Source organism: Gillisella vitis (assembly GCF_021559775.1).
In the GTDB taxonomy this organism is placed as follows: Bacteria; Pseudomonadota; Alphaproteobacteria; order Rhizobiales; family Rhizobiaceae; genus Allorhizobium; species Allorhizobium ampelinum.
Window position 1 is genome coordinate 1 of record NZ_CP056049.1, and the last position, 115,343, is coordinate 115,343.

A 115,343-nucleotide genomic window follows, 5' to 3' on the forward strand; every position below is an offset into this window, starting at 1 on the left:
ATGGCGAAGATCGCCCCGAAAACTGATGCCATGATTGAGGGGTTGACTGCCTTGATGGAGCGTCACGCTGACGCGCTTTCTAGCCAGTTGCAAGCACATCATTTGAAAGTTTTCCCGCCGACCTCCGAAAAGGGGATTAGGTCCTTCGGCCCGTCTGAAGCGTCCAAGTTGCTTGGCGTTGGGGAGTCTTATCTACGACAGATTGCTTCGGAAATGCCAGAGTTGAATGTCAGCATGAGCCCTGGGGGCCGGCGCATTTTCTCGATTGAAGATATCCACGTGATCCGCAAACATATGGACCAGATTGGTCGTGGAAACCGTCGCTATCTTCCGCATCGTCGAGACGGGGAGCAGCTTCAAGTCATTTCTGTGATGAATTTCAAAGGTGGCTCGGGCAAAACGACGACCGCTGCGCATTTGGCTCAATATCTCGCAATGCGTGGTTACCGAGTGCTTGCTATCGATCTCGATCCTCAGGCAAGCCTGTCTGCGCTCTTTGGCAGCCAACCGGAGACGGATGTTGGTCCAAACGAGACCCTCTATGGCGCCATCAGATATGATGATGAGCAAGTGCCGATCGAACAGGTCGTTAGAGGAACATATATTCCGGACCTTCATCTCATTCCCGGCAATCTCGAACTTATGGAATTTGAGCATGACACTCCCCGCGCCTTAATGAAGCGCAAGGAAGGCGACACGCTCTTCTATGGCCGCATCAGTCAAGCGATTGAAGACATTGCAGATAATTATGATGTCGTCGTCATCGATTGCCCTCCGCAACTCGGTTACCTCACGCTTTCAGCATTGACGGCTGCAACATCTATCCTTGTTACGGTTCACCCCCAGATGCTCGATGTGATGTCAATGAACCAGTTTCTGGCAATGACCTCGAACTTGTTGAGGGAAATTGAGAGCGCCGGCGCTGAGTTCAAGTTCAATTGGATGCGCTATCTTATCACTCGTTTCGAACCGAGTGATGGGCCACAAAATCAAATGGTTGGCTATCTCAGGTCTATTTTCGGTGAGAACGTCCTCAATTTTCCAATGCTCAAAACGACGGCTGTCTCAGACGCGGGCCTGACAAACCAAACTCTTTTTGAAGTGGAACGCGGTCAGTTTACCCGATCAACCTATGATCGCGCCTTGGAGGCTATGAACGCTGTCAATGATGAGATTGAATCTCTTATCAAAAAAGCATGGGGTAGAACCACATGAGCCGGAAGCACATCCTTGGCGTCTCGACGGATGCCCAAGACGCTAAGCCCTCTGACAACCGGGCAGGTAAAACGCGGTCAATGCCGCTTCTTGGGGTCGCCAGAAAGGAACGCGACCCGGCAACAAAGCTGACTGCGAATATCGGAAACGCACTGCGTGAGCAGAATGACCGGTTGAGTCGCGCTGAAGAGATAGAGCGGCGTCTTGCTGAAGGTCACGCGGTTATCGAGTTGGATGTCTCGACGGTAGATCCATCCTTCGTGCAGGACCGAATGCCTGGCGACATCGACGGACTTCTCGAATCGATTCGAGAGCAGGGCCAGCAAGTACCAATCCTCGTGCGCCCTCACCCGGATCAGCCGGGCCGATATCAGGTGGGTTTCGGTCACCGTCGGCTTCAGGCCGTTTCAGAATTAGGTCTTCCGGTCAAAGCGGTTGTTCGCGATTTGACGGACGAACAATTGGTCATTGCGCAGGGCCAGGAGAATAATGAACGCCAGGATCTCACCTTTATTGAGAAAGCACGTTTTGCACATCGCCTGAATAAGCAATTTTCACGCGAAATCGTTATTGCCGCGATGTCGATCGATAAGAGTAACCTGTCGAAGATGCTTTTGCTGGTCGACACCCTCCCCCCGGAGCTGATTGATGCAATCGGCCCCGCACCAGGGGTCGGACGACCAAGCTGGCAGCAACTAACGGAACTTATCGAAAAGGCCCCCTCGCCTTCTGACGTCTCGAAATACGCGCTATCGAATGAAGTGCAAGCGCTGCCATCTGCGGAGCGGTTCAAGGCGGTATTGGTCAGCCTTAAGCCTTCGCGGGTCTCTCGCGGACTTCCGGAGATTATGTCGACCCCTGATGGGGATCGATTGGCTCAGGTTTCGCAAAGCAAATCCAAATTGGAAATCACGATAGACAGAAAGGCGACGCCTGATTTCGCCGCCTTCGTCATTGATCACTTGCCTGCGCTTTATCAGGCGCACCGAGCACAGAACCAGAAGAAATAAGGAGAGTAGTCAGCAAAAGAAAAGAGCTCCCCCAACGTCGCCGTCGTGGAAGCCCTTCTGTCTCTCTAGCAAGAACAGAATCGCATTTCCTCGAATCCTCGTCAAGAGTTTTTGCGCCATTTTGGTGAGTGATTTTCTTTTGCCTGCTGAAGGGTAAAAGATGATGGAGACTGGAAATGTAACGACGCCCTTCGGGCGGCGGGGTATGACGCTTGCGCTGGTGCGTCGGCAGGTCGCCACAAGCGACATTAAGCCGGGCAAACGTGCGGATAAATGGAAAATATTCAGGGATGCCTCAGCCGCAATGGACTTGCTTGGGATACAATCCAACAGTCTTGCGGTTCTCGATGCCTTATTGAGCTTTTATCCGCAAAATGAACTGCGGCAGGATGCACAGCTTGTTGTTTTTCCCTCAAATTCTCAACTTGCTCTTCGGGCGCACGGCTTGGCCGGGGCGACTTTACGCCGGCATATTGCCGTGCTTGTCGATGCAGGCCTGATCGTTCGTAAAGATAGCGCCAATGGAAAACGCTACGCGCGTAAGGATAATGCCGGTCAAATCGAGCAGGCATTTGGCTTCGATTTATCCCCCCTTCTCGCGCGCTCAGAGGAGCTCGCGATGATGGCACAACAGGTGATGGCTGATCGCGCCACCTTTAGAAAAGCCAAGGAAAGCCTTACCATTTGCCGCCGAGATGTCCGCAAGCTGATCACGGCGGCGATCGAGGAGGGCGCGCAAGGTGACTGGCACGAGATCGAATGCGCTTATATCTCTCTCGTCGGCAAAATATCCAGAACCCCGGCTCTTTCTGAGGTCACATTGGTTTTAGATGAGATGAACAATCTTAAGAGAGACATCGTTAAGCGACTGGAAAATCAAATTAATTCAGAAAAAAACAGCGCCAATGCCGTTCAAATTGAGCGGCACATACAGAATTCAAATACCAACTACATAACTGAATTTGAACCTCCCTCTCGAAAAGAGCGAGAAGCAACTGAGGAGCAAAACAATCCGCCTAAAAGACTGCCGATAAAGTCATTTCCGCTTGGAATGGTTTTGAAGGCTTGCCCCTCGGTTTGCGATTACGGACCAGATGGAAAGATCGCAAATTGGCGTGACTTAATGACAGCTGCGGTGGTGGTTCGATCTATGTTGGGAGTAAGTCCGTCCGCCTATCAGGAAGCCTGCGAAACCATGGGTCAAGAGAATGCGGCAACCGCCATTGCATGTATTTTAGAGCGTGCAAATTTTATCAATTCGGCAGGAGGTTATCTGCGCGATCTAACCCGTCGGTCACAGCAGGGAGAATTTTCTCTCGGGCCTATGATGATGGCTTTGTTAAGGACCAACGGAGAAGCGGCTATGAAGACCGGGTAAAAAATTGAACGAATCCTCCAAAAGGAGGCGGATTGGAGTCAAAATGCGTGCAATTGAGCGGGTGATTTGGTGGTCAGCTGACCACCAACATAAGTAATTGAAAGAGAAAGGTTTTTTCAATGCCGTTTGGAAACCCAGATTGTGAGTGATCATTTACACGAAAAATGCGGATTGCGGTGAAATTGGTCGGTGTAAGCGGGATATTGGGCTTCTGCCTTGATCATCATAATAGAAAAAGAGTGCAGATTTTTTGCGGTATCTCTAATACATCCACACCACTATTCTGGCGGCGGGGCAAGACCTCAAAATAAGATCAGGCCTGCGGCATATACGCCAGGTAGTTATCTTGAATGGTGATGTGATCGGCCAAGTGCTTGGCATCATGCCAGACGCCCCAGATGAAACTGGAGGCGCGCCCGGAAAGTCCGGGAAGACCGAGGAAGTAGAGGCCTCTCTCAGAAGAGACGCCTCGATGATGTCTAGGGCGCCCCGCGTCATCGAAGGCCCGCACCTTCAACCAGCTATAGTCAGATCTGAAGCCGGTGGCCCAGATGATGGTGGTGATGCCTGCCGCGGTAAGATCCAGTTCGAGAATCGGATTAGTAATACAATCGGCCGTCGGACCAAGAATGCGGGCTTCCGGCTCTTGCGGAAGGTTGAGACCGTTCAATACAACGAAAGCATCCGCCTCGTCGAGCAGTGATAGATAGGTCTGGTCACCACGATCGAGATTGTTGGCAAGGTCTTCAGCAAATGATAATTTGCCGTTCTTAAAACTTTCGGTCATGCCAACCAGAACCATTCCTTGTGCTGCAAGCCGACGGAAGTCGATAGTTTCCCCGCCTCGCGCACCACTGACAGCGACCGTAACATGATTGCTTGTCTGCAATTCCTGCACCTGGGCATCCCATTTGCCGAGAACACCAAGCCACCAGGCGCAGTCATACCCGCGATAGGTGCGTGGAGGACGACCATGCGGACCAACCGAAAGATAAGTTTTGCGGCCCACTCGCATGAGTTCCTCCGCAATCTGCACTCCCGACGAGCCAGCGCCAATCACGAGAACGGCCCCCTCCCCGAGCTGGTGAGGATTGCGGTATTCGCTGGAATGTATCTGGTTGATATTGGCGGTCGGCGGAACGATTGGCGGGATATTCGGCAACTGGAACGGACCGGTCGCCACAACGACGTAGCGTGCTTCGATCAATCCGTTAGACGTCTCCACACGGAAGCCGGGGCGACCGTCCAGACGCTCGACTTGAGTTACCTCGGTTTCACAGCGTATTGGCGCGGTGTACTTTTTTGCATAGGCTTCAAAATAGTCTGCAACGCCTTCTTTGGGAACAAACGCATCGGCATTGCCGGGAAAGGTCAGGTTTGGAAAACGATCGTGCCAAGCCGGACCATTGGCGACCAGAGAATCCCAACGCATAGAACGCCAGCGCTCTGCTATCCGTCCTTTTTCAAGGACAAGGTGTGCCACATTGTTCCTGGTCAGATGCTCACTCATAGCGATGCCCGCCTGGCCACCGCCGACGACGAGTGCATGTATTTTTTCGACAGGCATTGTTTCGTCCTTTCTATAAATTGAAGTGTGTGCTGGCCGCTGGAGTGCGGTGTTGCCGAGAGCCGAAGCATTGGTGGCAGGGCCAACGAGGATTCTTATTGCTGTGGCTGTAGGAATAAATTTGGCTGCATTGTTCGTTTTTCTCAGTCGTCGGGCATCTCATTAAGTCGGCATCCCTCGCCCCTGCGGATGCTCGCCAAGGCAGGCTCCATCTCTTCTTTGGACGTTAGCTGTTTACGAATAGTCAGCCGATGCGGGCTATCTACAACTCTATGATGATAGTGGACCGAAATCTCAATCTGGTAGAAGCTCTTAGGTTGGTATGAGCGGTATACAAAGAGAGGAAATTTTTGGCGAGATTAACAACGCAGTAGAAGACGAGGGGAGGAGAAGTCTGCGCGCCGGTGAGCAGCCGATGCTTACGTAAGTTCGCAATGGCCAATTGCAAGGAACTTGAGAAGGGGCCTTGGGAAAAACAGTGGCTTTAGGATTCCCTTAAATCGATCTCTGCTAAATTTGCTGGGTATTCTGTCCGATCGTTGCGCAAGATGAGCTGATGATATTGAACCACCAGTTTGGCAATCGTAAAAATAGTTTTGATTTGGACGCTGCAGCCGCGCTGGATGAAGCTTGGGACCTCGCTTGCAAGGGGCGTTCCGTTCGCGCATTTTCTTTAGCAAATTCAGTTTTGGCTTCGGCAGAACAGCGCGGTGATCAAGGTCTTATAGCGGGCAGTTCTCAGCAATGTGCCTGGTATTGCTTTCAACTTGGTGAGACAGAGACGGGGCTAGTATACGTAGAGAAAGCAATTTCTCTGTGGAAGTCCCTTGAAGAGCCAGTGCTTGAGGCACAAGCTCTTAGTATCGGTGCTTGGCTGCATCTGGAACTCGGTAATCTAGAGCAGGCTGTCGAGTTTGCCGCAGAAGCACTCAACATTGCCGACCAAAGCCGTAATCTCCGATCTCGGTCTTTGGCTATAAATGTGATTGGCGTGATATTCTGGATGACGCGTCAACCATCTCTCGCTGTTGACTATTGCAGTCGTGCCGTGGAGCTAGCCCGAGAGGCATACGATATTACATTCGAATGTTGGTGGTTGATTAATCTCGGTGGAGCGCATGCAGAGGATGCTTATCTCGCTCAGGAAGCCGATAATCAAAAATTCGAAACGTCGATTAGCAGCGCAATAGATATTACGAAACAAGCGCTCAGCCTCGCTCAATCACTTAAAGACGCCTGGGCCGAGAGGTTGTGTATCGCAAATTTAGCAGAGTATTTTAATGCGGTTGAGGCTTTTTCCGCCGCCGAAATGTTATTGGAGCGGTACCGTGACATTCCGGGAGACGATTATGTTCGCGGTGAGGGGCATTATCTGGTTACACTGGGAAGCACGCTCGTTTCGTTAAAGCGCTACGAAGAGGCATTGGTGCCACTTGAGCAGGCCCACTTGCTTGCCGGGGAAAATTTCAATCTTGAGACCTTACTGCATGCCTGTCTGTCTCTTTCAAAGGCTCATGAGTATCTTGGAGCATTCGAGTCTGCGCTGGATTTTCATAAAAAGTATCACAAGCTCCATCAGCAGTTCACTGCGGAGCGGATCCAGCAAAATGCCCGTATGGCGGAGATCCGTTATGAAACGAAAAAACTCAAAGCAATGCTTGATACAGAGGCAGAGCGCTCCGCAGAAATTGCCCGGTCATTAGAGGCCCTGCAACAGCAAACCAGTGTCCTGACCGAAGCGGCGAATACGGACCCGTTGACAGGACTTTCCAATCGGCGGCATTTGGAGACGATAATATCTGACATTAATACTCAAAGCGCGAGTTATGCGCTGGCGATCCTTGATGTCGATCACTTCAAGAAAATCAATGATACGTTTTCCCATATTATTGGTGATCGTGTGCTTGTGCAAATCGGGACACTGGTCAAAGTTGTTGTTCGTGAAACAGATATCGCAGTTCGCTTCGGTGGCGAAGAGTTCGTCATACTTATGACGGACCTAACACCCGCCCACGCGGAAAGGGTTTCCGAAAGACTGCGAATGACAATTACCAACTTTGACTGGTCCGAAATTGCCGATGGGCTGAATGTGTCCGTCAGTATCGGAGTGGCAATGTCAGACGATGCAGTCGACGCCGAAGCGGTTTTGCAACTGGCGGATCGGCGCCTTTATTGGGCAAAGCAGACCGGTAGAAATAGAGTTGTTTGTTTTCTGCCGTCTGGAAATCGGTTTGAACAAACGACCAGCGCGATTACGGATTGAGGAAGCGATCCGATTCTGCGGACTGCCTCTTAGCCTTCTCGACGTTGCTTTTCTCTTGCCATGAATCTCCGCTTCCGCCGGAGTGAAAATGCGTACGGAATGCCGTACAAAACCGGCCATGGCGCACTCGATTTTATGTCATCAATAACCGAAACCGCTAATCCGCTATCATGCAAGTCTAAAAGCTCGGGGTGTGGCGCGGAAAGGGATTTCGACGCCATGAGCGGGGATAAACCATTATGATCTTCGGTCGTGATGGGACTATGCCGAGGTGCATTTTGACAGGTGGCAGAATTGGACCAGCAGTCGCAATTGCAATGCAAAATCCTGGTGAAACAATTGGTCTGAATCGGGTTCGTGGCCGAAAAATCCTATTTTCACGGGCTAAACATTGTGATCAGCAATTCACGGGATGCGAATTTTCTGGTTCAAACGAACAAAATCAAAGCCCCGCAGCTTTGGTCAAATTGATCCTGAAACGATCCCTTCTCCGCTGGTACCTGCGGGTCATCTCGGCTGAGGCATGACCGAGTTGCTTCTGGATATAGCGTTCGTCGACTTCGGCGGAGGAGGCGAGACCGGCGCGCAGGGAATGGCCGGAGAATTTGAAGGCGCGTTCAATCTCGCTGAGATCGCCACGAACCCCGGCAGCCATGGCAGCCCGTTTCACCAGCCTTGCCACTTCCTTATCGTTCAAACGGTTTGGTCCAATGGACTTGCCTTGTCCTGTGACGCGGCGGAAAAGGGGGCCATGGGCAAGTCTGGCAAAGGTGATCCAGCTTTCGACAGCGACCACCGGGCAGGTGGTATCGGAGGATCCGCGGCCGATTTCGACCTCGCGCCAGCCCGTCTTGCCGCGCAGGGTGACGAGCATGCCTTTGTCGAATAGTTCGATCCAGCCGCGCCCGTCTTCGGTTTGGTCAGGTTTGATGTCGAGACCGACAATTTCGGACCGCCGCAGACCACCGGCATAACCGATCAGCAGCATGGCCCGATCGCGCAAACCTCTCAGCGTTCCCCGATCGAGTGTCTCGATCATCGCGATGATATCCTCGGCCAACACCGCTTCCTTCTGCACGGGCGGGCGGGCGTGGCTGTTTCGAATACCAGCCATGACGGTGGCGATATGCCGATCCTTGCGGTCGAGCGTGAGTCCGCGTTGCGCGTAGTTCCAAGACAATGAGGAGAGGCGACGCTCAACGGTCGAAACCGCGTTTGTCTTGGTGCCACGCGTCGGTGTTCCAACGGCATTGCCTGAGGCGCAGGCGGCGATATAGAGGCCAACGGTCTGCGGGTCCGGGGGGAGGGGGCCCAAATTCAACCGTCGGCACCAAGTGCTAAAATGTTTCCAGTCGCAGGCATAGGCTTTACGCGTGTTGGCAGAACGTGCCGCCTCCACATAATCGCGGGCGCGGCTCGCCAGGCTGTTGAGATGGGCCGGTGTCTGGTCCGCACCAACAGGAGAGGGGAGGGGGCTGTCGTGCGACACCTGCGGCGTGCAAACATCACCCCCAGCCGCCGTGCTGAGAGACGGCGCAGAGCTCTCCTTGAGGTGAATTTCGCTGTTCTGCTCGATGATGTGGGTCATTTCTCTATAATGACAAATATGTCCGATAATGCAAGATTATAGGATGTTTTCATCCTACGACATACTGTGCGGTTTTAAACAAAAATTCTGGCGTAAACTGCGCATACAATGTATCCTCATCCGTATGGATTCACTTGCGCCAACTCCACCTCCTGTCTCGACGTGGTCGCCCCACCTGCCAGCCTGGACCTTGTTGCGCACGCACGACATTGCCGAATCCGACGCCGCGTTTTCTGCTGGTATCGCTCTGAAATCGCTTGATGATCTGCTCCGCACCAATCTGCTCTGACTCGGCTGCTGGCGCGATCACCTTGCCCTGACATCGGCCACGGTCGCTGCGAAAATGCTCGGCTGTCGCGAGGACGAACACGCCATCCGGGACGCGGTTTTGCTCAGGGCATTCGGTGACGATCCGGGACCGGCTGGAAAGCTGTTTTTGGCCACGCGATTGTTGTCGCGCGGATCAGGGTCCATCACCACAGCGGGCACCGTAAAGTTAAAGAACTACGGCCAAAGCTGGCACTCGCCGCTTCCTCTCACGCAGCCTGCAGGCGCGCGAACTCACTCCACATTTGCATGGCTGCGGTTCTCAGTTCACGGTGATGGTGGGACAGGATATCGTGGCGTGGAATGTGGAAGAGATTTGCGACCGGGTCATGGATGGAGACGAAACGCTGGAGATGTCGAGCTGATTTGAAGCCCTTCATGATGCGCTCTCGCCGTCGTGTCGGTTGATGTGAATTCTCCGCCCGGTTATTCAATCCCTTGTGTGAACGGTGTTCGACGCCGGGCATGATGTCGCGTTTGGCCGCGCCGTAGGATCCGAGTTTGTCGATCATCATCACTCTCGGTGCTTGACCCTGTCCTTTCAGAAGCTTTCGTATCAGACGTTTGGCGGCCTTGGTATTAGGGCGGCTCTGCACCAGCACATCGAGAACGAAGCCATCCTGATCGACGGCTCGCCACAGCCAGTGCTTCTTGCCGCCTATGGAGATGACGACTTCATCGAGATACCATTTGTCGCCAAGCTTTCCGGCTGAACGCCGCCGGATTTCATTGGCAAAGTGGCGACCGAATTTCTCGGCCCAAAGGCGGACTGTCTGGTGCGAGACAATAATCCCGCGCGCCGCCAGTAAGTCTTCGACCATCCGCAAGCTGAGCGGGAAACGAAGATAAAGCCAGACGACATGAGCAATCACTTCAGCTGGGAACCGGTGGCGGCGATAAAGGGGATCACGAACGGTTTGGGTCATGTCGCAAAAATCGCACACGCCAATCGCCGCGGGGTTAACGTTACGATGCCTGCGTTCGGCCTTAGCGTGTTTGTGAGGACAGACCTTGTTCCAGCCCCGAGATGCTATGTGGCCAAATGATGGGTGAGAATACAGCGCGCTTCAGGAGTGCCATCGCAGACATCATAAGCGGTTCCTGCCGATCAACTGCATCATCGCGACGGCAGTTAATCTGAGAATTTTCCCGGGCAGGTTCTCACGTTAAATGCCAAACCGGCTAGAAGCACCCGCATTCTCACGGTTCACTGCCAACCGACAACTCTTGGTGATTTTGGCAAACAATTCCAACTACGCCTTGGCCACGCTGCGCCTGTAGGCCTCGAAAGTGATCGCCATAATTAAGATGATAGGTACGGTCGCAGAAAATGCGGTCGTTACCCCGAACCGATCGGACAAAGCGCCCAGAGCAAAAGACGCGACCTGCCCCCCGAGAGTCAGAGAGACAACCATCAGCATAGACAGAGCAGCACCGGATGAAGGATTATGATCCATAGCGCGCCCCAGGAAGATTGGAAAAAGACCCCCGATGCCGGCGCCGAGGATAACATTTCCAAGCAACATCAAGGGCGCATTGGCTGCTATAATGACAATCGTTTCTCCGACAAGGGCAAGCAAAAGCATCGTTCTTTGAATGGCTACGGATCGCACAGCGCCATCGAACCAGATGACGAAGACTCTGGAGGCGATCATGCCAGCGGTAAAGGCCGACAAGCCGAACCGTGCCAGGTCCTGCGGCAATCCTTCTTCCAGCGCGTAGGTTACGAACCAAACATTTTGTGTCCACTCGGTCGCGCCGAGGGCAAAACTGGCGATGGCGAGCGAAACGAGACTGGCGAGAGGTAAGATGTTGAGACCGGTGCGAGCATCCATCGTACTATCAGCACGTTCATGGAACACTTCTGCATTTCGACCAAGGAGTTGAAGAGCGAATAACCCGGTTATCAACGTGAAGCCAAAGGTGAGGAGCAAATAGAAGCTCTGCCAACTTATTTTCCAAGAAAGAACCGCCACGATTAAGAGCGGTGCAGCCATGTTGCCAACACTGAAAACAACGTCGAGGACCGCCAGCGCCGATGACCGACGATCGACAAAGAGTTCACCAAACAGTGTATGAGACGCCGTAAAGATCGCGCCGCCACACAGACCCAGTGCAAGATAAATTGCATAAAAAAGACTTGGCACTGTGGCTGTAAACTGTAGCAACGAGAAGACGGCGGTCAGAGCTGAAAGGAGCGTCAGAACAATGATCGTACCGTAGGCTCTGAGGAGGCGTTCAGCGGCGAAGGACCCGACGCTGAATCCGATCGACCAGATTACGAAGACCATGCCCGCCATGAAGGGCGATAGCGAAAAGGTCTCCATGGCATTAGGGAGAAGTGCGCCAATAGAGACGCCCAGCATACCCCAGAAGAAAAATGATATGCTGGCCGATACTCCAAGCAGTAAACGATTATTGGTCAAAGTGAATTACCGTCTTGAGATGAGGAGTTGTGTAATATTCGGCGAAGAACTGAATGACCTCCTGCGGACGCCAAAAGGACATATGGTTCGTCATCATCCAGCCCGGATCGATAATCCGTCGGAGCAACAGTTCCTTTGCGGTCTTCATGACGAATGCCGTCTTGTACATCGGAAAATGGTCAACGTCGAAAGCGGCCGAGGCAAGCGTAATGCCCTTCGCTAGCAGCAACCATGTATCGAATTGCTGGAGCGTCTGGGACGCACCATAGAGTACATATTTGGAACCCGGCTTGGCAGCCCGCATCGCCGCGCGACGAGGGCATGAGTCTGCTTCTATGTTGACCAAAGGCGGTAGAGCGTCAAACACATAATCAAATGCATCGTCATCCGACTCTCGTAACTCTTCTGCAGAACCGAATACGAAATTTGCATACTGGCTTCGCGCAATTTCCTGGCGTGCCTGATTGCGTTCAAGAATAGCAACCGACTTCGTTGCATAGAGGGTCTGCAATATAGCGCCGGCGATCGCACCGCACGGTCCACCGCCAAGAACTAACACTCGGTTTCCAACGGCGGGTGGATGGGTAAGGATCGATCTCAAGACCGCTGTAATCGGCTCGATCAGGGGCGCATCACTGTCCGAGATCTCGTCTGGAAGCGTAATCGCCGCCGCCCGTTCATCATCTTTGAAAAAGCGGCCTGTCTTGAAAGGTGATGATCGCAGATCTCCGGCGAAAAGGGGACGCAAAGCCCGGTATTCTGCCATCCCGCCGAAATCTGTTTGGCCGAAATAAGCAAGGCGTTGTCCTTGGAGGGAGGACGGGCATTCGGGACCGACATCAACGACGATACCGCTATATTCGTGGCCAAGGATCACCGGGTAGTCCTCGGCAAGGAGATTGCCATGATAATGCGAGATGTCAGTAGAACAAATCGAGACGGCCGATGTCTTAAGCAGAACGCCATCTACAGGGGTCTCTGGCACTTGGCGCTGTGAGATCGAGAGCCGATTAGGGCCGTTGAGTTCGATGACTTGCATAGTAGTTGACATTGAGGAACTCCTTTTTGGGAAAAAATTTCCTTGGATGTCCATCATGTGTGCGATCTCTCTTGGATCGCTTCTAGTGCAGTTCAATATCTGGGGAGATGGGTGCAGCCTAGGAGATTTCAAGCCCCAGGTAATCAACTTTTGATAGACTGTCGAATAACCCGCTGTAGTTGAATATCATTTTCAGATGAACGGCTATGCTTCAAGGCGATTTCGGCTGGGGGACGACCTCCACCAGAGGAGCACAATTGACGTCTAGCTCTTCAAGGATCCACCATGCACTAGGTGTTTGGTCCCAACATATGGAGGGGCAATGCCTTAGCGTAACCAACAGACTGCAGGCTTTTGTTTTAGAATATATTTTTCTATCGGGGTCATTGGTTCGGTTCCCATCAAGGCGAGACAACTCGGGCTGAACGAGGCGTGGACGAATCCACGCCTCATGTTGCTTAGGCTTCGATAACACAGCCGAGCCGCGTGAGAGACGCGTCGACCCAGGCGCGGTCGTTCTTCCCGAGCTTAATGTTTTCCATCTGCTTTATTTCTGCCGCGTGCTTCTTCGATGCGGCTTCGAATACAGTCTCGACCGAGGACAGCGGGACCGACAGAAGGCCATCAGCGTCGCCGCAGATGAGGTCGCCCGGCTCGATGACCATGCCGTTGATGGCGATAGGCACGTTCACTTCGCCCGGGCCATCCTTGTAGGGGCCGCGGTGGGTGACACCTGCTGCAAAGACGGGGAATGATCCGGCCAGCAGTTCTTCGCTGTCGCGGATGGCGCCGAAAATAACGATGCCGCCGAGACCGCGCTGCGCTGCATGCGCAACCATCAATTCGCCGATGATCGCATTGCTGAGGTCACCACCAGCATCAACGACGACGATGTCACCGGGCTCGGCAATGTCGAGTGCCTTGTGGACCATCAGGTTGTCGCCGGGGCGCGCTTTGACCGTCACGGCGGCGCCCACCATTCTCGGGCCCGTATAGAACGGGCGCAACGGCGCGCCGCCCGCTGTCATACGGGACATGACATCGCTCACATTGGCGACAGGCAGAGTTCTGAATTTCTCCACCCATTCCGCGCAGACATTTTGCTTACGCTTGCATACTCTGAAACCCAACATTTCGATTCCTCCGTTTTCAAATTTGGTGGTTTAGTTCTGGGCGAGGTTCTGGTTGGCGAGTGCCCGACGATCAAAGGGCGCGCCGGTGAGGACATCGACGATGTGCTGCGCGCTCTGTAGCGCCATGTTCCTCAGCGCTGATCGGCTTGCCCCGCCCACGTGAGGGGTGGCGATCAGGTTTGGCAGCGCCCAGAACGGGTGATCGGCAGCCGGTGGTTCCTGCTCGAAACTGTCGAGTGCCGCACCTGCGATGCTGCCGTCCTTCAGTGCATCCAGAAGAGCCGCCTCATCGATGACGGCGCCGCGCGACGTGTTGACGATGAAGGCCGTGGATTTCATCACCTTCAGCCGCTCGGCATTGATGAGGTGATGGGTCTGCGGTGTCAGCGGGCAATGCAGGCTGACGATATCGCTTTGCGCGAGGATGTCCGACAGGTCGCGGCTCACGCGCGTGCCATCTGCGTCCTCCGCAAACGGGTCGTATGCGATGGTTTCCATACCGAGGCCTTGCGCAAGTTTCGCCGTCCTGCGCCCGATCTCGCCAAAACCGATAATGCCGAAGCAGGCGCCCGCGAGGTCGCGTCCGACATATTTTGTCTTCGGCCAAGCGCCGCCCTTCACGGTGTCGCTCAGGCTGCCGATGTCTTTCATCAGCGTCACGGACAGGGTGATCGCAAGTTCTGCGACCGACTGTGCGTTAGCGGCGAGGGCGCGCAGAACCGGGATGTTGTGGGAAGTGGCGGCGTCGAGATCGATATTGTCCACGCCGCTGCCGTGTTTTGCGATCACTCGAAGACGGGAGGAGGAAGCGATGACCTGATCGTTTATCTGGCCTTGTCTGACGAGGATCGCATCAACCGCGTGTGTTTTGGTGATCTCAGCGAGATTTTCCGAGCCGCTGTAGCCATCCGCATAAACGATCTCGATTGCATGTCGTTTAAGAAGTTCTGTTGCTTCAGGTGCCAATTCCGCCCCAGTCACAAGAACTTTGAGACCTCTCGCAATCGCCGTTGATAGGTTTGCAGCAGCTTCCGCTGCATTGATTTTGTTCACTAAACCCTCCCGAACTCCGGTGCGTCGCCTGACAGGTAAGCGACGGTTGACGAATCCTTATTATCGGTTATTGTACTAGATGAAAAGATGTTGTACCTAGTACAACATCTTTTTGAGGGAGGTTTGATCCAATGCCAGGCAATTCTTCAGGTGTCGCAGCTGTTGAACGCGCTGTTTCGATGCTGGAAGCTTTTACCGATGTCGACTATTCGTTGACGCTCGGAGAGCTTGCGCGTCGCACGGAACTCGACAAATCCACGGTGTTGCGCATCGCGCGCTCGCTTGCGAAATCCTCCATGCTTGTTCGTAATGATGATGCCAGCTGGCGGCTAGGGCCGAAGCTCGTGCGTCTCGGCGGGCTGTATCAATCCACGTTCAAGTCATCTGCGATCGTTGAGCCTTTGCTTGCCCAGATCAGCGATGAGAGCGGCGAGAGCGCTGCGGTTTACGTGAAAGAGGGCGTTGTCCGCGTCTGCCTTCATAGGCACGATTCCACACAATCGATCCGCCACTCGGCGCGTGTTGGCGATGCGATGCCGCTCGATCGCGGGGCGCCCGGGCGTGTCATTCTGGCTTTCACCGGTTCCAGCGGAAAGCTCTATGACGATATTCGCGCGAAGGGGTTTCATGTCACCATCGGCGAGCGCGACCCACAGGTCGCGAGCGTCGCCGTCCCGGTCTACCGCGACGGACAAGCCCTCTTTGGCTCTTTGGCTTTGACCGGCCCGCCATCACGTTTCAACGAAGAGGCCGTGTCGAAAAATCTCGAAATTCTCCGCGTTGCCGCGCGCAAGCTCAGCGCTGCGCTTGGAGGAGACCCCGGCTAGTTCCAGAGCGGGTGCCGGGCCCGCATAGCGTTCCTTGGGAGGAGCATATCGATGAATATGATGAGAACAGCGATCTTGGCGGCCAGCAGTTTGCTTGCAACGATTGGCTCGGCCCATGCCGAGTGGCCGAAGGATCGACCCATTCAGATGATCGTTGCTTTCGCGCCGGGCGGGAGCACAGACGTCATGGCGCGTGCCATGCAGCCCTATCTTGAAAAGGAACTGGGCGCAGACATCGTCATCGAAAACCGCCCCGGCGCATCGGGCGAAATCGCCTATACGGCGTTGGCAAAGGCCAAGCCGGATGGCTACACCTTCTCCTACATCAACACGCCCGGTTTCTTGTCCATGCAGGTGCAGAGAAAACTCGGCTATGATCCAAAGACCATCAAGCCGATTGCCCGTATCGTAGACGACCCGGCGGCTATCGTCGTTCCTGCGGCGTCAGAAATCAAAACCATCGCGCAATTCATCGAAGCAGCGAAGGCAAAGCCCGGTGCGGTTTCGTTCGGCTCATCCGGCATCGGCACGGATGATCACCTTGCCATCATCATTCTCGGCGCTGAAGCCGGCACCAAGATCACGCATATTCCGTTCAACGGTGCTGGCGAAACCCGCACCGCGATCCTTGGCGCACAGGTGACCGGCGGCGGTCTCAACGTTAGCGAGTTCGGCGGAAACGATACGTCCGGCCTGCGGATGATCAATACCTTCGGCAAGGAGCGCTCGCCTGAGCTTCCAGACGTGCCGACAGCCATCGAATCCGGTTTCAATGTCGAGATGACATCCGAGCGCGGCATCGCTGCTCCCCGCGAAGTGCCGGCTGAAATCGCCGACCGTTTCGCTGCCGCCGTCAAGGCAACGCTGGATAACCCTGAGTTCCAGAAGCAGGCCAAGCAGATGGCGCTGCCACTGGCTTATCTCAGCGGTCCTGACTGGGAAAAGGAAATGCCAACGCGTCTCGCTCGCTTCCAGAAGATCTGGGACACTACTCCTTGGGTGCAGCAATGAGCGTTAAGCCTGTAGCAAACGGTCGGGACTTTCCCGATATTCTTGCGGGTGGCGTACTGATATTTCTGGGAGCGCTTGGCCTTTGGGCCGGGCGCGACCTGACATACGGCACTCCGGCAATGATGGGCCCCGGTTTCCTTCCGAAGTCCCTCTGCGCCATCATCGCGCTCATCGGCGTGATCGTCCTTATCAAGGCACTTTCCAAGCCGCATGAGTCACTGGATGCGGTTAACCCCAAGCCGTTGCTTATTCTGGTCGCCGCCATCGCAGGATTTGCGTTTGCAGCCGAACGCTTCGGCTTTGTCGCTGCAACCATCTGGCTTCTGGTTGTGGGAAGCCTTGCCGATCCGGAATCGCGCTGGAAGGAGATTTTCATCTCGACCGCAGTGCTGACGACGCTCGGCGCGCTTCTCTTCGTTTACGGACTTGGCGTCCAGATGCCGATTTGGCCCTTCTGACGACCTTTCCTGATTTGATCGGATTATTTCGATGGCTTTTCTCGACGTCCTTATGCTCGGATTCTCCGAGGCTCTGACACCAACCAACTTAATGTTTTGTTTCATCGGCGCGCTTCTGGGAACCCTGATCGGCGTCTTGCCGGGTATCGGCCCGACCGCAACCGTGGCGATTCTTCTGCCGGTGACGTTCTTCCTGCCGCCGCTTGGGGCTTTGATCATGCTGGCCGGCATTTTCTACGGCGCGCAATATGGTGGCTCGACAACGGCCATTCTGGTCAATCTTCCCGGTGAAGCCTCGGCGGTGGTAACCGCGATCGACGGGTACCAAATGGCACGAAAGGGCAGGGCGGGTGCCGCCTTGGCCATTGCAGCGCTTGGCTCCTTCTTCGCGGGCACGGTCGCAACGATCGCGCTGGCAGTTGCCGGACCGACGCTGTCTGCCTTCGCACTGTCCTTCGGACCGGCCGAGTATGTAGCGCTATGTATCTTCGGTCTGCTCGCGGCCACCATTCTCGCCCATGGTTCTGTCGTGAAAGCCATCGGCATGGTCTGCCTCGGTCTCGTGCTCGGCATGGTTGGCATTGACGTCAACAGCGGCTCGGCTCGCATGACGTTCGGCTCGACCGACCTTTATGATGGCATCGATTTCGTCGTGATAGCGGTCGGTCTGTTCGGTATCGCGGAAATTGCCACCAATCTCGAATCCAAGGAAATCCGCGGCGTTCTGCAAAGCAAGATCGGTCGGCTGTGGCCGACGCGGGAGGAATTCAAGGACAGCTGGGCCGCAGTTCTGCGCGGCACCGGCGTTGGAACGATCCTCGGCGTTCTCCCGGGTGGCGGCGCGACGTTGAGCGCCTTCAGCGCCTATTCCGTCGAAAAGCGCATTTCGAAGACGCCGGAGAAATTCGGTCACGGTGCGATTGCAGGTGTTGCCGGACCGGAGGCTGCGAACAATGCCGGTGCGCAGGCATCGTTCATTCCGCTTCTGACGCTGGGCATCCCCTCGAATTCGATCATGGCCATGATGCTGGGCGCGATGACGATCCACGGCATCACCCCCGGCCCATCGGTCATCCAGAACCAGCCGGAACTGTTCTGGGGTCTGGTCGCATCGATGTGGCTCGGCAACGCCATGCTGCTCGTCATCAATCTGCCGCTGATCGGACTGTGGGTGAAGCTGCTGCAGATTCCGTACCGCCTGATGTATCCGGCTATTTTGCTGTTCTGCTGCGTGGGTGTTTACAGCGTCAGCAATCGTGGCTTCGACGTGGCACTGGTCATCCTCTTCGGTATCCTTGGATACGTCCTGCGGAAGGCAAAATGCGAGCCGGGTCCTCTGCTTCTCGGCTTCGTTCTAGGCCCGCTTCTGGAAACAAACCTGCGCCGTGCGATGCTCTTGTCGCAGGGTGACTGGCTGGTTTTCTTCGAGCGACCGATCAGCGCCGTCCTCCTGGTCATCACGGCCGTGATGCTGCTGACGCTGATCCTTCCCACCATTCGCAAGAACAGAAAAGCCGCGTTCGAAGCGAGCGAAGACTGACAGAAAAGGGCGCCGAGAGGTGCCCTTTTTCACTGTCTTCGAGGCAAATCAAAAGGCCCCCTCGGTGGTCATCGGTGAAGGCTGAAAATCATGGTTTCCGCTCCTTTTGCTTCGGCGGGGCATCGCTTGCGCGATGTCCTGTCTCTTGATGATTTTGAGGTTCTGGCGAAACGTCATTTGCCGGGGCCGCTCTTTGGATACATTGCCGAGGCAAGCGAGACCAATGCCTCGTTGCGCATGAATACCGAGGCGTTCAGGGACATAAGCCTCACGCCACGGGTTCTCAGAAACGTTTCGACCAGAACCACAAAGACAATCTTGTTCGGCGAGGAATGGAGCGCACCGTTTGGGATCGCGCCGATGGGTATAAGCGCCCTGATGGCCTATCGCGGCGATCTCGTTCTTGCCAAGGCTGCGCAGGATGCCGGGATTGCCATGATCATGAGCGGCTCATCCCTGATACGGTTGGAGGAGATCATCGAAGCTGCACCTCGATCATGGTTTCAAGCCTATCTACCGGGCGAGCCGGACCGGATCGATGGATTGATAGATCGCGTGGCTTCGGCAGGCTACAAAACTCTTGTTCTGACGGTGGATACCGCCGTACTGGCCAATCGCGAAAACAATATCCGCGCTGGCTTCTCGACACCTCTTCGGCCAAGCCTTCGTCTTGCCTGGCAGGGAATGACCCATCCGGCATGGACGATTGGGACTTTCGCACGAACGATACTCACTCACGGCATCCCCCATTTCGAGAATTCGTATGCGACACGCGGCGCGCCGATCATTGCGTCGAACGTCATGCGAGACTTCGGCAAGAAGGATCATCTGAGCTGGGACCATTTCAGCCGTATCAGGCAAAGATGGACGGGGAACCTGGTCGTGAAGGGGATACTTCATCCCGAAGATGCAGCCATGGCCGCAGAGCGAGGGGCAGATGGTATCATCGTGTCCAACCATGGCGGCAGACAACTTGATGGCGCTATAGCCCCGATGAAAGCTCTGCCTGCGATAGTGGATAGAGTAGGATCAGACACGGTCGTCATGATCGATGGTGGTATTCGTCGGGGGACAGATATGGTAAAAGCCCTCGCGATTGGTGCAAAATTTGTGTTCGTAGGCAGGCCGTTCCTCTACGCCGCGGCGGTAGGTTCAAAAGCGGGTGTCGCGAAAGCCGCCAGCATTCTTTCAGATGAATTGCATAGGGATATGGGGCTGTTGGGTGTGACAGAAATTATTGAGCTTCCATCAATTCTTACTCGCATCTGAAATTTCGTTCCGTCGCCAAAACTGGAAAATGCAACGTCATTGGCTGCAACGAACGAATGCATCAGCATGATGATTGCTCGAGCTTTCGTACCGTGCTTTTGAGAGCGGTGACCAGGCACTTGTCGTTCGTCAGTTTGCACATGGCGAATACAGCCGGAGCGAGTTTCAAGCCGAGCGTATATCGGCTCGCGTAGATCTTGTCTCGCTCGTAATCATTCTGGGAAGCCTGCGCCCAAAAAGGCTTAAAAATAGACCCCTACGGCACACAAAAAAACTAAGCCTGTGACACGCAAAGATAAAACCAACCCACATCGAAGGTTCGATTCCCATCAAGGTGAAGACGACTGTCAGGCAGTTGGCCCGAAGCTCTCCGCGGTTTACGCTCAATGACGGCTTCTTCATGCCAACAGAAGACATTGTCTCAGCCGATGATCGTTTCCACAAAGTCGGCAAACGCCCGCGCCTTGGCGCTGGCCAGGCGTCCCGTCGGAAATACGGCCCATAGATCGATGTCGGGAAGCTTCCAATCCTCCAAAACGCGTACCACTTCGCCATTCTGCAGTTCCGGCCAGAACATCCAGTCCGATGTTACAGCGAGTCCCATGTCGGCTTTTACAGCCGCGCGGATGCCCTCGGCGGCCGTGAAACGAACGCGTCCCGATACGGCGACCGAGGCTTCAGTTGCATGTTTGCGGAAAGTCCAGCTATTTCCGAGCTGGGTTTAGACCACGGCGTGATGCGCTGTGATACCCGCCGGCACCTGCGGGATGCCGTGCTGCTCGAGATAGGCGGGCTTCGCTACCACAGACCGGCGGCCGGTGGCGATCTTGCGTGCGATCGCGGCACTGTCGGCGAGTTCTCCCATGCGCAACGCGATGTCGATGATCGAGACGATGCACCGTGCCACTGCCGAGCTGATCACGGCGAGTTCATCTTTCAGAAGGGCAACAACTGGCCAACGACCACTTGGACGTTGCCGCATCTCGCCTGGATCAAGCGTCACGACAACGACAGCTGGACGAAGATGCGCCACTTTCTGCTGTCGAAAGACCACATCGTCTATCGCTTGACCGGTCGTTTGACCTCAGACCCCGCAGCAGCAGTTTCCGCATTGCTTTATGACGTGCACGAGGAAAAATGGTCACCCGAAATCTGCTCACTGATCGGGCTGCCTTTGGAAGTCTTGCCTGAAGTGCTGCCGATCGGAGCGAAAATCGGTACGGTTGGTGCCGAGGGAGCCGAGATTCTCGGGCTCTCCCAAGACACCATTTGTTGAGTTTCAGCAGGATTTAACCCGTTTTTCCATTTCGCGTTAGCCCACCAGATCCAGTTTAGTGAATTGTCCTACAACAATTTTATTCGGCGTGAGTGGATCACGGCGAAACGGAAAAATGGATCAAACTCACACGAAAATTAACACACAGCAGGCCAGAAAGGTGATGCACCACAGGCCAACGCTCTGGTTGAAGAGCTTCCCGCCGAGGCCGTCATGGCGGATACCGCCTACGACAGTGACCGACTGCGCAAAACTATCGCCGAGAAGGGAGCGAAAGCCGTCATTCCAAACACCCCCGCTCGCGCAAAGAAATATCCACTCGACAAGCAACTCTACGCGCAGCGCCATCTGGTCGAGTGTTGCTTTTCAAAGCTCAAACAATTTCGGCGTATTGCCACCAGATACGAGAAAACAGCCCGGAACTATCGAGCCATGGTCGCTCTCGCAGCGACAATATTGTGGCTTAAATAACTGTCCACAATTCCTAGGATTGCCGGTGCCATTCTATACCGTCGTTGCCCGACATCCTCTGACAAACTCCGGATTTCTTTGTTTTGTCGTGTTTCCGGGTTCAGGCGCGTTGCATGAACAATCCAAAGGGGAGAGTTATCTCGCCCAAAGCCTGTTTCCTGCAACGCTGCCCCTCTTTCGCATGCTCTCGTTGATATCCGCAGAGCCGTAGAAAATATCAGGCCCCCGGCATGCGCAAAATTGCCTTCAGCGTCACACCGCTTTCGCTGTCTTTTACCGCCTGATTAATGTCGCCAAGAGGATAGAACTTGACCAATTTATCAAAGGGGAAGCGTCCCTGACGGTGAAGCTCTACCAGTTGCGGAATAAAGATTTTTGGCACACTGTCGCCTTCCACAATGCCGCGAATGCTGCGCCCGTTGAGCAGCAGGGTGTTGACATCAAACTCGGCCTTGGTGCCAAGCTTTGGCGCACCAACAACACCAATTATTCCCAACAGGCCAAGTGTTTCAATGCCTTGCGCCAGAACCTCAGGACGCCCTGTGGATTCGAGCGCAAAATTGACGCCCGTTCCGGTGATGTCTCTAATGGCCTCGACCATATCCTGTTCGCGGCTGTTGACCACATGGGTCGCGCCGAGTTCCAGGGCTAGCTGAAGGCGCGATGGCACCACATCAACGGCGATAATGGTGGTGGCACCCACAATCCGCGCGGCCATAATGGCGCTGAGGCCGACAGCTCCTGCACCAAAGCTGACAAAGCTTGATCCCGCTGTGACCTTCAGCGCGTTGATCACCGCACCGGCACCCGTCTGGATGCCGCAGCCAAGCGGGCCGAGAAGATCAAGTGGCGCGTCCTTCGACACTTTTACCGTATTGTTCTCTTCTGCGAGCGCATAGGTGGCGAAAGAAGACTGCGCGAAAAAGTGGTCGTGCAACGGTTTTCCGTACGCATCGCGGATGGCCGTGTCGCCATTGGCATCGGTTCCACCAAAGTTGCGTCCATAGAAATGGGTGCAATAGGCCCCCTGGCCCTCGGTGCAACTGTTGCAATGGCCGCAGGCCCCATAGGTCAGCACCACATGGTCGCCCGGATGGATGGTTTTAACGTTTGGCCCGACCTTTTCGACAATGCCGGAGCCTTCATGGCCCAGCACCGCAGGCAGTGGCACGGGATAATATTGGTCACGCACAATGAGATCGGTGTGGCACAGGCCGGTGGCAACAACCCGCACCAGAACTTCGCTTCCCTTTGGGTCGCGAATATCACCCTTTTCAATGGTAAAGGCGGCCCCTTGGGCGCGGGTGACGGCGGCGGTGATTTCGGTGCATTGAAGTCTCAGGTTCATAATAGTCTCCTCCCATAACAATAAACAACCTATCAAAGTGGATAGGCAGGCGCATCAGCCTTGATGGTGACCCACTGCCATTGTGTGAACTCCTCCCAATTCGCAGGCCCGCCGATGCTGGTACCGTTACCCGATGCGCCAACGCCACCGAAGGGGTTGATCACTTCATCATTCACCGTTGCATCATTGATATGCAGCAGGCCAACATTGAGCCGCTCGCCAATGGCCAGTGCCCGACCAATGGAGCGTGACACGATGGCACCCGACAGGCCGTAATCGGTATCATTGGCAAGCGCTATGGCGTCTTCGTCCTTATCAAACACCGTCACCACGGAGACCGGGCCGAAGATTTCCTCATGGAAGGCCGGATTATCGCGGCTCACGCCTGCAAGAACTGTGGGTTGGAAATACAGCCCGTCATGGCCTCCGCCTGTGACCACTTCAGCACCACTGGCAACAGCGGCGTCAACGATCCGCGCCGCATGATCAAGCTGGGCTTGATTGATCAAGGGTCCAAGCGCCACTTGGCCGCTGGCGGGATCGCCAAACGGCATGGATTTGGCATGATCCGCCAGCTTGCTGATAAATTCTTTTGCGATGCCGGACTGCACCAAAATACGACCTGCCGACATGCAGATCTGCCCTTGATGGAGATAGGTGCTCCACACCGCATTTTTAACGGCAAGATCCAGATCGGCGTCGTCCAAAACAATGAAGGAGTTTTTGCCGCCAAGCTCCAGCGATACTTTTTTGAGATTGCGGCCTGCGGCCTCACCAACTTTGCGGCCTGCCGCGGTTGATCCGGTAAACTGGATCATGCCAATATCGGGCGCATCACACAGAGCGGCCCCGGCGGCGCCATCGCCGGGCAATACCGACAGAATCCCGGCTGGCAGGCCTGCTTCTTCAAACAGACGTGCTATCACATGGCCACCGCAAATCGCTGTGCGTGGATCGGGCTTTAAAACCACGCCATTGCCCACAGCGAGCGCAGGGGCAACCGCGCGCATGGCCAAATAGAGTGGAAAATTAAACGGCGAAATCACCCCGATAACGCCAATTGCGCGACGGCGCGCAAGGTTGAGACGGCCCGGCTGGGTCGGCAAAACTTGTCCCGCTGCTTGCGATGGCATGGCAGACGCCTCATACAGAGCCTTGATCGTCAGGGCGACCTCAAAGCCCGCCTTGGCCGCGATTGAGCCGGATTCGCGCACGATCCAGTCAACAATCTCGTCGCGATTGTTGTCTGCAATGCGGGCGGCATTGCGCAATATTTCGGCGCGTTGTTCATAGGGTGTTGCAGCCCATGTTGGTTGGAGCTTGCGGGCCGTGGCCGCCGCCTCAATAATGTCTTGCGCGGTTGCCATGGCAACTTTGCCGAGTGTTTTGCCGGTTGCCGTCTCAACACTGTCTTGCGCCTTGCTCAAGCTTTTCCAGCTGCCGTCAAAGGCAACACCTTTCAGATGCTCAAGCGTGATGAAGGGCGTGGATGAGGTCATTGCGGTTTACTCCCTATGAATTTGCAGAATGATTTCGACGCACGAAAACGGAAATCATCACGGATTGTGGCTCAAGAGGACAGGAAGGCGATGATGGCTGCGTTGAATGCATCCGTCGCTTCGACATTGATAATATGCCGACCGGGCAGAGACACATGCTGTCCGTGCTGCACACCATCGGCGATGGCTTGGAGATCGGCGGGTGGGCAAACGGAATCATCATTGCCAGAAATTGCCAACAGCGGGTTGGTGATCTTGCCAAGCTGATCTGTGAGGTCGGCATCTGCAAGCGCTGCACAGCAGCCAATGTAGGCATCCGCGGAAACCGCAACCAAGCGGGTCAGAATGTCTTGCACAATCGCGGGCTTGGCTGTGGTGAAGGCCGGGCTAAACCAGCGCTCTGCGGTGCCAGCGGTGATATGGCCAAGGCCATTTTCCTGCACCAGTTTAATACGGGCGTTCCAGCCCTCAGCAGTGCCAATTTTGGCAGCGGTGGCACAAACAATGATCTTGCCCAACCGTTCCCTTGCGTGAATGCCAAGCCATTGGCCGGTGAGCCCACCAATCGACAGGCCGCAAAAATCGGTGCGCTCAATAGCAAGTGCATCGAGCAAAGCAATCACGTCTCCACCAAGATCGCTTAGTGCATAAGGCGACGGTGGCGCGCTGGACAATCCATGTCCCCGGCGATCATAGCGCAAAATGCAATACTGCTCCGATAGCGCTTTAACTTGCGCATCCCAAGCGTGAAGATCGGTTCCCAATGAGTTGCAAAAGGTGAGCCAGGGCTTATCCCCTGGCGCACCATCAATGCGGTAATGAAGGCGATATCCCGGTCGCTCAAGAAAGGTCATGATCCGTATTCCTTTGGTTTTGAGGCATATTTGCACCGGGTATCGCGGTTGCGATCATGCGGTTGCGAGCACCACGGCTTTGGTTTTTCGTGCATTGCTGATGGCAAACACCACCATTGCCAAAGCTGCGACCGCTGCGGGGATTGCGAAAATCAGGAAGTTTTGCTGCAAAGGTAGCTGCTGCGCCAAAAGGGCTCCGCCCAGCGTTGGTCCAACAATGGCACCAATTCGGCCAACCCCGGACGCCCACCCCAGACCCGTGGAGCGAATGGAAAGATTGTAAAGCTGTGCGACGCTGGCATAGAGCAGGATCTGTGTGCCAATGGTTGCGGCTCCAGCCACAAAGACCATGAGAAACAAGATTGTCGAGGGCGGATTATAGCCAATCAGCGCAATGGACACCGCTGCTGCGATGAAAAAGCCAACGACCACTTTGGGCAATCCGAAACGGTCCCCCAGCCAGCCACCCACAATGGCACCTGCCATGCCACCAAAATTAAGCGAAAACAGACTGAGGAGGCTCGCTTTTTCTGCATAGCCGGCCTCCTGCAACACTTTCGGCAGCCACGAGGACAGCAGGTAAACCAGCAGCAAGCAGCAGAAAAACGCAACCCACAGCATCAGCGTGCTCAACGTGCGCTGATGGCGAAACAGCTCAGCCACCGAGGTTGAGGTACTCTTGGTTTCGCTGAAAACCAGCGTATCGCCGGATTCCAGCACAGTCTTGGGATAAAGCTTTGCGTAGATGCGCTTTGCTTTGTCCTGTTGGCCTTGGCGAAGAAGAAACCCAATAGATTCTGGCAGTTGCCATACAATCAGCGGCAGAAGCAACAAAGGTACTGCGGCCGCGAAGAACATCGGCTGCCATCCATACTGCGGGATTAGGCCAATGCCGAGACCAGCCGCGACCATGCCGCCAACCGAATAGCCAGAGAACATCAGCGCCACCATGGTGCTGCGCAGACGCTTGGGCGCATATTCATTCATCAGCGCCACGGTGTTGGGCATAAGGCCACCACAGCCAAGGCCCGCAAGGAAACGGAAAATCTTGAATTGATCGGGTGAGGTCGAAAATCCCGTTAGAAGCGTGGAGACCGTGAACAGCAGGAAGCTGATCGCAATGCCCTTCTTCCGTCCAATGCGGTCGGCGAGCTGGCCGAAGATAAGAGCACCAAACATCATGCCAAACAGCGCCCACGCTTGCAGCGCACCGGCCTGTGGTTTCGTGAGGCCCCATTCTGCAATCAATGTTGGCAGCACTGTTCCTGCTACAAACACGTCGTAACCATCAACAATCAGCAGCGTTGCGCATAGTGCAACAATAGCCCATTGAAATCCCCCGAATGGGCTGGTGTCGATCTTATCATTCACGTCAATTTTACGCATATTCACTCCTCCCAAAGTGTTTTGCAATAGGCCTCGGCTTCAGCCCAGATCGCCCCCGGCGACGGGCAGCACGGTGCCTGTGATGTAACTTGCTTCGTCTGATGCCAAAAACAGAATGGGTGCGGCCTGTTCCTCAATTGTGCCGTAGCGCTTCATGAAGCTGGATTGTTTGACCTGCTCCACCACCTCCGTCATCCATGCCTTTTCGGCCTCCGTGTCACCGCTGCTATTGCGCGGAATGATGCGCGGCGGTGCTTGCGTGCCGCCGGGTGCTGTTGCGACAACCCGAATATTGTGCTCGGCCAGCTCCATAGCCAGGGATTGGGTGATGGCATTAACGCCGCCTTTGGCCGCCGAATAGGGCACGCGGTAAATGCCGCGCGTGGCGTTGGACGACACATTGACAATGGTGCCGCCGCCCCGTGCAATCAAATGCGGTATCACCGCATGGCAGCCGTAGAGCGTCGGCATCAGAGAGCGGCGGATCTCGGCGTCAATCTGCTCCGGCTCGAACTCCGCAAAGGGCCGCATGCGGATGGCACCGCCGACATTGTTGATCAGGATGTCGATGCCGCCAAATGTGTCTGCGGCAAAGCGCATGGCCTTGGCCGCACCGTCATAACTTTCCAGATCAACCCTGATTGCCGCCGTTTGAGCGCCCTCAACCTCGGCGGCAACGTCAGCAATGAAATCGGCGCGATCAACAAACACAACGCGGCCACCTTCTTGCGCCGCACGAATGGCCACTGCGCGACCAATCCCTTGCGCCGCACCTGTGACAACCAGAACTTTGCCGCTGAAACGGCCAGCAACACCTGCCGTGCTCATGCCGCCACCTTTGTGGTGCTGTTGGGCGTAAATTTCTCATAATAGAAGCTGTTTGGCTTTACGCCCTTGTCGTCGAAATAGCTGCGGACCGCATCCACCATCGGCGGCGGGCCGCACAGGTAAACATCAACATCTCCGTCATTCAGCATGTCCTGCGGCATGTGCTGGGTAACCCAGCCCTTGCGCGGATGATTGGTCGTGTCGTCTGCGACCACTGTTGCATAGGTAAAGTTGGGCAACCGCGCGGTAAAAGCCTGCAACTGATCGACCAGCACCAGATCGAGATCGCGGGTGACGCCGTAGATCAAATGGATTTTTTGCGAAGATTGCTGTTGTGCCAGCACTTCGAGCATTGAGAGGAAGGGCGCAAGCCCCGTTCCTCCGGCAAGAAACAGCAGCGGGTTTTGCACATCCCGCAGATAAAAACTGCCGAGCGGTCCTGTGAGGTCAAGTATTGTGCCAACCTTGGCTTGTTCCAGCCAGGTGCTCATCACACCGCCCGGAATTTTCTTGATCAGGAAGCTGATGCGGTTTTCGCCGGGCTTTGAGCTGAAGGAGTAGGATCGGCTCTGATTTGAGCCCGGCACAGCAATATTGACATATTGGCCGGGAAGAAAAGTGGGGGCCGCGTCCACATCCAGCTCCAACACAATGGCAGCATCATTGTGCGGTGCCACGTTTGCCACCGTTGCAGAAAAACGCTGCTGCCCGGTTTTGCAGGATGCTGAGGTGGTTGGCACGGCGATGACGCAGTCTGACGTTGGCTTCATCTGACAGGTCAGCACCAAGCCGCTTTTCGCCTCGTCAGCGGTCAGTGCATCGTCGATAAAATCATCACCAAGGTCGTAAGTGCCGCTTTCAGCACGACACTTGCAGGTGCCGCACACGCCGTCGGAACAGTCCATCGGCAGGTTGATTTTGTTGCGATAAGCGGCATCGAGAACTTTCTCGCTGTCCTTACAGGCAATGAAGCGGGTCACGCCGTCTTCGAAATTCAGTGCAATTTTATAGTCGGTCATAGAACCCTCCTGATCCGCTCAGTTCACCACCATCAGATGTGATAGATGTCGATCACCTGCCGGATGTAATCATTCTTCAACACGATCTTCTTGCTGGCGATCAGCAGGGCATCACCGCTCTGGCGCAAGGTGACGAAGATGGTGCCAAAAAACTGGTCAGTGACTTTGTAGCGGTGGTTCAATGTGAGGAAATTGTAACGCACATCGACTTCATTGCCCCGATCTGCCAGCACTTCGACATTGGTGACGTTGTGGCTGGTGCGCGGCTCCGGTGTTGAAGCGCTGGAACGCTCGGTTTGAATGCGAAACACCCGGTCTTCCAAGCCGTCACGGTTTGGATAGTAGATCAGCGAAATTTGGCTATGCGGATCTTCTGTGATCTGGTCATCGTCGTCCCAGGCGGGCATCCAATAGGAGGCATCTGCGGCATAGCAGGTGAGCCATTCCGCCCATTGACGATCATCGAGCAGACGCGCCTCCCGATACAGAAAAGCGCAAATGGAGTGATAGGAAATGCTCATGTGACCACTCCATTTTTTTCCGCAGACAGCGCTTTGCGCATCACATTTGTCCAATATTCATGCTGGCGCACAAACAGGCCTTCGTCTTCGCTGCGCTCACCGGAGAGAAGAGGGTTCATGCCCATGCGTTTGGCATTGTCATCTGGTCCATCAATCCACAGTGGTGCGCCGCGCGACAGGTCATTCCACAGGGCCGCTGTGCCAGCATAGCCCTGTTGACAGGCGCGGAACTCTTCAAGATCGTCGGCGGTGCCCATGCCGGATACGTTGAAAAAATCCTCATATTGGCGGATGCGCAACGCACGATCCTCAGCACTCTCGCCTTTGGGGGCGAAGCAGAAAATGCTGATTTCGGTTTTGTCCACGCTGATTGGCCGCGTCACCCGGATCTGCGTGCTGAACTGGTCCATCAGGAACACATTGGGGTAAAGACAAAGATTGCGCGTCTGGTTGATGATGAAATCGGCTTTATCCTCACCAACCCGCGCCTTGATTTCCTCGCGGTGGTTATAGACCGGGCGAACCTCAGGGTTCATGGTTTTGGTCCACAGCAAGATATGGCCGTTTTCAAACCCGTAAACGCCTGCAATCGAGCGGCTCCAGCTGTTGGCATCCACCGCCTTTGTGCCTTCTTCCTTACGCCTGCCCATGGTGGCTGCGTAATTCCAATGCACAGAGCTGACGTGATAGCCATCGCAGCCATTTTCCATCTGCAATTTCCAATTGCCATCATAGATGTAAGAGGAATTGCCACGCAGAACTTCCAGCCCGTTTGGGGCCTGATCAACGATCTGGTCGATGATCACCTTGGTTTCGCCAAGAAAATCTTCCAGCGATGCCACATCCTCTTCAAGGCTGCCAAACAGGAAGCCGCGATAGCTTTGAAAACGCGGCACGCGCTTGAGATCGTGCGAACCGTCCTTGCCGAACTGTGGCGGATATTGCGTGGTTTTCTCGTCTTTGACCTTTAAAAGCTTGCCCGTATTGGCAAAGGTCCAGCCATGGAACGGACAGGTAAAGCTGCCCTTATTGCCATGCTTGCGACGACAGATCATGGCACCGCGATGGGCGCAGGCATTGATCATGGCGTGCAGCTCACCGGTCTTGTCGCGGGTGATGACAATGGGCTGGCGGCCAATATAGGCGGTATAATAATCGTTGTTTTCTGGAATCTGGCTCTCATGGGCCAGATAGACCCAATTGCTTTCGAAGATGTGCTTCATCTCCAGCTCGAACAGGTCTTCATTGGTAAAGATATCGCGGCGGCAGCGGAAGATCCCGGCGTCCTTGTCGTCCTGCACCGCCGTCGCCAGCAGATGGTCGAGATCTCTCGCTTTGTCGATAATCGCAGACATGATTTATCTCCCAAATAGAGCGTGAAAGGCTCTGACTTTGCATAGAAATCGATGACGACACTTGTTTCTGTTTGGTGTTTTTGTGTGGCCTCGGCCTGTGCGCTGGCGGCCCTTTGGACCGCCAGCATTGCCAATCAGGCGGCTGCGCGCTTGCGCTGTTCGTTGATCTGGTTATCGACGCCGTCCACCAAAGACGTCAGATGAATATCAAACTTGATTTCCGCAAAGGGTCCAGACAGGCCATTGGCCTTGATGCTGGCTTCGTCGGTGTGTTCAATCACCGGCGGGATCAGGCCATCACGCGTTGCATAGGCAAAATCATCGTTGACCAGCGGATCGCCTTCAATGTTAATCTGGGTGGTCAGCTTGCGATGGCCATCGGCACTGACAAAGAAGTGGATATGGGCCGGGCGCTGACCATGACGCCCAAGGGCTGACAACAATCTCTCCGTTGGGCTGCCCGGAGGCACGCCATAGCCACTCGGCAGGATGCTCTGGAACTTATAACAGCCCTTGTCGTCAGCAATAATGGTGCGGCGCATGTTGAAATCGGCCTGTTTGCCGGTTGGGTCAAAATGCGAGTAGAAACCGCGGGTGTCACAGTGCCAAACTTCAACAGTCGCGCCGGGAACCGGCTGGCCATCGGCACCATGAACGGTTCCATGCATGATCAGCAAATGGCCGTTTTCGTCGGTGCCATCATCCAGACGGGCAAAGCCGTTGCAAACCGGCGCGCCAGCCACATAAAGCGGGCCTTCGATGGTGCGTGGCGTTGGGTTTTCAATGCCAAGGGCGGCATCAATTGCATCAAGGCGCTCATCAATGAAATGGTCAAGGCCAAGGCCGGGCGAGATCAGGCCAGCTTGTCCGGCAGCACCAATTTCGTTCAGCCATGCAATGCCTGTCCAATATTCGTCTGGTGTGATGTTCAGCTCGTCAATGGCCTTGAACAGGTCAGACATGATCCGGTGGGTGATCTCTTTCATGCGCGGGCTGCCGCCGTCTTTATCAAGCCCGCTCAGGGTCTTGAGAAAAGCCTGAATGTCGGGCCGATTAAAGATCTCTACGTTCATTTATACATCCTCCTCTAGGACTTTTAGAAATCGAGCGCCACTCTCCCTGGCGCTGTTTTGCTGGCGTTAGCTGTCGTTGTCGCGGATGGAAGAAGGGTGCCGCAGCAGCGGGGTCACCTCAATGTCCATAAATTTAAACAGCGGCAGGCCAGAGAGTATTGCGTGCAGTTCCGCATTATCGCTGACGTCAAAAATGCTGTAATTGGCGTATTGGCCTGCAAGCCGCCAGATGTGGCGCCACTTGCCGCTGTTTTGTAAGTTTTGCGAATAGGCCTTTTCGCGCGCCAGAATGTCTGCTGCCTCTGCTTGTGGCAGGTTGTGGGGCAGGTTGACGTTCATTCGGACATGAAACAGCATCATGACACTCCTTATCCAGCCACGCTGATGGTTTTGTGCAATCCGTCACGCGCAAAAAAGGCCACGCGTTCGTCATCCAGTTCGATGCCAAGGCCGGGGCCGTTGGGAACTGTCAGTTCAAAATCGCTATAATCCAGCGGTGTTGTGAGAATTTCCTCGGTCAGCTGCAATGGGCCGAACAGTTCGGTGCCCCATTGCAGCTGGTTGAAGGTTGAAAACACATGGGCGGATGCAATGGTGCCGAAAGCACCCTCCAACATCGTGCCGCCGTAAAGGCCAATCCCCGCCGCATCGGCAATGGCGGCAACGCGCTGGGCGTCGAATAGACCACCGCTTTGCTCAATCTTGACCGCAAACACATCGGCCCCGCTGACTTTTGCCAGCTCAAACGCGCTTTCAGGACCGTGCAGCGATTCATCCGCCATCAACGCAGTGGGAAAACGACGCACAAGGCGCGCCAAGGCAGAAGTTGAGGCCACAGGCTGTTCAACCAATTCGCAACCGGCATCGGCAAGCGCTGCCATGCCATAGGCGGCATCGGTTTCGCTCCACGCCATGTTGACGTCAACCCGCACCGCGCCGCGATCACCCAAAGCCCGCTTGATGGCGGCAACATGCGCGATGTCATCCAGCAAGGGTTTTGCGCCAATCTTGAGCTTGAAAATCTTGTGCCGACGCAGATCCAGCATGTTTTCGGCTTCAGCAATATCCTTGGCGGTATCGCCAGACGCCAGCGTCCACGCAACCGCCAAGCGGCTGCGCAACCGCCCGCCCAACAATTCACTGACAGGCAAGCCACGGCGCTTTCCGTGCGCATCCAGCAATGCAGTTTCCACCGCACATTTGGCAAAGCGGTTTTCTTTGACCATTTTGCCAATGCGCACCATCAGCGCCCGCACGGTCGTTGCATCCTGCCCCAACATGAGGGGTTTGAAATAGGTATCAATGGCTAGTTTCATGCTCTCGGGGCTTTCGCCGCCATAGGCAAGTCCGCCGATTGTGGTGCCTTCGCCAATGCCAACGACGCCATCGCTGCAATAGATTTTGACCAGCATCAGGGTCTGGCCGTTCATGGTCGCCACCGACAGCTTATGCGGCCGGATGGTCGGAAGATCGACAAGCACGGTTTCGACCCGCTCAACAACGGGCAAAGCGACTGCTTTCGAGACAAGGGGTGTAAAGGTCGTGTTCATGGCGAGACGGTAAGCGCAACCATAAAAGACGTCCAATATCATTGGTATCGCTTATCATACCTATTTGGTATAGTAGAAGAAAAATTATCTGCATATAGGAACTTGTCGCATCGCAACATATCTTTGATGATAGGTTGCACTGAAAACAACAGGGCCGACACGATGGATCTCCGCCAACTTCGTTACTTCGTCGCCGTCGCACAGGAGCGTAATTTTACGCGCGCCGCTCACGTTCTGCACATCGCCCAGCCACCGTTGAGCCGGCAGATTCAATTGCTGGAGGAGCAACTCGGTGTGCCGCTCATCATACGTAAAAGCCGGCCAGTGCGGCTGACGGAGGCTGGTCGGCTATTTTACGAGCAATCCTTGCAAATTCTGGGGCGGGTAGAACAGATGCAGGCGGCAACCCGTCGGGTCGGCCTGAACCAGAACAGTGTTCTATCCATCGGCTTTGTGGCCTCGACACTTTACGGCGGGCTGCCGTCGCTGGTACGAAAACTGAGAGAACACGCGCCGGAACTGGATATTCAATTGCTGGAACTGGTCTCGGTGCAACAGATTCCGGCGCTGAAGGAAGGTCGCATCGACATTGGCTTTGGTCGCGTACGTCATAGTGATCCGAATGTCGTTGGTCTGTTGCTGCGGGAAGAGCGCCTGGTGGCGGCCATTCCGAAAGGCTCGCCGCTTGCCCACGACACATCACCCCTCTCTGTCTCTGCCTTGAATGGTTGCAAAATTATTGTCTACCCCAAGGAACCTCGCCCCGGATATGCAGATCAGGTGCTTGCTCTGTTGCAGAGCCGCGATGCCAGTCCGGCCGAAGTGCAGGAAGTTCGGGAGATTCAGACGGCTCTGGGTTTGGTTGCCGCAGAAGCTGGTATTTGCATTATTCCCGCCTCCGCGCGACAAATGCGCTCGGATGTGCATTACCGATTGCTTGACGGAAAAGACGTGACGTCACCGGTTATTCTCAACCACCGAATTGGCGATAATTCGCATTATATCGATCTTGTAAAACAGTTGATTCAGGAGATGTATGCAGAACAACCACTTTGGTTGGACCTTGAACACAATCTATTGCACCCGACCTTTAATACCGGCCGTCAATGATCAGAACCCATTTGCCCATTGCCGCCGGCCGATGGACATGATCTTCCATGGTCGGTTCTGCAATGTCCGCCAAGCGTGACAGCAGTGGTCGCCGATGTCTTCGTAGGATTTGAAGACGCGGTTAGAGAGCCAGTTTGTCACGCATGAACTGCCAGATATTTTCGACGGGATTAAGTTCGGACGATTTCGGCGGCAGTTGCAGGATGGTGATGTTTTGAGGGACAGCCAGGTTGTTGGACATGTACCATCGGTTTTGTCGCAAACTTTTGGCATGGTCGCAGAGAGGCTATCCCGGGATACAGTTATGCGGCGAGTGCGGAGAACTGTTTGAATGCCGATTGGCCACTGGTGGAAAACTGCTGTTTGCGGATCATATGGGCGACTTCGATGCCGTCCAGTGTCGCTGATGCGGACCGAAAGGATTTGAAGCCCTTCATGGGCCGGGTCGGCTTCTTGATGAAACGATAATCTTGCTCAATCATGTTGTTGAGATGTTTGACTTGGCAAATCTCGATCAGCCAGAACCAACCGTGCAACAGCAGCAGGAGGTTCATGTTCTGCAGTGCCGCCAAATTCGCCCCACCCTTGTCGATCACGACTTTGTCCGGCCAGCCATTGTTCTCGATGGTGTGGGCGAAAAAATCGGTAGCGGCGGCCTCGTTGCGATGCTCAGACAGCATGAAATCAAGGGTTTACCGTACTTATCAATGGTGCGATAAAATTACATCCACGTGCCTTTGACCTTGATGTAGGTCTCATCCATTCGCCACGAGCCACTGGGTTTGGATTTGCGGCGCTTCGCTTGAAGGGCAGTCAGCGGAGAATATTTCACGACCCATCTATTCAGTGTCGCATGGTCGAGATTGACACCGCCTTCAGCCATGATTTCTTCAAGGTCGCGGTAGGAAACCGCATAGCGGACATAGAAAAACACGGCGTATAAAATCACTTCTTTCGGATAGTGACTGCCTTTGAAATCGACCATGACCGCTCAACTCTGCCTGCCTGCTTTCTTCAGGCTGCATCTACCGCATGATCATCGCGGCTGCAAATCAGCCGGAAATTTTGCGACAAAACCGTCAGTTGCGCCTTGACTAAGCCTTTACGCCGAACCTGTCTTGCGCGATCGAGGCGGGTGACACCATCAAGCGCGCCGGCGGGCCCGAAGGCAACTATGTGGCGTTGAACTGAAAGAATCCTGTAAACCGCCGCGGCAGAACGAACGCACCGTTCACCGTTTGACCTTCGTTACTTAGCCCCCACATTCCTATATCGAGGGCAGCGCAATCACTTTTCTGCAGATGCAAGGTTTTTACCCATGAAAAACATCGGTTTCCTCTCCTTCGGCCATTGGTCGCCGTCCCCTCAGTCCGGCACGCGATCTGCTGGCGATGCACTGCTGCAGTCGATCGATCTGGCGGTTGCCGCTGAAGAACTGGGGGCTGATGGCGCCTATTTCCGCGTCCACCATTTTGCCCGGCAGCTGGCATCGCCTTTTCCGCTTCTCGCCGCCGTCGGCGCCCGTACCAGATCGATCGAAATCGGCACGGCCGTCATCGATATGCGCTACGAAAATCCGCTCTATATGGCCGAAGATGCCGGTGCTGCCGATCTGATCGCGCAGGGTCGTTTGCAGCTTGGCCTGAGCCGAGGATCGCCCGAGCAGGTCATCAATGGCTGGCGCTATTTCGGCTTTCATCCGGAAGATGGTGCCAGTGATGCCGATATGGGCCGGCGCCATGCGGAAGTGTTTCTGGAAGTGCTGAAAGGTGAGGGTTTTGCCGAGCCCAATCCGCACCCAATGTTTCCCAACCCACCCGGGATGCTGCGCCTTGAGCCGCATTCGGAAGGCTTGCGGGAACGTATCTGGTGGGGCGCCGGCTCCAATGCCACCGCCATCTGGGCCGCCGAGCACGGCATGAACCTGCAAAGCTCGACATTGAAGGACGACGAGACCGGCGAGCCCTTCCATGTGCAGCAGGCGGCGCAGATCCGTGCCTATCGCGAGGCCTGGAAGGCGGCGGGTCACACTCGCCAGCCACGGGTATCCGTCAGCCGCAGCATCTTCGCTTTGGTCGATGACCGGGACCGCGCCTATTTCGGCGGCGGCGGCAAGGAGCGGGATTCAATAGGCTATATCGATGACAGCACACGGGCCATCTTCGGCCGCTCCTATGCGGCGGAACCGGATGCGCTGGTTGAGGAACTGGCGCAGGATGAAGCCGTCAACGAGGCCGATACGCTGCTGCTGACCGTACCGAACCAGCTCGGTGTCGAATACAACGCCCATGTCATCGAGGCCATTCTGAAGCACGTAGCCCCGGCGCTCGGCTGGCGATAACCTGCAATCTTGAACAGCGCGCACCTTCAGGGGCACGCGCTGGAGCCAGCTGTGAATGCCGCCGGCCGCCGCGCGACCGGTAAGAAAACAGGCCGTGAGGAGGTAGCCGCGCCATCGGCTTCTCCCAGTCGTCCATCTCGTCGACCACGAAGACGCCAAGTAGGGATGGATGCTTGAGGAACGCCGACTGCTCGGCAGCGCCATTAAGGCGGTTATTCCCATAAGCCCGTTGGCTTTGCCGATCTTGTCCTTGATGGTATCTGGACATGATGCTTGTCCATCCTGAGTATCAGGGTTTGGGTGTGGCAAGCGTTTTAGTGGGCCAAGTGGAGCAAAAGGCATGAGAACTCGGCCTTGATTGCGTTCGTACGGCAGCAAGCATTACTGCGCGGCCATTCTTTGAGCGGCGAGGATTTCGCGTTCTGAAGAGCCAGACGGTCGAAAAATGAGGAGAAAGTCTTTCTAACTTTTTGATGGAAAAACCGTTCCCGTCTCAATGTTTAGCGCCGCCAATAGCATTCATTGCGTTGCCGCCGAACTAAATGCCTTGAGTGGCTTCAGGGTTATCATGTGATCTTATCAACAATCATCGCTGGTGGGGCTGCATTGCTGACTGATAGTCGCCCTGTACCGCTCTGATTCTTATCGCGAGTGCTTACGAAACATTGACGTGAAAAGGAGAATAGCGGCGAAGGCAGCGACAACCGAGGCCACCCGGATAACTGCTCGGAAATCGTAGGCTTGCGCTATGAGGCCGGTCGCGGGGCCCGCAAGAATGCCGCTGACACTCAGAACATTCCAGTAAAGCGCGGTGGCCTGCGCCGGGCGATCACCGGAGAAAGATTGCACGAAACTGATGCCGATGCTGGCATAGAGGCCGTAATACAGGCCCTCCAAGGCCGCGCCTGCCAACATCTGTGGATAGGTCTGCACATAGGAGAGCAGCAGGATCGTTACGGTAGCCAGCAGCGCCACTGCGACAAGTGGCCCTTTCAGGCCAAAGCGGGAGATGATCATTGGCGTGGTGAAGATAGCGAGGACCTCCACGAAGGTCTTCATGCTGAAGGCCGTGCCTGGCGCATAACCCGGTAGCCCGACTTCCCGCACGTAGAACAATGGCAGTGCGCTAAATGTCAGAGAATGCGCTGAGGACAGGCAGAACACGAACGCGGCCGCCAACCACAGGCCGACGTCCTTGTTGGAAGAATGTGCGTGTACTGATCCTGACTTGGGACGAAGTGTCATATCGCGCGGGATAATTATCCACCACATCAACGCCCAGCAGCATGCCAGGGCAAAAGCGAGCTTGAAGACGGCAGCTTCGCCGAAGCGCTCTGCGAACAGGAAGGCGACCGCCGGCCCTATCATCCAGGCGGTTGATGTCGTGGCGCGCAGGAATGCATTGGACCGGCCACGCGTAATCTTGCCGCGTTCTGCTACGACCGCCCCGAGGCTGAACATGGTGGATACCGCACTGCTGCTCAGACCAAATCCGAGCACGCCGAATGTCAAAACGATCCAGAAAGACGGTGAAATTGACAAGGCACTCGTGGCAAGAAGATAACCCGCCAGTGCTACACCGATCAGTGGAAAAGGAGCAATTCCCGCATCCAGCCAGCGACCAAAGGTGCGGGTGCAGATTATGCCGAGCACGGTAACGCCCGCCGCATAGAGACTGATTGTCCACGGCGCGCGCCCCAAACCCTCCACAATGTAGTAAGCCATGAACGGCCCGATCATGGAGCTGCAGGTCGTGCCTATAAACAACACAAGCAAGAAGGGATAGAGCGAGAGCGAACGGCTGCTCATCGTCGCACTCATAGAAATGCCTTTCGAGATACTGTCGTGGATATTTCCGCAACGTGCAAATTCAGGCCAATAGGCACGAACTATGACAGCCGTATAACAGGCGAATTGAGATATGAAGAGGTGGACGGTTGGCTCGTCCGCTTCGAGCCGACAGCGGACTTCAGCCGTGTGTTCACTCCGGGCACTTTCACGGCATTAGCTCGTCGACCTGGCTCTATGTCCGTCGATGAGACGGGTGAGCGTGGCGGATATTGGCAACAACGCGTAACGCTCGCTGTCCCGTCGCAGATTTTCAGCGACGTCGGGTACGTTCCTCTGCCTCGTCCTCGAAGCTGGGTGGCTTGGTTTTCACCCACGCAACGAATTTCTGGATCGCGGGGTCCTCGAGAATAGCGGCGATCGTGGAAAACTTCTTCGCCAGCTGCGCGTCAGTGAAAACCCTGTGGATGTGGCTATGGCATATGCGATGCAGGGGCAACTTGAGCTTGCCGCCTTTGCTCTTGGGAACCAGATGGTGGTCCTCCATTTGGTCGTCCGGTATCACGCGCTCGCACAGCGGGCAGATGACCGGCTCCGCCTGCATATCGTCCGAAGCGAACTTGTCTCTGATTTTGCGTGCCATCAGTCTCTCCGTCGGCGGTCGGACCTCGTCCGTTCGGCTTCGGTAGATCATCCTCAACCTGCCGACAACAAAAAAAAGCCGCGGCGAAATCGCACCCGACCTTCCTCATCTTCGTCCATTCGTCAGGTCAGGACATCCGTGGAGAGGTTGTCCTGACGTCGCTCGCACGACAGCGAGTAGCCGCTTCATCTCGAATGCGAGCTACTGTACACCTGAAACTTGTTAGGCCACCTTCCGCCGTCGGTTCGGCTCTGTTGCAAAAATTTTTGGAGCCTCTGGATCGAAGAAAAATATTCCATAATTCAATCTGAAGCGGTTTTGAAAAGCCAAATAAGATGGTGCATGACTGGATGATTGTCGTTTGAGCGAGAGGTTTTCCGTCCATACGCACACGTCGTTTGAAATTTCATTCCACGACAAAGAATTTTTGCAACAGAGCCGTCGTAAGGTCTGGCTGGTAATGCCCCGCTCTGATCATGATCGACCATCTGAAGTGCGCCATTTTGTCGGCGACGGCGATCGCCGCAAGCTTGAAGGATTTTCTCGCCAGAAAAATTCTTGCCAGTCGGCCAGTTGCAACTTGGTTGCGCCGTTCTTGATCCTGTTCGGTGGTCACCGGCGCTCATCATGGCAGAAGCCGTGCCGCTTTGCCACTTCGTCTTGTGGCATTGTTGTAATAGCTGGACGGATCGATGTCGCGATTGCTCCATGGCCTCTGGCAGTGGGACGCCCCGGTTGGCGGCTTCCGTTAGATAGCCGGACCGCAAGCCATGCGCGGAAAATTCCTCTGGCTTCAGCCCCGCCATCACGACCCTCTGTTTCAGAATGTCATTGATCGCCTTCGGATCAAGAGCGCGTTGGGAGACATTGCCCCAGCGATCAATCGCCCGAAACACGCTTCCCTTGTCAATTCTTGCCGCTTTAAGCCAGGCATTCAGGGCATCGACGGGCGAGCCGGTGAGATAGACGACTTCATCATTTTCTGCACCACTGGTTTTGGTGCGAGCGAGGTGGATGGACAAAGAGGGGAGGGCAGGACCATCTTCAACTGGGATGGGCTCTTCCCGGGCTCAGTTGATCTTTCCTCAAACTGGCGATCTCGCTGCGACGGCGACCGCCGGAGGCAAAAGCGACCATCAGGATTGCCCGGTCACGCAGGTCACGTAGGCTATCGTTCTGACAGGTGGCAAGCAGTTGGGAAAGAACATCGCCGGTGACCGCCTTGGCACTCTTGCGTTGTCTGGGCCGCGGTGTTGCCCGCACGGCCAGCCGGATGGCGGACTTTTGGGCAGGGGAGGAAAACGTGCCGTCAAGCCCCCGCCATTTCGTGAGTGTTGACCAGGTAGCAAGCCGCCGCCGGACGGTATCTGGCGCATGCGGTCCGGCTGAGCGCAGAAAACCCTGGGTCCGAAGCTTGTCCTCGACCTCGGTCGGCATGCCACGCTGTTGATCGCTCAGACGTTTCTCCAGATCCCAAAGATGGTGAGCGACGAATTTTAGCAGAAGCGCTTCTGGTGCGGGCCAAGGCAGGGACGTTCCCATCGCTGCCAACGACCATGCCTCCAGATAGGCCAGATCGGAGGTGAGTGCCCGAAGGGTGTTTTCGCCCATGCCTTGGTTGACCAGATGGCGGAGCGTCTCGACATCCTGATCCGTCAACAGTTCGGCTAACTCCTCGCGGCGCTCCATCGGCAGGACTGCGGCGATCGTGTCGAGATGATCGCGGCGATGGATAAGCGCTTTTTCGCGTGTCCCTGTCATGCGGTGGAAGACGCCGGATGCAGTTTCAGGTCCGTTTGCGAAAAATCACGCCCCTTGAAAAGTAAGGGAGCGTTAGCAATGACAGACACAGCATAGGAAAAACAATCGCCCATGTTGAGTGATGCGGGATGACGTCCTTTGCCAAATTGATCGAAAGCTTTTTCGGCCACAAAATAATGGCGCTCCCCAAAGGCAACGGCGGTGACATTCGGCAATTCTGATAACTGCTTGATGATCGCGCTAGCATTCGGAAATTTTCGCCCTGCCAGAACCATGCGTGCCTCAAGCAAAGTAGGCCAGCCGATCAGAATGTCTCCATGTGTGACAAGCGAATGAAACGTTTCGGCCTCAGGTTCATTAAGCGACATGGCAATAATAACCGACGTATCAATGGTGATCATATCGGCAGGCCGTTTTCGTCATAGAGATCATCATGGGCAGAGGTCGTGCCGGGTGGAACGTGACGACGGCCTTCAGCCATCAGCGCCCAAAGTGTATCAGCTGGCGTTTGCGCCGCCTTTTCTCGCAACTCCTGCTCATAGCGTTCGAGGGCCTGTTCAACGAGGCGGTTGATCGGCTGACCGGTGCGGCGTGCGAGCGCATGCGCGAGATCGCGGGCTTTGCCGCTACGGATGGAAAGCTGCGGTTCGGACATGATGTTCCTCATCAAATGTTGGGCTGGAATATAGCGATATCCGCACCAGATAGCAACGTTCTGCCCATAGATGGCTAGTTTCCGATAAGAGACATTTATCGATAGTTAGGACATCAATCGAAAATCATGCCATGTAGAGAACCACAATATTTACATAGAGTTCGTTTAGCAAATCATTTACCATGATTTCAATGGCTTACGATCTCGCAAAAATCAGCATGAGACCCTTGATGCGGCCGTCTTTCGACTCTAGCGTCGCCCTGGCGCGTCTGGACGAGCGCATCGCCCGTTCCCCGGTCGGCGCGGGCTTGCTTGAGCGCCAAAATTTCGCTGACGCGTGCGCCTCGCGGTGGATTGACGGCGAGCTCGTCCACCTCGAAGATCTCGTGTTCCATGACGCCACGAAGGATATTCGCACACCGACCCATGAGCTGACAATCGCCCGCGACGTCCTGCGCACTCGTCGGCGGATCACCGGCCAGTCCCCCGATTGGGCGCTCTCTGCCGACGGCGTCCGCTCGCTGCGAAAAACCGCGGAGATCACGACGGCTGACTCGGAAGAGGCGCAGACGATCGGTGCCATCCGGCGTGCGGCCACAATCGATCCGGAAGGTGAGGGGGATGACGCCGACGACGTGGAAAATCTTCCCGGCGTCGACTATGCCGCCATCGATGCGGTGCTCGCCCGATCGGAGGCCGCGATCGAGAATGCAACTCGGCCCGGCCGGCTATTTGCCGCCTCCTTACTGCGCCAGGCCGGCGTCACCACCGGCGGCCATCTCGCTGCCATCAACCTCGGACTAAAAATCATTCCCGTCGATCGGCGCCGGCATCGTGATCGGGAGACCCGGATGCTGGCCATCGCCCACGGGCTGATCGCGGCCGCGGAGATCGGGCTCAAGGAGCATGACAGGCTGGCGCTGGCTCGAACACTGATGGAGCGAAGGCTGGAGGGGCGCCGGACATCTTCAAAACTGCCGGAGCTGGTTGAGTTGGTGATGGCCAAACCGCTGGTGTCGGCAAAAATGGTGGCGAAGACGCTCGATGTGACACCGCAGGCGGCGCGGCGGATTGTTTTGGAGCTGGGCCTGCGGGAGATGACGGGGAGGGGGAGGTTTCGGGCGTGGGGTGTAATCTAGATGTTTAGTCCCGGCATTTGATGGATCGGATCAATGATGAAACGATCCGGCTCCAAAGTCCATCGTTTACAAATGAATTCGTAGGGCGTGAGGCCTTTTAGGGTCTTGAGCCTTCGCCCGAAATTATAGGCATCAATGAAGTCGGCGAGATGCCTTTTGAGTTGGTCGTGATCGTCGTAGTAGAAACGCTTGACGGTCGCTTCCTTGATCGTCCGGTTCATCCGCTCGACCTGCCCATTGGTCCATGGGTGCTTCAGCTTGGTCAGACGATGCTCAATGCCGTTCTCGTCACAGACCCGGTCGAAGATGTGATGGAAGGCGTAGAGATCGCAGGCCCGATTGGTGAACTGAATGCCGTTGTCCGTCAGAACCGTATGGATGGCATAGGGCACAGCCTTGACCAGATTGCGCAGGAATTGGGCTGCATTCATCTTTCCGGCTTTGGCGTAAAGCTCGACGAAGGCAAACTTGGACGTTCTATCAATGGCCACAAACAGATAGAGCTTGCCCTCAGCGGTCTGGACTTCAGCGATATCGATGTGAAAGTAGCCAATGGGGTAACTCTCGAACTTCTTTTTTGGCTCCTTGTCGCCCTCGACTTCCGGCAGTCGTGAAATGTCATGGCGCTGTAGGCATCGATGTAAGGACGAGCGCGTCAGATGCGGGATTGTTGGCTGAAGGGCATAAAGGCAATCATCCAAAGGTAGAAGCGTGTGCCTGCGGAAGGCGACAATCACGGCCTCCTCCTCGAGGCTCAAGACTGTCGAATGCGGTTCCTTCGGCCCGGTCGCCAAATCGGCAACCGATGTGCGCTTCTTCCACTTGGCAACGGTCTTCGGGTTGATCCCATACCGCTTTGAGCGCGCTCTCAGGCTCTCTTGACTATTTTGTATTGCTCGACGGATTGCCTCTGTCGTTGTGGCGCGACCGTGTAGAACCTGGCCCATAGTGCTTCCTTCCATTCGAGGGAAAATAATGCACCATTAAAGTCCGGGATCAAACAACCAGGCTATCTCATCCAAATAAAACAGATTGGCGATCATCTGTATGTCTGTGGTTACGGTGGGCAGACCTAAAGACGTTCGCTAAATGGGAAATGGCAAGCTCTGGATTTGGAGTTCTTTGATGGGCCGAATGCGATTATGGATCCTAAATCAGAGTTGAGTCTGATGAGTAATTTAATGAGCATTAAGGCAAATCGCACGAAAGAAAACTACGATAAGGAGGAGAAACTTCGGCTAGCAAATCTATCCAAAGATCTGTGGGATTTCTCTAGCCTCTCCGAAGACAGCATCTACTTTGCCGGGGAAAAGAAAACTGTCTATTGGTATGACGGTGAGAAAATCACCGAAATCCCGACCGAGGCGGATCGGGGCCTCCTCTCCATCCTGGTGGAAAATGAGGACCGCGTCTGGGTCGCTGGCCGTGATGGGAACTTCCTGGTCGGCAATCACAAGACAGGGTTCCGTGATCTCGACGCGCTGCGTGGACTTGATGGTTGGCCAAGCTTCAACGGCATGACCATGTTCAACGGACGTCTCTATCTCTCCAGCTATGCCGATCCTCGCGGGCTGTTCGTGTTCGACGGCCACCATGTCGAACAAGTGCGCTCCGGTCTTACGCCCGACATCGAGGATGTCTCAGCCGTCGAGGCAGTTGATGGCGTGCTATGGGTCATGGGCCGCAAGGACTTGCTGGGTTATGACGGCACGCACTGGGAGCGCATCGATTTCCCTGGCAATGATCCGCTGAGGTGAGCTTATGAAAAAGGCCAGCTTCACTCGTCTTTGTGCTGTCTCCAAAGGGCATCGTCAACTTAACGGAATGTGGAACTTGATGTGCGAATGACGGGTCATGACAGACCGTGATCCACTCTATCGTCGGCATCGCTTTCCCGCAGAAGTCATTGCCCACGCTGTGTGGCTCTATTTCCGTTTCCCTCTAAGCCTGCGAATGGTTGAGGACTTGCTGGCTGCCCGCGGGATCATCGTATCCCACCAAACCGTCCGGCTGTGGGCGGAGAAGTTCGGCCGCATCTTTGCCAACGAGATCCGTCGTCGGTCATCCGGTCGGCTTGGGGAAAAGTGGCATCTCGATGAAGCCGTTGTTTCAATGCGCGGCAAGAAGCATTGGCTGTGGCGTGCTGTGGATCAGGACGGTTTCGTGTTGGACGTTCTCGTGCAAAGCCGCCGAAATACCAAGGCCGCCAAGCGCCTGATGCGCAAGGCTCTTGAAGGGCCAGGGACGATCGCCGCGGGTGATGATTACAGACAAGCTGCGATCTTACGGCGCAGCCAAGCGGGAGCTCATGCCCGGTGTCGAGCATCGCTCCCACAAAGGGTTGAACAATCGGGCGGAGAATTCTCACCAGCCAGTCCGGCGACGAGAGCGGATCATGAAGCGCTTCAAGTCACAGCGACATCTACAACGATTTGTCTCTATCCACGATCCGATCGCCAACCTGTTTCACATCCCGCGCCACGACATAACCTCCGGCCATCATCGCGAACTGCGCGCGGAGGCGATGAGCCTGTGGGCGAAGATTGCCCGAGCATGAGAAATATCTGCGGACAGCGTCTTTCGCTGGCCCTGCGTCCATTAAGTTTACGATGCCCGATGATGCCTTCCAGGCCATGTTCGCGCGCGGCCGCCAGAAGTGTCACGCCATCTGCTTCAACCTCCTGCGAGACGCGGATCGCTCCTTCGCTTTCGCCGATCAGGTCCTCCAGCAGGTGACGACGTCCGGACAACTCCATCTTCGTCAGGTCATGCCCGTCGAAATACAACAGGTCGAAAGCGTAAACGATCGCATCCTCAGATGACTTCTTGCCTCCGCGCCCGCCAAGTGAACGCTGCAGCGCCCCGAAGTCCGAGCGGCCCTCGGCATCGAGGACGACGGCTTCCCCATCAAGGATGGCGGTCCCGACGCCAATCATGCGCGTAGCGGCGGCGATTGCCGGAAACCTGTCGGTCCAGTCATGACCATCACGGGTGATGATCCGCACCGCGTTTGGCTCGATGTGAACCGCAACACGATAACCGTCCCATTTGATTTCATAGATCCAGTCCGGTCCTGACGGCGGCCTTGCTTTCAACAACGCCAGGCACGGCTCGATGCGATCGGGCATCGGGTAGAAGGGGAGTTGCGGTTGCGCGGGATCGCGTGGTTTGCGTGGTCGCGAGCGGATCGGGAGATTCGCTTCCCGCAAAAGCGGCTGGGATTTTTTGCGCGGCGGCTTTGTCATGACCGGAGTTCAGCAGCAATTGCTTAAAATCGTGTGACATAGGTGGGAAATGGAAGGGAGGACGACGAGGGAGGGGAGGAAGGAGGGGTAGGAAGCCGGTTCGCAAGGACGGTCCAACGGCTGACGCTTCCCTCAATCGCGCCGGTCGCCGAGACCGGGCCAGCTTGACTCGCAAGGCAGGTGTGCCTCGCTCCTCCGCAAGCCAGGTCTTCTCCGGCGCAATTGCAGCCGCCGGCCCGTCCTGCGGTTCGGGAGATGTCTTCGAAAAGAAGATGAGGAGGCAAGGACAGTCCGTCCGTCCGAAGCTCAAGAGGTAATTTGTTGGTTTCCACGCGGAACTGAGCCGGTTTTTCCACCGAGAAGTGAGCCACCTCTGAGTATGGTTTTCTGATCAGGGTTTGGTCAAGGGATTGGCTTTTTCTCCTCTCTTCTGTGCGGCTGCCGCCGAGCTGGCCTTGAAGCGGAAGCTGTCGTTTCCTGTTTCCAGGATGTGGCAACGATGGGTCAAACGATCGAGCAAAGCGGTCGTCATTTTGGCGTCGCCGAAGACGGTGGCCCATTCGCTGAAGCTGAGGTTGGTGGTGATGATGACGCTGGTGGGCATCGTAAACTTAATGGACGCAGGGCCAGCGAAAGACGCTGTCCGCAGATATTTCTCATGCTCGGGCAATCTTCGCCCACAGGCTCATCGCCTCCGCGCGCAGTTCGCGATGATGGCCGGAGGTTATGTCGTGGCGCGGGATGTGAAACAGGTTGGCGATCGGATCGTGGATAGAGACAAATCGTTGTAGATGTCGCTGTGACTTGAAGCGCTTCATGATCCGCTCTCGTCGCCGGACTGGCTGGTGAGAATTCTCCGCCCGATTGTTCAACCCTTTGTGGGAGCGATGCTCGACACCGGGCATGAGCTCCCGCTTGGCTGCGCCGTAAGATCGCAGCTTGTCTGTAATCATCACCCGCGGCGATCGTCCCTGGCCCTTCAAGAGCCTTGCGCATCAGGCGCTTGGCGGCCTTGGTATTTCGGCGGCTTTGCACGAGAACGTCCAACACGAAACCGTCCTGATCCACAGCACGCCACAGCCAATGCTTCTTGCCGCGCATTGAAACAACGGCTTCATCGAGATGCCACTTTTCCCCAAGCCGACCGGATGACCGACGACGGATCTCGTTGGCAAAGATGCGGCCGAACTTCTCCGCCCACAGCCGGACGGTTTGGTGGGATACGATGATCCCGCGGGCAGCCAGCAAGTCCTCAACCATTCGCAGGCTTAGAGGGAAACGGAAATAGAGCCACACAGCGTGGGCAATGACTTCTGCGGGAAAGCGATGCCGACGATAGAGTGGATCACGGTCTGTCATGACCCGTCATTCGCACATCAAGTTCCACATTCCGTTAAGTTGACGATGCCCTTTGGAGACATGACTGCACCCGCCCCGCCAAGCTCAAACATCACCTCAAATCACCTTGCCAAACGGGGGCCATCCAGACATTACAGTGCCGCTCGGATTGCTGTTCTTAAGCCAGTTGGCGATTGGCCGAACGTCTGAGCAAAGACCTTGGCGAAGTGCGACGCATTTCCGAACCCGACCTCAAGCGCAATTTCGACCAAAGGTGCTTTGGACTGGACAAGAAGATGTTTTGCGCGCTCCAATCGCACTCTTCTGTAGATCATTGCCGGAGAATTCTTGGTTTCGTTCATAAAGAGACGTTCAAGTTGTCTTCTGGACAGGCCAACCGCTGCTGCCAGATCCTGGATCGGCAGATTACCCTCGATGTGCTGTTCCATCATAATAAGCGTCGCTCTGATCCTGGGATCGTTGCACTCGATGGACAGCGGTTTGCGTGTTTGAATGGCAAGGGCTGATCGGGCTTTCTCGATGTGAAGAACCTCGAGAGCATTTCTCTCGGCATCCTTGCTGATGTGACGGCGAACGATCAACGCCGCCATGTCAGCGGCGCTACTCCCGCCCACACACGAGCCCCGTGTTCTGTCGAGATTGAAAATACGGTCGGAGCGAACCTGAAGATCGGGGAAACGCTCCCGAAATGCGTTATAATGCAGCCAGCTTACGCATGTGCGATGGCTTTTCATCAAGCCAAGTTCGGCCAGGATAAAAGACCCGGTGCAGACCCCAATCAGTTTGACGTTTTTTGTGGCGGACTTTTTCAAAAATGCAGCCGTTTCCCGGTCGATTGGCTGTTCGTTGTTCAGCAACCCGCCGACGACGACAATAAATTGAAACTGGCTCGGATCTTCTACCAAGTCTGAGGTCGGAGCGACCTGAACGCCACAGCTGGAGGTGATGAGGTGCCGCGTGCTGCCGAGCACATCCCAGTCGGCCAGAACCCGCCCCGAACGATCGAATTCATCGCTGGCGAGGCGCAGCGTGTCCACGAACAATGCGAAGGCCGAAAGCGTGAATGACCTTGCGAGCACGAAGCCGATTTTCAGGCGGTCGACCGGGGCGTTGGTATCGGAGGGCGTCATTCTAAACTCCAATCGGGGCAGGCATGTATCGCGAGGTGCCTGTAAGCCCTACTTTATTTGATCTGGAAGCCGTGAGCCAGAGGATCTCGATCGTCCACGAAGATCGTGTTGTGACCAATGATCCGTGCCCATCCCCCAACGCTCGGCCTGATCCCTTTGAAGGTGCCGACAACGACCTCTTCCTCGACCCGTCCTTCGAAAACAGTGCCGATGATACTTTCCTGGCGAAACGCCTCACCCACCTTCAATCGACCCTTGCCGTAAAGCTGGGCCATTCTTGCCGAAGTGCCGGTCCCGCCCGGGGAGCGATCGATGGCCTTGTCGCCGTAGAATACGGCTCCACGCCCGTCTGCTGCATTGCTTGTCGGCTTATCGCACCAGAGAGCGTGATGAACGCCTCGAATCCGCTCATCATCCGGATGCTGGGGATCGCAGATGTCTGCCAGCGCGTTGCGCAGCTTCACGCTGAGGTCTACGATATCACTGCCGGACATGCCGTCCAGTCCTGCCCACGATGCCTGCGGCTCCACCACGGCATAATAATTGCCGCCATAGGAAATATCGACAATAAGACGCCCGATGCCGGGAATATCAACCTCGACATCTGCTGCGTGGAGATAGCTCGGCACGTTGAACATACGAACGGATTCCACGAATGCACCGGGCTTTTCATAGTGTATATCCACCCGACCAGCCGGAGTTTCGATGGAAAGCTGTCCTTCGACCCTTGGCGTGATGAGGCCTTCCTCGATACCGGCTGTCACCAAGCCAATCGTACCAGCTCCGCACATCGGCAGGCATCCGCTGACCTCGATGAAAATGACTGCGAAATCGCAGTCGTCGCGGTAGGCCGGATAAATGATCGCGCCGGACATGATGTCATGGCCACGTGGTTCGAACATCAGGGCTTTTCGCACCCAGTCATGGTCCCGGACAAACAGTTCCCGACGCTCAGCGATCGGCAAATGCGGTAGAAGTGGACCGCCTCCGGCAACGAGGCGAACCGGATTGCCGCATGTATGGCTGTCGATACAAAAGAAGCTGTGCCGCATGATCGTTCCTTATCAAGTGTCAGGTGCTGGCTGCGCCGGGTGTCCGGCCTCGCTGCAATGCGCCGCGTGACAGTCGATCTAGGAAAATCGCCACCGCGACGATCGCCAATCCTGCCCGCAGGCCGAGACCCATTTCCATGCGGGTCAGTCCGCGTGTGACCTCGGCTCCCAAGCCACCAGCCCCGACAAGACCGGCCAGAACAACAATGGCCAGCGACAGAAGAATGCACTGGTTTAACCCTACGAGCAGCGTGGGCGTTGCCGCAGGAATTTCAATCTTGAACAGGATCGCCCGCGGCGATGCACCGGTCGCCTGACCAAGTTCCAGCAAGTCTTTGGGCACCTGATTGAACGCCAGCGTCGTGAGCCGCAACATCGGTGGTATGCCGTAGACGATCGTTGCGATGATCGCCGGGACCCGCCCGAGGCTGAAAATCATCACGGCGGGGATCAGGTAAACCCATGGCGGCACGGTCTGCATGATGTCGAGCAAAGGGCGGATGACCGCCTCGACCCGTCGATGCCGGGACGCCAGAATGCCAAGCGGAAAGGCAATCAGCACGGAGATACAAACCGACACCGTCACCAGGGCAAGGGTCTGCATCGACGCTTCCCATAGACCCGACAGGAAGCAGAATGACAAGGCAAACGCACTTGTTACCGCAACACGAAGAGTGACGAAGACGGCAGCCAGAGCAACGATGATCAGAATGACGGCATAGAAAGGTAGAAAGAGAAGAATGGTTTCGATACTTCCAAGAACGGCTTCGATGATCTTTGTCACAGTGTTGAAGAAGGGATGGAAATTCGCGTTCAACCAATCGACGGCGGGAGCGAGATAGGCACCCGGCGAAAACCAAACTGTTTCTGGAGTCATGATTTTACTCCCGTGTTACGGTTCGCCGCGCTTTGTGTCAGTCGATCAAGCACCATGGTGAGAATGACAATGGCAATTGCGGCGTTGATCGACGTTGCGATATTCAGCGTTCTGACGGCGCTATAGATGGTTTCACCAAGCCCGCCAGAACCGACGATGCCAGCGATCACCACCATGCCGAACGCCATCATCAGGCTCTGGTTGATCCCGGCCATGACGCTCGGTATCGCGAATGGCAGCCTGATCTTGACGAACATTTGCCAGGACGTCAGGCCGTTGGCCTGTCCCAGTTCAATAAAATCATTGGGCGTTCTGCGGATGCCGAGAGATGTCAGCCGGATCGCCGGTGGCATGGCGACAATGACCGTGGCAAGAAGGGCCGTGGCAGGTCCATATCCCATCAGTGCAATGGTTGGCAGAAGGTAGATATAAGGTGGCAGCGTCTGGATGAGATCGAGCACCGGCTCGACAATCTTGTCGAAGGCTTGGACGAAACCCGCCACGATACCAATGGGAATGCCGATCACCAGCGCCATGAAGGTGGCCGTGATGACCAAGGCCAAAGTGCTCATGGTTTCGGCCCAAAGGCCCATGACTGCGCAGCCCAGCATGGCGACACCGATCAAAAGACCGGCCTTGCTGTTGATCAACCGCCATCCGAGAAGGGCTGCAATCAAGGCAACCACATAGAATGGCGGGAGCTGAAACAGCCAGATAACGCCGCTATAGGTGCCTTCCAGCACCGCTCTGATGGAATCAAACAGCCATGAGGCATGATCGCTGATCCAGTTGAGCGTGTCGTCAATGTGTTCATCAAAGCTGTCTGTAATGACGGAGGTGTCCATGACATTCCCCCCTATGCCACTGCGGTCGGCTGGGCCGGACTGCCTGCGACACCGCAGAGCAGGCCGCGCGTGGTGACAATACCGATAACGTCGCCGTCTTCGGCAATGGCCACGGCATCGCGTTCGGACTGCATGGTCAATGCGATCAGCGCACCGATATCCGCCTCCGGCGTGGTGCGCAAAAGCGTATCAATGTCGGAGCCAGGATGATCACGTTTATAGTCTGCAACGGGGATCATGACGGAATGCGCCTTGACCAGGTGAACTCTGGAAATGCCGGCGACGAATTCTGCGACATAATCGTCCGCCGGCTGCGTGACGATCTCTTCTGCATTTCCGACCTGGACGATAACCCCGTCCTTCATGATGGCGATACGGTCGCCGATGCGGATCGCTTCTTCCAGATCATGGGTGATGAACACGGCGGATTTCCCAAGTGATTTGGTGAGTTGCCGGAATTCGTCCTGAAGCTGGCGACGGATCAGCGGGTCGAGCGCGCTGAACGGCTCGTCCATCAGAATGATCTCGGGGTCGGCGGCAATAGCGCGGGCAAGACCGACGCGTTGCTGCATGCCGCCCGACAGCTCGGAGGGATAGCGCGCCGTCCAGTCCGACAGGCCGACCTTGTCCAGCGCCGCACGGGCAGTCTTGTATCGCTCTTCCTTGCCGACACCTCTGACCTCCAGACCAAAGGCGGCATTCTCCAGCACGGTCCTGTTCGGCAACAGGGCCACGCTCTGGAAGACCATCCCGATATGGCGCGCGCGGATGTCGCGCAGCTGGGCGGCGTTCAAGGCAGAGATATCCTTGCCTTTGACCAGAATCGTGCCAAGGCTCGGTTCGATCAATCTGTTCAGGAGGCGGATCAGGGTCGATTTGCCGCTGCCCGACAATCCCATGATACAGAAAATCTCGCCGCGTCGAACCTGAAGGCTGGCATCTGAGACCCCAACGACACAATCGTATTCCGTCAGGATCTGCTTCTTGGAGAGGCCTCTTGTCTTGACCGCCTCGACGGCGGCTTTCGACCGGGCTCCGAATATCTTCCAGACAGACTGGCAGTCGATGAGGACTTCACTGGCATCATGCATTGACGTGGTCATCGCGTTCCCCGCGCGCCGGTATTGACCGGCATTCTCTTTTGTGGACGTCAGGGCCGGGCCGCCGCCATCACGAAAGCCCGGCCTTCTCATTTTATTCCGATTTGATGTTTTCCCAGCGCTTCAGGAGATCGGCATGGCTGTCAGTCCAGCTCTTGATGGCCTCATCCATGGTCTTGCCGTCGTTAACCGCGCTGTTGATTGCGGCGATGTCGGCAAGCGGCACATACACGCTGGCAATCACTTCACGCGCATGCGGGTTCTGAGCCGAGAAGCCCTTCTGCCCGATCCAGTAGTAGCTCTGCGCTGGCGGGAACACGCCCTTGGGGTCCTTGAGGAATTTGACGTCGTATTTCTGTGCCATCCATGATGGTTCCCAGATCGTCACGGCAATCCATTCCTTGCGGTCGGATGCAGACTTGAGAGCCGCCGTCATCGCAGCCGTGCTGCCTTCAACGAGCTGAAGTTTGAGGCCGTAGTCCTTGACGGCGTTGGCCGCATCCTTCATCAGGCCCGAGCCAGGCTCGATGCCGATGATCTTGCCGCCGAACTTGTCGGCATTTTCGTTCAACTGTTCGACGGAGTCGATGGGGACGTATTTCGGAACAGCGATCGCCTGATACAGGCCGTGCGAGACCGGCGAGATTTTTTCCAGACGCTTCTTGTTCTTGTTCCAGTAATCCTGCGCGACATAATCGGTTTGCGACGCCAAAATCTGGACATCGCCCTTACTCAATGCGGCATAAGCAATGCCCCATTCGGAGAAGGGTACGACTTTCACGGTGTAGCCGGAGTCTTCGAGCACCTTCTTGGTGATGCCGGTGATCGGGGTGAGGTCTTCCCAAGACATCGTGCCGATGGTGACGGTTTTTTCTTCCGCATGTGCAGACAGGGCGGTCATTCCGACCATCGCCGCTGCGCAAAGTGCCTTCCACAGAATCTTCATTTTTCGCTCCTAGTTTTACGTTCCCATTATCGTTGAAGCCTCGCGCATAAGCGCGGTCTCCCCATTGCGCTGCGACGGTTCATCCCTCGCGGCCTGCACGCAATTCCTGCCATTTGATCACGGTGTTGGCGCCGAGCCATGCGAAAGGCTCCGGCGGAAGCCTGCTCGGCTGTGCGTGATCGTTGAACTCTTCGAGATGTGTTGAGGTATTTCCGGTGGCGAGTTCCGCTGTCAGCATGCCAGCCAGCGTGCTTTTCACCGTACCAAGACCGTTTTCGCAGCAAGCCGAGTACAGCCCTTCTTCGATCTCGCCGAAGGCCGGCACATGGTTGCGGGTGAGGCAGATGCGGCCTGCCCAGCAGTGTTCGAACGGCAGGTCCTTCAATGCGGGAAAACGCCTGTCCAGCGACACCCGATGTTCCCGAGCCATTTTTCGCAGACGCTGATCTGTCAGCTTCAGGCTGAAGTCGTAGGTCCACTTGGTCCGCAAAGCGATGCGCGACTGGCCGTTCGATGTGATTTTCCGAACCGTTGCTCCCATGGGATCGGCAGGCAACAGAGCCCATCGATCATGCCCGCTTGCCTTGCGCCCGAAATCCTCTGCCGGGAACGGAGCCGTCATTGAGGCATATCCGAAGAAGTGCATGAGGCGACCGTTGAAATGACCGAAGTCATTGATATGGCCGTTGACGCCCAGAATGACCCTGGGTGCAGAGACACTGCCCCGTGGTGAAGACGCTGTCCATAGGCCGCTTTCCCGCATCAGGGACGTGACAGGCGAGCGCTCGAAGATATCGACCTGCTGCCAAAGCCCGGCTGCGAAGTTTCTGATATAGTCGGCGGGCTGGATGAGCACGGCCCCCGGCGTGTAAATGCCACCGAGGTAGAAATCGGTTCCGGTGATCTCCCGCATTTGTGCCGCATCGAGGAAACTGTGCTTCTCGCCCGCATTCAGCAGGGATTTGCCAAAATCCTCATTTAGCTTCATGCCGCGCTCGGTTGCCGCCGCATTGATCTTGCCGGACGGATCGAACGTCTCGCGTGACATTCCGTATTCCGCCGCAGCTTGCGTTGCAAAGGCAATCGCCGTGCGGTTCTGCGCCATTTCGATGCGGGTATCGTCGGTACTGCCACTTGAATATTCGCCAGACGACAGGTCGTGCGGAACATCGATCATGAAACCGGAATTTCGTCCCGAGCCGCCTTTTCCCACTTCGCTTGCGTCGAGAATGACAATCTTGTCGTCTGGTCGAAGCTGTAGCAGACGACGGGCAGCGGAAAGACCCGCAAAGCCCGCACCGACAATCAGCCAATCCGCAGTCACGTTGCCTTCCAGGCTGCGGAGGGGAAACGAACGCGTGCTGATCGCCTCCCAGCCGGAGACACCATTTTCAACGGGCAAACGTTTGACCGATATTTTGTTCATCGGATTGTCTCATCCACGGAACGCTCGGAAAGGTCGATCCAGATCGTCTTCAGTTCGCAATAATTGTCATGCGCAAAGATCGACTTGTCGCGGCCACCGAAGCCCGATTCCTTGTAGCCACCAAACGGGGTGGAGGCATCACCTTCGCCAAAGCAATTGACGGTGACGAGCCCGGCACGAATGTCACGGGACAACCGGATCGCCTGGCGCAGGCTGCCGGTATAGACCGATGCGGTAAGGCCGTAATTGGTGTCATTGGCCAGCGCGACGGCTTCGGCCAATGTATCGAAGGCGGTCACTGACAGGATCGGTCCGAAAATCTCCTCCTTGAACAGGCGGCTTGAGGGCGTGACCCCATCGACAACAGTCGGCTCAATATAAATGCCGCCATGCGTCGCACCGCCATGGACAACAGAGAGCTTCTCTGTTTTCGCATCATCGAGAAACGATTTCACTTTTTCAAAGTGGGTTTTGCTGACGAGCGCCCCGATGCGGTTTTCCGGATCGAGCGGATTGCCGGTCTTCCATTCGCGCAGATAGGCACCGATCCGCTCTAGCAATTCGTCCTTGATCGTTCTGTCGACAATCAGGCGGGACGTCGCGGAGCAGTTTTCGCCCATGTTCCAGAACGCACCGTTAACGACCTGCTCGGCCACCAGATCGAGGTCTTCGGCATCGGCAAGAACGACGGCGGGGTTTTTGCCGCCGCATTCGAGAACCACTTTCTTCAGGTTGGAATCTGCCGCATAGCGCAGGAAGCGACGTCCGGTCGCCGTCGATCCGGTGAAGGCCACCATGTCGACATCCATGTGCAGACCGATCGGCTCGCCCGCTTCCTTGCCGCCGCCGGTGACGACGTTGAAGACGCCAGCCGGAATCCCTGCTTCAATTGCGAGTTCGGCGACCCGCAGCGTGGTGAGCGAGGTTTCCTGTGCTGGCTTGACAATGACCGAGCATCCCGAAGCCAGCGCCGGACCGATCTTCCAGGCCAGCATCAGCAGAGGAAAATTCCAGGGGAGAACGCAGCCGACCACCCCGATTGGTTCGCGCACAACCATTGCCAGCGCGTTTGGCCCGACCGGATTGGTATTGTCGTATAGCTTGTCGATGACTTCGGCATGGAAGCGGATGGTGTGGATCGTATCGGCCACATCGACTGTCTGGCATTCGCGCACCGGTTTGCCGCTGTCGAGACTTTCCATGACAGCCAGCTCGTGGCGGTTTTCCTCGATCAGCTTGGCTAGTTTCAACAGGGCGGCCTTCCGGTCGCCGGGAGCCAGAAGCCGCCAGCGGCCATCGTCGAACGCCTGCCTTGCCTTGGCAACCGCATCATCGACGTCGCTCACATCACAGGCGGCAATCTCCGCCAAGGTCTCGCCAGTTGCGGGATTGATCGAAGTGAAGGTCTTGCCGGACTTTGCCGGACGAAACGCACCGTCAATGAAAGCGTTGGTCGGCAATTGAAGACTGGCAGCAATGGCCTTGTATTCGGCCACGGTCAAAGGTTCATGCATTGTTGGCTCCCGAGGTGATCTGGGCAACCGTGCGCTTCACAGTCGTGACGACGGTCTCAAGGGTTCTTTTTTCTTCGGCGTTCAGCGGCCGTAGCGGTGCGCGTACCGAGCCGGTCTTCAGGCCGATCAGTTCACAGCCATATTTGATCGACTGAACGAATTTACCGCATTCGAGAAAATCCATCAGCGGCAGCATCGCGGTCATGATCGCGCGGCCCTTGTCGAAATTCTTCTCCAGAACGCAGGCTTCATAAAGCGCGACATGCTCGCGCGGCAGGAAGTTCGAGCCAGCGCAGACCCAGCTTTTTGCTCCCCAGGCGAAGAATTCGAGCGCCTGGTCGTCCCATCCACAAGACAGGCCGATATGAGGAAACTTCCGGGCCAGAAGGTGAAGGTTGGCCATGTCGCCAGAGCTTTCCTTGATCGCCACGACATTTTTGGATTTGCCAACCCGGGAAAAATATTCATCTCCCATCACCACACCCATACGGGCTGGATAGTTGTAGAGCATGATCGGCAGGTTGGCGGCGCGATCTACCGTCAGCGCATGAACAGCGTTCTCGCGCTCTGTTGGCAGCGCATAGGGCGGAGACGACACCAGGATGGCGTCAGCACCAATGTCTTTGGCAGCAATGGCGTAGGCCACGGAATCTTCCGTTCTGGTTGCTCCAGTGCCGATGATAAGTGGAATTCTGGTTCCGATCACGTCTTTTGCATGGGCCGCAAGATCAAGGCGCTCTTGGGCGCTCTGGGCGTAATATTCACCCGTTGAACCGCCGACAATGATACCATGAACCTTCGCTTCGATGAGCGATTCAAGGACGGCGGCAAAGCCTTCACGATCAATCTGCCCATCTGGCCCAAGCGGTGTCACCGCCGGGGTATAGATACCTTCGAATTTCATGATAATTTCTCCATCGATTGCATTGGCGTATCGACCAATGCGTCCGCCTTAAGCGCTTGGGGAGCGATGAACATTTCCATGTTCTCGCGTGACAATTCCCAGTGTTCAAACACGAGATCAACGACGGCATCTTCGTCACGCGCGCTGATCGCGGCGATAATGCCGTCGTGGTGTCCGACTGATTTTTGTAGCCGATCATGCATGTCTGCGTTGCGCGGCCTAAAGAATGTATGGCCGATACGGCCGTGATCGATCAGCAGCCTGCCAAGGCTTGGCTGAAGATATTCATTGCCTGACATCTCGCCGATGATTGCGTGAAACCGGTTGTTCGAAAGCGTCATGGCCAGAGCATCCTGCGCAATGCTCGCCTCGCGAAACCGTTCCTGGGTGATCTGAAGGTCGGAAAGCTGTCCGGGCTTGAAGTTCTGGACCGCAAGTCGCCCAACGGCGGCGTAGATCATCGGTGCAACAAGGAAGAAGTGGCGCAGCGTCGAATGGTTCATCGGGATAACCCGCGCACCCTTGTTGGCGCGGATATCGACATAGCCTTCCCCTTCCAGACGCCGGAAAACTTCCCTGACGGGTGTCCGCGAGAGGCCGTATTTTTCACTCAGCGATACTTCGTCCAGATCTTCGTCCGGATCGAGTTCCATCGTCAGAATTTGGCGCTTGAGATCATCATAGAGCTCGCCTTTGCCACCCTTCATCCCAGTTCCCCGTCATCAACTTGTCCGCCCAATGGGCGCCGTTGGTTTATGACAACAAAATTTGCATGACGTCCGGGCTATGTCAACGGTATTGTATTTTATAAGTACACAATTATTTCAAACAAAAGAATACAGACCAGAAACTGTCATGAGTGACGGGGATAATTTGCTGAGATGCCGTCAATGCGAAAGCCATGTGAAGCTACCGTTTCAGCGCGAACGGTGGCTTTGCCTCCGCACCCTAAACATTGCCAATCAGAACCATGGAGGCTATGCCATTGCCTGCACCGCGATCTGTCCGAGTGTTGGCGTGTCGGCATGGGCAGGTGGACGGTGATTGATCTCCCGAATGGTCGCAAAGCGATTGAATGGCAATTGCTTTCCGTGTGACGAGGATGTGAAATGAAAGTCGGGAAGAGCAGTCTCTACGACGATCTTAAACGTCAGATTCTGACGATGGAACTCGATCCGGACGAGGATCTGGACGAAGTCAGCATCAGCGAGAAATATGGACTGTCTCGCACACCTGTGCGTGACATTTTCCGCCGTCTTGCGGGTGAAGGCTATATCGACATTCGAGAAAACAGAGGCGCTCGGGTCGCTCCCTTGAACCATTCGACGCTCAGACACTTCTTCCTCGTTGCGCCGATGATATACGCGGCCATCGGTCGGCTGGCGGTTCAAAATTTCAAACCCAAGCAACTGTCCGACTTGAGTGACACACAGGAACGATTTCGTGCCGCTAGCCACAGCGCTGACACCCTGGCGATGGTTCTGGAGAATAACAGATTCCACGCCATCATGGGCGAAATGTCCGGTAACGTTTACCTGCAACCGAGCTTAAGACGTCTTCTCGTGGACCATGCCCGTATAGGGCAAACCTTCTTCCGTCCGCGAAATGATGACATGCAGCAGCGTCTTCGGTTGGCAACCCAACATCATGATGGCTTTATTGCATCCATTAAAAGCCATGATGAAAATTCTGTGGTTGATCTCGTTTTCCAGCATTGGGAATTGTCACGAGAGAACATGGAATTGTATGTTGTGCCTGATAACATGACGGCAGATTTACCTGTTAAATTGGCACCGTAAAGTTAACCGACACGGATCAAAAATATTGGGCTCGGCTTTCGCTTATGCGGTTTGCAGGCATGCGATTTCGTTCCACATCTGCATGGCCCTGGTTCTCAGTTCGCGATGATTGTCTGATGAGATCTCGTGGCGTGGAATGTGAAAAAGGTTGGCGACAGGGTCATGAATTGAAACGAAACGCTGGAGATGTCGCGCTGATTTGAAGCCCTTCGTGATCCGTTTTCGTCGCCGGGTCGGTTGATGGGAATTCTCCGCCCGATTGTTCAGTCCTTTGTGCGAGCGATGCTCGACGCCGGGCATGATGTCGCGCTTTGCCGCGCCATAGGATCGCAGCTTGTCGGTGATCACCACGCGCGGCGAGTGCCCCTGTCCTTTCATAAGCTTTCGCATAAGACGTTTGGCGGCCTTGGTATCGTGGCAGCTCTGCACCAGCACGTCGAGAACGAAGCCATCCTGATCGACGGCCTGCCACAGCCAGTGTTTCTTGCCGCCAATGGAGATGGCAACCTCATCAAGAGGCCATATGTCGCCAAGCGGACCGGTGGATCTTCTTCGGATGTCATTGGAGAAATGTCGGCCGAATGTCTCCACCCAGAAACGCACGGTCTGGTGCGAAACGATGATCCCTTGCGCCGCCAGCAGATCTTCGGCCATGCGCAGACTGAGCGGAAAACGAAGATAGAGCCACACGGCGTGGGCAATCACTTCAGCTGCAAACCGATGGCGACGATAAAGGCGTTCACGAGGGACTTGGGTCATACTGAAAGATCGCACAAGTCTACCGCCGACACGTTAACTTTACGGTGCCCACCAACTCCCTTCATAAAACGTATTTTGAATTACAGTTTCGCTCCAACGCCTAACAACCTGGTTGAGGAATTCGTCAGTGTATTCGCCATAAAGATATGTAATGCTCCTTCCCGGATTGGAATTAGATTTCACCGATGTAAACACCGTGATCATCATGCAGGCAGCGTGATCCGGCATTCAAATTAGAGGCAGAGGCTTAATGGACGTGGCACACAACTTGATCCCGCAAGATTGGAAATCATGCTTTTAAGAGACACACGCCTCAGGGCTTTCCATACTGTCGCAAGTCAAGGGAGCTTCACGGGTGCCGCAAGGCATCTGCTGCTCACTCAACAAGCCATTTCATTCCAAATAAAATCCCTTGAAGATGAAGTGGGCGGACAATTGTTTACGCGCGACGGTCGGGCGATAGAGTTGACCGATCTCGGTCAGTTACTTTTCTCCCATGCGCAGCGAATTCTCGATCTCTATGGTGAAGCGGAGGCGGAGTTGTCATCCTTCACGAAAGATCTTCGTGGACGCTTGAGGATTGCCACAACGAATAGCCTCGCGAAATATGTAATGCCGCGAGCAATAGGAGCTTTACGAACGCTCAACCAAGACGTCAAAGTCACGATGGAGGTCGGCAACAGCGACTATGCGCTTGGATGCTTGCGCAACGATCTTGCAGATGTTGCTTTCTGCAGCGACGGTCCGGATCAACTGGAAAATTATCAAGCAGAGCTCTTTTTCCAGGATGAGATCGTATTTATCGTCCCGGGTGATCATCCCTGGGCAAAAACCAAGCAGGTCGCCTTCGCCGCTTTCTGCGCCGCCCCTATTATATTGAGAGAGGAAGGTTCGGGAACCCGCTCTCTCATAGAACGCGCAATGACTGAGAAATCCACATCGCTAGACCAACTCGATATCGTGTCCGTCCTCGGTAGCGCAGAAGCCGTCAAGGGTGCCGTCGAAGCAGGGGCGGGCGTCGGAATGGTCTCTCGCTTGTCGCTTAGGAGAGAACTGGCCGATGGTTCTTTGGCCGCAGTTCGGATTGAGGGTTTTCGATTGCTGCGGAACTTCTACATCGTCAGGCTTCGTCAGAAACCAATCCACCGCCGTGTGCAGCAATTCATCGAACTTGCTCGCCAGGCTGTCGCCTGATTTACCGGAAAATCCAGTGGGTGCACATCCAAATACGGCGATTTGCGTCCGTGTACGGTTCGCTTTGGATAGCACGAGAGCGGCAGTCCTACCTACAAGTATTTGAAATTAAAAAATATATTGACATGTTTTGAATATATCCGCTTTGAGGGCAGTATATTTGTGCTGCATTGCAAAATTTCGATTGAAATCTGACAACTCTTGGTAGAGCCTCGTATTTGTGAAGGTTTTATGAAGGAAGGATGACAATCATGCGAAATCTTGATGGCAGTAGTTCCGAGCTTACATCCAACACCACGAACATCTACTCCAACCCCCTGCGCAATCTCATCCGCCCGGAGAAGCTGAGCTTCCTGATGGAGGCGCATGACGGACTTTCGGCTGCTATCGCCGAAAAGGCCGGTTTCAGCGGCCTCTGGGCGTCAGGGCTGTCGATATCCTCGAGCCTTGGCTTTCGTGATGCGAACGAGGCGTCATGGACACAACTCGTCGATGTCGTCGAACGAATGGCGGACTCAGTGGATATTCCCATTCTTGTCGATGCCGATAGCGGGTTCGGCAATTTCAACAATGCGCGTCTGGCGGCACTGAAACTTCGCCAGCGCGGCGCAGCAGGTATGTGCCTCGAAGACAAAGGCTTTCCCAAGATGAACTCGTTCATCGGTGACCGGCACCCGCTGGCCGAGATCTGTGAGTTCAGCGGACGTCTTCGTGCCGTCAAGGATGCTATTCCTGAAAGTGATTTCGTCCTCGTTGCCCGGATCGAAGCGCTGATCGCCGGTCATGGTCTGGACGAAGCCTTGACCCGCGCTCACGCTTATGCCGACGCCGGGGCGGACGCTATTCTGATCCATTCGAGAAAAGCCGAACCGACGGAAATCCTCGCTTTCGCTCGTTCCTGGCAGAACCGGTTGCCGGTCGTGATCGTTCCGACCAAGTATTTCCGTACTCCGGTTTCCGAGTATCGGGCGGTCAACATCGCCACGGTGATCTGGGCCAATCATAATATGCGGGCGGCGATCTCGGCGATGCGCAATGTCTGCGACCGGATTATTCGAGAGGAAAGCATTGCCGCTGTCGAAGGCGAAGTCGCGACGCTTGAGGATGTCTTTTCGCTGCTGAAGTACGGCGAACTGGCAAAGGCAGAGGAACGCTACCTCCCTCACTGACCAAACCCACCAAAAATCCTCCCGACGTGAGTAACCTGAATGACATGAATTTCTCGGGCACATGGCCCGACCGAACCGAAAAGGAGCCAGTCATGAATGTCTTGAGCCCTCTACCCAATGCCCAGCCGGCGTCTGCCATGAACGGCAATTCGACCGAAATCCCGGTTTTCCGCGGCCTCGCCGGCGTCTATGTCGATTTCACGACGATATGCGAGATCGACAACGACACGGATCAACTGCGATACCGTGGTTATGATATCGCGGACCTCATCGAGCATTGTACCTTCGAGGAAGTCGTCTCGCTCCTTTTGTTCGGCGAACTGCCAACGCCCGCGCAGACAGCCAATATTGCGGAGGCGCTGCTGGTCAAACGCGAGTTGCCGGCTCCCATCTATGACCTTGTTCGGTCCTTGCCACGTTCGACCGAACCCATGGCAGCTCTCAGAACGGCGGTCTCGGCGCTTGGGTGCTATGAGACAGAAGGGCAGAGCCTTGAGGAAACACGGCTGAGCGCAATACGGCTGCTCGCCCAGATCCCGCTGGCTATCGGCGCTTTCGAGGCGCACCGACGCGAACGTCCATGGCTCGATCCTCTGACCGGCAGAAGTCATGCCGCGCACGTGCTTCAGCAGCTCACGCTGCAGGATCCGGACGAGCAGGATGCGCAGGTCATGGATAAGGTTCTTTCCATTCATGCCGAACATGAACTGAACGCCTCATGCTTCTCGGCCCGCGTCACTGCGTCCACTCTATCCAATCTCGCGGCGTCGGTTACCGCCGCGATCGGCACGCTTTCCGGATCCTTGCATGGCGGCGCAAACGAGCGCGTCCTCATGAACGTCCAGACCATATCCGATCCGGAGCGGGTAGATGCATTCATCGATGGTGCCCTCTCTCGCAAGGAGAAAATCCATGGTTTCGGACAACGTGGCTGCGCCGGTGAAGATCCCCGGGCCGTCATCCTGCGTGGAATGGCGGAAGACCTCGTTCAACGGAAAGGCGACGACAGCGTCTTCAAGGTTCTGACAAGGCTCCACGAAGCGATGTCGACACGACGGAAGCTGTGGCCGAACGTCGACTTTTATTCCGCAAGCGTACTCTATAGCCTCGGTGTTCCTCGAGATCTCTTCACGCCGCTGTTTGCTTCAAGCCGCACGGCTGGCTGGAGCGCTCATATCCTCGAGCAGTTGGCGGACAATCGTCTGATCCGGCCGAAAGCGAAGTATGCGGGACCCGAATTGCGCAGCGTTCCGCTGCGTTGAACTTCAGAGAGGTCGCAATGAACGTTGCGACCTCTCGTTTAAGGGTTTGAATAATGGATATCACACTTGCTCAATACGGCCTGGTCGCCGCCTTCGCCTTCGTTGCGGCTGTCCTGGGCGGGATTGCCGGTTACGGGACAGGGCTGCTGTTGCCGCCGATTCTTGTTCCGATCATTGGCGCAGAAGCCGTCGTCCCGGTCATCAGCCTTTCGGCTCTGCTGACAAATTCCAGCAGATTGGTGGCTTTCTGGAAAGACTTCGATGGAAAGAAGGCAGCTCTTGTCATTGTCGCAGCCTTACCGACCTGCCTTCTAGGTGCTTATGGATACACTAAACTCTCCGGTGCAAATGTGACAATCCTGATCGGCGTCTTGCTGATTATCCTGGTTCCTCTTCGGCGCTATGCCAACCGTCTTCATGGCCATCTGCGAACCCGTGGGTTGATTGTTGCCTCGGGCGGTTACGGCGTTCTTGTCGGAGGAACGTCAGGATCGGGTGTTGTGCTGCTTTCCATCCTGCTGGCGACGGGATTGCAGGGTGTCTCGGTGATCGCGACGGATGCTGGGATTTCGCTGATGCTGGGCGTCGTCAAGACATCGGTTTTCCAGGCGGCCGGCAATCTGACCTTGCCCCTCTGGATTATGGCGCTGCTGATCGGCCTTTGTGCGACCCCGGGTGCGTTCATTGCCAAGCGTCTATCTTTTCGCCTGTCGTCGTCGTTCCACACGGTGATACTTGACGGCGTTGTCGCCCTTGGCGGTGTCATGCTTGTCGTCCAAGGCTTTCGCGCTCTTTAAATGGCGTCGCTCTCGATTGTGTTTGCCCGCTGGACAAGTTGCCTCATGAAGTCAGCGAGGTGTGGCATCTCGGAAAAATGACGGCGGCGCAGTTCCACATTCAGCACCGTTCCGGACTTGAAGGGGAGTGGAGGAAGAATCTCCATCCACGGTATCGCACCCAATCCAGGCGGCAGGTGGAGATCGCCCATCCCATAGGCAACGTCCTCTCCTACACTGTGGCCACGAATATAACGTGGCCGACCGAAGCTGTCGTGAACATGCACATGGCCCGCCACATCGGCGAAGCGACGAACCGCTGCCTTGAAATCCAACCCCCTGAACTGCGTCATGATGAATGCGTGGCTGAAATCCAGCGTGCCAACGACATATGGATGCCCGATCGCCTCGATCTCATTGGCGAGCCGGAAGGGATCGGCCGTATACATGTCGTCTTTCTCGACGAACAATGTTTCCACCCCGATCCGGACGCCGAGACGCTGCGCGCGTTCGGCGAACATTCCAAGTGTGTTCCGTTCTATGGCGTGAAGCCGATCAATTTCCTGCACTGGGGCTGCTGGTATGACCGCCGCGTGATGAACCAGGATGCTCGCCCCGACAATTCCGGCAAGCTCTAGCATCGCGGCAAAGACATCACGATGAAGAGGCAGGTTGGCCTCATCCATGAAATTCACCGCAAGCGCGCCATGAACGGTATAGCGGAGATTTCGCGCAGCACAGATTCGGGCGAGCTTCTCGGCCTTTTCCGGCAGGATTCGACGGTTGACGATCAACTCGTAGCGGGCAAGATTGAGTTCGCAATGCGTCGCGCCGGTATCCTCGATCCGTGCGAGGATGTCCGGGAGATCGGAAAGATCGGGGCTGGCGTCGCCGGAACTGAAGCCGAACCCGGCGATCTTCGGAACATCGGTCGTCATACCACCGTCTCCACTTTTTCGATGGCCTGGCGCGGAAGCCGTCGCAGGATACGAACCATAGGAGGCCCCAACAGGGAGAGAAAGCCCAGGATCAGGAGCGACAGGGACAGAGAATGCGAGACAAAAACGCCGAGGTCCCCTTGGCTGATTGCCATGGCACGTCGGAACTGCTGTTCAGCCATGGGGCCGAGGATCATGCCGACAATGAGGGGTGTTTGTGGAAAATCCAGTCGCCGCATGAAATAGCCGAGCACACCGAAGGCATAGAGAACGACAAGATCGAATGCCGACTGGCTGATCGCGTAGGTACTGATTGTCGAGAGGACAAGAATGGCCGCAAGCAGAGGTGGTTGCGGGATGGTCAGCATGCGCGCCCAGACACGGGCAAGCGGCAGATTGAGAACCAGAAGAAAGAAATTTCCGATCAGGAGGCTCGCCACAAAACTCCAGACGAGATCGGGTTGATCCTGCAGCAGGAATGGGCCGGGCTTTAATCCATAACCTTGAAGTGCGGACAACATTATCGCCGCAGTTGCCGACGTCGGTAGCCCGAGGGTCAAGAGTGGCAGTAGAACCCCGGCTGTCGATGCGTTGTTGGCGGCTTCGGGACCAGCGACGCCCTCGATCGCGCCATGGCCGAATTCGTGCCGTCGCCGCGAGAATGTTTTTTCGACGAAATAGCTGATGAATGTTGGAATTTCGCCCCCACCTGCCGGTAAGGCACCAAGCGGAAACCCGATAAATGTTCCTCTCAACCACGGTCGCCAGGAGCGGCTGAGATCCTCGCGGGTCATGCCGATTTTGCCGGAGATGGGTTGGGTTGTGCTATGTTCTTCGAGTTGCGGGTGGAGTGCCAGGTGAAACACCTCGCCCACGGCGAAGAGGCCGACAGAAATGGTGGAAAGGGAAAAGCCGTCGAGAAGCTCCATGGCACCGAATGTCATCCGCGCCTGGCCTGTCTGGAGATCAAGACCGACGAAGCCTGCCAGAATTCCAATCGCAAGACTGGCGAGGCCTCGGGTGATGGATCGTCCAACAAGCGCGGTGGTGGTCGAAAAGGCGAGGACTGCCAGCATAAAATACTCGGCAGGACCGAATTTGAGTGCGAACGACACGATGACGGGCGCCACGAAGGTCAGTGCAATGGTGGCGATCGTCCCGGCGACGAAAGAACCAATCGCGGCGGTTGCGAGAGCGGCGGCCGCGCGTCCCTTGCGCGCCATCTGATATCCGTCGATCGCGGTCATCAGGCTGGTGCTTTCGCCCGGCATGTTCAGCAGAATAGAGGTGGTGGAGCCACCATACATCGCGCCGTAGTAGATCCCGCCGAAAAGGATGAAGGCCGATATCGGATCGCCCTGAAATGTTAGCGGCAAAAGAAGCGCAATGGTTGCAGAAGGTCCTATCCCGGGCAAAACACCGATCGCCGTGCCGAGCGTGACCCCGAGGAGGCTCCACAATAGATTGACAGGTGTTGCCGCGATCCAGAAACCGTGAAGCAATTGATTGAACGTATCCATGTGGCAATTTACCAGGTGATGCTGAGAAGGCCGGTTCCGAGATCGACGCCAAGCGCGTGGACGAAAACCAACTCAAGCGTAAGACTGAGGATGAACCCGAAAAACAGGCTTCGGAAGAAAGACCTCGCTCCCAGCGCCCTTGTGATCGCGCCAAAGAGAATGGTTGATGCCGGTGTGAAACCGATGGGTTCGATCAGGGCAAGGCTTGAGAGAACACCGGTCACGAGCCAAACGAGGGCTGCGGGGCGAAGCCTGCCTGGGGAAGGACTGAATGCCTCGCATTCCCAACGTCCCGTTAGGGCGTGGACGCACAATACGATACCCGTCACCACGAGGAGGAGAGAGACTGCAAGAGGAGCAGTTTCCGGTCCAACGATCTGCTTGGTTGTAACATGTATCGAAAGTGCCGAGACCGCAGCGATGGCTCCCGCCACGGAGAGAAAAATTCCGGCGGCAAGGCCGAGAGGGAATGGATGAAACACTGTCATCGTTTACGCCAATCCGAGCGAGGACAGCGTATGGCGATAGAGGTTCGCCTGCTGCTCGACGAAGGTTTCATAAGCGGCACCTGGAAGATAATAATCGATCCAGCCCCGTTTTTCGCTTTCCACCTTCCATGCGGGATGGCTGACCATAGTATCGACCATCGCAAGCATATGGTCGCGATCCGCTGGTGAAATAGCCGGTGGTCCTTGTACGGCACCCCAGCTGTAAAAGACGACATCGAGATTCTGATCGCGCAATGTCGGTACCGATATCCCGGCGGTGGGCTGATCAGCTGTGATGCCAAGGCACCGTATCTGACCGGAGCGGATCTGTTCTGAAAATTCTGACCATCCCGATGACGCCATCGTCACGTGCCCGCCAAGCAAGGCGGCAAGAATTTCGCCGCCACCGGTAAACGGCACGAAGTTGAGGCGTTTGGGATCGATACCAGCAGCTTTTGCGACCATTCCCGCGATAAGGTGGTCGCCACCCCCGATCGATCCTCCCGCCCAGGAGACAGAGCTGGGATCCGCACGGAGAGTTACGAGAAGATCATCCAGACGATTGAAGGGTGAAGAGACTGGTACGACGAGCGCGTTGAAGGTGCCGAACAGTCGTGCCAGGGGCGTCGTCGCGCCAAGGTCTATTTGAACTTTGTTCGCGATAATGGCGCTGACCATCGTGCTGCCTGAAGCGAGCCAGGCATCGGCACGCCCGTGAAACTCTTCGATGAATTTCGCGAGCCCAACCGTGCCTCCAGCGCCCGGAATGTTGGTTATCTGCGCGCTGTCGATCAGTCCCGCAGCGCGCAGGACGGTTTCAAAGCTTCTGGCCATGCCGTCATAGCCGCCGCCGACAGATCCAGGCGCGATGATGCGCAGGCGTCCGGGCGCGGCTATTGCCTGGCCGGCGGCGAACGACGGACGGATGCCTGAAGCAGCAGACAGCGCGAGCACAGATGCATTTTTGATGACGTTTCGACGGCAGATCATTCCGGTCCTCCTGATAAACTTGCCGAACTGTGTCCGTTGGAGACCCGACGGCGCGGTAGTGTATGCGCCCTCGGGGCCTTGAAAGATCAAGCAAGCCCGAGGCTTTCAAGCGTTGTCCGAAAGATCTGCGACTGCTCCTGCACGAACGAGGCAAACGCATCCCCGGGGAGATAAAAATCGATCCAGCCCTGTCTTACGATCTCTGCTTTCCAGGCATCGCTCTTGATCATGGCATCGACAGTGGCGAGAAGATTTTCGCGTTGTTGTACATTGATGCCCGGCGCGCCGAGCAGCGCGCGCCATGTATAGAAAACGAGATCGACGCCTTGCGAACGGAGGGTCGGGGCAGTGATTCCAGTCTCGTCCTTTCCGGCTGTAACGCCCAGGCAGCGTACCTCGCCGGACCGAACCTGTTCGGCGACCTCACCCCATGTCGACGATGCCATCGTGACATGTCCGCCAAGAAGGGCGGCCAGAATTTCTCCGCCGCCCGCGAAAGCCACATAGTTCAGCCGCTTGGGATCGACACCGGCCGTTTTTGCGAACATGCCCGCAATCAGGTGATCGCCACCACCGGTCGAGCCGCCTGCCCAGGAGATTGTCTCTGGCGCGTTGCGGAACGCGGACATCAGACCATCGATGGTCTTGTAGGGGGAGCTCGCCGGCACGATCAAAGCATTGGCGGTTCCGTAAAGACGGGCGATCGGTGTTGCAGCAGAAATTTCGACTGACGTCTTGTTGGCGATGATGGCGCTGACCATCGTGCTGCCAGCAACAAGCAGCGCGTCGTCGTGGCCGCGGTACTGCTCAAGAAACTTCACCAGCCCCACAGTGCCCCCGGCACCTGGAATGTTTGTGATCTGGGCACTATCGATCAGTCCTGCTTCCGTCATTAGCCTTTCGCATACCCGTGCTGTTTCATCGTAGCCGCTGCCAGCAGCGGCAGGTGCGACGATGCGCAATCGTTTGATACGGCGCGTTTGGGCCAGAGCGAGATGCGGCGGGAGCACGGCAAATGCGGCTGCCACAGCACCTGTTCCTGCGAGTGTTTTCAACAATGTCCGACGCTCAATCATATGATCCTCTTTTGGCCGAACAAGCAGCCGTTGGGTGGAGTGATTTGTGATAACTCGAAAATAACAGTTGTGTGACAGAAGCATGAAGTTTAAATGAATGTATTGTTCAGTAATGTACTTATAACTTGCTGTTTCATTGCGAGTATTTCATTCCGAAATAAACATCGAACGGTCAAACATAATTGACTTGTTGGACCACCATATTTTCTTGTTGGTCATATCCGCCGCCGGCGGGCTATTTCACGTCGATATGAGGAACGCTGAAAAGCTTGGCGTTATCCGTTCAGAATGATGTGAGGACGCTGGTAGATGCTGAAACAGGAAAGAATGCCGCTTGATGGCGTAAGGGTCTTGGACCTGACCCGCCTGGTTGCCGGCAACATGATGACACTTCAGTTCGGGGATCTCGGGGCCGACGTCATCAAGGTCGAACAACCGGGGCGGGGCGATCCGCTTCGCGCCTGGCGGCATGGTGGCATGGATTTGTGGTGGCGAGAATATGGCCGCAACAAACGCAGTATCGCCCTGGATTTTTCCGCGCCGTCAGATCACGCGGCTCTTCTCGCCTTGATCGATCGCACCGATATTCTCTGCGAAAATTTCATTCCGGGAGGCCTTTCCAAATGGAACTTGTCCCACGACATTCTGCTGGAGCGAAACCCAGGACTGGTCATCGTCAGCATCACCGGATGGGGGCAAACAGGTCCTTATGCATCCCGCCCGGGTTTCGGCACGCTCGTTGAAGCGATGAGTGGGCTTGCGGCAATGACGGGGTTCCCGGATCGCCCTCCGACCATGCCCCCGATCCCGATCGCCGATATGGTAGCGGGTCTCTACGCCGCATTTTCGGCAATGGTGGCGCTTCGTCACCGCGATCTGACAGGGCAGGGGCAGGTGGTCGACATCTCATTGCTTGAACCGATCTTCTCGGTTCTGGGTCCGCTGGCTGCTGCCTACACGCTCACCGGCAAGACGCCGCAAAGGCGCGGCAACCGGTCTCCAAACAATGCACCGCGCAATACCTATCTGACCCGCGATGGAGAATGGGTCGTCATATCGGTCTCTACACCGGCCATGGCCGAGAAGTTTCTCCGGGTCTTTGGTTTGGGTCACTTGCTGAAAGATCCGAAATTCTCGACGCATGAAGCGCGTGTCGAGAATGGTGATGAAATAGATGCAATCGTCATCATGAAGCTGGCGGAGTATGATTTAGTCGATCTCCTTGCGATCTTCGAACGAGAAGGACTTGCTGGCGCGCCTGTCCTCGACGTCTCCCAGCTTCTTACAAACACCCATGTGCGCGAGCGCGGTGTCGTTGTGACGGTCGAGGATCCGGATTACGGCGCTTATCCAATGCACGCCGTCGTTCCGCGCTTTTCACTGACACCCGGACGCATCCGTTCCGTTGGGCCACGGCCGGATCAGAACCGGGCCGAAATCCTCGGAGAACTCAATCTTCCCGATGCGAAGCCAGCAGACGAGATGAAACTGGCGAGGACAGCCTGATGATGAAAAGCGCGGAAGAACTGCCACATGCCGTCTGGCGAACGGCCATAACCGATTTCGGTGACGGGCGTATCAACATCCGTGGCGTCCCCATCGAAGAGTTGATGCGTTGGGGCTCGTTCGGGGACGTCGTTTTTCTGCTCTTTGCCGGAAGAAAACCGAACGCTGGCGAGGGACGTCTTTTCAACGCCATTTTGATCGCGGCTTCGGATCATGGTCCGACATCGCCTTCCACATTGGCCGGCCGCGTGATCGCAAGTGGCAACAGGCGTGCACCAGAGGCTGCTGTTGCGGGCGGCCTGTTGGCGATCGGCGACGCGCATGGTGGTGCTGGCGAGGCATCCATGGTGATGTTGTCCGAGGCCTTGCGAGCTGCAGATAACGTTGGCAATCTCGACGCGGCCGCTCTATCGATCGTGAAGCAAGCCAAGGAACAAAAACGGCGCCTTCCGGGTCTCGGGCATCGGTTCCATGGTGCTGATCCTCGCGCTAACGCGCTTTTTTCCCAAGCAGAGGCCCAATCGGTTTCGGCCGGTCCCATTGCGATGATCAAAGCGATCGAACGCGCGCTGGAAACCGAGAGCGGGCGTCATCTGCCAATCAATGTCGATGGGGCTATCGCCGCTGTCTTGCTTGGTATGGGATTTGAGCCACTCATCGCGCGGCTCATCTTCATCATCGGGCGTTGTGCCGGCGTTGCAACCCACGTGCGCGAGGAACTGGAGCGCGAAAAGCCAATGCGCATCCGCTTCCCCTACATCTATGACGGCCCGCTGCCGATGGAGATGGATCGTCAGATTGAGGCTGCAGAATGACCTTGCTTTCCCACCATATTCTTCCCGAAGAGCGACGACCTAAACTCAAAGCGCTACTGGGGCGGGGGCGACCGCTCCGTTTTATGGAAACCCATAATCCCCTTTCTGCCATCGTAGCACAGACCGCTGCCGCTTTAACTTTGAACGGTGAAATGGCCCGCTTCGACGGGTTGTGGCTGTCTGGGTTCAGCATGGCCACATCTCGCGGTTTGCCGGATATCGAGTTGGCCAGGTTCGAGCGGCGCCTGGAGACCATCGAAGAGATTGTCGCCGCTACCGATCTGCCTCTTATCGCAGATGGTGACACCGGTGGAGAGAGCCTCGCTTTTCAGCTGCTTTGCGCCCGCCTTGAAACAATCGGCGTATCGGCTGTGGTGATCGAGGATAAAGTGTTTCCTAAGCGAACGAGCCTCGCCGATGGCGTTCGCCATGCGCTCGAGGATCCCCACTTGTTTGTTTCGAAGATCGCCGACGCGAAAAGTAGCCTTAGGAGCTCGGACTTTATGATTATCGCTCGTACTGAAGCGTTGATCGCAGGCGCGGGGATCGAGGAGGCATTGCGCCGCGCTGAAGTCTATCTGGAGTCGGCGGCAGACGGAATTCTCGTTCACTCTAAGGTGAATTCTGGAAAAGATGTCTTTGAATTTGCAACAAACTACCGCAGATTGTGCAGTGCAAAAGGCATCAGTAAGCCGCTCGTCGTCATACCGACCGCGTATCCGCAATTCTACGAGCGCGATCTGGCTGAGGTCGGGATCGATTTAGTGATCTATGGCAATCAACAGATCCGCGCGGCGCATGCGGCGATGACGAATGTCTGTCAGCTGATTTTGCAGCACGAAAGAGCTCTTGAAGCTCAGGATTCCATTTCTACGGTCAGAGAGCTGATCGACGCCGTTGGAAGTGGCGAGTGAGGAAAAACGAGGGGATTTAACGCTCGTGAGAGAAAAGCACCCTTTACCATATGTGAGTGCTGACGAAAGCTTAGCTCCGGATCATCCGGAAAAGTCGGCGCGGGTTTATATCTCGCTTCGAGATGACATCTATGCTCGACGGTGGAATGCGGGCAGCCAGTTCAATATTCAAACACTTGCAGACGAACTCAAGATCAGCCGGACGCCAGTCCGCGAAGCGCTGATTAGGCTGTCTGTTGAGCAACTCGTGCAGTTCCGTCCAGGGAAGGGTTTTTTCGCAAAGCCTCGATCCAGCGATGAGGAGCGCAATGAAATTGATCTGCTATTCACCATCTTGAAGGGATTTATTCAGAAGGGTGTCGATCACTTCACTGGGGAAGGATTGCACCAGCCATCCTCCTTCCCGGGAGATAACTCTAATGCCCTTCTCAGGGTAATGTTTATGGAAAATATCTACGAACGAATTGTTGCTCCAACCGGAAATCTAACTGCGACGCGCCTCGTTCGCGCCCTAATAGCCCGGACCACAACTGTTCGTAAGGAAATTATAAAAGACGAAGAGCTGGGCGACACGGTGTTTGCGCTCGCTCAAGAACTTGCGATTGAACTCGAATCGCAAAATCTGCGGCAAGCCCTGTTCCTTCTTGACAAAATTTCCGCAGTGAAAATCAATTTCATCACACCCTCGGCTCGCGTGGTTTAGGCTTTGTTTTGATTATGGAATGGCCCGGGTATCGCCAAGTTGTTTGCCCCCACGTTTTATCCAGTTTTGAGTTCGCTCCAGTGGTTTTGGGTTGCTGTATTCGGGGCGGTAGCGGCGGGTTGCGGTGCGGAGCCATTTCGGCTGCGCAGCACCGCATCACGTCGCGGGTTGATGGTCTGAGCGAACTCGGCCGGTGTCAGCCAGCCTAGACCAGAGTGTGGTCGATGATCGTTGTAGTCGCCTCGCCAGTTTGAAAGCCCTGCTCGAGCATGGTTCAGTGACGAGAAGAGCGTTTCATTCAAGAACTCGTCGCGCAGCCGCCCATTGAAGCTTTCGATGAAGGCGTTCTGGATCGGTTTGCCGGGTGCGATGTAATGCCAATCGACCTTCGTCCGATCCGTCCATTGCAGGATCGCGTTGCTGGTGAATTCGCTGCCATTGTCACTGACGATCATCTTCGGCTTGCCTCGTCCCTCGATGATCCGCTCCAGTTCACGGGCAACCCGCAGGCCAGAAAGAGACGTATCGGCGACGAGGCCAAGGCATTCTCTGGTGCAATCATCGACGACGGTCAGCACCCGGAACCTGCGCCCATCGGTGAACTGATCCGACACGAAGTCGAGGGACCAGCGGTCATTGGCGGCAAGCGGGATCAGCATCGGTGCTCGTGTGCCTATCGCCCGTTTCCGACCGCCGCGCTTGCGCACCGTCAGCTTCTCTTCCCGATAGAGCCGGAAGAGCCGCTTATGGTTCACAAGGTGACCCTCACGCCTGAGCAGCACATGAAGTCGTCGATATCCAAAGCGGCGGCGTTCATGCGCCAGCGCCTTCATCCGCTCGCGAAGGTCATAGTCATCGCAGCGCCTGGTCTCGTAACGGATCGTCATCCGGCAAAAGCCGATGGCTTTACACGCCCGCCGTTCGCTCATCTGGTGGTGATCCATCAGATGAGCGACAGCTTTCCGCTTTGCTGCGGGCGTCACCACTTCTTTCCCAAAAGGTCTTTCAAAGCCGAATTGTCGAGCATCGCATCTGCCAGGAGCCTTTTCAGCTTCGTGTTTTCGTCCTCCAGCGTCTTCAGCCGCTTGGCTTCGGATACGTCCATGCCGCCCAACTTGGCCTTCCACTTGTAGATGCTCGCATCACTGACACCGTGCTTGCGGCAAAGCTCCGAGACGGGCGTGCCCGCCTCATGCTCCTTCAGAATGCCGATGATCTGTTCGTCTGTAAAACGGTTGCGCTTCATTTCCTGGTCCTCTCAATCGGCCAGAGCTTATTTCAAAATGGATTAGTTCAGCGGGGCAAGGTCCGAGGCGAGTGCCAACAGGTGTCATACCTGGGCTGCATCCTTCGTCTGCCGCGCCAGCCGCCGGAGACGTTCACCATCAAAATCTTCACGTAACGAAATCCCCGATGGCATCGTAAACCTCCCGTTTGCGACAGAGATTCAGATTCACCGCGTTTTGGGAAGGCCAAAGAGTGGAAATCAGTGAGGCTGCATCTAAGCCGACGTCAGCCAGAAATTCCACTTATCCTAGCTGTGCAGATTTCCAGAGCCAGCTCTCGTCAGTTACGTCGGTTGTTACCAAAAGCGATCTTCTGCGCCGTTCCGTTTGGCCATCTTGTCCACCGCGTTGCACGAAACCGACTCACATGGATGGACCAACGGATGCAAAATATTGTTCAGGTTGCCGGCATTATTGATAGCGAAGAGGCGAAGCTCTGCTTTGAAAACGGCGCGGACTGGATCGGATTTCCTCTGCGCCTGCCGTCTGGAAAAGACGATATTTCTGAAGCTGACTCTACGACCATCATCAAAGGCCTCAAGGCACCGCAGCGCGCGGTTCTAATCAGCTACATGACGACCGCCGACGAGATATCGCAATTTTGCGACCAGCTCGGTCTGGATGCGGTGCAGATTCATGGCGATATTCCGATGGCGGAGCTTGCCAAGCTGCGTTCCGATCGGCCGGATCTTTACCTACTCAAAAGTCTGGTTGTGTCCTCCGACAACCTGCCGGAGCTGCGCAAATTGATCGATGACAGCGCCGAGTATGTCGATATGTATATCACCGACACGTTCGATCCGAAAACCGGTGCGAAGGGCGCAACCGGCTTGACTCATGACTGGAATGTGAGCGCGGAATTGGCCCGCTACTCCCCCAAGCCCTTGATGATGGCGGGCGGTCTATCGCCGGACAATGTGTATGACGCGATCCTTGCGGTGCGCCCAGCAGCAGTGGATGCGCATTCCTTGCTGGAAGGAGTGGACAAGCGCAAATGCGCGGAAAAGGTGCGGGCCTTCTGTGCCGAAGCCAAAAGGGCATTTTCCGAACTTTCGCTCCAGATTACCCAGTAGAGCGTCGCCATGCCTTTGATCGAACTTCCCCAAACGCAGAGATTGCGGGCGCTCCATGCAGAGATGCGCCGCGCGACCGCGCCGCGCGAGACTTTCGTCGCCAACGCCAATTGCGTGATCCGCAACGTGCTGGAGCTTTGTCTTGACCAGTTACCCTACTGTGATCGATCGGTGCAAACCCCTGTCGGGGCGACCTATCTGGGTGCGGAGCTGGATGCGCCCCTTTGCGCCGTTTCGATTGTGCGCGCGGGAGAAAGCATGGAATTCGAATTGTCCAAGATGCTGCCCGCCATTCCTATCGGCAAGATCCTGATCCAGCGCGACAAGATCACCAAACAACCAAGACTATTTTACAGCGCGCTGCCCGAAGATATCGCACAGCGCCATGTGATCATGATGGAGCCCATGCTGGCGACGGGTGGCTCAGCGCTGATGGCTATCTCGGAATTGCTGAAGAAGGGCGTGCAGGAAAAGCATGTCGTCTTTGCCAATATTCTCGCCTCCCCTGAAGGGATCAAGCGTGTCAGCGCGCGCTATCCCCATGTGACCATCGTGAGTTCATCGATCGAGCAGCAACTAAACCAGGAGGCGTTCATGATCCCGGGGATTGGAGATTTCGGGGATCGTTATTTCGGCACAATCAGTTCTGGAGGGCAAAATGGACAACAAGTCGAGGCAGCGGTTTGATCTGTTAATCACGGCGTTGGTTCCGCTCGTTTGGGGCAGCACCTATCTCGTGACAACCCAATTCCTGCCGCCCGGTATTCCGCTGACCGCGGCCGTTTTACGCGCTTTGCCCGCAGGGCTTATTCTGGTGTTGCTGCAAAGGAAAATGTTGCAGGGCCACTGGTGGTGGCGCGCGGCCCTTCTGGGGGTGCTGAATATTGGTGCTTTCTTTTACTTCTTGTTTCTGGCGGCTTATCATCTGCCCGGCGGGATTGCGGCGCTGCTGATGTCGATTCAGCCGGTTATCGTTCTCATTTACAGCGCGATTCTATTTCGCAACCCGGTGCGCGCAACGCAGATTCTGGCGTGCCTTTGCGCGGCGCTTGGGGTGGCGCTTGTCGCGCTGCGCTCCGATGTCATGCTCAATACCCAAGGGGTGACCGCGGGTCTGGCCGGGGCATTCTCGATGGCGACGGGGATGGTACTGGCCAAAAAATTCGGTCGTCCCGACAATATGTCGCTGCTGGCGCTGACCGGCTGGCAGCTGACCTTTGGCGGCTTGGCTCTGGTGCCCTTCGCGTTGATGACTGAGTCCTTTCCCGAAACGCTCACGCTGCGGAATATCGGCGGACTGAGCTATCTCAGCATGCTGGGGGCGCTCGTGACCTATGCGCTTTGGTTTAGGGGAATCGCACGTCTGCCTGCCTTGACCGTGTCGTTTCTTTCGCTTCTCAGCCCGCTGACAGCGGCCATTTTGGGGGCGATCTTTCTGGGCCAGACACTGACTTGGATTCAGTTTGGCGGCGGTATGCTGGTCCTGGTTTCGGTCTATCTGTCGCAGCCACAGGTGAGTTTCTTCGGCTTGGGCTCGGCGTTTCGGAAGCAATTATCAAGCAAACCGGCCCAAGGAGGATAATGCAGGTTACTACACCCATGTTGTGTACGTCTTTCACTCGTGAATCTCCCATCAAGAAAAGCAATTTTGATCATGACATGTAATAATAAATCCCCTTATTTATGTGCCGTGCGACCCGAATCGGACGGCAGCTTTGTGATTGAAACGGTACATGACGATGGACCGCATTCCAGTCTTGCTGCGATGCTGCATAAGGTCTCTTTGGCGCGGCCGCAGGATTTAGCGGTGCTCGGAGAGGCTGGGACTGGCTTCGACCTGACCTTCGCCGAGCTGGCGTGCGGCGCCGCGAGTGTGGCGGCGGCCTTGCAGGGGCTGCGGGCTGCGGATGTGGCAGGTATGTTCGTCGAACCGTCGGTATTGATGAGCCTCGCCCTTTGGGGGATCGTCTGGTCCGGGCGCGGCTATGTCCCGCTGGCGCCGGAATACCCGGATGAACGCCTCAGCTACATCATCGAGAGTAGCTGCCTGAAACAGGTGATCGTACAATCGTGCCTGGTCGATCGCCTGCGCGCGATCGCTCCGGCGGATGTTGAAATTCTGCGGATTGAAGAGCTTCTGGCGGGGTTTCGCAGCGACACACGGGCCGCGACAGAGATCGCACCGCTGCCCTCGGGCGGCGACCTGGCCTATGTGATCTATACGTCCGGCTCGACCGGGCGGCCCAAAGGTGTCGAGGTGCCGCGGTCCGCCCTTGTCCACCAGATCTGCTGGCTTGCCGAACAGCTTTATTTAACGCCCGACACGCGTATTCTGCAAAAGACCCCGATCAGCTTTGACGCCGCACAATGGGAAATTCTGGCCCCAGCGGTCGGCGCCTGCACGGTGTGCGGGTCGGTGGGCATCTATCGCGATACTGACGCGCTGATCGCGCGGATGGCGCAGACGCAGGTCACGCATTTGCAGGCCGTGCCGACGCTTCTCAGCGCTTTGTTGCAACACGAAGGCTTTCGGGCGCTCAATGACTTGCGCGCGATTTTCTCGGGCGGGGAAGCCTTGACCCGCAAACTGGCGGGGTCGATTCTTGCCAATATGCCTTGGTTGAAGCTGGTCAATCTTTATGGCCCGACTGAAACCACGATCAATGCCACCGCCCACGAGGTGCGCCCTTATGATCTGATCAATCTCAATCCGGTGGTGTCCATCGGCCATCCTGTAACAGGAATGCGTTGTCACGTCCTGGATGCCGATCTCAAGGCGACGGCAGTCGGCCAAGAGGGCGAGCTGTACATTTCGGGGCCGCAGGTGGCGCGCGGCTATCGAAATGCACCGGAGCAGACAGCCGAACGGTTCCTGCCATGTCCGTGGGGACAAGACGAACGTATGTACCGAACCGGAGACAAATGTGTTTGGCAGCCTGATGGCACGCTGCATTTTCTGGGGCGCGTTGATAACCAGATCAAGCTGCGTGGATATCGTGTCGAGCTTGAGGAAATCGCATCTTCTATCGCTACTAGTCCGTGGGTGAATGCCGCAGCGGTCGTGGTGATCAAGGATGCACGCAGTCAAGAAGACCGGTTGATCGCTTGTATCGAGCTAAATCCGCGTCAGGCAGCTGTGATGGATCAGGACGTGGCCGAAGGCCACCATCTCTCGAAACGGAACAAGCTTCAGGTCAAGGCGCAGCTTTCGAATGTCGGGTTGCGCGCCGAAAGGTCGGACGAACCCGTCGTGCCCTTGGTCGGACAACGCGAGACCGAACAGATGCGCGCCGAGGTGTTCGCCCGCAAAACCTACCGTTTCTTTGATGGCTCGCCATTGGATTTGCAAGCGCTCACGGCCTTCTTGCAAGATTGGCGGGCGCGGCTTTCGGGCGGCAAGATCGGGGCGTTCAAGCCGCTGACGCTTGAGCGCCTAGGGACCCTTCTGCGCTGGATGGGACAATTTCACAGCGAAGAGCGCTTGTTGCCCAAATACGCCTATGCCTCACCAGGCGCACTTTATGCCACGCAGCTCTACCTGGAAACATGCGGCGTGACAGGGCTGCAAGACGGGCTGCATTATTACGACCCCGCGCAGCATTGCCTGCGTTTTGTCGCCGCCAGCCATCCGCAAAGCGATCTGGACCGGGGCGCGGTGCGGTGCCATTTCGCCGGGCGCCATGCGCCGTTCGAAAGGGTCTATAAAACCAATATCGCAGAGGTCATGAAGATTGAGGCGGGGCATATGCTCGGGGTTCTAGCGCACCAGCTTGCAGCCTTGGGGCAAGGCGTGGCGCCTGCACCTACCTGCGAGGACCTGATCGCGCGTCTGGACCTGCCCGAAGAGGATTACAATATCGCCGCCTTCGATATCGTGCCGGCGGCACAGCGCTGGATGCCTGAACTGGATGTCTTTTTGCAAGCCCATTCCGCGACGCTGAGCGGGTTGCGGACGGGCACGTATCGCGTTTTCGAGGGGGATCTGATGTGGATCTCCGAGGAGATGATCCGCGAGAACGATGTTATCGCGATCAACCAGTCGATCTTTGCGCGATCCTCCTTTGGCCTTACCTTCGTGGGCCGCGATACGGATGAGACGCGCAACTATATTGGCCTTGGCTTCGCCCAGCATTGCGCGCAGGCCAACGCTGCATTCTTCGGTTTCATGGCGTCGGGCTATAGTTCGCATTCTGATCACCCTCTGCCGGCTGCCAAACGATTCGACCGTATTCTGGCGGGTTGCGGCATCGAAACGGGGCCCAGCTATTTCTCCCTCGGTGGGCGGGTCAGCTGGGCGCAGATCGAAAGCCAGGGCATGAATGAAGATGCGGTCCATATGGAAGGGCCCGCAGAGATGATCCGGAGGCAGCTCAAATGCAGCCTGCCCGATTATATGATCCCCAGCGATGTGGTGCTCTTCGATAAATTGCCGCTTTCGGCCAATGGCAAGATCGACTGCAACGCGATCAAATCTGCGCCGCAATTGCTCGAAGCACTCGCACCGCGTCCCTATATCGCGCCGGAAGGTCCGACGCAGATCGCTCTAGCATCGCTTTGGGCATCGCTGCTGTCGGTCGATGAAATTTCGCAAGAGGATGATTTTTTCGCGCTTGGCGGAAACAGCCTTAGGGCGATCGCGCTTTTGCACCGGATCAAACTGACTTTCGGCTGCGCGTTGCCGACCCAGGCGATTTTCGAACATACCGTCTTGCGCGTGCTGGCGCAGGAAATCGACAGGGTCCGGATAACCGACGGGACAGATGCGCCGAAGCGCTTAGTAAGACTGAACCAGCAGAACCAGGGACGGCCTATCTTCATCTGGCCCGGACTGGGCGGCTATCCGATGAATTTGCGGGCGCTGGCGCAAGAGCAAGCGCGTCCCGTCTTCGGCATACAGGCCCAAGGGCTGAATGAAGGCGAGACCCCCGCTGCAACGATTGCCGAAATGGCGCGCGACGATATTGCCGAACTTCTGGCCCGCCACCCCGAGGGGCCGGTGACGCTGTGGGGATATTCCTTTGGCGCGCGAGTGGCGTTCGAGGCGGCATGGCAGCTTGAACAGCAGGGGGTCGAAGTGGACCAACTGGTTCTAGTCTGCCCTGGCAATCCCTCGCTTCCGCCCGAGCTTGCCGCGCTCGATCCGACCAACAAGGCTCTCTCGCGCCCACGACAGGCGGTTTTGGGCGACCCATCCTATATGGCGATCCTGCTCTCGGTATTTGCCGGTCAGATTGATATTGGACGAACCCGCCGGATGCTGGCTATTGGCAATAGCGAGCCGGCCTTCCTTGACCATCTTTGCGCGGAACAGCCCGAAATGCCGCGGGAAATGGCAGCGCGGATCATCGGGATCGTCCGCACGACCTACCAGTTCGACTATACATTTGCCGAACTGCTCGGACGCCGGATCAACGCCCCGATGACGGTCATCAAAGCGAAGGGGGATGACTATTCCTTCCTTGAGCAGGCCACTGGCTTTGCTGCCCGCCCCGTGACCACTCTGACCATGCCACAGAACCATTATCAGGTGCTCCAGCGGCCATACGCGGCCGATCTGGCACGCCTCATCCAACACTCGGCCAGCCAGCAGGCTGGTGCGATTACCCCAGCTTTTCAGGATTAGACCTTGCCACATATCGATCTCGCTTATTTCGACCGCCCCCTCAGCGATGCCCAGCGCGCGCGTCTCGATGCTGCTCTGACCCAAGCGCTATGCGAAAGCCTCGACGTGCCAATTTCGGCCATCTCCATCGCGCTGGAGCCCGTCGCGCCAGAGGACTGGAACGCAAAGGTTGCCTTGCCGCGCATCGTGGCAAGCGCTGACAGGTTACTGCGGCGTCCCTGCTACACCTTACCGGAGGTATGAATGAAACAGGTTTCCCTGGATCACGGGCTGACACTGAAGTTCCAGTCCGAAGTAGCGGACGCTTTGGCAGAAGGCCGTCCGGTCGTGGCACTGGAATCCAATGTGATCACCCACGGCTTGCGCTATCCGCAAAATATCGACTGCGTGCAGCGTATGGAAACCGCCGTGCGCGACACGGGGGCGGTCCCGGCCACAATCTTCGTTGACGAGGGAGCCGTCATCTATGGATCGGATGAGCGGCTGCTTGCGCGCTTTGCTACGTCGGAAGGCATTCCCAAAGTTTCCAGTCGCGATCTGCCTTTCGTGCTCGCCAAAGGCGGGACAGGAGCCACGACGGTCGCCTCTTCGCTGGTCTGTGCACAATGGGCAGGCATATCCGTCTTCTCCTCGGCGGGTATTGGCGGGGTCCATCGGGGCGCCACACACAGCATGGATGTGTCGGCAGATCTTATCCAGTTCACCCGAAGCCGTGTCACTACGGTTTGTGCGGGGGCAAAGATGATTTTGGATTTGCCGCTAACGCTGGAGTTTCTGGAGACCCATTCCGTGCCGCTAGTCGGGTATAAATCTGACTATTTCCCGGCTTTCTTCTGCGAATCGAGCGGCTTGAAATGCCCGCAGAGGTTGGATGATCCGGCAGATATCGCGCGTGCGATCATCCTGCATGCGGCCTCGGGCGCTCCAGGCGGGGTGGTGGTTACTGTGCCGCCGCGGCCCGAAGACGCGGTGCCGCTGGAACTCGCCGAAGCCGCCCTCACCACGGCCCTGCAACAGGCGCAATCTGAGAATGTGACGGGCCCGGGCCTGACCAAATTCATCATGCGCGCGCTGGACACGGCCACTCACGGTAAGACCTCGCGCGCCAATGCCGCGGTGCTGGTGAGCACGGCACAAACCGCCGGAGATATCGCCGTAGCACTTGCGGAAATCGCGCCGCAGCGCAACGCGATCTTTCAACCAGTCAACTCATGAAAAGATATATCAGATGATAACGGATCTTACTTTCCAATCTACAGCTTATGGCGCCATTCGCGTCGCCAACCGCCTTGTCATGGCCCCGATGTCGCGCAATCGCGCTACGGTGCAAGGTCATGCGACCGCGCTGATGGCAAAATACTATGGCCAACGGGCAAGCGCTGGTCTGATTGTCAGCGAAGGGATGCATCCCTGTCAGGTCGGGCAAGGGTTCGCAAATGCGCCCGGTCTTTTCACCAATGAACAAGCGGCAAGCTGGAAGCCTGTAACCAAAGCCGTGCATGATAAAGGTGGCAAGATCGTCGCCCAACTCATGCATGCGGGGCGAATCGGGCATCCCGACCTCTATCCGTCCGCGCATGGTTCGATTGCGCCTTCGGCGGTTGCAGCGGCCGGAGAAGCCTATACGCCGGGCGGGATGAAGCCATACCCTCTGCCGCGAGAGATGACGGTGGCCGATATCGAACAGGCCATTGCCGATCACGTCAACGCGGCCAGACTGGCGATTGAAGCGGGGTTCGACGGGATCGAGGTACACGCCGGCAACGGTTTTCTAATCCATCAGTTCCTGTCGCAAAATACCAACCATCGCATTGATCAGTTTGGCGGGCCTGTCGAAAATCGTATTCGTTTCGCCCAGCAGACAATTGCGGCCTGTGCCGAGGCCATCGGGGCAGGCCGCGTGGGGGTAAGGATATCGCCCGCAAACCCCTATAACGACATTGCCGAAGGCGATACGGATGCGATCTATCGCGCATTGGTCCCTAGTTTGTCGTGTGATCTAGCTTATCTTCACATCATGGAAGCCAATAACCGTGACATGACGCAGCAAATCCGCGCCTTGTGGCAGGGGCCTTTCATCCTGAATCCGCATAAGGATACGCGGTCCTGGCCGACCTCTACCGAGGTGATCTCTCCAATCTTGAACGAGAACCTCGCTGATGGCGTGGCGCTCGGAGCATTGTTCCTTGCTAATCCTGATTTGGTTGCCCGTCTGAAGGTAGATGCTGTGCTCAATCTTCCCGACGAGGCGACCTTCTATGGCGGCGATAGCCGTGGCTACACCGACTACCCGACGCTCGATCAGGTTGTCTAGCATTTATGATCTTTGGGCTGCACCTCCCAGGTCGCTGACTACGGGAGGCCGAAGGAGCAGGGGCGGTCTCGGTCGCCCCACGCAGTCTGGCCCACACGGCTCAGAGCGTGTTTTCATGTCCAAGACGTTGCCGAAGAGTATGAGATTATGAACCTGCTCATTCTAGGCGCGACCGGTATGGTCGGACTCCATTAGGTGAACGCGTCACCGTGATCATATGGAGACGGCTTGCGCGCGTACCCCTTCGCCGTCGCTGCCGGCATCGTCCGACCTGCGCTTCGAGGCTCTTGATATTCTGTCGCAACCCGGACGGCTGGAGGCACTTTTCGCCCGTGATGATGTCACGCTATCCGCGCTTAATCCCGGCATCGGCGGGCAGGAGGGCTTGTTGGTGACCATGGCGCACAGCGGTTCGCTGTAGCGCTTTATATCTACTGCATAATTTTCACCTTAAATCGATTCCGATTTAAGGTGAAAATTATGCAATAGAGGCAGTGGGAAAAGCCAAAAAAGCGCCTCTATCTAACCGGCGGCGCAACGCCGCTTTATTTGGCAGATGGTCGCGGTCATACGGTTTTATCAGTGCCCGGATTTCTGCCCGAGGCTAGGTTTTTCGTCCGATAGCCGAAGCCTTCGACCGGCAGGACCATCTTTTGAGCGAGAGCGACGGTATGGACTGGATTTGCTTGCGTCCGGCGGCGCTTCTGACCGAGGAGCGGCGCACCGGACGCTATGCGCTTGGCCGCGATACGCTGATGACCCAGGAGGACGGGGTTCACTCATCTCTTATGCCGATTTCGCTGTCGCCATGCTGGACCTTAGAGCTTCGTGCGAAAGCGGGGCAGCGCCTTACGGTCGGATGGTAGGACCAATGCAGAAGCTGAAGCGTCTTCAAGCTTCGATTCCGATGATATGTCCCCCTTCAACGCGTTCACCGCGAACGGTGATCATAGCGGCCCCGCATGATGTCGTCGCAGACTGTCGCTTTTCACGCGACTGGCTTTCCTCAGAAGAGCTTCATCGTCTGGGCCATTTCCGCTCCGCGCTTGATCAGAGGCGGTTCGAAGCCGCGCATCTGCTGAAACGTTCCGTTCTTGCGCGACAGCGATGTGCATTTCAGTCTCAGCCACTGCAGCGCTTGGGTCGGGCTAGCCCTGGACCGGATGGCTCCTGTGGGGCTCGATATCGAACAGATGCCCGCCCGGGCTGTGTGGGGTGACGTTCTTCCGAATCTTGCGCCGCTTCCCACCGGACTGTCGGCGCTGCAATACTGGACCGCCATCGAAGCCACGCTAAAGGCCCAAAGAACGGCCTTTGCCTTGGTTCCACGGCTATTGCAGATGTGCGCCAGTGAGGACGGCTTCCAGGCCAGGTCGCCAGAATTCGCTGTGTCGGGAAGCTGGTGTCCTGCCGACGACCATCACCTTATCGCAGTGGCCGGCGGTGGGATCCAGCGCCTTTGGCATATTTCCCGCACCTCCAAAGATCTTGGAATACGGCTCTGTAGCTCGGTGTTTTGGCCTCTCACCAACACAACATCTGTGAAATCGGTTAGTTTACAAGCGTCTGTCAGCAAATCACTGTTTACATCTGCCGGAGCAGACTTTCATCGACTCAGAAATATGATATTACACAACAAATTTTCGGTTGTATTTAAAAATAAAGATTTTCAAGGAATGCGCTAATGGATCGATTTACCGCGTTGAAAGTATTTTGCGCAGTTATCGAAGCTCGAAGCTTTACTAAAGCTGGAAATAATATTGGACTCTCGCGTCCCGCGATCAGCAAGAATATTCGCGAGCTTGAGGCCCATGTTGGGGTGACCTTGGTCAATCGCACCACGCGCGGTGTCATGCCCAGCGAGGCAGGATCGCGATATTACCAGATTGTGAGCGAGCTTTTATGGCGTCACGAACAAGCCGATGAAGTTGCCAGCCAGAGCGGGGCAGAGCTTCGCGGGACCTTGCGCGTGACCATGCCTGTGACATTGGGACTGCATCTGATCCTTCCGGTCCTTCCGCAGTTCAATGAGGAAAACCCCGAATGTTCGCTGGATCTTTGCCTCAGCGAAGAGAAGCAGCAACTTGTTGAGGGAAATTTCGACGTGGCTGTGCGGGCCAGTCAACGCCTGGAGGATTCGACGCTGATGTCGCGCTGCATCGGCTCGGTGACCTATGCCATATGCGCAGCGCCCAGTTATGTGCAGAAGTCGCAAAGCCTCAAAAGCCCGAAGGATCTAGAGGATCATCAGCTCGTGGTACACGGTGCCAATATCGGCGACCAGAAATGGCGCTTTTCCGCTCAGGGGGAAAGTTGCTATGTTAGCGTCCGTGCTCAGCATAAATCGAATTGTAGCGAGGCGATCAAATCGCTGACCGTGGCAGGTATGGGCATTGCTCGTATCCCGCGCCCATATGTGTCCCGAGAGCTTGCGGAAGGACGCTTGGTGGAACTGCTCTCCGACTGGGCCATGGAACCGCTGACGATATATGCCATGTACCCGCAGAGCAATTTCCTGCCACGGCGCACGCGTCTTTTCATCGACTTCATGTCACGTGCCTTGAAAGTGTACTAGGTGTAAGTTCTCAGGATATAGCAGTTGATTATCGGCAGAGTCTGACCCAGTTTGTAACTTCGCCACGATCCACGCTCTACTAGGAAGAGCTTTTTAGTAGAAGCTCTTATCCTCGCTTAGGCGGGACAACACCAAATGATAAATTGGGTCAAATCTGGCCTATATCGTACAATTGAAGGTTTCCGTCATTTCCATGAATGGCATGTCGTTCTCGACGATGTCGTTGATCGGCAGAGTCTGACAACGTCCTCAAGTCCAATTCTGCCTCTGCACCTCCGGCCGGCTCTGCTGGCCGGGATAGCTATCGTTGAGCGTTCGGGGCCAGAGATGCTCCAAATGCTTCACAGTCAAATGATGGGCGAGAACAAGGCGCGCTTCAGCAGTGCCATCATAAGCTCCATCGGCGGTGAATTGGTTGATCTCATCTTCGATCTGATCCAGTAACGGCTCCAGCTGCGAAGCATCGCCAGCTTCCTGATCTGTCAGGCTATGGGCAGTGATCTCGCCACTGTCGGCATCAACAGCCAGATGCAGTTTTCGCCAGCCACGCCGGGACTTCGCTCCGTGTTTTTCTTCCAGCCATTGGCCTGCACCATAGATCTTCAGCCCAGTGCTGTCGCACCAGCACATGAATGGTTCCGTCCGCAACAGGCTGACGGTCGTTGCTTCTGTCCGATGGCCTCCAGGTTCTGGCCCTCCTACTCAGCTTGGTGGTATCGGGCACAGGCAAATCCAATCGCATCTATCAAGCACCGAACCCAGAAGCCCTTCGCTCTGGCGCAACCGTAATCCGAATACCATGCCCAGCATCAGCGTCGTTTCGATCGCCAGATCCGAATAGAGTGGCTGGCCACCAGGTATCTCGCGATGTGGAGCTGCCCAGCCCGCCAGCGCCTCCGGCGTTATCCAAAGGATCAAGCTGCCACGACAGAGAAGCCCTGCCTCATAGTCCGCCCAGTTCGTTACCTTGAACTTCATCTTATCGATGTGATGGCGGCGGGCGGCGTTATGTTTGTGCGGGATGCGGGATCAATCTTGCTATTTTCGATCGCAGTCACAGAGTTGCAAAATGTTGAAATTTGATCCCCGCACCAACGCCTCGATATATCCGTTTTTTTGCGCCATCGTCCATTAATCCAACAACCTCGACGCCCGTCCGCTTCTTCGTGTTGCGCTGTTGTAATAGCTCGAGGCCTGCTGCAAGGATCGATGTCGCGATTGTTCCATGGCCTCAGGCAGCGGAATGCCACGATTGGCCGCTTCGGTGAGATATCCCGATCGCAGGCCATGGGCAGAAAACTCGGCCGGATCAAGTCCCGCCAGGAGCGCGCGCTGCTTGACGATGTCGTTGATTGCCTTCGGATCGAGCGCGCGGGGAGACACATTCCCCCAACGATCGATCGCCCGAAACACACTGCCATGTTCAATGCGTGCAGCCGTAAGCCATGCATTCAGCGCCTCGACGGGACGGCCGGTGAGATAAACCACTTCGTCATTGTCCTCACCACTGGTCTTGGTCCATCCCAGGTGGATGGAGAGCGAGATAAGGGGAGAACCGCTATCAACGGGAATGGGCCCCTCTCTGCTCAGCTGTTCCATGCGCAGCCCGGCAATTTCGCTGCGGCGCCGACCGCCGGAGGCAAAGGCCACCATCAGAATGGCCCGATCGCGCAGATCCTTGAGGACGTCTGTGCGGCACGTGGCCAGCAGTTGCGAGAGGACGTCACCCGTGACCGCCTTGGCACTCTTGCGCTTCCTCGGCTGCGGCGTGGCACGCACCGAAAGCCGGATGGCAGACTTGAGGGCAGGGGAAGCGAACATTCCCTGCAATCCTCGCCATTTGGTCAGCGTCGACCAGGTCGCAAGCCGCCGGCGCACAGTGTCAGGCGCATGCGGGCCAGAGGCCCTCAAGAAGCCCTGACCACGAAGACTGCTCTCGACCTCGGTCGGCATGCCATGCTCCGGATCGCTCGAACGCTTTTCCGGGTCCCAAAGATGATGGGTGACGAATTTCAGGAGCATTGCTTCGGGGGCAGGCCAGGGGAGAGCGTTTCCTGTCGCCGCCAGTGACCAAGCCTGCAGGTAGGCGAGATCCGAGGTGAAGGCGCGCAGCGTATTGGCGCCCATGCCTTGGTTGACGAGGTGCCGGAGTGTCTCAACATCCTGGTCGGTCAACAGTTCTGCGAGTTCGTCGCGCCGCTCCATCGGGAGAACGGCGGCGATCGTGTCGAGTGTCGCCATCCGTCCCGCGAGTTGGGCGGGACGATCAATGCTCATGCTCAGCTGGCCCAAAGAGTGCAACACCTTCAGCGCGTGCAGCTTCCGCCAATCGGCGATCGAGTGTGGCAAGTGGGAGTTGCTCAAGAAGCGCAAGAGCGAGATAGGCGGCATCATAAGCGCTGAGACGATATTTCCGGGACAGGCGCACCACCTCTGTGTCGTCTCCGGGGCCGGTTAGTTGCATAGGCAATCCACGAAACCGTGCCAGAGCCGAATGAACAAAGTCAGCCGAGATGCGCTCGCGCCTCTCGGCGCTCAGGAGAATGCTGCGAATTTCGTGGCGAAGCAGATCGGGCGCTATGGCATCTTCCTCAGCCATGCGCGTCATCGCCTGTTCAGCGATCATGTTTTCTTCGTCCGGCAACAGCCACGCGCCCGCAATCGAGGCATCAACGACAAATGCCATCAGCGCCGGCCTTCCTGCTTCCAGTCCTGAATTTCCTGATGGGTGACAGGCTTGGCCTGGGCGCGCAACGCGCGAACGGATTCGATTGCGGCCATACGTTGCCGGCGTTCGTTTATGGCCACCAGGCGCGCAACCGGATCATTGCCACGCGCAATAATAAAGTCCTCACCGGCCTCGACGCGGGCCAGCAGTTCCGACAGATGCGTCTTCGCCTCGGCGACCTTGATGGTAACAGTCATAACACTTCCTTCGCTGATATTGGCGCGTTGTACCAAAGAGTAAGGGCGAAGCCGACGTTGGTCAATGGGTAGACTACATAACATCCGATAAGTGATACTTATCGATGGTTAGAGCACCAATTATCAAGCACACCATGTTAGGAACCTTAATTTCAAGATAGAGTTCCTTTAGCAAATCATTTACCATAATTTCAATGGCTTGCGATCTCGCAAAAATCAGCATGGCAGCATTGCTGGAGCCGGCATTCCGCGCCGGTATCGAACTGGCGCGCCTGGACGAACGTATCGCCCGTTCGCCGGTCGGACAGGGCTGGATCGAGCGTACCCATTTCGGCGACGCCTGCGCATCGCTGTGGATCGACGGCGAACTTGTCCATCTCGAAGATCTCGTCCTCCACGACGATATCAGAGATATTCGCACACCCACCCACGAACTGACAATCGCCCGTGACGTCCTGCACACGCGTCGGCGGATCGCCGGCCATCCCCGGATTGGGCGTTCTCTGCCGACGGCATCCGCTCGCTGCGGAAAACCGCGGAGATCGGGTCGGGCGGCGGGAACGAGGCGACGACGGCCGGGGTCATTCGGGCCGCGCCCTCGATCGGTGCGGAAGGCGAGGGGCCGATCGTGACGACGTCGAAGATCTCCCCGGCGTCGACTATGCCGCTATCGATGCGGTGTTGGTCCGATCCACGGCAGCAATCGAGAACGCCAGACGGCCCGGCCTCGCCGGCGGCCAGGAAAAAGATCCGATGGTCTACGACCTAGACTGGGATGAGGATGCCCGGCTCGACGAATGGCGCGGCGTGCTGCGCCAGGCCGAACACCTGCCGGCGGTGTTTCGCGCGATTGTCGCCCTCGATGCCTGGGACGAGATTTTGGTCTTGCAGCACGCGCCCTGGCTCGACCGCCTGTTTGCCGCATCCATCCTACGGGAAGCCGGCATCACCACCGGCGCCATCTCACCGCCATCAATACCGGCCTGAAAACCATTCCTGTCGATCGGCGCCGGCATCGCGACCGAGAGACCCGGCTGCTCGCCATGGCCCACGGTCTTTTGGCGGCGGCCGAGCTCGGGATGAAGGAGCACGACAGGCTGACGCTGGCGAAGACAATGATGGACCGGAAGTTGGAGTGGCGACGAACGTCTTCAAAATTGCCGGAGCTGGTCGAGCTGGTGATGGCAAAACCGTTGGTGTCGGCCGGGATGGTGGCGAAAACGCTCGAGGTCACGCTGCAGGCAGCGGGGCGGATCGTTTTGGAGCTGGGGTTGAGGGAGATGACGGGGAGGGGGAGGTTTCGAGCGTGGGGAATCGTATAGGCCCATATAACCTCTTTTCCGATGATTAAGTTGCGGCTATCAAACTGATAACGCAGAAAGAGACACGGGCAATGAAGAATAAGCCTGAGAAAAAAGCTGAGGTTGAGCCACTGCCCTCGAGGCATGTGTATCCTGGATACTCAGGTCTACAGGTCACTAGGTCACAATACTGCCTTGAATCTTCTGGCAAAACAGATAGCAGACCACCGCATCGTATTGCATGTTACAGACATCACGCTGCGCGAAGTGAGGCGGCAGATGCACGAACGCGTGCATGTCCTTCAAAAGGAACTTGCTTTACTTGAAAAAGATCTTCGGCGTTGGCGCAAGTCGGCTCCAAAATCTGGACCTAGCAATCCTGTGACGTTCGAGGCAGACGCCTTGACTGATGAGCTATTTGCTCAGTTTCATCGATTTGTGGTTCAGCAGTGTGGCGCCGTGGTTCACAAAGCTTTGGAACTATCTGCCGAGATTGTATTCGAAAAGTATTTCGATCGCGCTCCGCCGTTCGATAAAGAAGGGAGCAAGGAGTTTCCTGACGCATTCATGGTCGAGGTCCTTCTGGCTTGGTGTGAGGACGAATCCGAAAAGATTATCATCGTTACCAAAGATGCAGCGATGACGAGGGCAGCTCTAGCTACTCAGCAATTGGTTGCGATCGACAAGTTGCAGGTGTTGCTCGCGCGCGCTGCTGCCGATCTCGGTCAGGAAGGAGAGGACGCGGCTGAAGCCGTTTTAAATCATTCCGCGTTCGATCAGACGTTCAGGCAAGCTGTCGATCAGCAGATGAAAGATATGGGATATATCTATGTGGGCGATTTACCGGACGGCGAAGCCTTCGACGGTCATCTGCTTTCCATAGAGGCAATCGACGACTGGTCAATCGTTGGATTGAGCGAAACCCGTGTCAACCTCATCGTAGATGCTAAATTGCTGGCCCGCGTCGACGTCCAGTATGACGATCTAACCGGCGCAGTTTACGACCGAGAGGACGATCGATATTATGGCGCGGAGACTGCCTCCGTAGATGTCGAAGAGGTGGTAGACGTAGAAATTCTAATAGAAGTTGATCGAGGCTCAGGGATCGTTCGAGAGGCGAAAGTTCTTGATCATGATATCAGGATCTCTGGCCCCTACGAGGACATCTATTCCTGAATTGTATTTATTGGCCATAGACGCGGCCAAAGGCCATAAACCTCTCACTTGCACCCGGTGTGCTCTCCTTGATATGCCATAGCGATGTCTGGGTTACGAGGTTGAAGGGTTGCTCCTCTTCCGCCAACACTGCGGCTGCAGTCGTAGATATGATGAATCCGTCGCACTTTCCTTCCTTGACTGGCCTCTGCAAGGTATAGCGGTGTCGCTCAACAAAACTCATATTTAACTCCGTTAGGAACCGCTTGGCCGCTGTGCCATTTCTGTCGTAGATTACTCTACCTGGCGGTGTTAAGTCATCCAGATTCAGGGCGATGATCCCCTTCTTCTCGAACTTCGCCAATTGTCGGGTGCCTTTCTTGATCTGGCCGGTGACGTTGGCCTCCGACCAGATCTTCTTGCATGCGATAGGGTAATCCACCATTCCAAGTGCGACCATAATGTCCGGCTCCGCTGCCCGCGCGGGCATCCCTGTCTTCCTAAGATCGGCCAATAGCGCTATTTCCCATAAAGCGTCTTTACCCTGCGATAAGCTTCGGGCACCGGGCTGCATGACGCTATGCGCCATTCGTTTAAGCGCCTCCTGGATCCCGGGCTCATCCGGCAAGAGCATGATGGAATCGGCGAGCCGGTTCACGTGTGCGGCCTCGCATAGAATATTCGTGTTATACAGTTGCCCGATGAAGTTGACTCACGGGATTCCGTTTTGAGACAAATCATGCTTCAACATGGCGGAAGGAGATTTCGCCATGGGAACGGCACTCGATATCCGTCGGGACTACACGGCTGCAGACCTGCGTCAGCTTGCCAGAAAGAGCCGGGACGCGGACTGGTCCCGGCGATTGCTTGCTTTGTCGATGATCTACGAAGGCGGCTCGCGGAGCCAAGCCGCCTCTATGGGCGGGGTCGGTTTACAAATCGTCCGCGATTGGGTCGAGCGCTTCAATCAACACGGTCCAGACGGCCTGAAGACCAGAAAGGCCAAGGGCCGTGAGCCGCTGTTGAACGACAAGCAGCGCAAAGCGCTCATTGAGATCGTCTAGAAAGGTCCCGTTCCCTATCTCGATGGTGTCGTGCGCTGGAGACTTGTCGATCTGGTGCAATGGCTTTGGCAGGAGTATCGTATCTCGGTGAGCCGCCAGACGCTTGGGCACGAACTACAGGCGTTGGGCTATCGTAAGCTCACGGCCCGACCGAAGCATCATACACAAGACCCTCAAGCCATCGAGGATTTTAAAAAAGCTTCCCCGCCGCAGTGGCAGAAATTGCCGTCGGAGCAGCCCGAGGAAAACGAGTAGAGATTTGGTTCCAGGATGAGGCTCGGGTCGGCCAGAAGAACAAGATCACGCGCCGCTGGGCCAAACGCGGAACGCGGCCTACGGCGCCGCATGATCAACGCACAAGGTCGGCCTACATTTTCGGTGCAATTTGTCCAAAGCTTGGTAAGGCGGCCGCACTGGTCATGCCGTGGTGCGAAACCCATGCCATGACCCCGCATATGAGCGAAATCTCCCGCCATATCGCTGATGATGCGCACGCCATCCTCATTATGGATCAGGCGGGCTGGCACATGTCCAACAATCTCGTCGTGCCCGGCAACATCACCATCCTACCACTGCCGCCAAAGTCGCCGGAACTGAACCCGGTCGAAAACCTCTGGCAGTTCATGCGCCAAAACTGGCTCTCAAACAGGGTCTTCAAATCCTACGAAGACATCGTCAACCATTGCTGCGATGCTTGGCGCAAACTCGAAAGTCAGCCCTGGCGCATCAGTTCATTGGCCACCGAAAATGGGCAAATGAGTTCTGATCATTGAGCGGTGGTATAAGATCGGCACGGATGGCGCCAATACGTTTCCGTCGGCGATCAAAACATCGGTCGATAGCGGGCTGTTGCATCCAGATCCTGTGCACTATGCCACCAAGCATCTCCAACAAGGCATCGAAAGCGACCACTTCCGGCTGAAGAAGAACATGCCGAAGATCGGCGGGGTCCAGTCATTCAACACTGCGCGGCGAACCATCGCGGGTTTCCAGGCGATGCTGTGGTTGAGGAAAGGCTTCGGCTTTTCCGGCGGCTGGACCGTCAACGACCAGAACGATCTGCTTGCGCGCCTCTTCGGACTGCAAAAGGTTAACAAAGTATAAATGCACACCGTTTAGGGGATAATCGAGGCCCACGAAAATCTTTGCGACAAGCCCCTGGCCGTTCCACATATGAGTCAGACCCAGTCTTCGGTGCTGTTTCATAAGCCTGGAGAAGCTGGCACTTTCAGCGTCATCAAAAGATGACCTTCTTGTGTAAGGCTGGCAACTGCACTGCCATGATGCAGTTCGAGGGCTTTGCGCGTAATGGCAAGGCCAAGCCCGTGACCCTTCGCGGTTTCACCTATTTCGGATCGGGAAAACGGGAGAAAGATCCTCTCTAGATCGCAAGCGGGAACGCCGGGGCCATTGTCTGTAACGCTGATCGACAGGACATCCCGAAACGCCTGCGCCGTCACGGCAACGGTCGAATCGTCCGTTGTAAATTTGACTGCGTTTCGAACAACATTCTCTATGGCCCGGTAGATGAGTTCTCCGTTCAATGTTGCGATAAAACTGTCGCAGCCGCTATAGGTCACATCGACCCCCCGATCCTGCCCTTCAAAGCAGGCGTCATCGACAATCCGGGTTATCAGATCAATGAGATCAATGGTCTGGCGTTCTGGCGGTGCATGTTCGGGCGAGCTTATGCGTGCCAGCGTCAGGATCTCGTCGACAAGGGCGTCGAGCCGCATGACTTCCCGCCCCATACGCGAGGCGATCATATCGATGCGGCCCGGATTCTTGTCCAGCACGCCCAAAACGGCCTGTAATCTCGAGAGTGGCGAGCGGAGTTCATGGGAGACATCATGAAAGAGCCGTTGTTGCGCTTCCTGCAATTCCTGCAAGCGTGCGGCTGTCACATCGAAATCCATGGCCAGCGCCGTGATTTCATCCTGGCCTTTGCCGAAATTGCCGCCAATTCTGGTGTGAAAATCGCCTTTCGCCAAGGCACTGAGCCCATTCCTGAGCTTGGCGACCGGACCGACCAGATAGCGTGTGATCCAATAGGCAGATAACGTACTGGCAATAACTGTGGCGATCCAGGGCAAAGCATCTGGAAGCGCGTCCTCGATGAAATTATAATGTCTGAGTTGACTGGAAAGACGGAAACAAGCGCCGTCGTGATGGCGGTAAATGGTCAGGGTCTCGTCGTTACCCGTTGCGCATTGAAGATTCGGCACGGACGAAATACTAACAATCACCGGATTTGCGAAAGTGACCCACGCCTGTGCAAACTTACCGGCCTCGACCAAGCCTTTTTGCTCAAGGACTTCCCCTATGGTCTGCAAGACAAACGAGATGCGTTCTTGCTGCCTCTCGCTTTTCAGCGGAAACAGATGGAAGACCCTATCCAGTGAAATGATGCCGACGATGGACACGGTCATCGCCAGCCAGACGAAAATGAAGAATTTTCGGAAAAGCCTTGTCATCAAACATCCCGGATGAGTTGATAGCCTTGTCCGCGAACGGACTGGATCCAGGACTGCCCGTCCTCGCGTCGGCCCAATTTCTGCCGCACGCTGCTGATGTGGACGTCGATACGCCGGTCAAAGGCGACGAGCGGACGGCCAAATGCCTGCTTTGAGATAAACTGCCTTGAAATCAGCTGTCCCGCATTGCGCACCAAGACTTCAAGCAGGATAAATTCCGTTCCTGTCAATTCAAACGGCAGGCCTCGCCATTCCGCAGTTCTGTTGGCCGGGTTCAGAACCAGATCGCCGGATCGTAATTGCTCAGTCTCGACATCCTTGTCTGGTCCAACGCGCCTGAGGATAGCGCGTAGCCGGGCCACAAGCTCACCGGATGAACAGGGTTTCGCCACATAATCATCAGCACCCAGGTTGAGGCCGGAAATGCGGTCTACGTCATCGCCACGGGCGGTGAGCATGAGGACGGGGACCTCGCTGACACGGCGTATCCGCTGCAGAACATCAATTCCGTTCATTTGCGGCATCATGATATCAAGGACGACCATATCGATCCTGCGGGCAGCGATCTCAGCCAGTCCCTGCTTGCCATTGACCACTGCAAATACCGTGAAACCCTCCCCTGTCAGGTACTCACTCAGAATCGTGGTCAACTCCGTGTCATCATCAATCAAGAGTACATTGGTCATCGATCTGGTCTGCCATTGAACTTATAAAGGACAGGATAAACCGGCCGCACGGCTAGCAAGTGTTATTTTACCCAATTTTACACATCCCTGACGGCACTTAACATTCACACCTTTAAAGATCGGTCCGGACGATTGCGAAACCAGGGCCGGATCTGATGACGCCAGCACATGACAATGCACTTCAACCGAACAATAAGCTGCATGGCAAATGGTGGCTCAGTCTGATTGTCGTACCCTTGTCGGCCTGCGTGGCGGTGACCCAGTCAAATGTGGATATTTCCAAATTGGCAAACCGCTGGCATGCGACGTTGCCGCATTCGGGCAGCACCGCACAGCTGGTTGACTGGTGGAACACCTTTAATGATCCTGCCCTATCAGAGCTTTTGCGCACCGCCGAAGCCAACAGCCCCACCCTTGAATCCGCAGTTGCCGAGATTGAAGAAGCCCGCGCCACCCTGGCCTCATCAAAGGCGGACTATTTTCCATCCCTGACCGGTTCTGGATCCGATGACCGTTCTGGAACGCGAGGATCGAAAGCCAATCGCGTGGCCCCCTCCAGCACGGGCACCGGAGAGCTGGATGCATCCTGGGAGCTGGATTTTTTCGGCAAGACGCGCAACACCGTCGATGCCGCCCGCCAGCGCGTCGCCGAGGAAACGGCGGACTGGTATGATGCGCGCGTCACGCTTGCCGCTGAAGTTGCCGATGACTACGTGCAATACAGGGCATGTCGGCAGTTGCAGGGCATTTATGCAGCCGAGCTGGTTTCTCAACAACAGACGGTCAAGGCAACCGAAGTTTCCACAGCATCCGGATTGAAATCGAGTTCCGATCTGGCGCTGATCAAAGCAAGTGCGGCGAGCACGTCTTCGTCCCTGAAGTCACAGGTGGCGGATTGCGAGGTTCTGATCAAATCGATTACCGAACTCGTTGCCGTTGATGAAGGCAAAGTGCGCGATATTCTCAATAAAAGCTCGTCGAAAATACCGCGCCCTGCGAAACTGTCCGTTGATGCAATTCCGGCCAATGTTATCCGGCAGAGACCGGATGTGAATGCGCTGGAAAAAGAAGCCGCCGCCTCGCTTGCCGATGTCGCGACGGCCAAAGCTGATCTTTACCCAAGCTTTTCTCTCAGCGGGAGCCTGACGGCGAGCCATTCGACAGCGACCGGCACAAGCTTGCCGTGGTCGTTTGGGCCAGCGGTTTCAATCCCGATCTTTGACGGGGGATCACTTCGCGCAACCGTCAAATACAAGGAAGCGGCCTATAAGGCGGCGATTGCCAGTTACAAGTCCGGTGTTCTGAGCGCCATCAATGCCGTGGAAACCGCGATGGTGAATGTCAATAGCACGGAGCGCCAGATTGGTGATGCCGTTGTCGCGGCAAAGAACTACCGGGCGTATTTCATAGCCATAGACACCAATTGGAAAGCGGGCGGGGCAAGTGTTCTCGATCGAGAGGATGCGCGCCGCGAGTTGCAGGCTGCAGAGCTAACGCTTGTGGAAAATCAACGCGATGCGGTGCGCGATTGGATCACTCTTTACAAGGCGATGGGTGGCGGCTGGACCCCGAATGCAACGGGCGGCGTGATGGCAAGTGACGTATATGCCAAAGGAGTAAAACAGTGATGTTCGTTTTCCGCCGTACAGGGTTGGTTGTTGTGTCGGTGGCGTGTCTTGGCGTCCCATCCATTGGCTTTTCCAAAACCGAGCAAGCGCAAACCACGCAGTCTGCGGCGCTGACAGTCTCCGTTACCACACCACAAACATTGCAATGGGCAGACACGATCGCTGTCAGCGGCTGGCTGGCTGCTTGGCAGGAAGCCATTGTTGCAGCAGAAACCGGCTCTTTAAAGATCACGGATGTCCTGGTTGATGTCGGCTCTGTGGTGCAGAAGGGCGATGTGATGGCGAGACTGTCAGATTCGAGCGCCATCGCCGATGTTCACAAGCAGGAGGCCACTGTAGCCTCCGCCAAGGCCACCCTCGCCAAAGCAAAAGCTGATAGCGCGCGGGCAAAAAAGGTCACCGGTTCGGGCGCGCTGTCGGATCAGGACACCCTTGGCTATTACATCACCGAACAGACAGATGCAGCCGATCTCGCGTCTGATGAAGCCTCGCTTGAATCAAGCAAGATCACGCTTTCGCAGACAACGATAACAGCACCCGACAGCGGCATTGTTTCATCGCGTTCTGCCGATCTTGGCAATGTGGTCTCGGCCGGAACAGAGCTGTTTCGCCTCGTGCGCCAAGGGCGCGTTGAGTGGCAGGCAGAAGTGCCGTCCTATCAGCTGCCGCGCATCCATCCCGGTGCCAAGGCCATCATTCATGATCAATCGGGCCATGATCCATCGGGCAAGAGTTTTGAAGGAACCGTCCGCCTTGTCAGCCCGATTGTCAGCAATGACACGGGACGTGGCACAATCTATGTGACCCTTCCGAATGATCCCGATATCCGGGTTGGCCTCTACGAATCCGGCACCATTGAGCTTGCCGTCACGCCCGCGCTCACCCTGCCCGAAACCGCTTTGGTTTATAGTGACGGCATCAATTACGTCTTCAGGATCAACGCCGATAACCGGGTTACGCGCTTGCGTGTGGACATTGGCCGACGCAATAACGGCCGGGTTGAAATCCTTTCAGGGATTGAGGCTCAAGCACAGATTGTGGAAGCAGGGGGATCCTTCCTGTCCGACAATGATCTTGTGCTTGTGAAGGCTGCCACCAAATGAATATTTCAGCTTTTTCCATCCGCAATCCGGTTCCGGCCATTCTCCTGTTTGCACTCATGACCGTTTGCGGCTTGATTGCCTTTGAGAAACTCAAGATTCAGCAGTTTCCGGACATGGACCTGCCGACAATCAAGATCAGCGCGACATTGGATGGCACCGCGCCATCGCAACTTGAAACCGAAGTTGCGCGCAAAATCGAAGACAAGCTGGCAACCCTCAACAAGCTGGACCATATCACCACGACAATCACCGACGGCTCGGTGTCGATCAGCGTTTCCTTCAGTCTGGAAAAAGACGGGGAACAGGCGCTGAACGAGGTTCGCAATGCGGTGGATAGCGTCACCGATCTACCATCGGCGATGCAGACACCCAGCGTCTCGCGGGTCACAGTGCAATCATCGGTGCTCCAGACCTATGCCGTGCGATCATCAAAGCTGAATGAAACGGAACTGTCGTGGTTCGTTGACAATGATATGACCAAGGCTTTGCTGAAAGCCCAAGGCGTTGGAGAGGTTGATCGTTTTGGCGGTGTGGACCGCGAAATTCATGTCGATATCAATCCGGACTTGCTGACTTCATTTGGTGTCACGGCGGCGGATGTGTCATCCCAGCTCAAATTGGTGCAGGAAAATGCCTCCGGCGGGCGTGGAGATTTGAACGGGCTGCATCAGACAGTGCGCACATTGGGTGCCGTCAATTCCGTCAGAGACATTGCAGCACTTTCAATTCCGTTTTCCAATGGCAAGAGCGTGCGTCTCGACCAGATCGCCAAGGTGACGGATAGCTTCTCCGAACGTTCATCGCTTGCTTATATGGGGCAAACGCCGGTAATTGCCGTTGAGGTCAAGCGCAGCAACGGCTATTCCGATACAGGTGTCGCCACCGACCTGACGCGGGTGATGGCAGCATTTGCAGCCGCGCATCCCGAAGTCGAAATTGTGCAGGCCTACACAACGGTTCAGCCGACAATCGACAATTATGAAGCCTCGATGCACATGCTGTATGAGGGGGCGGCGCTGGCGATTGTCGTGGTGTTTCTCTTCTTGCGCGATTTGCGCGCAACCCTTCTTTCTGCCGTGGCTTTGCCGCTATCCATCATTCCGACATTCCTTGTGATCTATCTGGCGAATTTCAGCCTCAATACGATTTCGCTGCTTTCGATTTCGCTGGTGGTGGGGATTCTCGTTGACGATGCCATCGTTGAGGTTGAAAATATCGAGCGACATCTGCGCATGGGCAAAAAACCCTTTGATGCCGCCATGGAGGCCGCCGACGAGATCGGCCTTGCGGTGATTGCGACAACATTCACGCTGGTTGCGGTTTTTCTGCCAACCGCGTTTATGGCCGGGATTCCCGGGTTGATCTTCAAGCAGTTCGGTGTGACTGCCGCCGTCGCAGTGCTGGCATCGCTGATGGTTGCGCGTTTTCTGACGCCGATGATGGCTGCGTATATGATGAAGGCGACGCCGAAAGTGGAAGTGGATGGGGTCATTATGAAGACCTATCTCTCCATTGTGCGCGCATGCCTGCGCCACCGCTTTCTGACCAGTCTTGGCATTATCGTCTTTCTTGTCGTGTCACTTTCGGCCGTGTCTCTGCTGAAGACCGGCTTCTTTCCGGCCTCTGACAACGCACAGACGCAAGTGACGTTGACAATGCCGCCGGGATCAGAGCTTTCCGACACGGAAGCCATGTCGCTGAAAGCCGTAAAACTGATTTCAGGCCTTGAAAACATCAAGCGCGTGTTCACTGTCGTCGGCTCCTCCACAAGTGGCGGCGGCGCTGATAGCAGCACGACCAGCGACGTGACAACCGCAACATTGGTGGTTGACCTTACCCCAATCGATGATCGAAAACTGAAGCAATCGCAAATCGAGCAACAGATGCGCAATGTCCTACAGGAGCTTGCAGGTGTGCGTGTCGAAGTCGGCAACGGCGGCAATGGCACCGAACTCCAACTGACACTGGCAAGCGATGATCCGATCCTTCTCGATCAGACCGCGGCTGTTGTGGGAGAACAATTGCATGGCTTGAAAGGCATTGGCGGCATTACATCCAGCGCGGCCAGACAAGCCCCGGAAATCCAGATCAGCCCAAATTTCGCCCGTGCAGCGGCTTTGGGTATCACCTCGGATACGATTGCGGATGTTGTGCGCGTGGCAACCGACGGCGACTATTCCACATCACGGTCCAAGTTCAATCTTCCGCAGCGGCAGATCGATATCCGTGTCCGGCTTGATCCGAAATATATTCGCAATCTTGATGCCATCTCGCAATTGCAACTCTCCGGGACAAACGGCAAAGTATCACTCGGCGCGATTGCCGGAATCCGAATCGGGGGCAGCCCCTCGGAGATTGATCGTATCGACAGATCACGCAACATTACCTTCACCATTCAGTTGAACGGCCGTGCCTTGGGAGATGTTAACAAGGAGGCGATGGCGCTGCCGGGATTGAGCCACCTTCCGCCGGGGGTGCATGTTGTGCAGCAGGGTGAGCTTGAGCGGATGTCGGAATTGTTCACCAGCTTTGCCTTGGCGATGGGCATCGGTATCTTCTGCATTTATGCGGTGCTGGTCTTGTTGTTCCACGATTTCATGCAGCCAGCGACAATCCTGATGGCACTTCCGCTCTCCCTTGGCGGCGCACTCTTTCCGTTGATTGCCACGGGTACGAGTTTCTCCATGCCCGCCGTCATCGGCCTGTTGATGTTGATGGGCATTGTCAGCAAGAATTCAATTCTGCTGGTGGAATATGCCATCATGGCGCGACGCAATGGCATGGACCGCTACGAGGCGCTGATCGATGCCTGCCACAAACGCGCCCGACCCATCGTGATGACAACCATCGCCATGGGCGCTGGCATGGCCCCCGTTGCACTGAGCCTCAGCGGTGGAGATACGAGTTTTCGCCAACCCATGTCCATCGTTGTGATTGGCGGCTTGCTCACATCCACCGTTCTGAGCCTGCTGGTGATCCCCGTCATTTTCACCTTTGTTGATGACCTGCTGGGCCTTGTCAAACGGCCCTTCATGAAGAGCCAAAAGGATGTTGCTGATGGGGAATCCGTGAACGGCTGATGGTTTCGATTCAGTTGATTGGCTGTGTTCTGGCACTCTAACGGAGGTGAGCGACAACGACAGATGCCTGTGTCGCCAAGTTTGACAGGAGTTGCGAGCTCGCGGTCAGCAGCACTTGCGCCCCTGCGACAGAATCCGCAGGCATTACATACTCTTCTTCGTTATGGCTCAATCCATCTCGGCATGGAGTGAAAATCATCGCAGAGGGTGCGACACGATTGATGAAGAGTGCATCGTGAAAAGCACCGGACACCATGGATTTATGGGCAAAACCAGCCTTAACGACCGCACCCTCCAGTATGGTAACCAGATGATCCGTGAAACGCGCTGGAGCCATATCGAAGAGCAGTTCCATTTCGAGACCACATCCATTCTCCCCGGCATGATCCTGCAGGACCTTGCGTATCTTCGCTTCGATCAGATCCAGTTGCTCAACATTGGGGTGGCGGATATCCAGCGAAAACGTCACCGCTGCCGGAATGGCATTGATGGCCCCCGGCTCCAGCGAAAACCGGCCGACTGTCAGGCGTGAATGGGCATCTTGCGGCATGATGTCATTATAGAGCATGTTCAAGCCGGAGACGGCGGCGCGCATGGGGTCTTTGCGGTAGGACAGTGCTGTGGTGCCTGCATGGGCAGTCTGGCCCGAGATGGTCACCTGAAGCCAGCGGGTGCCCTGAATGCCCGTGACGATGCCGATGGGCAGCCCCTCTTTTTCCAAGGATGGGCCTTGCTCGATATGCACTTCAAGATAGGCAAATACCGGGAAGCCCAGCGGCCTCATGGCAGCGCCTTGCAAGTCATCAAGCGTTGCTGCCAAGTCATCGGAAAACAGCGCGCCATCCGTTGCCCGCGCTGTATGCCATGCGGCGGGAATGGCACCCTGCGAAAAGGCCATGGACCCCATGCATCCGGGTGCAAAACGGCAGCCTTCTTCATTGGTGAAGGCAACAACCTCGACAGGCCTGACGGTGTCTATGCCATTGTCTTCCAATGTTTCCAAAACTTCGAAGGCGCAGAGTGTGCCCAGCGCACCATCAAACCGCCCGCCAGAGGGCTGGCTGTCGAGATGGCTGCCGATCAGCAGCGGCGGCAAATCCGGGTTCTGGCCCTCGCGGCGCAGGAACAGGTTGGCGATTGGGTCTTGATAGACGGAAAATCCACGCGCCCGGCCGAGATCGGCCAGCAATTGCCGCGCCTGACGATCAAGCGCCGTCAGGGCCTGCCGATTAACACCGCCTTTGGGCGTTGCGCCAATCGCGGCAAATTGTTCCAATCGGGCCAAAAGCCGCTCGCCATTGACCTCTAACTGTCCTTTACCCGCCTGTGCCATGGTATTTATGCTTTCAAACCGGGCTGGGCCGCCGCCACGAAAGCTTTGACCCGTTCGATATCGACCGGATTCCACCAGACATCGCCATGTTTGAGTGATGAAGCGACGATAACTCCGTTGGTGCGTTTCAGGATCTCGACGATATTGTCCTTGGAAACACCCGAACCAACCAAAAGGGGCAGATGCGTCGCCGCTCCGATCTCTTCAATCTCCTCCATGGTCGCGGAATTGCCGGTGCGCTGGCCGGTGGCAATCACCGCATCGGCATCGAAAAACGCAAGGTCACGGGTCAATTCCTGAATGGTGCGGTCGGCAGTGATGGCGTGGGCGCCGTGCTTGACATGGCTATCGGCAAACACCTTGATATGTTCGGCCCGCAGCATGGAACGGTAGCGCATGGCCTCCGCCGCCCGTCCCTCCATGAAACCTTCATTGGCGACATAGGCATTGGCCCATTGGTTGACCCGCACGAATTTTGCCCCGCCCGCCATGGCAATGGCAAAGGCCGGAATGGGTGCATTGGCCAGGACATTGATACCCAGTGGCACGCCAACCGCACGGCAAATGCGGTCAGTGACAACGCTCATGAAAGCAGATGTTTCCGGCCCGATGTCATCCGGCTTGGAAAAGGGAATGTCGCCGTGGTTTTCAATGATCAGTCCATGCATGCCGCCTTCGATCAGGGCTTCGGCATCAAGCATGCAGGCATCGTAAATCTCTGTCATGCTCGCGCCGCGATAGCGCGGCGCACCGGGAAAGGCCGGGCAATGGATCATGCCGATCAGCGCCTTGTCGCGCCCGAAAATTTCTCGCATAGTGCTTGATGTGTTGTCGGATATATCCAGCATTTCTCATTTCCTTTTGAAAGCCTGCCATGCGTGTTGAAAGTCTGTGATGCGTGCCTGGGTAATCGGTAATGTCGCAATCGATGAAATCATGTCCGTACCGACCATGCCAGAGGCCGGCGCGTCGATTTTTGGCCAGCAACAAAGCACGGATCTGGGTGGCAAAGGCGCCAACCAGGCGATTGTTCTGGGTCGCGCCGGTTTGGACACCACGCTGATTGCCGCTGTCGGCAACGACCTTCGCGCCTTGATGATCCGGCAGAGCCTGTCTCTGGAGCCGATCGATAGCCGCTTGATCGAGCTTGTCGATAAAGCCAGCGATATCTCGATGATCTTCACCACACCGGATGGCGAAAATGCCATCATCACCACAACAGACTGTGCCACCAGCGTCCGGCCTGAGCATGTTACCAGTGTCTTACAGGCGGCAAAACCCGGCGATCTGGCCATTCTCCAAGGCAATCTCACCGATGACACCACGGCTGCCCTCCTCCACGAGGCCAAACGCTGCGGCATGATCACCGCCTTTAACCCATCACCGCTGCGGCCCGGCTTTGCCGCCCTTTGGTCGCTGATCGACATTGCCTTTTTGAACCAGGGCGAAGCCGATAAGCTGACAGGTGAGAGCGGCGAAGCCGCCACCCAATGCTTGCGTGATGCCGGTGTTGGTACCGTCATCATCACCCTTGGCGGCAAGGGTGCAATCTTGGCGGATCGCACCGGCACCACCACAATCCCAGCCGTTCCATCCATTGCTGTTGACACCACCGGTGCAGGTGACACGTTCATGGCCGTTGCGCTGGCATCCAGCAGTTCGCGCCATGTCATGCCCGATGGCCTGGCGCTGCGCCATGCAGCAGAGGCCGCCAGCATCACCGTCAGTCGCCGGGGAACCCGGTCTGCGTTTCCATCACAGACCGAGTTGGCAGCTATCCTCGCCACTTGAGAACATCACCGCGCTTGCGTCATCCAGCCCAGAATGTTCTTCCACAGCTTGCCATAGCCTTCCCACTCGCAAAACGCAGGCGAGAGCCAATGAGGTCCGATATCAGACGTCCAGGCCACAGTGCGGCCCTTGCCAAACGTGCCGGTGACCAGCAGCGGATGGCTGCCCTGATCCTTTGGCAAACGCACAACCACCTCAACATCATCGCCTTCGCGGACCTCAACCTCGTTGACGCCGAGCAGCAGCGGCCATTCACCGGTGAGGCCAGCAACGGTTGGGTGGTCGGGCTTGATCACATCGGCGGTTGAGCCTTCGGGGATTTCCACCCGGTCATCATAGGGCAGGCAGGTCACGGGCAGAACATCTTCCACCGGCGTGCGCCGCCAGCGGGCCTTGCCGTCAATGCCCTGGAACGAGAAATAGCCGCCAACCATCAGCAGGTTGCCGCCCTTTTCCACCCAGGCCTTGATCAGCTTCAGGCGGTTGGGAACGGTTTTGGAATGCAGCCACACGGCAGGCGGCAGCAGCAGGGAATTGGCCCCGATGTCGGAGAGGATAATGGCATCATAGGCATCGAGACCGGCCATCTCGAAGGGAAATTTTTCCACGGCTTCATGGGCAGGCATATAGGTCAGCTCAAATTCGCTGCCCTCCAGCGCTTTCACCAACGGCTCCGCGCCCAGATGAAAGGTGACGCTGCCGAACTGGTCAAAACCTTTGTAATGGGTGGCGGAGCTGACCCAGCTTTCACCCACGAGGAGAATTTTCTTTGTCATGATATGTGTTCCTTATCTATGCAACAGGTCTCAGGCGGCAGCCTGAAAGACCGAAAGGGGATTGCCCCGCATGAGGGTGGTGAGAGCGTCAGCACCAAGGCCATGACGCTGGAGGCGCGGCAAGAAATGCCGCAAAATATAGGCATAGCCATTGCCGCCATAGCGGCTGAGCATCATCTTCAAAAACACATCATGGGAGAGCAGGATGCGGTCGAGATGGCCCATCTCCACCAGCTTGACGATGGCGCGGGCGGCATCCTCATCGCTTGGGCATTGCACCTGCTGATCGGCGTAGAAAAAATCCATTCCGATCATGTCATATTCAATAAAGGCACCCCGGCTGGCCAATTCGCCTTGATAGGTCAGATCATCATGGGATGGATTCATGTGGCACAGCACCGTGTGGCGCAGGTCTGCTCCTTCTTCTGCGGCAATATCCAGCACTTTGTGACCCAGCCGATACCAGCCCGGCAGATGCACCATCAGCGGCAGGCCGGTGCGTAGCTGCGCCTGCGCTGCGGCCCGCAGTGACTTTTCTTCCTCAGCGGTGAAATCAGACGATACGCCAATTTCACCAATCAGGCCGATTTTGACATCGGTGCCATCGACGCCAACCAGCGCCTCGTGCACGATTTCATCGGCTATGGCTTTCATGGTCATCTCCGCCACCTTGGCGGGGTGGGATGAGGCCAGATAATAGCCCGCGCCCATAACGATATTCAGCCCGGAGGCTTTGGCGATGCGGCGGAGCGCCAGAGGATTTCGACCAATGCCCTGACAGGTTGGCTCCACCACAGTCTTGCCACCCGCTTTGGCAAAATCCATCAGCTCGGTGATCGCCAAAGGCTCGTCATCCAGGGTGATATTGTGCTTGTTCACAAAAGGATCCTGGCGCAATTCGCCCAGAATTTCCATGCAGACAAAGCCTTCCGCCAGATATTGCCGCTCAGGCGTCTTGGGCTGATGCCACCAGCAACGGCAATCGTTGAGGATATGCTCGTGCATCAAGGTTACGCCCATCTGGTCCACGCAGATGGGGCCAGCCACCGTCATCACTTTGCCGGAGCGGATATGAGCCTCAGAGAGTTCACTGGTCATATCTCACCCCTTCTTCGCCGCGCCGAAGCGGAAGTTTGCGGAAAAGATCCGGGTATTCAGCCAGATCGCCACCAGAATGATCGCACCCGTGACAATCTGGGTGAAAAACGGCGAGATATGCATGAGGATCAGGCCGTTGCCGATCACCGCAATGGTCATGGTGCCAAGCAGTGTTCCCAGCATCGTGCCGCGCCCGCCCGTCAGCGACGTGCCACCCAGAACCACGGCCGCAATCACCTGCAATTCAAACCCGACGGCGGCGTTGGAAGAGCCGGAGCCAAGACGGGCGGCAATCAACAGGCCAGCAAGGGCGCAAGCCACGCCGGACACCAGATAGACAGAGGCGACAATCCACTTGGCTGGCATGCCCACCCGGCGCGCCGCTTCCAGATTGGAGCCGACGGCCACCACTTGACGGCCATATTTGGTGGAGGAGACCAACACAAACCCAAAGACTGTCACGGCAATGGCTATCAGGGCCGGAACCGGAAGACTTAAGAACTCGCCACGACCCAGCGTGAAGAACCCCGGCACGTCGTTGATCGGAATGGAATAGCCTTGGGTGATGTAGAGCGCCACGCCGCGCAGAATCGATAGGCCAGCCAGCGTGACGATAAAGGCCGGAATGCCCTGATAGGCAATGAACCAACCCTGGATCAGGCCAATCACACCGCCCAGAACCAGCATCAACAGCACGGCCAAGGGCCATGACAGGCCCGTTGCCAGCACAATCGCCACCGTTGCATTGATCAGCGCCACCAGCGAGCCAACGGAAAGATCGATACCGCCGGTAACAATCACCAGTGTCATGGCAACCGCAACAATCAAAATGGGGGCAGCTTGTCGCACCACATTGAGAATATTGCCGAGCGTAAGAAATGTATCGGTCGTGACGGAGAAGAACACCATGCAGGCAAAGAAGAAAATCGCAATCGACAGAACCTGGGCATTCTCGGTGATAAAGTCAGCGAAGGGCGAGCCTTTGGCGCGTTCAGTATAGGCGGTCAATGTCTTTCCCCCCCGACGATCAATTTCACCAGATCTTCAAGGTTGGTGCTGCCAATCTGGCGTTCGGCCACTTTCGTACCCTCATACATTACAGCAATGCGGTCGCAGACGCGAAACAGGTCCTGCAAGCGATGGGTGATCAACACCACGGATACGCCTCGGGCCTTGACGCGGTTGATCAGTGCCAGCACTGCTTCCACTTCCGCCACGGCCAGCGCCGAGGTTGGCTCATCCATGATCAGCACTTTGGGATTGAACGACGCCGCACGGGCAATGGCAATCGCCTGCCGCTGGCCGCCCGAGAGTTTCTCGACCTTGGCGGTGAGGCGCGGAATGCGGATTTCCAGTGCATCCAGCATCTTGCGGGCTTCCACCAGCATCCGGGCGCGATCCAGAAACGGACCCTTGGTCAATTCCCGGCCCAGAAACAGATTGCCAACCACATCAATATGGTCACACAGGCTCAAATCCTGAAACACCATCTCGATATTGCGTGAGCGTGCCTCGGCGGGACCGGAAAACCGCACCGCCTCGCCATCCAGCGTGATGGTGCCATCATCGGGGATGTAGGTGCCGGAGATCACTTTGGTGAGCGTTGATTTCCCTGCCGCATTGTCACCGACCAGGCCTAAGCATTCACCGGGAAACAGATCGAGATCAACACCACGCAGCGCCTGATGCGAGCCAAAGGTTTTGCGGATACCACGAAGCGAAATCCGGGGTTCACGCGCACCGCCTTCTCCGGGTTGCCGGGGGAGATCAACTCCCCCGGCTCCAGGGACAGCGGTTGGGAGCTGTCCACCGGAAATCATTTGAACACGGCCCGGTAAGGCTCAACATTGGCCTTGGTGACGATGGTGACCGGCACGGCAATGGTCTTTTCAACCTTGCCGCCGTCCGAGATGGTCTTCAGCGCTTTCACCGCCGCTTCACCCATGGCAGCAGGATCCTGCTGGATCACGGCTGCGACATAACCGGCGTCAATACCGGCAATGGCCTGAGCGGTCAGATCCCAGCCAAACACTTTGATGCTGTCCTGCTTGCCCTGGCTTTGCACGGCGGCAACGGCACCCAGCAGCGCTGGCTCGCCCGTGGCATAGATTGCGGTCATATCCGGATTGCCGGTGATCAGGTTTTCAGCCGCTGCCAGCGCATTGTCCTGCACGTTCTGGCCATCAACCACACCTGCCGACGTGATGCCGGAGACGCCCTTGATGGTGTCTTCAAAGCCCTTCTGGCGGATATTCTGGATGAAGGAGTTCAGCGCGCCGACAACGCCAAGCTTGGCTTTGCCACCCATGTCCTTTTTGACGTAATCGACGAAGAATTTGCCAATATCGGCACCCGCCTTGGCGTTATCGACACCGATCTGTGCCTTCTGGGGGCCAGCAGGCAGAATGCTATCGATGGCGACCACCGGAATGCCCGCATCCGCGGCCTGTTTGACCGCTGGCATAATGCCGTTGACGTCGATGGCCACAACGGCAATGCCGTCGACCTTCTGCTGAATATAGGTCTCGATGGCGCTGTTTTGGGCAGCAGGGTCATTGTTGGCATTGAAGATTACCAGTTTTGCGCCAGCCGCATCAGCGGCCTTCTGTGCACCCTGATTGATCTGGTTGAAAAACAGTGCCTGTTGATTGATCTGCACCAGCGCAAAGGTTTTTTGCGCTGCATTGGCAATTCCTGCTGTCAGGCAAAGGCCGGTGAGGGCCGTGACAGCCAAGGCTGCATTGATGGTTCTACGTGTAAAAGTCCGGGTCATCATTCCATCCTCTGGTTAGGTTTGCCCATTGCTTTTGTTATTTCGCAGGCGGTGCAACGGAGTTCCGCACGACGATTTCTACTGGCAGCAATTCCTCCGATGCTTTCGCAGGCTGTTGCCAATCCGTATCGAGAAGCAGCGAAAGAGCGCGGCTTCCCATTCCCCGCACCGGCTGACGGATGGCCGTCAACGGCGGGGCAAAAAGATGCAAAGGTCCAACATCATCGAAGCCGATGACGGAAATCTGCTCAGGAATGGAGATCCCTTCCGCTCGCAGCACTTCAATGACACCGATGGCGATTTCGTCGGAACTGGCAAAAATCGCGGTCGCCTCGCGGGGACCCGCCAGAAAACGCCGCGCCGCCTGCCTGCCAAACTCTGCGGTATAATCACCGCAATAGCGCTCGATGACCGCATTCTCCCCGTGCCTGGCACGCATGGCGGCTTCAAAGCCGGTAAAGCGGCGCTCGGTGCTGATCATCACATCCGGCCCGCCAATATAGAGAACATGCCGATGGCCAAAACCGGCCAGATGCTGCCCAGCCAGTTCTCCGCCTTGCTGGTTGTCACAAAACAGCTTTGGCACCGTCGCATCCGGCACGTCTTCATCGACCACAACCACTTTTCCGGTGCGATTGATGATCGCCGCCAGCTCACCCTGGTCAGGGTGATTGGTGATAAAGATCAGGCCATCTACATGGTTGCGCTCCAGCAGACTGAGGTATGCCATTTCGCGGCCCGGGCGGTTTAGCGTGGCATAAAGCGATAGCGCCAAACCGCGCAGATCTGCTTCCTCTTCAACAGCGGCCACCAGAGTTGCAAAGAACGGATTGGCAATATCCGGCACCACAAGACCGATGGTGTCCGAGCGGCCACGGCTGAGACGTCTTGCATGCGGATTTGGCTGATATTTGAGCGCAACAATGGCGTCTTCAATCCGCTTGCGCGTCTCGCCGGGAAGATCGAGCGAGCCATTCAGCATGCGCGACACGGTGGTCACCGACACGCCAGCGGCGGCGGCAACATCCTTTAGCCCAGTGACCCGTTCCTTGGCCATATCCACCCTGTAAAGCGGTTTAGTAAAGCGCTTTACAAAGTTCACATAGCCCTGCGCTTTTTGTCAAGCAACCAGAAGACTATTTTTTAGTCGGCGGCGAATGTCGCATAAAATGTAAGCGAAAAATTCTCTCTATCGTTTCAATCAACACCCTTTTATGGCGGTAAAATCGGGGGTCGCGTCGACTTAATTTACAATCTGAGAAGGATGGCGTCGCGTTAACCGAGCACAGCACGCGATCGTTGCTTCGGCGTGAATATCACGCTTTGATTGACAAGGCGATCTCACGCCAGGTGGTGCTGGCGTGGGCGCGGAGTTCGCGATGATCGGCGGCGGTCAGGTGTTGTCGATGAAGATGGAAAAGATTGGCAATCTGGCCGTGGGTTGAGACGAAACGCTGGCATTGCCACGCCGGCTTGAACCGCATCATGTGTCGCTCTCGTCGTCGCACGGGAAGGTGAGAATTCCCGACGCCGTTGTTGAGCCCTTTGTGTGAACGGTGCTCGATACCCGGCATGAGCTGTCGCTTTGCGGCGGAGTAAGAGCCCAGCTTGTCTGTCACCATCACGCGTGCGTGACGCCCTGGCCCTTCAGCAGTTTGCGCATCAGCCGAAGAGCGGCTCTCTTGTTTCTGCGGCTTTGTAGCAGAGCATCGAGAACGTAGCCGTTGGCATCGACGACACGCCACAGCCAGTATTTTCCCCTTTATGGACACCACCATTTCATCGAGATGCCACTTGTCGGCAAAGTGGCCGCGTGAGCGCCGTCTGAGCTGATGAGCGAACTTCAAGCCGAATTTCCCCGCCCATTCCGAGACCGTCTGGAATGAGACGTTGATACCGCGCTCGGCCAACAGATCTTCGACGTCGCGTAGGCTGAGTGGGAACAGATCATAGAGCCATACGGCATGAGCAATGATCTCAGCGGGAAAGCGGTGGCGTCTGAAGTCAATATGAGCAGCTTCGGTCATGACAACCCGAATAACAAGTCGATCCCAACCAAGCCGTTAAGGCGATGCCACCTTCCGGCGTAACAAAGTCGAGAAATCCGGAACGGTGATCCCAACGCCCATCAGTTTCGCGATACCGCACATCAGGCCCTGAGTTTAACGTAACGGCTGATTGTTAACAATCCGCAGGGTCAGGCACATCGTAATCGCCAAGTCAGAATATTTCCGCTGACCGCCACGGGATTTGCGTTGCGGAGCCGACCACTGGATAATCGCATCATTGCTTATCCAGACCGTCAAATCACCGCGCTGACGAAGACTTTCATTGTACTCGCCCAATTCGGGACCTTGAATTTCTGCCTGGGTATCTTGTGCTGATGGCCTTCATTAAGCTTATGCGGCATCAAAAAATATCCTGAGACCAAAAATAGTCGCCTGATAGCAGTAACCTCGGGATCGCTGCAACAATGCCTCGCCAATCTATTTCACATTCCCCGCCACGAGATCGCATCCGACCACTACCGCGACCTGAGAACCGAAGCCATGCAAATGTGGAATGAGATCGAATGCCCGCAGGCCGCATAAGCGAGAGCGGAGGGCAGTACTTTCGTCCGCAGCCCGTTAATTTTACTGATTCCAACTGGGATCGTCGCAGAACTCTACATAATCAACCTCGGAGATATTTTCGTGAACGCGGAAAAGAAATTACTGGTTGTTTGGCGCATGACAATTTCCGGACGGGTGTTTCTGGCAATCGCGAGGACATCAATTGTGTTGAGAATGAAGGCCGGCTCGTTTCGTTCCTCCAGCAAGGGAACTGGAACCTGCGAAGGCGAGTCGGTCTCGACCAGGAGTTTATCGTCCGGAATGGTTGCAGCGATGTCACGTAGGGCAGCGTTATCCGCATAGGTTAAAAGTCCGGAGAACGACACATAGGCACCAAGCGAAAGTGCGGTTTCGGCCAGTGCCGGCCCGCCGGTAAAGCAATGCATGACGATTGGAAAAGGGCCTTTTTTCGTCTCGCGAATGAGCATATCGGCCATGGCCTCATCCTCGCGCACCGAGTGGATGATCAGCGGCAGTTGGGTCTGTCTGGAGGCCTCGATATGAGCCTGAAATACCTCAATCTGGGCATCCCAGGAGGCATTGCCATAAAACCTGTCGAGCCCTGCTTCCCCGATGCCGACGACCTTGGGGTGACGTGCTAGGTTGACCAATTCGGCCGCCGTGACGTCGCGCTCTTCATCGGAAAAATGGGGGAGGGTGCCGATGCTACAGTAGACATGAGGGTAGCGCTCGGCAATCGCTAGGACCCGTTCGAATTGCCGAACCCGGATGCCGATCGTCAGGAGAACGCCGATTCCGGCCTGGCTTGCGCGTGTCATGACCGCATCGCGGTCGGCATTGAAGTCATCGAAATCGAGGTGGCAGTGGCTGTCAACTATCATCGGGAGCCTTTACTCGCTTGATGCGCGGCGGAACGGAATGCCGAGTGCCGCTGGATTACGTGCCTTGCCAGCAAACATGACGAGGACAAGAATGGTCAGGATATAGGGAAGTGTCAGGAATGCTTGGTAGGGCAATGCGATGCCGAGTGTTTGGCCACGAAGTTGCAGCGCGTCCGCTGCGCCGAACAGCATGGCGGCCAGTAGGACACCGAGCGGATGCCGACGGCCGAGCACCAGAATGGCAAGCGCGATATAGCCGCGTCCCGCCGTCATGTTGTCAATAAAGATACCCGTCGCACTCAAGGACAGAAAGGCACCTCCCAGCCCCGCCAGCAGGCCTGAAATCAACAGGCAGATAAAGCGGGTTCGGGTCACCGAAATGCCAAGTGTCTCCAGCGCCTCCGGGTGTTCACCTGCGGCCGTGACCTGCCATCCAAACGCGGTCTTCGTCATTACGATCCAGACCACCGGCACAAGGATCAGCCCGACATAGACGATCGGGGCCTGATGAAACAACAGCGGCCCGACCAACGGAAGGTTTGACAGCCATGCAAGATCGACGGGTGCAAAGGATGAAACGCGCGGTGTCGCCGTGCCCACACCGAAGACGGACCGGTAAAGGAAACTCGTCACACCGACAATCAGCAGATTGATAGCAACACCGACCACGACCTGATTGCTTCCAATCAAGACCGCGTAGAGCATCAGGACCGCGCCGACGACCGTTCCTGCCAGCATTCCGGCAACGACGCCAAGCCACAGATTGCCGGTTGTGTAGGCCGCAACGAAGCCGGTGAAACTGCCGGCCAGCATCATCCCTTCAAGCGCGATGTTGAGGACGCCGGATCGCTCGGCGAAAATACCACCGAGTGCTGCCAGCATGATTGGCATGGCAAGCCGCATGCTGGCCTCGAGATAACCTTGGGTGACAGGGTCGGAGAGAAATGACATGACGGTTCCCAAGGCTTATCTCCGACGCAGAATGTGAAGAAGTTGATCAATCCCCGGCCGTCCGATGAGAAACAGAACCACCAGTGCCTGGATGATGACGGTGAGCGTTGCAGGCACGCCAGCCGCCGCTTCCATCGTCGTTGCCCCGACCTGAAGGGCGGCAAAGAGCACAGCTGCGATAACGACGCCGAGCGGGCTGGTCCGGCCGAGCAGTGCGACGATGATGCCCGTATAGCCGTATCCCGGTGACAGGGTCTCAATCATCCTGTGCTGCACGCCAACGACTTCCATGAAACCGGCAAGGCCAGCAAGCGCGCCGCTGACCAGGAAGGCAGACATGCTGAGGCCGCCGACTGCCATGCCTGCCGCCAGTGCCGCGCGCGTATTGAGACCCGTCACCCGCAGCCGGAATCCCCACACCGTTTTCCAGATCAGGAATTGCATCACCACCACGGTACCTAGCGTCACAAGGAGGCCCATATGCAGGCGGGTGCCCGCAATGAGGCTGGCAAAGCGGGCAGCAGCCGGCAGACGCTCTGTCTGCGGCAGATACCCCGCCGCTTCCTGAAGAGGACCGTGCAGCAGGTAGGACACGAGGTAGATGCCAACATAGGTGAGCATGATGGTGGTGATCAGCTCGGAGGCGGCGAAACGGAGCTTCAACACCCCGGCAAGCCCGGCCCAGGCGGCACCGGCAACCATGGAGCCAGCCATCATCAACGGCAAGATCAGGTAGCCAGGCAGGCTGGGCAGCCAGAGGGCACAGGCGGCAGCGGCTGTTGCGCCGACATAGAGCTGCCCCTCGGCACCGACATTGAAGGCCCCGCCACGAAAAGCGACGGCGACTGCAAGGCCGGTAAAGGTGAGCGGGATCGACCGTAGCAGCGTTTCGGCAAGACTGTTCCAGCTGCCGAAGGCACCAGCGGCCAGCGCGGAATAGGCGACGACCGGATTCCCGCCCCACAGAAGAATAAGACCGGCACCGGCCGCAAGGGCCAAAAGGAAGGCGGCAGCGGCTGGCAGAAAGGCTTTCAGCCACAGACGAGCGAGGGGCATTCGCTCAGGAGCCGCTGGAATGGGCATGTCAGAAATTGTCATTCCTGACCTCCAAGCATCAGAGCACCAAGGCGCTCGACCGTCACGGTTTCGCGCGACAGATTGCCGACAATACGCCCATTGAACAGTACCAGAATACGGTCGGACAGGGCAAGAATCTCATCCAGTTCCGTGGAGATCAGCATGATTGCGGCACCCCGCTCGCGCTGGGCAATGAGTTGGCGATGAACGAAAGCGGTCGCACCAACATCGAGCCCCCGGGAGGGCTGCACGGCGACGATCAGTTCGGGTTCGCGCATCAGCGCACGTCCGAGGACCACCTTTTGCTGATTGCCGCCGGACAGCGTCAGAATATTCTGGGATGGGCCAGTACAACGCACGTCGTAGTGCTCGATAAGTTGCCGCGCAAAAACTGCCGCAGCCTTGGCCTGCATCAAACCGAAGCGCGAAAACGGCCGGCGTCCCGAAACCTCAAGGATTGCATTGTCGCGAATGGGGAGGTCGACCAGTGCTGTGTGGTGCCGGTCCTCCGGAATATGGGCAAGGCCGTTGTCAATGCGCACGCCGGGGCTGGCGTCGGAGACATCGACACCGTTGATGCTGATTGCACCCTGTTGTGGCTTGATCAGCCCGACGATCGTTTCGGCAAGCTCCTGCTGGCCGTTGCCGTCGACCCCGGCAAAACCGACGATCTCGCCAGCGCGGATCGAAAAGCTGATATCGTCGAGGCGAAGACTATCCTGATCATTGCGATAGACAAGATGATCGACCCTGAGGCATTCATCGCCCGCGCGCC

General features: G+C 56.3%; 102 protein-coding genes and 16 pseudogenes (1 of these 118 running past the window's edge). 47 read left to right on the plus strand and 71 right to left on the minus strand.

Translation table 11 applies throughout. The features are described from left to right. The 3 genes from repA to repC all read left to right on the plus strand — a co-directional run bounded on the left by repA (position 1) and on the right by repC (position 3,603). Complete coding sequence (repA, locus tag AVCG78_RS22015) at positions 1-1,215, plus strand: plasmid partitioning protein RepA (RefSeq protein WP_071205490.1); 1,215 nt, start codon at positions 1-3, stop codon at positions 1,213-1,215. Further along, positions 1,212-2,225, plus strand: coding sequence for a plasmid partitioning protein RepB (gene repB, locus AVCG78_RS22020; RefSeq protein WP_071202273.1), 1,014 nt, complete (start codon positions 1,212-1,214; stop codon positions 2,223-2,225). Before repA ends, repB begins: the two co-directional genes overlap by 4 nt. A gap of 163 nt (positions 2,226-2,388) precedes the next feature. Further along, entirely contained in the window at positions 2,389-3,603 is a 1,215-nt protein-coding gene (gene repC / locus AVCG78_RS22025; RefSeq protein ID WP_071202301.1) for a plasmid replication protein RepC, read from the plus strand. A 313-nt stretch (positions 3,604-3,916) separates the two neighbouring features. On the opposite strand, the gene AVCG78_RS22030 is transcribed toward repC, so the two are convergent. Next, positions 3,917-5,170, minus strand: a complete 1,254-nt coding sequence (locus AVCG78_RS22030) for a flavin-containing monooxygenase (RefSeq protein WP_071205483.1) — start codon at positions 5,168-5,170, stop codon at positions 3,917-3,919. 556 nt (positions 5,171-5,726) lie between these two features. Here AVCG78_RS22030 and AVCG78_RS22035 point away from each other — a divergent pair. Further along, entirely contained in the window at positions 5,727-7,433 is a 1,707-nt protein-coding gene (locus AVCG78_RS22035) for a tetratricopeptide repeat-containing diguanylate cyclase (protein WP_071202275.1), read from the plus strand. 442 nt (positions 7,434-7,875) lie between these two features. Here the strand turns inward: AVCG78_RS22035 and AVCG78_RS22040 are convergent, their stop codons facing one another. Further along, the gene (locus tag AVCG78_RS22040; RefSeq protein WP_071202276.1) at positions 7,876-9,021 is read right to left on the minus strand and encodes a site-specific integrase; all 1,146 of its coding nucleotides are present in this window, start codon (positions 9,019-9,021) and stop codon (positions 7,876-7,878) included. Positions 9,022-9,145: 124 nt separating this feature from the next. On the opposite strand from AVCG78_RS22040, the pseudogene AVCG78_RS22045 reads away from it, so the two are divergent. Further along, positions 9,146-9,487 (plus strand): annotated as a pseudogene (locus AVCG78_RS22045) (DUF1403 family protein); the annotation flags it as partial. 70 nt (positions 9,488-9,557) lie between these two features. Here AVCG78_RS22045 and AVCG78_RS22050 read toward each other — a convergent pair. From AVCG78_RS22050 to AVCG78_RS22070, 5 genes are all read right to left on the minus strand, one after another. Beyond that, a complete protein-coding gene (locus tag AVCG78_RS22050) occupies positions 9,558-10,274 on the minus strand; it encodes an IS6 family transposase (RefSeq protein ID WP_071202277.1) in 717 nt (238 codons plus the stop codon). Between the two features lie 327 nt (positions 10,275-10,601). Next, positions 10,602-11,774 carry an MFS transporter gene (locus AVCG78_RS22055; protein ID WP_234665180.1) on the minus strand — a complete coding sequence of 391 codons (1,173 nt, stop codon included), beginning with the start codon at positions 11,772-11,774 and terminating at the stop codon, positions 10,602-10,604. Further along, positions 11,764-12,870: a zinc-dependent alcohol dehydrogenase gene (locus AVCG78_RS22060; protein WP_234665181.1), complete on the minus strand. Its 1,107-nt coding sequence runs from the start codon at positions 12,868-12,870 to the stop codon at positions 11,764-11,766. The genes AVCG78_RS22055 and AVCG78_RS22060 overlap by 11 nt, the downstream gene beginning before the upstream one ends. Positions 12,871-13,271: 401 nt before the next feature. After that, positions 13,272-13,946: an RraA family protein gene (locus AVCG78_RS22065; RefSeq protein ID WP_015918248.1), complete on the minus strand. Its 675-nt coding sequence runs from the start codon at positions 13,944-13,946 to the stop codon at positions 13,272-13,274. Positions 13,947-13,976: 30 nt separating this feature from the next. Then, entirely contained in the window at positions 13,977-14,999 is a 1,023-nt protein-coding gene (locus AVCG78_RS22070) for a hydroxyacid dehydrogenase (RefSeq protein ID WP_234796100.1), read from the minus strand. 131 nt (positions 15,000-15,130) lie between these two features. On the opposite strand from AVCG78_RS22070, the gene AVCG78_RS22075 reads away from it, so the two are divergent. From AVCG78_RS22075 to AVCG78_RS22095, 5 genes are all read left to right on the plus strand, one after another. Next, positions 15,131-15,826, plus strand: a complete 696-nt coding sequence (locus AVCG78_RS22075) for an IclR family transcriptional regulator (RefSeq protein WP_015918250.1) — start codon at positions 15,131-15,133, stop codon at positions 15,824-15,826. A 51-nt stretch (positions 15,827-15,877) separates the two neighbouring features. After that, on the plus strand, positions 15,878-16,837 hold the full coding sequence (locus AVCG78_RS22080) for a tripartite tricarboxylate transporter substrate binding protein (RefSeq protein ID WP_015918251.1): 960 nt from the start codon (positions 15,878-15,880) through the stop codon (positions 16,835-16,837). After that, positions 16,834-17,295 (plus strand): tripartite tricarboxylate transporter TctB family protein, encoded by a 462-nt coding sequence (locus AVCG78_RS22085; RefSeq protein ID WP_015918252.1) that lies wholly within the window; start codon positions 16,834-16,836, stop codon positions 17,293-17,295. Before AVCG78_RS22080 ends, AVCG78_RS22085 begins: the two co-directional genes overlap by 4 nt. 31 nt (positions 17,296-17,326) lie before the next feature. Beyond that, the gene (locus AVCG78_RS22090) at positions 17,327-18,835 is read left to right on the plus strand and encodes a tripartite tricarboxylate transporter permease (RefSeq protein WP_071202280.1); all 1,509 of its coding nucleotides are present in this window, start codon (positions 17,327-17,329) and stop codon (positions 18,833-18,835) included. A 90-nt stretch (positions 18,836-18,925) separates the two neighbouring features. Further along, positions 18,926-20,104, plus strand: coding sequence for an alpha-hydroxy acid oxidase (locus tag AVCG78_RS22095; protein WP_071202281.1), 1,179 nt, complete (start codon positions 18,926-18,928; stop codon positions 20,102-20,104). 421 nt (positions 20,105-20,525) lie between these two features. Here the strand turns inward: AVCG78_RS22095 and AVCG78_RS22100 are convergent. Continuing rightward, positions 20,526-20,987: pseudogene (locus tag AVCG78_RS22100) on the minus strand (substrate binding domain-containing protein); the annotation flags it as partial. Between AVCG78_RS22100 and AVCG78_RS22105 the strand changes: the two are divergent. Then, complete coding sequence (locus AVCG78_RS22105; RefSeq protein WP_081355212.1) at positions 20,877-21,380, plus strand: FGGY family carbohydrate kinase; 504 nt, start codon at positions 20,877-20,879, stop codon at positions 21,378-21,380. The pseudogene AVCG78_RS22100 and the gene AVCG78_RS22105 overlap by 111 nt on opposite strands. Positions 21,381-21,524: 144 nt before the next feature. After that, positions 21,525-21,851: pseudogene (locus tag AVCG78_RS22110) on the plus strand (IS5 family transposase); the annotation flags it as partial. 217 nt (positions 21,852-22,068) lie between these two features. Here AVCG78_RS22110 and AVCG78_RS22115 read toward each other — a convergent pair. From AVCG78_RS22115 to AVCG78_RS22165, 11 genes are all read right to left on the minus strand, one after another. Next, complete coding sequence (locus AVCG78_RS22115) at positions 22,069-23,199, minus strand: NAD(P)-dependent alcohol dehydrogenase (protein WP_071202284.1); 1,131 nt, start codon at positions 23,197-23,199, stop codon at positions 22,069-22,071. A gap of 32 nt (positions 23,200-23,231) precedes the next feature. Continuing rightward, positions 23,232-24,698, minus strand: coding sequence for a benzaldehyde dehydrogenase (locus AVCG78_RS22120; protein ID WP_071202285.1), 1,467 nt, complete (start codon positions 24,696-24,698; stop codon positions 23,232-23,234). Between the two features lie 71 nt (positions 24,699-24,769). Then, entirely contained in the window at positions 24,770-25,552 is a 783-nt protein-coding gene (gene pcaD, locus AVCG78_RS22125) for a 3-oxoadipate enol-lactonase (protein WP_071202286.1), read from the minus strand. A gap of 54 nt (positions 25,553-25,606) precedes the next feature. Then, positions 25,607-26,938 carry an MFS transporter gene (locus AVCG78_RS22130; protein WP_071202287.1) on the minus strand — a complete coding sequence of 444 codons (1,332 nt, stop codon included), beginning with the start codon at positions 26,936-26,938 and terminating at the stop codon, positions 25,607-25,609. Positions 26,939-26,977: 39 nt separating this feature from the next. Continuing rightward, positions 26,978-27,766, minus strand: a complete 789-nt coding sequence (gene benD / locus AVCG78_RS22135; RefSeq protein WP_071202288.1) for a benzoate diol dehydrogenase BenD — start codon at positions 27,764-27,766, stop codon at positions 26,978-26,980. Further along, positions 27,763-28,785, minus strand: coding sequence for a benzoate 1,2-dioxygenase electron transfer component BenC (gene benC / locus AVCG78_RS22140; protein WP_071202289.1), 1,023 nt, complete (start codon positions 28,783-28,785; stop codon positions 27,763-27,765). Before benC ends, benD begins: the two co-directional genes overlap by 4 nt. A gap of 32 nt (positions 28,786-28,817) precedes the next feature. Further along, on the minus strand, positions 28,818-29,306 hold the full coding sequence (benB, locus tag AVCG78_RS22145; RefSeq protein ID WP_071202290.1) for a benzoate 1,2-dioxygenase small subunit: 489 nt from the start codon (positions 29,304-29,306) through the stop codon (positions 28,818-28,820). Further along, complete coding sequence (locus AVCG78_RS22150; protein WP_071202291.1) at positions 29,303-30,661, minus strand: Rieske 2Fe-2S domain-containing protein; 1,359 nt, start codon at positions 30,659-30,661, stop codon at positions 29,303-29,305. The genes benB and AVCG78_RS22150 overlap by 4 nt, the downstream gene beginning before the upstream one ends. A 134-nt stretch (positions 30,662-30,795) precedes the next feature. Continuing rightward, positions 30,796-31,734 carry a catechol 1,2-dioxygenase gene (gene catA / locus AVCG78_RS22155; protein WP_071202292.1) on the minus strand — a complete coding sequence of 313 codons (939 nt, stop codon included), beginning with the start codon at positions 31,732-31,734 and terminating at the stop codon, positions 30,796-30,798. 66 nt (positions 31,735-31,800) lie between these two features. Beyond that, positions 31,801-32,091, minus strand: a complete 291-nt coding sequence (catC, locus tag AVCG78_RS22160; protein ID WP_071202303.1) for a muconolactone Delta-isomerase — start codon at positions 32,089-32,091, stop codon at positions 31,801-31,803. Positions 32,092-32,102: 11 nt separating this feature from the next. Beyond that, positions 32,103-33,284, minus strand: a complete 1,182-nt coding sequence (locus AVCG78_RS22165) for a muconate/chloromuconate family cycloisomerase (protein WP_156601743.1) — start codon at positions 33,282-33,284, stop codon at positions 32,103-32,105. 162 nt (positions 33,285-33,446) lie between these two features. Here AVCG78_RS22165 and AVCG78_RS22170 point away from each other — a divergent pair, with 162 nt between their 5' ends. Further along, positions 33,447-34,394: a LysR family transcriptional regulator gene (locus AVCG78_RS22170; RefSeq protein WP_071202293.1), complete on the plus strand. Its 948-nt coding sequence runs from the start codon at positions 33,447-33,449 to the stop codon at positions 34,392-34,394. Here the strand turns inward: AVCG78_RS22170 and AVCG78_RS22175 are convergent. Next, positions 34,395-34,617: pseudogene (locus tag AVCG78_RS22175) on the minus strand (transposase); the annotation flags it as partial. Positions 34,618-34,696: 79 nt separating this feature from the next. Beyond that, a pseudogene (locus AVCG78_RS22180) lies at positions 34,697-35,379 on the minus strand (IS6 family transposase). 333 nt (positions 35,380-35,712) lie between these two features. Between AVCG78_RS22180 and AVCG78_RS22185 the strand changes: the two are divergent. Beyond that, on the plus strand, positions 35,713-36,735 hold the full coding sequence (locus AVCG78_RS22185) for an LLM class flavin-dependent oxidoreductase (RefSeq protein WP_071202294.1): 1,023 nt from the start codon (positions 35,713-35,715) through the stop codon (positions 36,733-36,735). Positions 36,736-36,771: 36 nt separating this feature from the next. Here the strand turns inward: AVCG78_RS22185 and AVCG78_RS22190 are convergent. Then, positions 36,772-36,901 (minus strand): annotated as a pseudogene (locus AVCG78_RS22190) (aminoacetone oxidase family FAD-binding enzyme); the annotation flags it as partial. 56 nt (positions 36,902-36,957) lie between these two features. Between AVCG78_RS22190 and AVCG78_RS22195 the strand changes: the two are divergent. After that, positions 36,958-37,184, plus strand: a pseudogene (locus AVCG78_RS22195) (GNAT family N-acetyltransferase); the annotation flags it as partial. Between the two features lie 193 nt (positions 37,185-37,377). Here the strand turns inward: AVCG78_RS22195 and AVCG78_RS22200 are convergent. The 6 genes and pseudogenes from AVCG78_RS22200 to AVCG78_RS22225 form a co-directional block, all read right to left on the minus strand. Continuing rightward, positions 37,378-38,544: an MFS transporter gene (locus AVCG78_RS22200; RefSeq protein ID WP_071202305.1), complete on the minus strand. Its 1,167-nt coding sequence runs from the start codon at positions 38,542-38,544 to the stop codon at positions 37,378-37,380. A 292-nt stretch (positions 38,545-38,836) separates the two neighbouring features. After that, complete coding sequence (locus tag AVCG78_RS22205) at positions 38,837-39,166, minus strand: HNH endonuclease (RefSeq protein WP_071202295.1); 330 nt, start codon at positions 39,164-39,166, stop codon at positions 38,837-38,839. Between the two features lie 406 nt (positions 39,167-39,572). Further along, on the minus strand, positions 39,573-39,782 hold the full coding sequence (locus AVCG78_RS22210; RefSeq protein WP_071202296.1) for a hypothetical protein: 210 nt from the start codon (positions 39,780-39,782) through the stop codon (positions 39,573-39,575). A gap of 9 nt (positions 39,783-39,791) precedes the next feature. After that, positions 39,792-40,927 (minus strand): annotated as a pseudogene (locus AVCG78_RS22215) (site-specific integrase). After that, on the minus strand, positions 40,924-41,328 hold the full coding sequence (locus AVCG78_RS22220; RefSeq protein WP_071202297.1) for a type II toxin-antitoxin system VapC family toxin: 405 nt from the start codon (positions 41,326-41,328) through the stop codon (positions 40,924-40,926). The pseudogene AVCG78_RS22215 and the gene AVCG78_RS22220 overlap by 4 nt, the downstream one beginning before the upstream one ends. Beyond that, the gene (locus AVCG78_RS22225; RefSeq protein WP_071202298.1) at positions 41,325-41,582 is read right to left on the minus strand and encodes a type II toxin-antitoxin system VapB family antitoxin; all 258 of its coding nucleotides are present in this window, start codon (positions 41,580-41,582) and stop codon (positions 41,325-41,327) included. Before AVCG78_RS22225 ends, AVCG78_RS22220 begins: the two co-directional genes overlap by 4 nt. A gap of 182 nt (positions 41,583-41,764) precedes the next feature. Between AVCG78_RS22225 and AVCG78_RS22230 the strand changes: the two genes are divergently transcribed. Further along, on the plus strand, positions 41,765-42,721 hold the full coding sequence (locus AVCG78_RS22230; protein WP_071202299.1) for a helix-turn-helix domain-containing protein: 957 nt from the start codon (positions 41,765-41,767) through the stop codon (positions 42,719-42,721). Here the strand turns inward: AVCG78_RS22230 and AVCG78_RS22235 are convergent. Beyond that, positions 42,718-43,668 carry an IS481 family transposase gene (locus AVCG78_RS22235; protein ID WP_235694958.1) on the minus strand — a complete coding sequence of 317 codons (951 nt, stop codon included), beginning with the start codon at positions 43,666-43,668 and terminating at the stop codon, positions 42,718-42,720. The genes AVCG78_RS22230 and AVCG78_RS22235 overlap by 4 nt on opposite strands. A gap of 234 nt (positions 43,669-43,902) precedes the next feature. On the opposite strand from AVCG78_RS22235, the gene AVCG78_RS22240 reads away from it, so the two are divergent. The 3 genes and pseudogenes from AVCG78_RS22240 (at position 43,903) to AVCG78_RS27340 (ending at position 45,278) form a co-directional block, all read left to right on the plus strand. Continuing rightward, positions 43,903-44,478: a hypothetical protein gene (locus tag AVCG78_RS22240; RefSeq protein WP_071205040.1), complete on the plus strand. Its 576-nt coding sequence runs from the start codon at positions 43,903-43,905 to the stop codon at positions 44,476-44,478. A gap of 97 nt (positions 44,479-44,575) precedes the next feature. After that, positions 44,576-44,986, plus strand: a pseudogene (locus tag AVCG78_RS27335) (IS6 family transposase); the annotation flags it as partial. Beyond that, a complete protein-coding gene (locus tag AVCG78_RS27340; protein WP_409065503.1) occupies positions 44,982-45,278 on the plus strand; it encodes a DDE-type integrase/transposase/recombinase in 297 nt (98 codons plus the stop codon). The pseudogene AVCG78_RS27335 and the gene AVCG78_RS27340, both read left to right, overlap by 5 nt. A 49-nt stretch (positions 45,279-45,327) precedes the next feature. Here AVCG78_RS27340 and AVCG78_RS22250 read toward each other — a convergent pair. The 14 genes and pseudogenes from AVCG78_RS22250 to AVCG78_RS22310 form a co-directional block, all read right to left on the minus strand. Next, positions 45,328-45,966: pseudogene (locus tag AVCG78_RS22250) on the minus strand (ATP-dependent DNA ligase); the annotation flags it as partial. Positions 45,967-46,357: 391 nt separating this feature from the next. Then, positions 46,358-46,564: pseudogene (locus AVCG78_RS22255) on the minus strand (ATP-binding protein); the annotation flags it as partial. A 58-nt stretch (positions 46,565-46,622) separates the two neighbouring features. Next, complete coding sequence (locus AVCG78_RS27345; RefSeq protein WP_409065503.1) at positions 46,623-46,919, minus strand: DDE-type integrase/transposase/recombinase; 297 nt, start codon at positions 46,917-46,919, stop codon at positions 46,623-46,625. Continuing rightward, positions 46,915-47,325 (minus strand): annotated as a pseudogene (locus AVCG78_RS27350) (IS6 family transposase); the annotation flags it as partial. The pseudogene AVCG78_RS27350 and the gene AVCG78_RS27345, both read right to left, overlap by 5 nt. 131 nt (positions 47,326-47,456) lie before the next feature. Next, on the minus strand, positions 47,457-48,455 hold the full coding sequence (locus tag AVCG78_RS22265; RefSeq protein ID WP_071585400.1) for a GlxA family transcriptional regulator: 999 nt from the start codon (positions 48,453-48,455) through the stop codon (positions 47,457-47,459). 53 nt (positions 48,456-48,508) lie between these two features. Beyond that, positions 48,509-49,507 carry a 4-hydroxyproline epimerase gene (locus tag AVCG78_RS22270; RefSeq protein ID WP_071205833.1) on the minus strand — a complete coding sequence of 333 codons (999 nt, stop codon included), beginning with the start codon at positions 49,505-49,507 and terminating at the stop codon, positions 48,509-48,511. A gap of 19 nt (positions 49,508-49,526) precedes the next feature. Next, a complete protein-coding gene (locus AVCG78_RS22275) occupies positions 49,527-50,384 on the minus strand; it encodes an ABC transporter permease (protein ID WP_071205835.1) in 858 nt (285 codons plus the stop codon). After that, a complete protein-coding gene (locus AVCG78_RS22280; RefSeq protein ID WP_071585401.1) occupies positions 50,381-51,229 on the minus strand; it encodes an ABC transporter permease in 849 nt (282 codons plus the stop codon). The genes AVCG78_RS22275 and AVCG78_RS22280 overlap by 4 nt, the downstream gene beginning before the upstream one ends. Before the next feature lie 11 nt (positions 51,230-51,240). Beyond that, complete coding sequence (locus AVCG78_RS22285; protein ID WP_071205870.1) at positions 51,241-52,332, minus strand: quaternary amine ABC transporter ATP-binding protein; 1,092 nt, start codon at positions 52,330-52,332, stop codon at positions 51,241-51,243. 91 nt (positions 52,333-52,423) lie between these two features. Then, positions 52,424-53,275, minus strand: coding sequence for a glycine betaine ABC transporter substrate-binding protein (locus tag AVCG78_RS22290; protein ID WP_071205839.1), 852 nt, complete (start codon positions 53,273-53,275; stop codon positions 52,424-52,426). A gap of 79 nt (positions 53,276-53,354) precedes the next feature. Then, positions 53,355-54,701, minus strand: a complete 1,347-nt coding sequence (locus AVCG78_RS22295) for an NAD(P)/FAD-dependent oxidoreductase (protein ID WP_071205841.1) — start codon at positions 54,699-54,701, stop codon at positions 53,355-53,357. After that, entirely contained in the window at positions 54,698-56,215 is a 1,518-nt protein-coding gene (locus AVCG78_RS22300; RefSeq protein ID WP_071205843.1) for an aldehyde dehydrogenase, read from the minus strand. The genes AVCG78_RS22295 and AVCG78_RS22300 overlap by 4 nt, the downstream gene beginning before the upstream one ends. After that, positions 56,208-57,119, minus strand: a complete 912-nt coding sequence (locus AVCG78_RS22305) for a dihydrodipicolinate synthase family protein (protein ID WP_015918384.1) — start codon at positions 57,117-57,119, stop codon at positions 56,208-56,210. Before AVCG78_RS22305 ends, AVCG78_RS22300 begins: the two co-directional genes overlap by 8 nt. Continuing rightward, complete coding sequence (locus tag AVCG78_RS22310) at positions 57,116-57,826, minus strand: GntR family transcriptional regulator (RefSeq protein ID WP_071205845.1); 711 nt, start codon at positions 57,824-57,826, stop codon at positions 57,116-57,118. The genes AVCG78_RS22305 and AVCG78_RS22310 overlap by 4 nt, the downstream gene beginning before the upstream one ends. A 402-nt stretch (positions 57,827-58,228) precedes the next feature. On the opposite strand from AVCG78_RS22310, the gene AVCG78_RS22315 reads away from it, so the two are divergent. Next, entirely contained in the window at positions 58,229-58,918 is a 690-nt protein-coding gene (locus AVCG78_RS22315; RefSeq protein ID WP_071205847.1) for a GntR family transcriptional regulator, read from the plus strand. Between the two features lie 42 nt (positions 58,919-58,960). On the opposite strand, the gene AVCG78_RS22320 is transcribed toward AVCG78_RS22315, so the two are convergent. Then, positions 58,961-59,677, minus strand: coding sequence for an IS6 family transposase (locus AVCG78_RS22320; RefSeq protein ID WP_071205849.1), 717 nt, complete (start codon positions 59,675-59,677; stop codon positions 58,961-58,963). A gap of 291 nt (positions 59,678-59,968) precedes the next feature. On the opposite strand from AVCG78_RS22320, the gene AVCG78_RS22325 reads away from it, so the two are divergent. From AVCG78_RS22325 to AVCG78_RS22340, 4 genes are all read left to right on the plus strand, one after another. Further along, positions 59,969-60,871, plus strand: a complete 903-nt coding sequence (locus AVCG78_RS22325) for a LysR substrate-binding domain-containing protein (protein ID WP_071205852.1) — start codon at positions 59,969-59,971, stop codon at positions 60,869-60,871. 356 nt (positions 60,872-61,227) lie between these two features. Continuing rightward, complete coding sequence (gene aepX, locus AVCG78_RS22330) at positions 61,228-62,040, plus strand: phosphoenolpyruvate mutase (protein ID WP_234665186.1); 813 nt, start codon at positions 61,228-61,230, stop codon at positions 62,038-62,040. 92 nt (positions 62,041-62,132) lie between these two features. After that, positions 62,133-63,302, plus strand: a complete 1,170-nt coding sequence (locus AVCG78_RS22335; protein ID WP_174089760.1) for a citrate/2-methylcitrate synthase — start codon at positions 62,133-62,135, stop codon at positions 63,300-63,302. 53 nt (positions 63,303-63,355) lie between these two features. Next, positions 63,356-64,099, plus strand: a complete 744-nt coding sequence (locus AVCG78_RS22340; RefSeq protein ID WP_071205854.1) for a sulfite exporter TauE/SafE family protein — start codon at positions 63,356-63,358, stop codon at positions 64,097-64,099. Here the strand turns inward: AVCG78_RS22340 and AVCG78_RS22345 are convergent. Genes AVCG78_RS22345 through AVCG78_RS22365 form a run of 5 tightly spaced genes read right to left on the minus strand, consistent with a single transcriptional unit; the run spans position 64,096 to position 69,090 of the window. Continuing rightward, the gene (locus tag AVCG78_RS22345; protein WP_071205856.1) at positions 64,096-65,016 is read right to left on the minus strand and encodes a sugar phosphate isomerase/epimerase family protein; all 921 of its coding nucleotides are present in this window, start codon (positions 65,014-65,016) and stop codon (positions 64,096-64,098) included. The two genes, AVCG78_RS22340 and AVCG78_RS22345, sit on opposite strands and share 4 nt — an antisense overlap. After that, positions 65,013-66,536, minus strand: coding sequence for a tripartite tricarboxylate transporter permease (locus tag AVCG78_RS22350; RefSeq protein ID WP_156583087.1), 1,524 nt, complete (start codon positions 66,534-66,536; stop codon positions 65,013-65,015). The genes AVCG78_RS22345 and AVCG78_RS22350 overlap by 4 nt, the downstream gene beginning before the upstream one ends. A gap of 8 nt (positions 66,537-66,544) precedes the next feature. Further along, positions 66,545-67,024, minus strand: coding sequence for a tripartite tricarboxylate transporter TctB family protein (locus AVCG78_RS22355; protein ID WP_071205860.1), 480 nt, complete (start codon positions 67,022-67,024; stop codon positions 66,545-66,547). Positions 67,025-67,027: 3 nt separating this feature from the next. Next, the gene (locus AVCG78_RS22360) at positions 67,028-68,104 is read right to left on the minus strand and encodes a Bug family tripartite tricarboxylate transporter substrate binding protein (RefSeq protein ID WP_139191514.1); all 1,077 of its coding nucleotides are present in this window, start codon (positions 68,102-68,104) and stop codon (positions 67,028-67,030) included. Beyond that, entirely contained in the window at positions 68,101-69,090 is a 990-nt protein-coding gene (locus tag AVCG78_RS22365) for a Bug family tripartite tricarboxylate transporter substrate binding protein (RefSeq protein ID WP_071205862.1), read from the minus strand. Before AVCG78_RS22365 ends, AVCG78_RS22360 begins: the two co-directional genes overlap by 4 nt. Before the next feature lie 309 nt (positions 69,091-69,399). Here AVCG78_RS22365 and AVCG78_RS22370 point away from each other — a divergent pair, with 309 nt between their 5' ends. Genes AVCG78_RS22370 through AVCG78_RS22385 form a run of 4 tightly spaced genes read left to right on the plus strand, consistent with a single transcriptional unit; the run spans position 69,400 to position 73,028 of the window. Beyond that, entirely contained in the window at positions 69,400-70,596 is a 1,197-nt protein-coding gene (locus tag AVCG78_RS22370) for a CaiB/BaiF CoA transferase family protein (RefSeq protein WP_071585404.1), read from the plus strand. After that, positions 70,596-71,411, plus strand: coding sequence for a citryl-CoA lyase (locus AVCG78_RS22375; RefSeq protein ID WP_081355552.1), 816 nt, complete (start codon positions 70,596-70,598; stop codon positions 71,409-71,411). The genes AVCG78_RS22370 and AVCG78_RS22375 overlap by 1 nt, the downstream gene beginning before the upstream one ends. Next, entirely contained in the window at positions 71,408-72,325 is a 918-nt protein-coding gene (locus AVCG78_RS22380; RefSeq protein ID WP_071205866.1) for an isocitrate lyase/phosphoenolpyruvate mutase family protein, read from the plus strand. The genes AVCG78_RS22375 and AVCG78_RS22380 overlap by 4 nt, the downstream gene beginning before the upstream one ends. Next, positions 72,315-73,028: a GntR family transcriptional regulator gene (locus tag AVCG78_RS22385; RefSeq protein WP_235694961.1), complete on the plus strand. Its 714-nt coding sequence runs from the start codon at positions 72,315-72,317 to the stop codon at positions 73,026-73,028. Before AVCG78_RS22380 ends, AVCG78_RS22385 begins: the two co-directional genes overlap by 11 nt. 56 nt (positions 73,029-73,084) lie before the next feature. Here the strand turns inward: AVCG78_RS22385 and AVCG78_RS22390 are convergent. Then, positions 73,085-74,274 (minus strand): IS3 family transposase gene (locus AVCG78_RS22390; protein WP_235694959.1). Its coding sequence is split into 2 segments (ribosomal slippage): positions 73,085-74,025 and positions 74,025-74,274, totalling 1,191 coding nucleotides; the frame shifts between segments, so codons are not numbered across the junction. A 423-nt stretch (positions 74,275-74,697) separates the two neighbouring features. Between AVCG78_RS22390 and AVCG78_RS22395 the strand changes: the two genes are divergently transcribed. From AVCG78_RS22395 to AVCG78_RS22445, 11 genes are all read left to right on the plus strand, one after another. Further along, positions 74,698-75,387, plus strand: a complete 690-nt coding sequence (locus tag AVCG78_RS22395) for a phosphoribosylanthranilate isomerase (protein ID WP_071205535.1) — start codon at positions 74,698-74,700, stop codon at positions 75,385-75,387. Between the two features lie 9 nt (positions 75,388-75,396). Further along, the gene (gene upp, locus AVCG78_RS22400) at positions 75,397-76,074 is read left to right on the plus strand and encodes a uracil phosphoribosyltransferase (protein WP_174089765.1); all 678 of its coding nucleotides are present in this window, start codon (positions 75,397-75,399) and stop codon (positions 76,072-76,074) included. Beyond that, positions 76,046-76,969: an EamA family transporter gene (locus tag AVCG78_RS22405; protein WP_071205533.1), complete on the plus strand. Its 924-nt coding sequence runs from the start codon at positions 76,046-76,048 to the stop codon at positions 76,967-76,969. Before upp ends, AVCG78_RS22405 begins: the two co-directional genes overlap by 29 nt. Before the next feature lie 135 nt (positions 76,970-77,104). Next, the gene (locus AVCG78_RS22410) at positions 77,105-81,010 is read left to right on the plus strand and encodes an amino acid adenylation domain-containing protein (protein ID WP_174089764.1); all 3,906 of its coding nucleotides are present in this window, start codon (positions 77,105-77,107) and stop codon (positions 81,008-81,010) included. A 3-nt stretch (positions 81,011-81,013) separates the two neighbouring features. Beyond that, a complete protein-coding gene (locus AVCG78_RS22415; RefSeq protein ID WP_071205531.1) occupies positions 81,014-81,253 on the plus strand; it encodes a tautomerase family protein in 240 nt (79 codons plus the stop codon). Continuing rightward, positions 81,254-82,225 carry a pseudouridine-5'-phosphate glycosidase gene (locus tag AVCG78_RS22420; protein ID WP_071205528.1) on the plus strand — a complete coding sequence of 324 codons (972 nt, stop codon included), beginning with the start codon at positions 81,254-81,256 and terminating at the stop codon, positions 82,223-82,225. 79 nt (positions 82,226-82,304) lie between these two features. Further along, the gene (locus tag AVCG78_RS22425) at positions 82,305-83,324 is read left to right on the plus strand and encodes an alkene reductase (protein WP_071205526.1); all 1,020 of its coding nucleotides are present in this window, start codon (positions 82,305-82,307) and stop codon (positions 83,322-83,324) included. Positions 83,325-83,541: 217 nt separating this feature from the next. Then, positions 83,542-83,745, plus strand: a complete 204-nt coding sequence (locus tag AVCG78_RS22430; RefSeq protein WP_071205524.1) for a hypothetical protein — start codon at positions 83,542-83,544, stop codon at positions 83,743-83,745. Between the two features lie 232 nt (positions 83,746-83,977). Continuing rightward, positions 83,978-84,190, plus strand: coding sequence for a hypothetical protein (locus AVCG78_RS22435; protein WP_139191501.1), 213 nt, complete (start codon positions 83,978-83,980; stop codon positions 84,188-84,190). 228 nt (positions 84,191-84,418) lie between these two features. Then, complete coding sequence (locus AVCG78_RS22440; RefSeq protein WP_071205520.1) at positions 84,419-85,009, plus strand: 4'-phosphopantetheinyl transferase family protein; 591 nt, start codon at positions 84,419-84,421, stop codon at positions 85,007-85,009. Further along, positions 85,009-85,899: a LysR family transcriptional regulator gene (locus tag AVCG78_RS22445; RefSeq protein WP_071205519.1), complete on the plus strand. Its 891-nt coding sequence runs from the start codon at positions 85,009-85,011 to the stop codon at positions 85,897-85,899. Before AVCG78_RS22440 ends, AVCG78_RS22445 begins: the two co-directional genes overlap by 1 nt. 354 nt (positions 85,900-86,253) lie before the next feature. Here the strand turns inward: AVCG78_RS22445 and AVCG78_RS22450 are convergent. The 4 genes and pseudogenes from AVCG78_RS22450 to AVCG78_RS22465 form a co-directional block, all read right to left on the minus strand. After that, positions 86,254-86,877 (minus strand): annotated as a pseudogene (locus AVCG78_RS22450) (IS5 family transposase); the annotation flags it as partial. Between the two features lie 153 nt (positions 86,878-87,030). Beyond that, complete coding sequence (locus AVCG78_RS22455) at positions 87,031-88,176, minus strand: tyrosine-type recombinase/integrase (RefSeq protein ID WP_071584952.1); 1,146 nt, start codon at positions 88,174-88,176, stop codon at positions 87,031-87,033. Beyond that, positions 88,166-88,585 carry a type II toxin-antitoxin system VapC family toxin gene (locus AVCG78_RS22460; protein ID WP_071205516.1) on the minus strand — a complete coding sequence of 140 codons (420 nt, stop codon included), beginning with the start codon at positions 88,583-88,585 and terminating at the stop codon, positions 88,166-88,168. The genes AVCG78_RS22455 and AVCG78_RS22460 overlap by 11 nt, the downstream gene beginning before the upstream one ends. Next, positions 88,585-88,824 carry a type II toxin-antitoxin system Phd/YefM family antitoxin gene (locus AVCG78_RS22465; RefSeq protein WP_071205515.1) on the minus strand — a complete coding sequence of 80 codons (240 nt, stop codon included), beginning with the start codon at positions 88,822-88,824 and terminating at the stop codon, positions 88,585-88,587. The genes AVCG78_RS22460 and AVCG78_RS22465 overlap by 1 nt, the downstream gene beginning before the upstream one ends. A gap of 194 nt (positions 88,825-89,018) precedes the next feature. Here AVCG78_RS22465 and AVCG78_RS22470 point away from each other — a divergent pair. Further along, a pseudogene (locus AVCG78_RS22470) lies at positions 89,019-90,146 on the plus strand (RHE_PE00001 family protein). Positions 90,147-90,320: 174 nt separating this feature from the next. Then, positions 90,321-91,301: a PIN domain-containing protein gene (locus tag AVCG78_RS22475; RefSeq protein ID WP_139191500.1), complete on the plus strand. Its 981-nt coding sequence runs from the start codon at positions 90,321-90,323 to the stop codon at positions 91,299-91,301. Between the two features lie 7 nt (positions 91,302-91,308). On the opposite strand, the gene AVCG78_RS22480 is transcribed toward AVCG78_RS22475, so the two are convergent. Beyond that, positions 91,309-91,938: a hypothetical protein gene (locus tag AVCG78_RS22480; protein WP_071205513.1), complete on the minus strand. Its 630-nt coding sequence runs from the start codon at positions 91,936-91,938 to the stop codon at positions 91,309-91,311. A gap of 112 nt (positions 91,939-92,050) precedes the next feature. Here AVCG78_RS22480 and AVCG78_RS22485 point away from each other — a divergent pair. Continuing rightward, positions 92,051-93,110: pseudogene (locus AVCG78_RS22485) on the plus strand (IS630 family transposase). A 17-nt stretch (positions 93,111-93,127) separates the two neighbouring features. Beyond that, positions 93,128-93,448: pseudogene (locus AVCG78_RS22490) on the plus strand (DDE-type integrase/transposase/recombinase); the annotation flags it as partial. Between the two features lie 98 nt (positions 93,449-93,546). Here the strand turns inward: AVCG78_RS22490 and AVCG78_RS22495 are convergent. After that, positions 93,547-94,818, minus strand: a complete 1,272-nt coding sequence (locus AVCG78_RS22495; protein ID WP_071205512.1) for a HAMP domain-containing sensor histidine kinase — start codon at positions 94,816-94,818, stop codon at positions 93,547-93,549. Further along, entirely contained in the window at positions 94,818-95,504 is a 687-nt protein-coding gene (locus AVCG78_RS22500; protein WP_015918560.1) for a response regulator transcription factor, read from the minus strand. Before AVCG78_RS22500 ends, AVCG78_RS22495 begins: the two co-directional genes overlap by 1 nt. Before the next feature lie 155 nt (positions 95,505-95,659). Between AVCG78_RS22500 and AVCG78_RS22505 the strand changes: the two genes are divergently transcribed. From AVCG78_RS22505 to AVCG78_RS22515, 3 genes are read left to right on the plus strand one after another with little or no spacing between them, the layout of a single operon-like run. Next, complete coding sequence (locus tag AVCG78_RS22505) at positions 95,660-97,132, plus strand: efflux transporter outer membrane subunit (protein WP_071205511.1); 1,473 nt, start codon at positions 95,660-95,662, stop codon at positions 97,130-97,132. After that, a complete protein-coding gene (locus AVCG78_RS22510) occupies positions 97,132-98,235 on the plus strand; it encodes an efflux RND transporter periplasmic adaptor subunit (protein WP_071205510.1) in 1,104 nt (367 codons plus the stop codon). The genes AVCG78_RS22505 and AVCG78_RS22510 overlap by 1 nt, the downstream gene beginning before the upstream one ends. Further along, on the plus strand, positions 98,232-101,315 hold the full coding sequence (locus tag AVCG78_RS22515) for an efflux RND transporter permease subunit (RefSeq protein ID WP_071205509.1): 3,084 nt from the start codon (positions 98,232-98,234) through the stop codon (positions 101,313-101,315). Before AVCG78_RS22510 ends, AVCG78_RS22515 begins: the two co-directional genes overlap by 4 nt. Before the next feature lie 37 nt (positions 101,316-101,352). On the opposite strand, the gene AVCG78_RS22520 is transcribed toward AVCG78_RS22515, so the two are convergent. Both AVCG78_RS22520 and AVCG78_RS22525 read right to left on the minus strand, forming a co-directional pair. Then, positions 101,353-102,648, minus strand: coding sequence for a Zn-dependent hydrolase (locus AVCG78_RS22520; RefSeq protein WP_071205508.1), 1,296 nt, complete (start codon positions 102,646-102,648; stop codon positions 101,353-101,355). A gap of 5 nt (positions 102,649-102,653) precedes the next feature. Next, positions 102,654-103,496 (minus strand): BtpA/SgcQ family protein, encoded by an 843-nt coding sequence (locus AVCG78_RS22525; RefSeq protein WP_071205507.1) that lies wholly within the window; start codon positions 103,494-103,496, stop codon positions 102,654-102,656. A gap of 46 nt (positions 103,497-103,542) precedes the next feature. Here AVCG78_RS22525 and AVCG78_RS22530 point away from each other — a divergent pair, with 46 nt between their 5' ends. Next, the gene (locus AVCG78_RS22530; protein WP_071205506.1) at positions 103,543-104,439 is read left to right on the plus strand and encodes a ribokinase; all 897 of its coding nucleotides are present in this window, start codon (positions 103,543-103,545) and stop codon (positions 104,437-104,439) included. A gap of 5 nt (positions 104,440-104,444) precedes the next feature. On the opposite strand, the gene AVCG78_RS22535 is transcribed toward AVCG78_RS22530, so the two are convergent. From AVCG78_RS22535 to AVCG78_RS22595, 12 genes are all read right to left on the minus strand, one after another. Beyond that, positions 104,445-105,215, minus strand: coding sequence for a glutamine amidotransferase (locus AVCG78_RS22535; protein ID WP_071205505.1), 771 nt, complete (start codon positions 105,213-105,215; stop codon positions 104,445-104,447). A gap of 30 nt (positions 105,216-105,245) precedes the next feature. After that, positions 105,246-106,313: a phosphotriesterase family protein gene (locus AVCG78_RS22540; protein WP_071205504.1), complete on the minus strand. Its 1,068-nt coding sequence runs from the start codon at positions 106,311-106,313 to the stop codon at positions 105,246-105,248. A 3-nt stretch (positions 106,314-106,316) separates the two neighbouring features. Then, entirely contained in the window at positions 106,317-107,321 is a 1,005-nt protein-coding gene (locus tag AVCG78_RS22545) for an ABC transporter permease (RefSeq protein WP_071205503.1), read from the minus strand. After that, on the minus strand, positions 107,318-108,133 hold the full coding sequence (locus tag AVCG78_RS22550; protein ID WP_015918550.1) for an ATP-binding cassette domain-containing protein: 816 nt from the start codon (positions 108,131-108,133) through the stop codon (positions 107,318-107,320). Before AVCG78_RS22550 ends, AVCG78_RS22545 begins: the two co-directional genes overlap by 4 nt. Then, a complete protein-coding gene (locus AVCG78_RS22555; RefSeq protein WP_071205545.1) occupies positions 108,130-109,086 on the minus strand; it encodes an ABC transporter substrate-binding protein in 957 nt (318 codons plus the stop codon). The genes AVCG78_RS22550 and AVCG78_RS22555 overlap by 4 nt, the downstream gene beginning before the upstream one ends. A gap of 37 nt (positions 109,087-109,123) precedes the next feature. Beyond that, the gene (locus tag AVCG78_RS22560; RefSeq protein ID WP_071205502.1) at positions 109,124-110,143 is read right to left on the minus strand and encodes a LacI family DNA-binding transcriptional regulator; all 1,020 of its coding nucleotides are present in this window, start codon (positions 110,141-110,143) and stop codon (positions 109,124-109,126) included. Between the two features lie 259 nt (positions 110,144-110,402). Continuing rightward, positions 110,403-111,113 (minus strand): DDE-type integrase/transposase/recombinase, encoded by a 711-nt coding sequence (locus AVCG78_RS22565; protein ID WP_235694960.1) that lies wholly within the window; start codon positions 111,111-111,113, stop codon positions 110,403-110,405. Positions 111,114-111,248: 135 nt separating this feature from the next. Then, positions 111,249-111,431, minus strand: coding sequence for a transposase (locus AVCG78_RS22570; protein WP_156583042.1), 183 nt, complete (start codon positions 111,429-111,431; stop codon positions 111,249-111,251). Positions 111,432-111,751: 320 nt separating this feature from the next. After that, complete coding sequence (locus AVCG78_RS22580; RefSeq protein WP_071205501.1) at positions 111,752-112,540, minus strand: TatD family hydrolase; 789 nt, start codon at positions 112,538-112,540, stop codon at positions 111,752-111,754. A 9-nt stretch (positions 112,541-112,549) separates the two neighbouring features. Beyond that, positions 112,550-113,491 carry an ABC transporter permease gene (locus AVCG78_RS22585; protein WP_071205500.1) on the minus strand — a complete coding sequence of 314 codons (942 nt, stop codon included), beginning with the start codon at positions 113,489-113,491 and terminating at the stop codon, positions 112,550-112,552. Positions 113,492-113,506: 15 nt separating this feature from the next. Next, positions 113,507-114,589, minus strand: a complete 1,083-nt coding sequence (locus tag AVCG78_RS22590) for an ABC transporter permease (protein ID WP_081363352.1) — start codon at positions 114,587-114,589, stop codon at positions 113,507-113,509. Beyond that, on the minus strand, positions 114,586-115,343 hold the final stretch of the coding sequence (locus tag AVCG78_RS22595) for an ABC transporter ATP-binding protein (RefSeq protein WP_081355414.1). 790 nt of this gene lie beyond the right edge of the window; only the last 758 of its 1,548 coding nucleotides appear in the window; the start codon falls outside the window, past its right edge; its stop codon occupies positions 114,586-114,588. The genes AVCG78_RS22590 and AVCG78_RS22595 overlap by 4 nt, the downstream gene beginning before the upstream one ends.

Excerpts from the sequence above, each read along its gene's own strand:
- pcaD (WP_071202286.1), bottom strand. The coding sequence starts at position 25,552 with ATGACCTTTCTTGAGCGACCGGGATATCGCCTTCATTACCGCATTGAT.
- AVCG78_RS22340 (WP_071205854.1), top strand. The coding sequence starts at position 63,356 with ATGGATATCACACTTGCTCAATACGGCCTGGTCGCCGCCTTCGCCTTC.
- AVCG78_RS22460 (WP_071205516.1), bottom strand. The coding sequence starts at position 88,585 with ATGGCATTTGTCGTTGATGCCTCGATTGCGGGCGCGTGGCTGTTGCCG.
- AVCG78_RS22235 (WP_235694958.1), bottom strand. The coding sequence starts at position 43,668 with ATGGGCCAGGTTCTACACGGTCGCGCCACAACGACAGAGGCAATCCGT.
- AVCG78_RS22090 (WP_071202280.1), top strand. The coding sequence starts at position 17,327 with ATGGCTTTTCTCGACGTCCTTATGCTCGGATTCTCCGAGGCTCTGACA.
- AVCG78_RS22500 (WP_015918560.1), bottom strand. The coding sequence starts at position 95,504 with ATGACCAATGTACTCTTGATTGATGATGACACGGAGTTGACCACGATT.
- AVCG78_RS22285 (WP_071205870.1), bottom strand. The coding sequence starts at position 52,332 with ATGACCACGTCAATGCATGATGCCAGTGAAGTCCTCATCGACTGCCAG.
- AVCG78_RS22565 (WP_235694960.1), bottom strand. The coding sequence starts at position 111,113 with ATGACCGAAGCTGCTCATATTGACTTCAGACGCCACCGCTTTCCCGCT.
- catC (WP_071202303.1), bottom strand. The coding sequence starts at position 32,091 with ATGCTGTTTCATGTCCGAATGAACGTCAACCTGCCCCACAACCTGCCA.
- AVCG78_RS22230 (WP_071202299.1), top strand. The coding sequence starts at position 41,765 with ATGATTTCAATGGCTTACGATCTCGCAAAAATCAGCATGAGACCCTTG.
- AVCG78_RS22505 (WP_071205511.1), top strand. The coding sequence starts at position 95,660 with ATGACGCCAGCACATGACAATGCACTTCAACCGAACAATAAGCTGCAT.
- AVCG78_RS22325 (WP_071205852.1), top strand. The coding sequence starts at position 59,969 with ATGCTTTTAAGAGACACACGCCTCAGGGCTTTCCATACTGTCGCAAGT.
- AVCG78_RS22275 (WP_071205835.1), bottom strand. The coding sequence starts at position 50,384 with ATGACTCCAGAAACAGTTTGGTTTTCGCCGGGTGCCTATCTCGCTCCC.
- catA (WP_071202292.1), bottom strand. The coding sequence starts at position 31,734 with ATGAACGTAGAGATCTTTAATCGGCCCGACATTCAGGCTTTTCTCAAG.
- AVCG78_RS22170 (WP_071202293.1), top strand. The coding sequence starts at position 33,447 with ATGGATCTCCGCCAACTTCGTTACTTCGTCGCCGTCGCACAGGAGCGT.
- AVCG78_RS22300 (WP_071205843.1), bottom strand. The coding sequence starts at position 56,215 with ATGCATGAACCTTTGACCGTGGCCGAATACAAGGCCATTGCTGCCAGT.
- AVCG78_RS22520 (WP_071205508.1), bottom strand. The coding sequence starts at position 102,648 with ATGGCACAGGCGGGTAAAGGACAGTTAGAGGTCAATGGCGAGCGGCTT.
- AVCG78_RS22525 (WP_071205507.1), bottom strand. The coding sequence starts at position 103,496 with ATGCTGGATATATCCGACAACACATCAAGCACTATGCGAGAAATTTTC.
- AVCG78_RS22365 (WP_071205862.1), bottom strand. The coding sequence starts at position 69,090 with ATGATTGAGCGTCGGACATTGTTGAAAACACTCGCAGGAACAGGTGCT.
- AVCG78_RS22495 (WP_071205512.1), bottom strand. The coding sequence starts at position 94,818 with ATGACAAGGCTTTTCCGAAAATTCTTCATTTTCGTCTGGCTGGCGATG.
- AVCG78_RS22530 (WP_071205506.1), top strand. The coding sequence starts at position 103,543 with ATGCGTGCCTGGGTAATCGGTAATGTCGCAATCGATGAAATCATGTCC.
- AVCG78_RS22035 (WP_071202275.1), top strand. The coding sequence starts at position 5,727 with ATGATATTGAACCACCAGTTTGGCAATCGTAAAAATAGTTTTGATTTG.
- AVCG78_RS22295 (WP_071205841.1), bottom strand. The coding sequence starts at position 54,701 with ATGAACAAAATATCGGTCAAACGTTTGCCCGTTGAAAATGGTGTCTCC.
- AVCG78_RS22555 (WP_071205545.1), bottom strand. The coding sequence starts at position 109,086 with ATGACCCGGACTTTTACACGTAGAACCATCAATGCAGCCTTGGCTGTC.
- AVCG78_RS22370 (WP_071585404.1), top strand. The coding sequence starts at position 69,400 with ATGCTGAAACAGGAAAGAATGCCGCTTGATGGCGTAAGGGTCTTGGAC.
- upp (WP_174089765.1), top strand. The coding sequence starts at position 75,397 with ATGCCTTTGATCGAACTTCCCCAAACGCAGAGATTGCGGGCGCTCCAT.
- benC (WP_071202289.1), bottom strand. The coding sequence starts at position 28,785 with ATGACCGACTATAAAATTGCACTGAATTTCGAAGACGGCGTGACCCGC.
- AVCG78_RS22130 (WP_071202287.1), bottom strand. The coding sequence starts at position 26,938 with ATGCGTAAAATTGACGTGAATGATAAGATCGACACCAGCCCATTCGGG.
- AVCG78_RS22080 (WP_015918251.1), top strand. The coding sequence starts at position 15,878 with ATGAATATGATGAGAACAGCGATCTTGGCGGCCAGCAGTTTGCTTGCA.
- AVCG78_RS22150 (WP_071202291.1), bottom strand. The coding sequence starts at position 30,661 with ATGTCTGCGATTATCGACAAAGCGAGAGATCTCGACCATCTGCTGGCG.
- AVCG78_RS22420 (WP_071205528.1), top strand. The coding sequence starts at position 81,254 with ATGAAACAGGTTTCCCTGGATCACGGGCTGACACTGAAGTTCCAGTCC.
- AVCG78_RS22585 (WP_071205500.1), bottom strand. The coding sequence starts at position 113,491 with ATGTCATTTCTCTCCGACCCTGTCACCCAAGGTTATCTCGAGGCCAGC.
- AVCG78_RS22205 (WP_071202295.1), bottom strand. The coding sequence starts at position 39,166 with ATGGCACGCAAAATCAGAGACAAGTTCGCTTCGGACGATATGCAGGCG.
- AVCG78_RS22220 (WP_071202297.1), bottom strand. The coding sequence starts at position 41,328 with ATGATCACCATTGATACGTCGGTTATTATTGCCATGTCGCTTAATGAA.
- AVCG78_RS22380 (WP_071205866.1), top strand. The coding sequence starts at position 71,408 with ATGACCTTGCTTTCCCACCATATTCTTCCCGAAGAGCGACGACCTAAA.
- AVCG78_RS22065 (WP_015918248.1), bottom strand. The coding sequence starts at position 13,946 with ATGTTGGGTTTCAGAGTATGCAAGCGTAAGCAAAATGTCTGCGCGGAA.
- AVCG78_RS22445 (WP_071205519.1), top strand. The coding sequence starts at position 85,009 with ATGGATCGATTTACCGCGTTGAAAGTATTTTGCGCAGTTATCGAAGCT.
- repC (WP_071202301.1), top strand. The coding sequence starts at position 2,389 with ATGGAGACTGGAAATGTAACGACGCCCTTCGGGCGGCGGGGTATGACG.
- AVCG78_RS22405 (WP_071205533.1), top strand. The coding sequence starts at position 76,046 with ATGGACAACAAGTCGAGGCAGCGGTTTGATCTGTTAATCACGGCGTTG.
- AVCG78_RS22535 (WP_071205505.1), bottom strand. The coding sequence starts at position 105,215 with ATGACAAAGAAAATTCTCCTCGTGGGTGAAAGCTGGGTCAGCTCCGCC.
- AVCG78_RS22040 (WP_071202276.1), bottom strand. The coding sequence starts at position 9,021 with ATGACCCACATCATCGAGCAGAACAGCGAAATTCACCTCAAGGAGAGC.
- AVCG78_RS22510 (WP_071205510.1), top strand. The coding sequence starts at position 97,132 with ATGTTCGTTTTCCGCCGTACAGGGTTGGTTGTTGTGTCGGTGGCGTGT.
- AVCG78_RS22225 (WP_071202298.1), bottom strand. The coding sequence starts at position 41,582 with ATGTCCGAACCGCAGCTTTCCATCCGTAGCGGCAAAGCCCGCGATCTC.
- repA (WP_071205490.1), top strand. The coding sequence starts at position 1 with ATGGCGAAGATCGCCCCGAAAACTGATGCCATGATTGAGGGGTTGACT.
- AVCG78_RS22050 (WP_071202277.1), bottom strand. The coding sequence starts at position 10,274 with ATGACCCAAACCGTTCGTGATCCCCTTTATCGCCGCCACCGGTTCCCA.
- AVCG78_RS22240 (WP_071205040.1), top strand. The coding sequence starts at position 43,903 with ATGAGCATTAAGGCAAATCGCACGAAAGAAAACTACGATAAGGAGGAG.
- AVCG78_RS22085 (WP_015918252.1), top strand. The coding sequence starts at position 16,834 with ATGAGCGTTAAGCCTGTAGCAAACGGTCGGGACTTTCCCGATATTCTT.
- AVCG78_RS22315 (WP_071205847.1), top strand. The coding sequence starts at position 58,229 with ATGAAAGTCGGGAAGAGCAGTCTCTACGACGATCTTAAACGTCAGATT.
- AVCG78_RS22165 (WP_156601743.1), bottom strand. The coding sequence starts at position 33,284 with ATGAACACGACCTTTACACCCCTTGTCTCGAAAGCAGTCGCTTTGCCC.
- AVCG78_RS22465 (WP_071205515.1), bottom strand. The coding sequence starts at position 88,824 with ATGACTGTTACCATCAAGGTCGCCGAGGCGAAGACGCATCTGTCGGAA.
- AVCG78_RS22345 (WP_071205856.1), bottom strand. The coding sequence starts at position 65,016 with ATGACGACCGATGTTCCGAAGATCGCCGGGTTCGGCTTCAGTTCCGGC.
- AVCG78_RS22515 (WP_071205509.1), top strand. The coding sequence starts at position 98,232 with ATGAATATTTCAGCTTTTTCCATCCGCAATCCGGTTCCGGCCATTCTC.
- AVCG78_RS22590 (WP_081363352.1), bottom strand. The coding sequence starts at position 114,589 with ATGACAATTTCTGACATGCCCATTCCAGCGGCTCCTGAGCGAATGCCC.
- AVCG78_RS27345 (WP_409065503.1), bottom strand. The coding sequence starts at position 46,919 with ATGATTACAGACAAGCTGCGATCTTACGGCGCAGCCAAGCGGGAGCTC.
- AVCG78_RS22265 (WP_071585400.1), bottom strand. The coding sequence starts at position 48,455 with ATGACGCCCTCCGATACCAACGCCCCGGTCGACCGCCTGAAAATCGGC.
- AVCG78_RS22280 (WP_071585401.1), bottom strand. The coding sequence starts at position 51,229 with ATGGACACCTCCGTCATTACAGACAGCTTTGATGAACACATTGACGAC.
- AVCG78_RS22030 (WP_071205483.1), bottom strand. The coding sequence starts at position 5,170 with ATGCCTGTCGAAAAAATACATGCACTCGTCGTCGGCGGTGGCCAGGCG.
- AVCG78_RS22395 (WP_071205535.1), top strand. The coding sequence starts at position 74,698 with ATGCAAAATATTGTTCAGGTTGCCGGCATTATTGATAGCGAAGAGGCG.
- AVCG78_RS22560 (WP_071205502.1), bottom strand. The coding sequence starts at position 110,143 with ATGGCCAAGGAACGGGTCACTGGGCTAAAGGATGTTGCCGCCGCCGCT.
- AVCG78_RS22290 (WP_071205839.1), bottom strand. The coding sequence starts at position 53,275 with ATGAAGATTCTGTGGAAGGCACTTTGCGCAGCGGCGATGGTCGGAATG.
- repB (WP_071202273.1), top strand. The coding sequence starts at position 1,212 with ATGAGCCGGAAGCACATCCTTGGCGTCTCGACGGATGCCCAAGACGCT.
- AVCG78_RS22425 (WP_071205526.1), top strand. The coding sequence starts at position 82,305 with ATGGCCCCGATGTCGCGCAATCGCGCTACGGTGCAAGGTCATGCGACC.
- aepX (WP_234665186.1), top strand. The coding sequence starts at position 61,228 with ATGGAGGCGCATGACGGACTTTCGGCTGCTATCGCCGAAAAGGCCGGT.
- AVCG78_RS22305 (WP_015918384.1), bottom strand. The coding sequence starts at position 57,119 with ATGAAATTCGAAGGTATCTATACCCCGGCGGTGACACCGCTTGGGCCA.
- AVCG78_RS22580 (WP_071205501.1), bottom strand. The coding sequence starts at position 112,540 with ATGATAGTTGACAGCCACTGCCACCTCGATTTCGATGACTTCAATGCC.
- AVCG78_RS22060 (WP_234665181.1), bottom strand. The coding sequence starts at position 12,870 with ATGATGGACATCCAAGGAAATTTTTTCCCAAAAAGGAGTTCCTCAATG.
- AVCG78_RS22185 (WP_071202294.1), top strand. The coding sequence starts at position 35,713 with ATGAAAAACATCGGTTTCCTCTCCTTCGGCCATTGGTCGCCGTCCCCT.
- AVCG78_RS22075 (WP_015918250.1), top strand. The coding sequence starts at position 15,131 with ATGCCAGGCAATTCTTCAGGTGTCGCAGCTGTTGAACGCGCTGTTTCG.
- AVCG78_RS22115 (WP_071202284.1), bottom strand. The coding sequence starts at position 23,199 with ATGAACCTGAGACTTCAATGCACCGAAATCACCGCCGCCGTCACCCGC.
- AVCG78_RS22335 (WP_174089760.1), top strand. The coding sequence starts at position 62,133 with ATGAATGTCTTGAGCCCTCTACCCAATGCCCAGCCGGCGTCTGCCATG.
- AVCG78_RS22270 (WP_071205833.1), bottom strand. The coding sequence starts at position 49,507 with ATGCGGCACAGCTTCTTTTGTATCGACAGCCATACATGCGGCAATCCG.
- benB (WP_071202290.1), bottom strand. The coding sequence starts at position 29,306 with ATGAGCATTTCCTATCACTCCATTTGCGCTTTTCTGTATCGGGAGGCG.
- AVCG78_RS22095 (WP_071202281.1), top strand. The coding sequence starts at position 18,926 with ATGGTTTCCGCTCCTTTTGCTTCGGCGGGGCATCGCTTGCGCGATGTC.
- benD (WP_071202288.1), bottom strand. The coding sequence starts at position 27,766 with ATGAGCACGGCAGGTGTTGCTGGCCGTTTCAGCGGCAAAGTTCTGGTT.
- AVCG78_RS22355 (WP_071205860.1), bottom strand. The coding sequence starts at position 67,024 with ATGACAGTGTTTCATCCATTCCCTCTCGGCCTTGCCGCCGGAATTTTT.
- AVCG78_RS22350 (WP_156583087.1), bottom strand. The coding sequence starts at position 66,536 with ATGGATACGTTCAATCAATTGCTTCACGGTTTCTGGATCGCGGCAACA.
- AVCG78_RS22455 (WP_071584952.1), bottom strand. The coding sequence starts at position 88,176 with ATGAGCATTGATCGTCCCGCCCAACTCGCGGGACGGATGGCGACACTC.
- AVCG78_RS22550 (WP_015918550.1), bottom strand. The coding sequence starts at position 108,133 with ATGATTTCCGGTGGACAGCTCCCAACCGCTGTCCCTGGAGCCGGGGGA.
- AVCG78_RS22200 (WP_071202305.1), bottom strand. The coding sequence starts at position 38,544 with ATGAGCAGCCGTTCGCTCTCGCTCTATCCCTTCTTGCTTGTGTTGTTT.
- AVCG78_RS22120 (WP_071202285.1), bottom strand. The coding sequence starts at position 24,698 with ATGACCTCATCCACGCCCTTCATCACGCTTGAGCATCTGAAAGGTGTT.
- AVCG78_RS22320 (WP_071205849.1), bottom strand. The coding sequence starts at position 59,677 with ATGACCCAAGTCCCTCGTGAACGCCTTTATCGTCGCCATCGGTTTGCA.
- AVCG78_RS22430 (WP_071205524.1), top strand. The coding sequence starts at position 83,542 with ATGGAGACGGCTTGCGCGCGTACCCCTTCGCCGTCGCTGCCGGCATCG.
- AVCG78_RS22540 (WP_071205504.1), bottom strand. The coding sequence starts at position 106,313 with ATGACCAGTGAACTCTCTGAGGCTCATATCCGCTCCGGCAAAGTGATG.
- AVCG78_RS22375 (WP_081355552.1), top strand. The coding sequence starts at position 70,596 with ATGATGAAAAGCGCGGAAGAACTGCCACATGCCGTCTGGCGAACGGCC.
- AVCG78_RS27340 (WP_409065503.1), top strand. The coding sequence starts at position 44,982 with ATGATTACAGACAAGCTGCGATCTTACGGCGCAGCCAAGCGGGAGCTC.
- AVCG78_RS22310 (WP_071205845.1), bottom strand. The coding sequence starts at position 57,826 with ATGAAGGGTGGCAAAGGCGAGCTCTATGATGATCTCAAGCGCCAAATT.